Raw genomic sequence first — 113,156 nt, 5'->3', positions numbered from 1 at the left:
AGCAAGAAAGACCACCGCTCATCAGGGCAGAAACAAAATTTCGCGGAGACAATATTATCCGAAACGTCGTCAGCTGTCTCGGACGATGGATTCGAGCTCGCCGACGATTTCCGGGTTCTGAAGCGCGGACGTGTCGCCGAACTCCTCGCCGTTGGTGATATTCTCGAGAAACCGGCGCATGATCTTCCCGGACCGCGTCTTCGGGAGGTCGGGCGTGAAGACGACGGCGTCCGGAGTGGCAATCGGACCGATGCGCTCGCGGACGTGGGAGCCGATTCGCTCGCGGAGGTCGTCGCCCCCGGAGACGCCCGTCTCCAGCGTGACGTACGCGTGGATACCGCCCGTGTCGGCGTCGTCGACGCTGACGACCGCGGCCTCGACGACGCCCTCGACGTCGACGATGGCCGACTCGATTTCCATCGTCCCGAGGCGGTGACCCGAGACGTTGATAACGTCGTCCACGCGCCCGAGCACGGTGACGTAGCCGTCGTCGTCCACTTTCGCGCCGTCCCCGGTGAAGTAGTGCCACCCGTCCACGTCGAACATCGCCGCCTCCTCACCCCACCGCTGGCCGTGTCGCAGCGCGAGCGGCATGCCGGGCCACGGGCGTGTGAGAACGAGATACCCGGCCTCGTTCGCAGGGACTTCCTCGCCGCGGCCGTCGACGACCCGAGCGCCGACGCCCGGGAGCGGCGGCCCGGCGGTGCCGGGCTTCATGTTCTTGACGCCCGGGAGGGTCGTTATCATCATGCCGCCGGTCTCGGTCTGCCACCACGTGTCGACGATGGGGCAGTTCTCGTTGCCGATGTGTTCGTAGTACCACTTCCACGCCCGCGGGTTGATGGGTTCGCCGACGGTTCCGAGCAGGCGCAAACTCGACAGGTCCCGCGACTGGGGGAGCGACGTATCCCACTTCATGAACGACCGAATCGCCGTCGGAGCCGTGTAGAACACGTCGACGGCGTTCTCTTCGATGAGGTCCCAGATGCGGTCCTTCTCCGGGTAGTTCGGCGTTCCCTCGTACATGACCGTCGTCGTCCCGAGCGCCAGCGGCCCGTAGACGACGTACGAGTGGCCGCTAATCCAGCCGATGTTCGCCGTACAGAGATACGTGTCCTCCGGCTTGAGGTCCAACACCGCCTGCGACGTCCACGCGACGTGGGCGAGGTAGCCGCCGGTGACGTGTTCGACTCGTTTCGGTTCGCCTGTGGTCCCCGACGTGTGGATGAGAAACAGCACGTCGTCGGCCGCCCGCTGGACCGGGTCGACCTCCGCGCCGGCGTGGGCGTCGACCAGTTCGTCGTAGGTGTGCTGTCCCGCTCCGAGGTGTGCGGTCTCGCCGAGGTGCTCGACGACGACCATCTCCTCGAGGTCGTGGGCGGCCTTGAGACGGGCGTCGTCGGCCTTGCTCTTCAGGAAGATGGCGCTCCCTCTCCGGTAGTAGCCGTCGCAGGTGACGAGGAACGCCGAGTCCGCGCTCTCCAGTCGCGTCGCCAACGCGTCCGCCGACAGTCCCGCGAAGACGACGTTGTGGGGTGCGCCGATGCGGGCACAGGCTAGCATGGCGATGGGCAGTTCGGGAATCATCGGCATGTACAGCGTGACCACGTCGTCCTCCTCGACGCCTTGCGCGCGGAGCGCCGCCGCGAACTCGTTGACTTCGCGGTAGAGGTCCTGATACGTGTACGTTCGCGTCTCGCCGAGGTGGCTCTCCCACTTGATGGCGACGCGGTTCTTGGCCCCGGCTTCGACGTGCCGGTCGAGACAGTTGTAGCAGGCGTTCAACGTCCCCCCGGCGAACCACTCGAACGGGGGTTCGTCGGCCGGAAGGACCGACTCGTAGGGGTCGAACCAGTCGATCGTCGCCGCCGCTCGCTCCCAGCAGTCGGGCCAGTTCTCCTCGAACTCGTCGTAGACGGAGTCGTCGGTAACGGTGGCCTGTTCGGCGAACGACGCCGGAGGCGGTATCTCCTCGTCTTCGGCCATCCTCGTTTCGAAGTCCGGCCCACGACGGTTCGACATACAGGAGGTACGTCGGCCTCATCGCATTAAAACGTTCGTCGGGGTGTGCGACTCGGGCGACCGATGGCGTCCGCCAAGCTTCTTGTGTCAGCCAGTCCCAGCCCACGTATGCCACATCCGACCGCGTTCTCCCGGCCCATCGGGAGCGAGCGCGTCGCGGGAACCCGCGAGTCCGTCATCCGGGAGATGACCCGCGAGGCGCACGAACACGACGCCATCAACCTCTCACAGGGCATTCCCGACGAGGACGAGACGCCGGCGAGGGTGAAGGAGGCCGCCAAAGACGCGATCGACACGTCGAGCCAGTACACCATCACGTGGGGGCTCCCGGAACTCCGCGAGGCGGTCTCGGAGCGCTACGCCGACTGGAAGGGCGTCCGCTACGACCCGGAGACGGAGGTCACAATCACCACCGGGACGAGCGAGGCGGTGGTCTCGACGCTTCTCGCGCTCTGCGACCCCGGCGACGGCGTCATCTACTTCGAGCCGACCTACGAGAGCTACATCCCGGCCGTCCAGTTCGCCGAGGGAGAGCCGATGCCGCTCGACATCACCGACGGCCTCGAACTCGACGCCGACGCGCTGTGGGACGCCGCCGAGAACGCGTCTATGCTGATTCTCAACCACCCGCACAATCCGACGGGGAACGTCTTTTCGCCCGCCGAGCTCGAACTCGTCGCGGAGGTCGCCGAGGCGGAGGACCTCGTCGTCGTCACCGACGAGATATACGAGCACATCGTCTACGCCGACGACTACGTCAGCCCCGTCGAAATCGACGGGCTCGCGGGCCGGACCGTCGTCTGCACGGGCCTGTCGAAGACGTACTCCGTGACGGGCTGGCGCGTCGGGTTCGCGCTCGCGCCCGAGCCGCTGTCGGCCGAACTCCGGAAGGTCCACGACTACACGAGCATCTGCGCGCCGACGCCGTTCCAGCGGGCGGGGGTGGAGGCGCTGTCGCTCCCGGCGGACTACTACGACGACCTCTCGGACTCGTACGAACGCCGCGGCGAACTGCTGTACGACGGCCTCCGGGAGGTCGGCCTCGACCCCGTGAAACCGGACGGCGCGTACTACATGCTGACGCGCTACCCGGGCGACGCCGACGACACCGAGTTCGCGCACCGACTCGTCCGCGAGGCCGGCGTCGCGGTCGTCCCCGGGAGCAGTTTCTACACCGAGGGGTCCGCTGACTGGGTCCGGTTTACCTTCTCCCGCAACGAGGCGACCATCGAGGAGGCGCTGCGACGGCTCGACGAGAACCGCTTCTGGTAATCCGGTCGTCCCGGCTCGCGGTCCGCAGGGCAGCGGTTAGACGTCGTCAGACGACGCCGAACTCGACTCCAGAACCGAGTCCTCCGCGCGTTCGACGCCCCGAATCACGAACCGCGCGCCGGCGTCCGCGGCGTCCTCGTATCCGACCGACCAGTCGTGGGCGTCGGCGATGGTTCGGACGATTGCGAGGCCGAAGCCGGTGCCGTCGACTGCGGTCGTGAACCCCGACTCGAAGAGCTTCGGGCGGTCCTCCGGCGGGACGCCGGGGCCGTCGTCTTCGACGTAGAAGCCGTCCCGAGTCGCGCCGACGGTGACGGTCACGCCGTCGCCGGCGTGCTCGACGGAATTTCGAAACAGGTTCTCGAAAAGCTGGAGGAGCCGAGTCCGGTCCGCCGCGAACGATGCGCTTTCGGCCACCTCGAGCGCGGCCGATTTAGTGTCGACGTTCGCCCACGCCTCGGTCGCGACGGCGTCGAGCGAGACCGTCTCGCGCTCGTCGACCGTGCCGCCGCGGGCGAGCGCGAGCACGTCGGTGATAATCTCGCCCATGCGCTCGTGGGCCGCCTCGATTCGCTCGACGTGGTCCGGGTCGGGACGCTCCGCCTCCTTCACCAGTTCGAGGTAGCCCTCCGCCACATTCAGCGGATTTCGCAGGTCGTGCGAGACGACGTTCGCGAACGTTTCGAGCTGCTGTTCGTGCTTGCGCCGGTCAGTTACGTCGTGGGCGTTGACGACGACGCCGCTGACAACGGGATCGTCGAGGAGGTTCCGACACCGGACGCTGAAGACGCGCCACCCGCGGGTCGAACTACGGAACCGGAGTTCGGCGGTGGCGTCCTCGTCGGGGCGCGCCAGCGCCTCCCGGAACGTCTCGATGGCGGCATCCTCGTCGTCGGGGTGGAGGAACCGGGCCAGCGACCGAACCTCACTCGGGTCCTCGTCGGTGCCGAGCGTCTGGGCGGCCGAGTCGCTCAGATAGCTGACCGTGCCGTCGGCGTCGAGGACGAAGATGAGGTCGGAGGCGTTCTCCGTGAGCGCGCGGAACCACCGCTCGCGGACGCGGCGCTCGGTGATGTCGTGGAGGATGTGCAGATGGCCGCGAACCGCGTCCCGGCCGTCGGTCACGGCCGACCTGTCGACCTCGAAGTAGCGCGCCTCGTCGTTGTCGTCGACGACCCGGAGCTCCCCGCCGGTTTCGAGAGCCTCGGCGGCCACCGCGTCGAACACGTCGGCCACGGGGGCCCCCAGCGACGAGGGCTCCACGTCGAAAAGCGCCCTCGCCGACGGGTTGGTGTCGGCCAGCCGGCCCTTTCGGTCGACGACGATGACGGGGTCGGCCATCCGCTCGATGACGAGGTCCCGCGCGATGGGGCTGATGTCGAGGATTCGGTACCGCGAGAGCCCGATGGCGAGCAGCGACGACGTGGCGGCGAACGAGATGGCGATGGGGTTCGCGGGCGAAAACGGCGTCCAGAGATACACCGCCCCGACGATGGGGGGAACGAGAACCGCGACGAACAAGAGGAGCGCTTGTTTTCGGTATATCTGTCGGCTCCGCAGGCAGTGGATGCCGAGGGCGACGAGCGCGGCCCCGACCGCGACGTAGCTGTAGACAATATCCACCCAGAACAGCGGTCCGTAGACGACATCGGCCGTCGTGATTCCACCGGTGGTCGAAAACGACAGCGACTCCCACAGGAGCGTGTGGACCCCGAGGGCGTTCGTCGCCGCCCCCGCGATGACGAGCGTGGGCCACACGGCGAACAGCGCGGCGGTACGGCGGGAGACCCACTGCTCGTAGCCCGCGATTTCGAGGGCGAAAAGCAGGGTGAAAAACACCGTCGCCTCCGCGGGGACCAAGACGAGGACGTACCACAGGAGGCGGACGGACGCCGCGTCGGCGAGGAGGTAGAACGCCTCGAACAGCGACCAGCCGCCGGCGCTCAGAGAGAGGGCGATGAACCACCGTCCGGTCGGTTCGTCGCGGTACTGCCAGCCGTAGCTCGCGACCCCGACGGACATCACGGTCGCGAGGAGAAGCGCACCCACGTACGGTGACAGCGAGAGAGGCACTACACTCGAGTACCCGGGTCGGCCACTTAGAAACTCTGGCAGACGGCCGGCCGTGAGTCGCCCTAACGAAGGATTTGGCGGTCCAAAGTCTCTTAACTGACCGGTCAGTAAGCCGGGACAGAAGATGGACGCAGAGACCAGGGCCGAGATACTCGAAGCGACCAACCGGGCGCTCTGCGAACACGGGTACGCCGGCCTGACGGTGCAGCGAATCGCGGAGGAGTCGTCGGTGACGAGCGCCGCGATTCACTACCACTTCGACACGAAAGAGGAGCTCCTCAACGCCTTCCTCGACGACCGAATCGAGCGATTCGAGTCGAAGTTGTCGTGCGGCGCGTCCGACCCGCGGAAGCGGCTCGACGCGGTTCTCGACGCGGTGTTCAACCCCGAGGACCCCGACGTCGACGGCTTCCCCGTGGCGCTCATGGAACTGAAGGCGCAAGCGCCCTACCACGAGCTGTTCCGCGAGCGCTTCCTCGACCTCGACGACGTGATGCGCGGAACCGTCGCCGACATCGTCCGCGACGGCGTCGAAACAGGAGCGTTCGACGAGGCCGACCCGGCGGAAATCGCGCGGCTCGTCACGACCATGAGCAACGGCGCGCACGCCCGCGCCGTCGCGCTCGACGAACACCCCGCTGAGACCCGGCGGGTCGTCGAAGACGCCCTCGAACTCCACCTCGGCTGGACGCCGGGTGCGGAGGTGGAGCGATGAGTCTGTTCAAGGGACAAGAGGAACTCAACCTCACCGAGGGCGGCATCGTCAAGCCGCTTCTCTACCTGTCGCTCCCCATCGTCGTCACGAACCTGCTCCAGACGGCGTACAACCTCGCGGACACGTTCTGGCTCGGCCAGTACTCGACGGAGGCGCTCGCGGCCATCTCGTTCGCCTTCCCGATGGTGTTCCTCCTCATCTCGCTCGGGATGGGGCTGTCCGTCGCCGGGAGCGTCCTCGTCGCCCAGCACACCGGGGCCGAGGAGACGGACAAAGCCGAGTACGCGGCCTCCCAGACCGTCACGTTCGCGTTCCTCGGGTCCGCGATGCTCGGCGCGCTCGGCTACCCGCTCGTCCGCCCGTTCCTCGATTTCCTCGGGGCCTCGCCGGACGTGCTGCCGGGCGCGACGGCCTACATGCAGGTCATCGCGCTCGGTCTGCCGTTCATGTTCGGCTTCTTCGTATTCATCTCGCTGATGCGCGGGGCGGGCGACACCATCACGCCGATGCTCGTGATGTTCGGGACTGTCGTCCTCAACGTCGTCCTCGACCCGTTTTTCATCAACGGGTGGGCGCTGGGGCCGGTTCAGTTCCCCGAACTCGGGATTCAGGGCGCGGCCATCGCCACCGTCATCTCGCGGGTCCTCGCGATGGTCGTCGGCATCGCCATCATGGTGTCGGGCACCAGAGGCATCCAGATTCACCTCACGGACATGCGACCGGACTTCCGGTACCTGCGGAAGATTCTCCGCATCGGCATCCCCGCCAGCATCGAGGGGACGGGTCGCGCGCTCTCCATCAACGCGCTTCTCATCGTCGTCGGCCTGTTTTCGACCTCCGTCGTCGCGGCGTTCGGTATCGGCACCCGCGTGTTCTCGGTCATCTTCCTCCCGGCTATCGCCGTCGCCCGCGGCGTCGAGACGATGTCCGGTCAGAACATCGGCGCGGGGAAGTACGACCGAGCGGAGCAGGCGAACTACGTCGCGGCCAAGGGATTGTTCTTCGTCCTCGGCCTGCTCGGACTGGCCATCTTCCTCGTTCCTGAGCCCATCGTCTCGGTGTTCACCACCGACGCGGCGGTCCTCGACGTGGGCGCGCAGTTCCTGCGGTACGTCTCGCTGTCGTTCGGCTTCATCGGTATCATGCGGGCGTTCACCGGCGGCTTCCGTGGTGCGGGCAAGACGCTCATCGCCGCGGTGATATCGGTCGTCACGCTCGCCGGCATCCGCCTTCCGGTCGCCTTCGTCGCGTCGCAGGGACTCCTGCCGACGGACTTCTGGTTCCTCGGAAGCACCGACGTTCGGGGCATCTGGATCGCGTTCTTCGTCTCGAACGTCGCGGGCGCGTTCATCGCGTGGCTCTGGTTCCGCCGGGGGACGTGGCGCGAGGGCGACGTGCGCGGGACACCGGCCGGCGGCGAGTTGGAGACCGACGACGTGGAGCTATCGAGCGGGATGGACTGATTCGGAAAAAGAGGCGGTCCGAACCCGCTACTTCGCCGAGATGCTGAACCCGGAAAGCGAGTCCTTCGCGTCTTTGACGAACGTGTGTTTCCCCGTGATTCGGGCCGACCCGGTGATGAGCGGCGTCGTCAGCGTCACGCCGCCGCGTTCGTCGGCCGCGACGAGTCTACCTTCGAAGCGCGTGCCGACGATGCTCTCGTGGAGGTACGACTCGCCGATGTCGAGCGCGCCGGCCTCGTGGAGGAGTGCCATCTTCGCGCACGTCCCGGTCCCGCACGGCGAGCGGTCGACCTGCCCCTCGCCGAAGACGACGATACTTCGATCCACCTCGTCGGGCGTGCCGTATATCTCGGTGATCGAGACCGAGCCCGCCTCGCCGGTGAGCGGGTGGACGATATCGAGGCGTTCGTTGACGGCGTCGCGGATTTCGAGGCCCCAATCGACGAAGGTCGATGCGTGCCGCGGTTCGACGGGTAGGTCGAGTTGGTCGCTGTCGACCAGCGCGAAGAAGTTGCCCGCGTAGACGACGTCGACGCGGAGCGGCGAGTCGAGAAACGAGACCGGGACGGTCGCCTCGTCGTAGACGAACGACCGGACGTTCTCTATCGTGACGCGCTCGACGCCGCCGTCGGACGCGTATTCGGGCGTCGCCTCGACGAGTCCGGCCGGCGTCTCGACGCGGACGGTCTCGCATCGGTCGAGTCGCCCCAGTTCGAGGAGCGCGGAGACGACGCCGATGGTCCCGTGGCCGCACATGTCGAGATAGCCCCGACTGTCCATGAAGAAGACGCCCACGTCCGCGTCGGGACGGGTGGAGGCGACGACGACCGCTCCGAACATGTCGTCGTGGCCGCGGGGCTCCCGCATCAGCAGGTCGCGCACCCAGTCGTGGGTTTCGGCGAACGAGTCGCGGCGCTCCCGGACGGAGTCGCCCGCGAGCGCGGCGCGGTCGATACCGTCGACGACGATGCGGGTCGGCTCGCCCTCGGTGTGCGTGTCGATGGTCGTGAACGACGCGTCCGTGGCGAGGTCGTCGAACTCGAACTCGAACTCACTCTCGTCCGCGAGTTCGTCGGCGTCGTTTCCGTTCATTCGTCCACCAGTTCGAGCCGGGCGATTTGCTCGTCGGACCAGTCGTAATGCGGCTCGTCAATCGCTCGGAGCGACCGCACGCACTCGTTGTAGCGGCGGCGGGCAATCGGCGCGTAGGGGTCGTCGGGGTTCGCGCGAATCCACCCGCGGAGGTCGGAAAGCGCCCGGGGCGAGTAGCTATCGATGTCGTCCTGTTCCCGTAAGAGCGCGAGTTTGCGCTCCTCGGTGCGGAGCGACCGGACGAGGACCGCGGCCGCGACGCCGGGCAACAGGAGGAGCGAGACGAGCATCGAGACCCACGTGAGCGTCGACAGCGCCATCTCAGTCGTCACCTCCCGGGACGGCCGCGGAACCGGACGGCGGCTCGTCGCCGACGACGCTCATCACGAGCGTGCTCACGACGACGAGTCCGGCCATGAACGCGACGCCGAGCAACATCAACCGCTGGTTCGCGGTTCCGATGCTGGAGTAGACGCCGTAGCCGAGGATGAACACCATCACGACGGGGATGACGTACTTCACGACCGAATTCCACCACGCGCCGACGTAGATGCCAGCGTTACGGTTGAGGTCGAGGACGCGGGCGCGTTCGGGGCCGAACTTCCACGCGACGAGCGCGATGATGGAAAGCGTCGCGAGCGGGAGGCCGAAGCTCCCGAACATGAAGTCCATCTGCCCGAGGAACGCCGACGAGTAGGCGCTCGGGAGGCCGAACACCCAAATGGCGCCGCAGGACGCGAGCACGGCACCCGTCCGAGAGAGCCGCGTCTCCTCCGAGACGGTGGTGACGGCGACCTCGGTGATACCGAGGCCGGAGGTGAACGTCGCGAAGAAGAAGGAGACGAAGAACACGATAGCCCACAGACTCCCGCCGGGGAGTTCGGGGAACACCTGCGCCATCGAGATGAAAAGCAGGTTCGACCCGGCGCTCGGTTCGAGTCCGAACGCGAAGACGACGGGGAACGTGGCGAACACCGCGAGCAGACCGATGCTCGTGTTCCCGATGGCGGTGAACAGGCCGCCGCCGAGCGGCACGTCGTCGTACCGGCTGAGGTAGCTCCCGTAGGTCAGCGCGATGCCCCACCCGAGGCCCGTCGAGAACAGCGCCTGACTGAGCGCCGCGACCCACGTACTGCCGCGGGTGAGGTACCCCCAATCGGGCGTGAAGACGAATGCGACGCCCTCCATGCCGCCGGGGAGGGTGATGCCGCGAATCGAGACCGCCACGAGGGCGACGACGAGCAGCGGAATCATCCACTTCACGACGCGCTCGATGCCGCGGCGGATACCGAACACGAGGACGCCGGCCAAGCCGGCCATCGTCACCGTGTGCATCCCGACGACGAGCGTCGGATTGTTGATGAAGCCCTCCCAGAATGCTTGCGGCTGGAACCCCGGCTGGGTGAACGTCATGAGCACCGAGTGGCCGGCGTAGTAGAGCGCCCAGCCGATGATGGGCGCGTAGTACGACATCAGCGCCACGTTGACGATGAGGACCACGAGGCCGAGACCCTGCGCCCGCTTGCTCCCGAGGACCGTTCTGAACGCTCCGATGACTCCGTGGTTCGTGTACCGGCCGATCATCGTCTCGGCCATCAGCCCGGGGACCGCGATGAGATACAACAAGAGAATGTAGGCCACGAGGAAGGCACCGCCGCCGTTTTCGCCCGTCGTAAACGGCATGCGCCAGATGTTGCCCGCGCCCACCATCGCGCCGAGCATCGCCATGAGGAAACCGAACCGGCTTCCCCACTCTTCTCGCGCCGTTCTCGCCTCTGAGTCTGACATGATACTGCTACCCAAACCCTTGAACAGAAGGTAGTTATACGGATGTGCTACTATGGTCGGGGTTGTCAACGAAAGATGTATAGAAACGCTGTTGAGACGATTCGGTAGTTATCGGTATATACCTCGGATTCGAGTGCTACAGACGTTATAAACCGCGATTAATAGCTCTTCCACAAGTATCAACAAGTGGGAAGGTTTCGGCCGGGACAGCCGGTCGGACCGTATCATAGTCGGGGATGGGTATATAATCGCGAAGCGAACACCACCGGTATGGTCACGACCAGCGACGAGCGAGCCGAAGACGACCGGACGCCGCGAGACGAACGCCGGACGAAACGCGACTCGGAAGCGCGTCGGTGTGCGTGAGAGACGAGCGGGCGGACGAGGTCGAGCGGGCGGTGCTCGCGCTTCTCGACCGCCGTGGACCGACGCCGATAGACGAGATACTCGCCGGAGTGGACGGACATCCTATCGAGATAGAACACGCCTGTAGCCGACTTCAGCGCGCGGGCGAACTCCGAAGCCGGAGTTGCGGCGTGTACGCTCGCCCGACCGACGACGGCGGGAGCCGGCGCGTCGCGCCGCGCGACGAGTAGGCAGTCCTCGACCGCGTTTTTTCGCCTGTCTAGCCCAGAACCGACAGCGACTCGGCCACCCCGACGGCGACGGAGTCGGTGGTCGACCGGCCTCTCACGAGGGCCACCCTCCCATGGACAGACACTAGTATAACTCGCCCTCCGCCGAGGACTCAGCCATGACGAACTCAGTCACGGGGCGACTGTCGGCCCAACGGTGCCCGGAGTGCGGTTCGGAGACGCAGACGCGACACGGAATCGAACGCTGTACGGACTGTACGTGGCGCGCGCCACAGGGGGCCGACTGAACGGAAAGACGCTGTCGGTACCGCGGGCGCGACCCGTCGAACTGACACCACCGTGTCCGGAGTAAACCGGAGAGAAAGTTATCGAATCGAATAACGAGCGGCGTCGACGGCGTTACGGAGTTGACTCCGCGTACTGGTTGAGGAGTTTCGCCTCGGCCTTCCGGAGATGTTCGAGCAGCGTGGTCTTCGAGATGTCGAGTTCGTCGGCCAGTTCCCGCGTCGTCGTCTCCCGCGGCCACGTGTAGTAGTCGCGCCGGCAGGCCAGTTCGAACACCTCTCGCTGGCGGTTCGAGAGCTTGTCCAGTTGGTGTGAGACGTGGTTTTTCGCGCCGGCGACGGAAGTGACCTTGGTGACGATGATTTCGGCCTGATTCGCCGCCTCCAGCGAGTCGAGGCGTTCGCGGAGGTCGGCCCGGTCGTCGGTGTCGATGACCGGCCAGTACTCCCATCCGTCGTCGACGCGGACGGGCGCGTCGTGGACGAAGCCGTGCGACAGAAGCGAGTCGGTCATGCTGTTTTCGGGGTCGTACTCGACCATCATCTCCCGCGTCGTGTTGCCGACGTTCGACGCGCCGTTGTCGAACTCGTGGCGGGGGCTCAACTCGGAGACGGAGTCGGTAAGCCGCGACCGCTCGGTCGCGCGGACGAAGTCGTCGATGTCCTCGACCCGGTCGGCGTAGACCGTGAAGTGTCCCTTGACCGTGTCCTCGGGCGTGTTGTACACGGTGTGAGCGGTGACCCCGGCGTCGACGTTCTCCGTCACTTCCAGCGTCCAGCAGTCCGGGTGCCAGACCTTGAGCGTGAGTCTGGTCGGGCCCGTGAGTTCGGAATTCGGTGCGCTAGCGTTCGACATACGAGACGGTTACACTCCCGTGTGGTATATATCCAACCGACCATGGGAGGGCGGGGCGGAGTCGGACGTCTCGGATCGACGTCGGCGCTTGCAGCCGACGTGAAGCCGCCGTCGGCGTACCCGATTGCTACTTCGCCTCCATGGCGAAAATCGGGACCGCCCGGCCGAGAACTACTCCAGCGTGAGCGAGAAGCCCCACGTCGCCTCCCGTCTGTCGTCGTCAGAGGACCCCGAGAGCCCGCCGACGGCGAAGTCCGCCTCGAAGCGGAACTCGCCGACCGGGAGACAGCTCGCTTCTTCCTTCTCGGACTGGGCGACGCCGTAGAGGTTCAGCAGCTCCGACCGCGACTCGCCGGGTTCGAGCGAGAGAATCCGGTACTCCTCGGTCACGGCGATGTGGTCTTCGAGCCGCCAACAGCCCGCCTCGGCGGGATACTCGCCGTCCGCGGGGAGGAAGATGAGGTCGTTCGTCGTGTCCGAGACGTACTGGAAGAAGACGGTTCTCCCCTCGCCGACCTCGACGACCTCGTCGCCGGTGTTCGTCAGCGTGATGCGGACCTGCGGCGGGTGGTCGTCGTTCGCGAGGTCCTCCGTTATCTCGACTTCGTGTTCGACGGGCACGTCGGGAGCGTCGTCGACGCCGACGAGCGAGATGCCGGGACCGCCGGACGGGCGGGTGCCGCCGGTTCCGTCGTCAGTGCCGTTTCCATCCGGGAGGTCGTCCGTCGTGTCCGTCGGCCCGTCGGTCGTCTCGTCGTCAGTCGTCGCGCCGTCGTCCGACCCGCCGTCGCCGACGCAACCGGCGAGGAGACCGAACGAGAGGAGGGCGGTCGAACCGAGGAAGGTGCGTCGTGTCAGGGACATACCCGTTAATCGTCGCGGACGGGAATAACCCTACGCGAGAGTCAAATCACGATTTGAGTCACGGGGCGGCGTCGCGGTGGCTGCGGTAGTACTCCCACTCCGCGTCGGTGCCGTAGTGGACGACCAAGTCGGTCGCGGTCTGCTCGGCGACCCCCGACGCGCGCCTGAGTGCGGCGGTGTTCCGTTCGAGCACCGCGGCCGCGACGGCGTCCGCGCTCCCGAAGTGCTCGAAGAGCGCCCGCGAGGCGCGGTCGCCGGCGTTGGGAACCGGCGCGCAAGCCGCCCGAATGCGCGCCCGTTCGGCCCGGTCGTCCACGCGGTCGACCCACGTCCGAACCCACGCGGCGACCGCCTCGCGGTCCTCGTCCGACGCCGGCGGCTCGAACTCGCGGACCGAGTCGTCGACGACGCCGCCGAACCGCGCCGAGACGGAGAGGCCACCCGGATGCGGGAGGACGTGGACGCCCAGCGAGTCGCCGGGGTCGATACCGACGAGCACCGCGGGGACGGCCTTCTCGAAGCGGAGCGCGAAGTTCGCCGGCCGCGGCTCGCCGGGCGGGTAGATGACCCACTCGTCGCTCGGCAGTTCGACGCGCTCCGGAAGCCAGCCGAGCTCGTCGCTCTCGGCGGGGGCGGCGTCCTCGGTCGCCGGGTCTGTGTCGCGTGTCACGTCGGTCCCTCGCTCAGGGGCGTCGGAAATCGACGCCGTTCGTCGCGTGGACGGACTGACCGGGCGCTGATAAGACACGCGGTTACGACTGTCGGGCGACGCGGACTGTCACGCGGAGCGACCGAGTACCACGCTCGGCACGAACTACTCACACCCGGCCGCTCAAGTACATCGAGCACGAACGCGTCTCTATGCCCGTCGTAGAAGTCAATCTCCCGGACGAACTGCTCGTCGAGTTCGAACAGCTTGTCGACGAAGAGTTCATCAGCGAAGAACAGGCCGTCGAGGAGCTCCTCTCGATGGGAATGGACGCCTACGGTGCCCCCGTCGACGACGAGGACGGCGTCCAGTCCGACTTCGTCCAGAGCGCCCAGAACAACCTCTTCGACACCGCGGGCGACCCCGGCGGCCTCGACGACGACGTGCTCTGAGGCGGCGACGCTCCGCCAGAACCGTCGACATCTTGGCACCGCGCCGAACTATTTCTCGTCGAGAGCGCTCGTTTCGCCGACTCGGCAGACCCGCTGACCGTGGAGACCGTCTCTCTCGCCCCGGTATGCTGTGGATAACCGAGCCGAAACCGTCGGTTTTCTCGACTCTCACGAATCGAATCCGGTCCGACGCGTTCGAATCCGCAGTTCGGTCGCCGACGCGACGCTCGCGCGACGGCGCGCACCGGCCCTGTCGCGGACGGCAGACCGCACACCGACCGCCGAGTCAGGTCGGGAGGAACCGACTCCCGGCACCGACCTCGAACCCGTTAGCGGACCCATACTAATTCCGTCACCGCGCGACGGTTCAGGCATGTCCAAACGCGCGCACGCCCGGAACTCGGTGCTCGTTCCATCGGGCAACTACACTTGCATCCGGTCGCTCGGCGAGCGGGGAATCCACACGGTGATGGCCTCCGAACACGACGACACGCCGGCGGCCTCGTCCCGATTCTGCGACGAACTCGTCCGCATTCCCGCCCCGAAAGACGACCTCGTTGCCTACAAGGACGCCCTCGTCGGCATCGCCGCCCGACCAGACGTGAAGACAATCATCCCGACGCGGCCCGAAGACGGCTACATCTTCTCGAAGTACCTCGACGAGTTCGAGCAGTACGTCGACCTCGTCGTCCCCGACTTCGAGACGCTCCGCCGGGTCCACGACCGAAAGCTCCTCTACGAGGCCGCCGTCGAGGCCGGCGTCCCCATGCCGCGGACCCGCCTGTTCAGCGAGGTCGAAGCGTTCCACGAGCCCTCGATTATCAAGCCGCGGTACAACGTCGTCGCCGGCGAGTACGTCGACAGCTACGACCCCCACGAGTACGACATCGTCAAGAGCGTCCGCCACGTCCGCCCCGGCGACCGTCCGGACCCCGACGAGATATACGCCGAGATGAAACACGACCCCATCGTGCAGGACTACGTTCCGACCGAGGACAAGTACATGTTCGCGGCGCTGTACGACCACGGCGAGCCCCTCGCGACGTTCCAGCACCTCCAGATTCGCGGAAACTCCTACACCGGCGGCGGCGGCGTCTACCGGACTTCGGTGTACGACCCCGAACTCGAATCCGTCGCGCGGAAGCTCCTCGGTCACATCAACTGGCACGGCCTCGCGTGCATCGAGTACCTCAAGGACGCCGAGACGGGCGAGTTCAAACTCATCGAAATCAACCCCCGGATGTGGCAGTCACTCCCCTCGACTGTCCGCGCGGGCGCCGACTTCCCGTACTACTACTGGCTGCAGGCGACCGGGCAGAAACACCGCATCGAACCGGGGTACGAACTCGGCGTCGGCACTCACTACCTCTGGGGCGAACTCGGCTACGTGATGAGCGTCCGCCGCGACGACTCGCCGCTCGTCGAGCGCCCGTCGTTCGTCAAGACCGTCTGGGAGGTCGCCTCTTCTATCTACCACGAGCCGAGATTCGACCTCGCGCGCCTCGACGACCCGGTTCCCTTCGCCCGCTACGTGCACCACGCGCTGTTCAACCGTGGAGACGACGAGGACGACGAGGAATCGACCGCCGGCCGCGACGGTGACGGAGACGACGTGAAAGAGCGAGGAACCGGCATCACGCTGACGCCGGGACTCAACTTCAGAGGTCGCTGAGCAGACTGGGTGTCCGTGCACCGCCGCTCACCGTGGCGTTGTGGAACGCCGCGGAGCGCGGTTAGCAGTCGGTCCTCGTCAGGAGCGCGCCTTCGCGCGCTCGTGATACCATCCGCCGAACGCGCCGAGCGGAACGACCAACCAACCGGCAGCGATAACGGCGAAAACCACGCTCACTGGCAGCAGTAGCGCGGTGAAGACGACCGCCTCCAGTAGAACCATCTCACCGCGGGTGAAGTTCGAGACGCCGACGAGGAAAGCGGGCCCGAATCCGCCCGTGACAAGACTTCCGAGTGCAGTCAGCCCGCCGAAAAGCGTACCGTATCGTTGGCGGTCGTCGTCGGGTCGCAGCCGTCGCCAGAGCAGCGTGCCCACGATAAACGAGGTCGGTATCGCTATCGGAACGGCCACCAGTCCGAGACCGAAGACGAACCCGAGTGTCCCGTTCATCGCGCCGACGAGAGTCAGCAGCCCCGCAGCACCGAACCAGAGGGTGATTGCCAACAACCCGGTTGCAGCCATCGCTATCCCGCCGCCGACGTCGTTTCGCTCGGCGTACGGGAGCCGTCCGGGACCGTACCGACGACAGAGCCGAACCATAGGTCGAACTGCGGCGCACGTCCCGATAAATGTTATTACGAATACATTTGTCGGTTTGCAGCGGGACCGAGGGACTGGTATCACGCTGACGCCGGGACTCAACTTCAGGGGTCACTGAGCGGACCGCTCGTTTCTCTGTCGGCGCTCCCGTGGCGCTGTTAAACCTACCGGAGCCCCGGTTCGATGCGGTCGACGAGTCCATCGAAATCCGTGTCGAAACTCAACACGGCGTCGATGCCACGCGACTCGCACAGCGAGACGATGGTCGCATCGGTGAAGCTGAGGTCGTGGTCCTCGTATCGGCGGAGCGTCTCCAGCGACGCCCGGACGTCGTCCGGTTCGACGTGAATCGTCTCGAACACGTTCGGAAACGGTTCCTCGCCGAGAATGCGACTGGCAACGGTATCCGCAGCCTCGAACGAACCCGTTCGAGCGCGCGTGAGCGTTACCGTCTCGTCGAGAACGTAGTCGTTCGTGTACGGCTGTCCGAACTCCCCGTCGAACAGTTCGTCGAACGCGCTGACGGCTTGGTCGTGCCTGTCGGCATCCGTATCGTGGTGCGCGAAGAACACGCCGGTATCGACGAGGACGCTCATCCGTACAGCACGTCGTCGATGTCTTCTTCGGTCGTCGTGACGCCGGACGAAACCATCCCGTCGTGGAACTGCTCGCGCTCGGACTCCGAAAGCGGGACACGTTTCTCGCGGAACGAGTCGATGAGGTCCGCCTTGGACTCGACGGCGTTCTCGACGAGCCGCGCCAAGACTTCCTGCTGCGTCACTCGCGTCCCGGTCTTCAGCCGAATCTCGGCCTGTAACCGTTCGAGGCGTGATTTCGTGTCGTCGTCCATCTTCACCGACGTGGCCATGTTCGGCGGTAGAACATACTACTGGGTAAGGTTTGCTACTATCTTGACTGGCGTAACGCTGACCGGACTGGGTGCGATATTCAGCGCGGTCACGGCGATTGCCGACGACTGGGGGTTCCGATAGCGCCTTGGCCGACGCCCGTTCACTCGTCGCGGAACGCGCAGGTCGCGGTGTAGGACACGTTATCGAGCAGGAGTTCGACGCCGCGGGTCCGGGTCGGCGGACCGCTGACGTTGATGCTGGAGTTCTCGATAGCGCAGTCCGACGCGCGGTTGACGAGCACGCCGCCGACCCGGCCGTTCGGCAGGTGGATACAGCTATCGACGATGCGGGAGCCGTTTCGATTCTCGTCGACGACGACCGCCGAACCGTAGGGCTGACTCTCGCACGCCCCCGAGATGGTGACGTTCTCCAGGACCATCCCCCATGGCTCCCGCGCGATGGCGGTGTCCACGGGACCCGCGTAGATGGTCTGGACGCCGGTGTCGTTGACGATGCGGCAGTTGCGCATCGTGAAGCCGCCGTGGCTCCCGTAGGTCGGAACGGTGATGATGCCCGGCGAGGACGGACTCGACCGGAAGATGAAGTCGCAGTCCTCGATGAGAACCCCCGTGTAGCCGTGGCCCGTCGAGTCGATGCGGAGGCCCTCGGGACTGTCGAGTCTGTCGCCCTCCCGCGCGTGTTCGTTGAGGTTGTCCGCGTCGACGACGACGGTCGCGCCCTTGATCCACGAGGTCTTGGTCGGATGGTCGCCCGCGGAGATGCGCATGTTGGTGTTGTCGTTGTTCTTGAACAACCCGCCCTCGACGCGGAGGACGCCGCGGGTGTGGGTCGCGCGGAACGACGACGACCCGCGCTGTTCGATGTGGCAGTCTATCATCCTCACTTCGCCGACCGACCGCTCGGTGATGCGAATCCCGGCGACGCCGTTCGGGTAGCCGGGGAGCGCCGCGCCCTCGCGCATGTAGACGCGACGGGCGACGTTGACGCCCTCCACCGAAGTGCAGTCGAAGAGGAGCAGTTGGTCGCGCGCGTGGCTGTCCGTGGGGGTGCGGCCGAGCCACTCGACGTCCTCGACGAGCGCGCCGTCGTCGTTGGCGAGCCAGATATCGGCGCTCGTGGTGTCGTCGTCGGTCTGCTGGACGGAGAAGTTCTTCAGGACGTGGTGGTCCCCGCTCGTGATTCGGAGCATCCGGAACCGCTCGCCGGGGTCTGCCGGCGGGAAGACGAACTGCACGTCCTTGTGGGAGTCGCCGAGGCCGACGAGTTGGAAGTTCGAGACGCCGCGGTCCCAGTCGTGCTCGCGGGTGATGAGGTAGTCACCCGGCGGGAACTCGACGGCCGTGTCGTCGCCGTACACCCCGTCGAGGATGTCGTCGACCGGCTCTTGGCCCGTCGGGTCCATCCCGAGGTCGTCGACCGCGTGGAAGACGGTGAGGTCCGGTTCGGGCGTCGGCGTCTCCTCGGTCGTCGGCGTCTCGGTCGGCGTCTCCTCGTCCGGCGTGTTACAGCCGGCGAGCGCGGCACCGATACCGACCGCGCCGAGCGTCTTCAGGTAGGTTCTGCGATTCACTGGCAACCACCCGCGTGCTCGGAGCGTTCCCGGTGACTGTCGGGCGTCCGTCGAGCGTCGGGGGCGGGTCGCCTCGAAGGGCGAGACGAGAGTTGGAGAGAGAGGGACCGACGTCGGTTACACATGTTTCCCGTCAGTTGGACCGGGGAGGTGATTGGTAAACGGTGTGTAACCGGGGGTGGCGGGGCGAAAGCCCCTGAATCCGGACGGGTCTGCGGCGACGAAACGGGCGAGAGACTGTGCGAAAAACAGGTCAAAATCGGCGACATTCGCGGTTTCCGACGCCGTCAGTCCGTGGCTACGGAAATTACGAGTGGCATTACTATCGACTCGTGACGACAGTTGTCCGTATGAAACTATCACGGCGTTCGTATCTCGGACTGAGCGCCGCCGTGCTCAGCGGCTGCGTCGCGAGGGGCGGTGAATCAGCCGGTACTCCCGAAGCGACCGCGACGAGCGAGCCGCCGGTACCGACGCCGCGGTTCAGCTACGACGACCCGAGCGTCGACGCGGCGGGCGACCCGTTGGCGGTCGCGTTCAACAGCCGAGAGCGGTTCAGAGACGTTGGATGGCTCGTCGACGACTTCGAGGACGAACGGCTCTGGGGGACGTTCGCGGGGCGGTACGCCGTCGAAGAGGACGTCGTCTACTGCGGGGCGCAGTCGCTCCGGCTCGAAGCGACGCCGGACGACGAGCGGGTGTGGATTTACCGGACGTTCGAGGACGGTATCGACCTCTCGGAGGCCGACCTCTCGCTGGCCGTCAACCTCGAAACGCCCGACACCGAGGGCATCACGGTTCGCCTCGCCGCGCCCGACTACGACAACACGCTGCTTCTCGGTCGGCACATCTGGAAGGCAGGCTGGCAGCGCCTCGACCTCGGGCCACAGCGCGTCACCGGGTCGCCGGACCTGACGAACGTCACCGAGATAAGCATCCAGATGTACACCGGCGGCGGTACCGCGGCGCGGTTCTACGTCGACTCGCTCCGGGCCAAACCGCGGGCCGGCGCGGGCGCGGTGATGATAACGTTCGACGACAACACCCGGAGCCAGTACGACACGGCGTATCCGATACTGGAGTCCCACGGCTTCCCCGGCGTCGTCGGCGTCATCCCGTGGACCGTCGGGTCGAGCCACCGCATCCCGCGGTCGGGGATGGACGAGATGGTCGAATCGGGGTGGGACATGGTGAGCCACCCCCAGCAGTCGGACTCGTTCCGCGTCCTCTCGCCGGCCGACCAGCGCGCGAGCATCAGGGAGTCGAAGGCGTGGCTCGTCGAAAACGGGTTCGAACGCGGGGCCGACTTCATCATCTGGCCGTACGGCCGGTACAACGAGTCAGCGCTCGACGTCGCGAGCGACTACCACTACCTCGGGTTCGTGACCGTCGGGGGACCGACCGGCGCGATATCCGACCCGCAAATCGTCGGCCGGACCGACGGCGACGACGTACAGAAGGCGAAGGAGGCGCTCGACTTCGCCGCCCAGTACAACCAGCTCGCGGTGCTCATGTACCACGACGTGACCGGAGAGGGACGCTCCGTCAGCCCGGCGGCGTTCGCCGAGACGATAGACTACATCGACGAACTCGGGCTAGACGTGGTCACCGCGTCGAGCTACTGGGACTCGATCCGAAACACCATCTGACGCGGCGGTTCGCCCGGCACGCCGGCCCGAGTACGGCGACATGCTGCTTTTCAAGACAGTCTCGACGGACGTGATACGGATTCGATTAGTCGCGGTTTCGTGAACGTTAGACAACCGTTCTAACCGTCCTAAACGCCTGAAATTCGGCTTTGCATACGTGTTGCTGACGACTAACAAAGACCCGAACGGCCCAATCACCGGGTCGAAGTATCGATGTTCCTACGCACTCTCCAACTCGATTCGCGGCCGCGGGACGACACGCCCGACGGCGGCGGACCGGTCGACACGCCGCGTTCAACACAGGGGTCGCACGCGAGGGGCGATGTACCGCGGTAACGCCGTCGGCGTCGTCGTGCCCGCGTACAACGAGGCGCGGTTCGTCGGCGGCGTCGTCGACACGCTCCCCGCGTTCGTCGACCGCGCGTACGTCGTCGACGACCGCTCGACCGACGGGACGTGGGAGGAGATTCGGCGGCACGCGGCGCGCGCGAACGAGCGAGCGGCCGAACCGGTCGTCGCCGCGGCCGACGGCGGTGCGTCGCTCGACGGGCGCGTCGTCCCGATTCGACACCCGGTCAACCGCGGGCGCGGCGCGGCCGTCAAGACCGGCTACGAACGCGCCCTCGCCGACGGGATGGACATCGTCGTCGTGATGGACGGCGACGGACAGATGGACCCGGATATCATGCCCGCCATCATCGACCCCGTCGTCGACGGAGACGCCGACTACGCCGTCGGCGACCGACTCGCCGCGCGGGACACCCGCCGGGGGATGCCGCCGTGGCGGCTGTTCGGCAACCTCCTGTTGTCCGGGCTGACGCGCATCGCCAGCGGCTACTGGCACATCCGCGACCCGCAGAACGGCTACACGGCTATCTCGGCGGAGGCGCTCTCGGAGCTGGATTTCGACCGGCTGTACGACCAGTACGGCTTCCTGAACGACCTGCTCGTGAACCTGAACGTCGCCGAAAAGCGCGTCGCCACCGTGCCGATGCGCGCGCGCTACGGCGACGAAGAAAGCGGTATCAGGTACTCGACGTTCGTCCCCGGGCTGTCGTTCCTCCTGCTCAGGGACTTCGTCTGGCGACTCCGCGTTCGATACCTCGACGGCGGCGTTCACCCGGTGGCCGTCCTCTACGCGCTCGGCGTCGTGAGCGTCCTCGCCGGCGCGCTCCGACTGGTCGGCGGGGTCGCGTCGAAGGACCGACCGGGTCGGCAGTCCCTCACCGGACTCCTCGTCGGCCTCGGGTCACTCGGCGGCGCGATGGTCCTCGACAGCCGCGAGAACGAACGGTTGCGAGTCGCGGCGGAGCCGTCCGCGTCGTTCGAGCGGGGCGCGTCGAACGGGGCACAGCCGTCGTCCCGCGTCGGCGGTGCCGACGAGAGCGACGAGAGAGCTGAGAAGGAACCAGACGGTCGCGAGATAGTCGGGAGTTAGTCACCTCGTACCGCCGAAATCAGGGGTGTGAGGTGCTCAATAACAACAGCCTAGTCGCGTCATATAACCGGTAATGGGGTCTACATCACACAGAAAAGGACGGTTGAACCAGGCACTCGACGAACTCTCGTTGGACGTGCCCACTGCGCTCCTCGTCGTCGTCTCGAGTAGCCTCGTTGCGGTTCTCGACGTCGTGCCGACCGTCCAAGCCCTCGTCGGACTCCCCGTGCTGCTATTTCTTCCCGGTTACGCGCTGTTGCTCGCGCTGTTTCCCGCCGGGTCGTCGGGCAATCCGGGCGAGGGACCGTCGTTCGGCCGGTTCGAGTGGCAGCCGGACCTCGGCCTCACGGAGCGATTTGCGCTCGCTTTCGGGATGAGCGTCGCACTCTTGCCGGTGGTCGGCCTGGCGCTCCTCTGGGCTGGCGTCGGACTGAACGCCGCGCCCGTCCTGCTCGCGCTGTCGGCAATCATCGTCGGCGGCCTCGCCATCGGCGAGGTACGGCGGCGGCGACTCCCCGAGGGAGAGCGCTTTCACGTCCCGATTCGGCGCTGGTACGCCGACGTGGTCCGGTCGTTCGACCAGTCCTCTCGGGTCGACTCGCTCCTGAACGTCGCGCTCGCGTTCGCCGTCCTCCTTGCCGTCGCGAGCCTGAGTTACGCGCTCGTCGCACCGGGGACGGGCGAGTCGTATTCGAGCCTGTCGCTTCTCACGCGGGACGCCGGCGGCGAGTTCGTCGCCGCCGACTACCCCGAGGAACTAACGGTGGGCGAGCAGACCGAACTGTTCGTCTCCGTCGAGAACGCCGAGGGGGAGGCGACGAGCTACACGCTCGTGGCCGAACTCCAGCGCGTCGAGCGGGTGAACGGCGAGACGACGGTCGTCGAGCGGCAGGTCCTCGGGTCGCGGACGGAGACCGTCGGAGACGGCGAGACGTGGCAGGCCCGCCATATCTTCGCCCCGGAGCTGACCGGCGAGGATCTCCGGCTCACCTACTTCCTGTACGAGGGCGACGCGCCGGCGGAGCCGAGTACCGACACGGCGTACCGCTCGGCGTACGTCTGGCTGACCGTGACCGAGGAACCGACTGAAGACACGGCCGCCAGCGACGACGCGGCGTAACCGCGTCGTACTGACGTCCGAACTCAGTTCTCGGCGTACTGCGTCGCCGGACGCGGCGGTCGCTCGGACGCGCGGGGAAAACGGAGAAAACCGCGTCGAAACGCGAAAACTGGGTGCCTCTGCTGCCTGCGGCGTCACCGTGCGAGCGACGCGCCGTCTACTGGTCCGCTATTCTGCCGTGCTGTCGTCTCAGCCGTCGTTGTCTTCGAAGGTCAGCGCCGCGTCGCCGGTCAGGTTCATCTTCTTGATGTCACCCGAGAACCGGAAGGCGTCGACGTTGTCCGTGACGGAGCCCGTCACCTTGCCGTTGGTGACGCTGTCGTCGCTCTCGGTCGGCCCGACGAGCGGGTCGTTCAGGATGTCGCCGGAGACCATGAAGTCGTACGTCGTCTCCGTGCCGTCGCCCTCGACCACGAGGGTGTTCGGCAGCGAGAACACGCTGGGGTCGACCCGCGTGCCGTTGACGTAGACCTCGGCCTCGCCCTGGAGGAACGACAGCGACGTAATCGTGCCCGTGAAGGTGAACGTGTCGTCGACGCCCTCGGTGGTCACCCACCCCGTCGCGGAGCTTTCGGACACGTCGTCCCACTCTTCGACGGTGTCGCCCGAGGCCTCGAGCGTGCCGCTGACACTGACTTCGTACTGCGTCTCGACGCCAGTGCCGACGAGGCGCAGTTCGTTCTGGCTGTCGGTGGAGTCGTCCGTCGAATCCGTCGAGCCGTCCGTGCTCGAACCGGTCGAGGAATCGGTCGTGGCGTCGGTGACCGTGCTCTCGGTCACCTGCTCACCGTCGACGTAAATCTCGGCCTCGCCTTCGACGAAGCCGAAGGAGGTGACGCTCCCCGCGAAGTTGAACGTGTCCTCGACGCCCTCGGTCGTAATCCAGCCGCTGGCGGAGGTGCCGTCGATGGTGTCCCACGTCTCGACGGTGTCGCCCGAGGCTTCGAGCGCGTCGCTGACGGTGAACTCGTACTGGGTCTGGGTACCCGTGCCGACGAGGCGCAGTTCGTGCGAGAGGTCGGTCGTCGAGTCCGTCGTGGAACCGTCCGTCGAGTCGTCCGTGCTCGAATCGGTCGTCGAGTCCGTCGTGGCGTCCGTGACGGTACTCTCGGTCACCTGCTCGCCGTTGACGTAAATCTCACACTCGCCTTCGAGGAACGAGAACGAGTCGACGTCGCCGGAGAACGTGTAGGTGTCCTCGACGCCCTCGGTCGTAATCCAGCCGGTCGCGGTGCCGCTGGAGATGTCGTCCCACTCCTCGATGGTGTCGCCCGACGCCTGCAGCGAGTCCGTCACGGTGAACTCGTACTGGGTCGTCGTGCCCGTGCCGACGAGGCGAATCTCGTTCGGGAGGGGTTCGGTCGTCGAGTCGTCCGTCGAGTCAGTCGTCGAATCGTCGGTCGTCGAATCGGTCGAGTCGTCCGTGGTCGACGAGTCGCCGCCGGTGCTCCCGTCGGCGCTCGGGAGCGGACAGGAGTCGCTGCTCGTGATGTTGCTCGTGTCCACGTCGGCCCCGCTGAACACCGTCGCCTGCCCGGAGACGTTGATGTTCGAGTCCAGAATCTCGCAGCTCGTGGCGTCGTTGACGAGGACGCCGTCCACGTCGCCGTTCGGGAAGTGGATACAGCTGTTCTGGACGGTCGAGCCGTTGCGGTCGTTGTCGATGCAGACCGCCGCGCCGGCGGGCTGGGACCGCGTACTCCCCGTGATGGAGACGTTCTCGAGGTTCACGCCCCACGGCTTGTCCGCGGTGTCGGTGTCGACGGAGTCGGCGTGAATCGTCTGGACCGACGTGTCGTTCTGGATGCGGCAGTTACGCAGGGTGAAGCCGCCGTGGCCGGCCCACGTCGGCGACGAGACGATGCCGCGCGAGGTGGGACAGGACTTGAAGATGAAGTCACAGTCCTCGATGAGGACGCCGGCGTAGCCGTTGCCGGTGGAGTCGATGCGGAGGCCCTCGGGACTGTCGAGGCTGTCGCCGTCGCGGGCGTGCTCGTTGAGGTTGTCCGCGTCCATGATGACGGTCGCACCCTTGATCCACGAGGTCTTGTCGGGGTGGTCGCCCGCGGAGATGCGCATGTTGGTGTTGTCGTTGTTCTTGAACAACCCGCCCTCGACGCGGAGGACCCCGCGGGTGTGGGTCGCGCGGAACGACGACGACCCGCGCTGTTCGATGTGACAGTCGACGAGGCGAATCTCGCCGACGGAACCGCCCTGCACGCGGATACCCGCGACGCCGTCGGGGTAGCCGGGAAGTTCGGCACCCTCGCGCATGTAGACGCGGCGGGCGACGTTGACGCCGTCGACGGAGGAACAGTCGTACGCGAGGAGCTGGCGGCGGGCGTTGTTGTCGGTGGGGGTGCGGCCGAGCCACTCGACGTCCTCGATGAGGCCGCCGTCGTCGTTTATCATCCAGATGTCCGCCGTGGTGGTGTCGTCGTCGGTCTGCTGGATGGAGAAGTTCTTCAGGACGTGGTGGTCCCCGCTCGTGATTTCGAGGAACCGGTACTTCTCGCCGTTGTTGCCCGACGGGAAGACGAACTGCACGTCCTTGTGGGAACTGCCGGTGCCGACCATCCCGAAGCGGGAGACGTCGTCGTTCCAGTACTGCGTCTCGGTGGCGAGATACTCACCCGGAGGGAATTCGATGAGCGTCCCGCTCCCGTACGCGGCGTCGAGTTGGTCGTCTATCGGTTCGTTTCCGTTGGGGTCCATTCCAAGGTCGTCCACCGCGTTGACGACGCGGTCCCATTGGATACCGAAGCGCTCCTCTGGTCCAGACGCAGCCGACGCGACGCCGGCAGAGAGGGCAGTCGATGCGGCCGCCGCACCGAGTTTGAGGTAGTTCCGCCTGTTGAGTTGCGATTCGAGGATGGAGTCTGAATCCGCCGCAGATTCGTCGTCATCTCCATCGGTTAGTCGTACCATACCCGAGGAAAGCCCTCGTTAAGGTGATAATCATTATTGCGAGGTATAATCGGGTTAGCTACGATTACTTGCGGAATTGATTCGGATGGAGGCCAGTTAGTTACCAGTTGCATTCCAGAGACACACCTTATATTCTCTCAAAAAGATATCAATTATAGAGGTATATACGACCAAATTGGCAGTCAAAAACGACCACTTAATCGGTACTATACGGGTCAAATCGACATCCGGTGTCGAATTAGAATCGGTCCGTGAAACGTCTCTCCTCGTCAGATAATCAATCTATGAACTGGTAATTACGCTCCCACCGAATCTTGCGAGGGCGTTCGTTTCACCGTACCCACATATTCTGACGGAGTTCTGATAGGTTTGATTCACGGCCGAGGTTCAGCTAGCAATGAGAGTCAGTCGAATCGACCACTCGCCGGGTTCCGGTGGGGCGGCCGAACGCCCACCTCACTTCGACATCACCGAGACGAGTTCGCGGAGGTTCTGTTTGACCCGCCAGTCGAAGAGCGTCATGAGCGACGCCGCGCTGACGGCGTAGGCGACGACGCCGATGGCGACGAGGAGCGCGAACTCGACGAGGGGCGACCCGACGCGGTTCTGCGCCGCGAGGACCGCCAGCGCCATCGCGCCGCTGGCAGCGACGGGGTACGAGAGCTCCCGGAGGAACCGGCGGTAAGTCGTGCCGAGCGTTCGTTTCATCTCGCGCGCGTAGAGCGGGACCATCGGGAACGCGAGGATGCCCGTGACCGCGAGGGCGGTCCCTTCGATGCCGTAGGCGCTCGTCGCGGGGACGATGGCTATCGCGAGCAGGGCAACCCTGAGGAAGCCGAGTTTGGTCTGGACGTCGGGACGGCCGACGGCGCGCCAGACGGGGTTGAACGTCGCGAAGAGCGTCCGAAAGAGCCCGTAGGCGACGAGAATCTGCATGGCGAGCACCATCGGAAGCCAGTCCTCGCCGAGGAACGCCCCGACGAAGGCGGGCGCGACGAGGTAGATGCCGACCGACATCGGCAGCGCGACGAAGGCGGTGAGCCGGAAGGTGCTGAAGAACGCCTCGCGGAGGGCGCGTTGGTCCTCCTGAAGCTTCGAGTAGGTCGAGAACATCACGCTGGAGACGACGACGGCGATTTCGGTCGCCGGCGCGTTGGAGATGCGGTAGGCGAGCTGGTAGTAGCCGAGCGAGGTCGCCGTCAGGAGCCAGCCGACGACCGCGTCGTCGCCCTGTCCGTAGAGGAACTCGACGATGGACGACCCCGTGACCCACTTCCCGTAGCCGATGAGTTCGGCGGCGTACGCGCGGTTTAGCGCGGGGCGGGGGCGATACGGGTGCAGGAAGTAGGTCACGACCGACCGGACGCTGGCGTCGGCGAGGTAGCCGAAGATGAGCGCCCAGACCGTCGGGCTGACCGCGGCGTAGCCGAGCGCGACAACGACGTAGGCCGTCGTGCCGCTGACCCGGTAGGCGAACTCCTTGTGGAACGCGAGGTCCTTCTTGAAGTAGACCATCGCGGGGTTCCGCAGCGCGAGGAAAATCGGGACCAACGCGATGGTACGGATGAGGTCCCGCGCGGCGGGTTCGCCGAACAGCGAGGCGAGCGACGGGGCGGCGAGGTAGAGAATCGAACTCATCAGCAGGCCGCGGAGGAGTTCGAGCGTGAACGTCGTGTTCAGGTACTCGTCCACGTCGTCGTCGACGCGCTGGATGAGCGCGGCGTCGATGCCGAGGTTCGTCAGGCTCAGAAGCGCCGAGATGGTGAGGAGCGCGATCCCCATCAGCCCGATTGCCTCGGGGCCGAGCAACCGCGCGAGGACGATGAACATGACGACCTTCAGCACCCGGTCGAGGACGTTCATCGCCGAGACCCACATCCCGCTTTTCACCGTCCGCTCCGTGAGGTCGCTGTCGTCGTCGCCGGGAACGAACCGGCGGCGAATCGTCCGGACGACCGAGCGAATCTTATCTCTCATCGAACGCACCTCGCGGGTCGCCGCTTCGGCGAGGACCCGGCGTATTCACGAACGGTAACACTCGGCTACACATCGGCTCAGGAGCCGATTAATTATTGACTCGCTACTGGATTCCGGCGGGGTCGCGGGTCCCGCGGCCGCGAGAATTAGGCGCTGTTTGACCGGGGATGAAACGAGAACGGTCGGGCGGTGGGAGGCGACGAGCGGCGAGACCGAGTCGGCGGCCCGAAGCCGTGCGGTGACATTCAGCACGCACCGATGAGCGCGAGGAATATCCGTGCCGGCTCGGAAGTTGAAAATCGCGGTGTTTTAGGGTGATCGAAAAGTGATAATAAACCGAGTTCAGAAAGTTCGTATGACCTAAAATAGCCACACGAGCCCTGAATCGCTCGTATTTAGGCACCCCTAATAACCCAGATTTATTATAAATGAGGCCGTATCGACGAACGCCTATGAGCGCGCAATCACTCGAACGGCAGACCCGGAACTACCTGAGCAACAACGTCCCGCAGATTCAGGAACACGGCGGGCACTTCGAAATCGAGGACGTGAACGACGAGACCGGCGAGGTCACCATCGCCATCGGCGGCGCGTGCTCCGGATGCGGCATCGCGCCGATGACGATGAAGGCCATCAAGAGACGCATCGCCGACGAAGTCGACGACGTGTCCTCGGTGACCGTGCGGCGGGCGGGCGGCCCGCGGGCCGCCGTAATGCCGTCGAAGACGGACGAGATGGAACAGATGGAAGAGTACGAGGACTACAGCCCGCCGTTCTGAGCCGGTGGGCCGTCGACTTCCCTCACCGTTTTTCTGACCCGCGGCTCGGAAGTGGCCGCGACGCGGCCGCGACGCACTCGAATCCGAGAGATGCGTCTCCGGTTCGAAGTGGACGAGGAAGCAAGGGAGAGAAACAGCGGCAGCACCGGCAAACCGACGGTCCCGCCACCGGTGTCGTCGTGAAACGAAAAATCAGACTCCGTGTCGCTACCCGGACACGTAGTAGAGGTCGGCCGCGCCGTTCGACATGACGCGGTTCACGTTCGGTTGGTTCTGGACGGCCGTGAGGTTCGCCCCGGAGTAGCGGAGTTCGCGGTACGCGACCACCTCGCGGTCGTAGTCGGTCTTCGAGACCATCAGATACCGCGGGCCGTCGTAGTAGCTCGGCAGGTCGGAAAGCGCCTCGTCGGGCGTCGTGAAACCGAGCGCCGGCGTGGTTCGCTCGGGCAGCGCCTCGGCGAAGCGGTCGGGATTCCCGCGGATGCCCACGTAGCGGATGTCTTCGTCGGACATCTCGAAGGCGGTGTCGTACGCGCTCATCTGCTGGGCGGGGACGTGGTTCGAGGGGAGGTAGATGTACGGCGACGGGAACATCACCATGAGCGTGAGCCCGATGACGAGCGCCGTCACGACGGGCGTACCCGCCTTGACCGCCGACCCGTACTTCGACCAGTAGCTCGTCCGTGCGAGCCACTCGAACGCGTAGAACAGCCCGACGCTCCCGACGATGGTCGCGAGAATCATCGCGAAGCCGACGTGGCGGAAGAAGAAATTCGTCTCCGAAATGACGCCGAGGAGGTGCGCGAAGAAGTACGGCACCAACACGACGAGACTGAACGTCAGCGTCCGCAGGACCGACCGGCCCTGACCCGACAGCTTCGGGAGCCGCCCGAACAGGACGCCGAGGAAGACGCCGAATGTAATCAGGGCGTACACCGCGTTCACGAGGAACAGCTTCACGAACACGTCGAAGATGCCGCCGCCGACGGCGGTCACGGAACCGGTGCGCTGGGAGATTGCCGTTCCGGCCTCGGAGCTTCCCGAGAGAATCCCGAGCACGCCCTCGACGAACAGGCCGCCCGTCGAGAAGCCGACGGTGTACTGCGTCAGCCAGTAGACGAACGCCGCGGCGAAGACGAGCGTCAGGCCGTAGACCGGTCGCTGCTCGGCCACGGCGTCCGGGGTCCGCCAGCGCTGGACGAGTTGGATGGCCGCGGCGACGGCGAACAACACGAGGTAGTTGACGGCGACCTGCAGGTGGTACGACACCAGCGCGACCGTCCCGATGGCGAACAGGACGGAGACGGGCGTGACGTGGCCGCGCCACCGGCTCTCGGCGGCGTCGGTGCCGGAGAACTGGTGTTTGAAGAAGAGGTACAGAAGCACCAGTCCGAGGAACGACGCCAGCGAGTAGGGGAAGAACATGAGCTTGAACCCGTTGAGGTTCACCGGCAGGAACAACAGCGCCGAGAACATCGCGATGAGGACCGCCCGGCGGTCGGGGACGACGAGCGAGACGATGAGCGGGACGAACACGAGGTAGACGACCGAGACGAAAAACACCACGAGCATCATCGCGGTAGTGATTTCGACGCCGAGGGCGGCGCTGAACATCCCAGCGGAGACGTGGCCGCTCGGGTAGACGATTTCGAGCGGCGTCAGCGTCTCCGAGACGAGCGACTTCGCCCAGCCGAGGTGCGTCAACGAGTCGTTGAACCCGTAGAAGTAGTACTCCCGGACGAGCGGAAGCGCTGAGACCGCGGCTATCGCGAGGGCCGCCAGCCCCACCCCACCGGCCGCGAACCGACTGTTCGGGGCGCGAACGACCACGACCAACGCGGTCAGCACCGCCACCGCCACGCCGACCCAGAAGACCACCGGGGTCGACTGGTAAATCGAGACCTCGTACGCGCGCGCTGGCGACGCGCGAGCGACGAGGATACCGACGGCTATCGCGAGAAATCCGACGAGGAGGAGTGTTCTCGTGAGCCGCGAATCACGTTGCTTCATCCCGTGAGAGAAGGCGAGTAGCGTAGTTTGTTATTGAGAATGTAATCGGTATCTCCGGGCGGTACGGTCGTTCTTCTCCCCGTTTCGGACTGCCAGCCGTCGAAGAGCCGAGCGCCGAGGGGTCTCCCCGGCACAGAGACCCGTTCGAGCCTCGGTTCCGGTCGGTTCGACGGCGCTCGACGCCGCCGCGCGGTCGTATAGGCGCGTGATAACAAAACCCGACGCACGCGGATATCGGGCAACGATGTCACTCACAGTAGTCACGCCACAGACCGCCGAGCGAACCGGACGCGAGGGTCTTCGATGACCGGCTTCGTCGGCGGCGCGCTCGACTCGGCGACGCTCGACGCCTGCGCGGCCGAACTCCACCACGAAGACTGGTACGAGTCGGCGACGCGGTCGACCGGCCGCTTCGGCGTCTCGGTCCTCCACCACGGCGCGAGAGACCCCAAGGGTTGCACCGTCTGGGAGGACGGCTCGCGCGTGGGAGCCATATACGGCGCGGTGACGAACCTCGACGAACTCGCCCTCGACGCCGACGGGCTGTTCGACCGACTGTTCGAGGACCCGCACGCGCTCCTCCCCGAACTCGACGGCTCGTTCCTCGTCGTCGGCGTCGACGGCGACGCAGAGCGCGTCGTACTCGCCAGCGACAAACTCGGGACGCGACAGTGCTTCTACGTCGCGGGCGAGCCGTTCGCCTTCGGGACGGAAGTCGGCGCGCTGACGACCCTCTTGGACGACCCGCAGGTCGACGAGCGCGCCATCAGCGACCTCCTCATGATCGGGCACGTCTGGGGCGACAAGACGCTCGTGCAGGGCGTGAAGTTCCTCCCCTCGGGGTCCGTCCTCGACTACCGGGCCGATACGGGCCCCGAAATCGAGTCGTACTGGCACCACACGTTCGAACAGAGCCCCGACGACTCCTACCTCGACGACCTCACCGCGGCCTATCAGGAGGTCATCGCCGACATGGCCGACACGATAGACGGCGACATCGGCCTGTGGCTCTCCGGCGGCCTCGACAGTCGCTCGATGGCCGGAGAACTCAGCCGCTACCACGACCTCACGACCTACACCTACGACTCGAACCCCGCGAACGGGAGCAACCTCGAACTCGCCGCGAAGGTCTCCGAGGTGCTCGGCCTCGAAAACAGGCGTGTGCCCGTCGAGTCGAACGCGCTCGTCGACTCGCTCGACAAATCGGTCCAACTGACGAGCGGGATGGTCGGCCTCTCGACGTTCGTCAACCTCGCGAACGTGTTCAACATCCAAGACATGCCCGACGTGCTCATCGAGGGCTGCGGACAGGGCGGGATGATGGGCGACGGCATCGGCCGGGCCGCCGTAGAGGGAAGCAAATCCCCCGAGGCGGCGCTCTACCGCGCGAAACACCGAATCGACGTGGACGACGCCCGCCGGCTCCTGCGGACCGAGTTCGACCCGATGACGACCTACCGCGAGGAGGTGCGCAAGAGCGACCAGCCGGACCTCTACAGCACCGCGATGGACTGCTACTACCGCAACTACTTCCCGCGGTGCGACTTCGCCAGCAACCCCATCGCCGAGAGCCAAGCCGGAACCCGGGTCCCCTTCAGCGACACCGAGTTCCTCGAAGCCGTGACGCGGATGCCGCTGTCGCACCGCGTCGGCTCGATTCCCCTCACCAACGGGAAGATACCCGCCGGGACGGCCTACCCGAAGGTCGAACTGGTCCGCCGCCTCGACAGCCGACTCGCGGACATCCCCTACGAGCGGACGAAAGTCCCGCCGGCGCGCCCGATGTGGCAACACGCCGCCGGCTTCGTCGTCGGCACCTCGGTGGACCGCATCCGCGAGCGCCTCATCGGCGACGTGCACACCTACGGCGGTCGCTCGACCATCGGCGACTGGTACCGGACGAACCGCGCGCTCCGCGAGCGCATCGACGACCTGCTCAACTCCGCCTGCGAGCGCCCGTACTTCGACGCCGACGAGATTCGACGCCTCCAGCGCGAGGAACTCACGGGCGAGGCCGAACACATGAGCGCCATCTCCGGCATCATCACCGGCGAACTCTGGGTTCGCAAGTACATCGACCGCGAGGACCGTGCGACCGAGCAGGGTGCCGCCGGTACGACGAAAGCCGAAGACACGCCGCAACCGGCCGACTGAGGCCGGAAGAGACACTCAGCACGCTTTTTTCGGTCGGACCGTCGGTCGCGTGGAGCGCGTCAGAACTACAGGAGGCGGACGGCGCGGCGGCAGCGGCTACCGAAGCAACGAGTAGCTACCGAAGCAGAGAGTACAGCCACAGGAGCCACAGCCGGCGGTGACAACGGCGCGTGCTGGAGACCACCGACTGCGCTCCTCACGCGGGGTTCTGGGCGGGGTTCTGGTCGAACAGCCGGCTAGCTGTTCGCTTGACGAACAGGTTGGAGACGAGTGAACTCACGAAGTACCACACCATCCAAACTTGCATCGGTCCGACTAACCGCGCGCTCCAGATGATGCGGTCGGCTATCGGAATCACCGGCGCGGCCGTGACGATGGCGCCTGCGGGGTTCATCACGAACCACGACAGCCAGAGGAAGACGGGCACCGTGATGAGCATCGACCACGCGATCGGCCGGAGGTTGTTTTTCATCGTCCCGAGTTGGTCTCGCATCAGCTCCTGCTGACGCTCGGTGAGACGTTCCACGGCGGCATCGTCCCCGCGCTGCTTCGCGGTGCTGAGTTTCTCTCGAACCCGTTGCATCTGCTCTCTCTGTGCGTCCATTCCGTCCTCGTCGAGGAACCGGCGACGGAAGCCCGTCGAGACGAGCGCAACCGCCGTCGCGAGAACGACGACGAGCAGCGGGAACGGGAGCACCCCGGCGAGCGGCCCGAGGACGAGGTCCATCGGACCGACAATCGCCGCTTTGATGGCTGGCACCTGATAGCCGGCCACGAGGGTGATTGCGCCCGCTCCGGCGAGTTTGTCGACCGGTCTCCACGCCGATTCGTCAGTCGTCGGAGCGGGCTGAGCGGTCGCAGCACCGACCTCGATACCCGCGTCGGCGAGTGCGTCCCGAACGGCCGGTGGGTCGTCGACGACGAACACGCCGTCAGCGGCCACGAGCACGCCGGTCCTGAGCAGCCGACCCCACGTCTCAGCGTCGACAGCATCGCTCACAGCGTCGTACGTGAGAGTTCCATCGCCGCGCTCCGCGTGCGCGAGGACGCTCGCGAGCGCCCGACCACCGATGTCGTCCCGCACCAGCGATTCGAGTGCAGTATCGTCCATCCAGTAATTGTAGATGAGTTAACATTAAAAAGCTGACCCGTTGACGACCTCCGAAGCGCATATCGAGAAGAGCGCCGTCTCCGCAGGGATTTCGGAGGAAAGAGAGACTGGCCCCGACGCTACGCCGCTTCGGCGTACATCGCAACCAGCTCGTCCGCGTTCGACTGCCACGAGTAGCGTTCTTCGATGGCCACCCGGTTCGTCTGCCCCATGCGGACGGCTTCCTCGGGGTTGGAGACGAGTCGCGCGAGCGCCCGGGCCAACTCCTCGGCGTCGCCCGGCGCGACGAGAATCCCGCGGTCGTCGGTGATGACTTCGGGGATGCTCCCGACGGGCGTGGTCACGATGGCGTTGCCGCCGGCCATCCCTTCGAGCATGGCGATGGGAAGCCCCTCCGCGTAGGTCGGGAGGACGAACACCGTCCCGCGGCTGATGAGGTTGCGCTTGTCTTCCTCGGAGAGGAAACCGAGGTACGAGACGTTGTCGTGGGCGGCGGCGACCGCCTCGGCGCGGTCCGCGTGGGGGCCGCGGCCGCCGATGCTCACCTCGAAATCGAGGCCGGGCGTCGATTCGAGTATCTCGATGGCGTCGAGGAACTCGCGGATACCCTTGCGCTCGATGAGGTTCGAGACGAAGACGAGGTGGACCGGATCGGTCGGGTACGTCGGGTCGTACTCCGCGGGTTCGACGGCGTTTGCCATGACGTGGACTTTCTCCTCGCCGGCGAGCCGGGAGACGAGGCCGCGCCAGTACTCCGAGAGGACGACCACGTCGTCGACGGCGTCGAAGACGAGCGATTGGAGTCGGCGGACGACCCGCGAGTCCGTTGCGAGGAAGTCGTCGAACGACGAGCCGTGGATGTGGAGGACGACGGGAACCCGCCAGACGTACTTCGAAAACAGCGTGAAGAACGCCGCGCGGTAGAACGAGTAGGTGTGCGACGAGTGGACGTGGACGATGTCCGGGCGTCGCTGGAAGGGAAAGAGAACGACGGCAATGAGCGACGAGAGGAGCATCCGTGCCGCGAGTTCGAGCCCCTCGCCCTTCGGCGCGGTGTAGCGCGTGTAGACGCGAACGTCCATCCGGTCTTCGAGGTAGCGACGCTGTTCGGTGATGTATCGGTCGATGCCACCGGTTCCTTTCGGGCCGACGATGAGGAGTGTTTGCTTGGGCTTCATGGGTTAGTTCTGGTTGGTTCTTCGGGTCGTGGTCGGGGAATCCCGAATCCGAGTCACGAGACGCGTCGAGGCGGGCGCGGGCGCGCGCCGGTCGATGCGCGAAAATTGGGCGGTTCGGCGGTTAGTTATGGGTCGATTGACCGCCTCCGAGGGCGAACAGCGGCCCCGCGGTTAGTTTCGACGACGGCGGAGCACCGGCTACGCCGGGACGGTGTGTCGCGTCAGCGAGTCGACCGTCTCGACGGAGCCGTAGTTCAGCGCCACTTGGACGATGACGTCGGTGAGGTTGACCTTGTCCGCGAGGAACGCGTCGCGCTTTTCGGCCCAGCGGGCCTTCGCGCCGTCGTCGTCGAGGAGTTCTTCGGCGCGGGCCATCACGTCGTCGAACGACTTGAGGTTGGAGATGAGCCCCTGTCGTTCGAGTTCGACGAAGTTGCCCATGTCGTCGTCGCCGACGAAGGAGTTCGACCGGATTGCTGGCGTCCCGAGCAGCGCCGCCTCGGTGACCATGGTCTGGGTGTCGGCGACGAGCAGGTTCGCCTCGGCGAGCACGTCGTGGACGAGCGCGGGGTGGAAGTCGAACGGCCGGGTGTCGAGGTCGCCGTCGCGGCGCTCCTCGCTCTCGTCGAGGACGAAGACGGTCGCGCGCTCGCCCAGCATCTCGATGAGTTCGCGGCGGCGCTCGGGGGTGAACCCGCCGTGGCCCACGTCGTGGTGCGAGCCGAACGCGTTGAACCGGACGACGACGAACTTCTCGTCGGGGTCGAGGCCGAGTTCGGCCCGGATGTCGACCGAGGGCTCGTACACGTCGGGGTGGAGGTAGGCCGTCTCTTTGAACCCGCGGAACTGGTAGTGGTTGTCCGCGAGGTCCTTCCCGAAGGTGTGGGGCGTCAGAATCGCCTTGGCGAACGGCCGGGAGACGACGTGGTCCAACGAGGTCGGTTCGGAGTCGAGAAGGAGGATCACGGGCGTCCGCGAGACGGCCCCGGCGTGGGCCGCGTAGCCGCCCATCCCGAAGATGAGGTCCGGCTTGAACCGCCGCACGGCGCGGAAGATGTTGACGTAGTGGAACGGGAGCGATTTGAAAAGCGAGTACTTCGTCGTCCCGCAGGAGCCGTAAATCTCGTGCGGGAGGTCGTAGTACTCGAGCAAGTCCTTGGTACAGCCGTAGTCGCGGCCGAGGACGAGCACGTCGTGACCCATCGCCTGAAGCTCTCTGACGGCGTATTTGTAGAGGTGGACGTGCGCGGGCGTGTTGGTGAAGAACAGGTATCGCATACTCTCTGGAGATGCCACGCGCCCCGCGGGAGTAGTTATACGGCGTCTACCCGCCGCCGCCGCTCGAATCGACGCCGGCTTCCGGCCGCGAAAATCGCCCCGAGGCAGTTACAGTCGCCATAACAAAACCCGGACGAGCACACGAGTTCCCTGACCGGGCGCTCGCGCGCCGTTTCGCCCAACTCCGCGTCCGACGCGGGCGGAAACCACGTCCTCCACAGCCGACCCGACGCGCCCGACACACACCAGATGTTTCAGACACGTATCCCCACTACCACCCCGCGACGACGAACCGCCGACAGAGAACCGACGATGCGGACGCAACCGACCGAGACCACGGGCCAACCGACCGGGAGCGACCGCTGATGTTCCCGTGGGAGCACGCCGCTGTCGGCTACATCCTCGTCTCGCTGTGGGCTCGAGCGACCGGCCGAAAGCTCGACGGCTGGGCCGCGCTGGCGGTGCTCGTCGGGACGCAGTTCCCCGACCTCGTCGACAAACCGCTGGCGTGGTCGTTCGGCATCCTCCCGAGCGGTATCTCGGTGGCGCACTCGATTCTCGTCTCGGTGCCGGTCTCGATACTCGTCGTGGCCGTCGCGCGGCGCTACGGGGCGGCCACGGTCGGCGTCGCCTTCGCCCTCGGCTACCTCTCGCACATCCCCGCGGACCTGCTGTACAACGGCTTTTTCTTCGGGAACTACGACGTGATTCGGGCGTTCCTCTGGCCGCTGTCCCACGGCAGCGAGTCGTCGATTGGCGGCTTCTTCGCCCAGACGTGGTTCTACCTGCGCCGCTTCGTCGTCTTCCTCGGCCGACCCGAAGCGTGGGTGCTGGTCGCGTTCGAACTCGCGTTGCTCGGCAGCGCCGTCTGGCTCTGGCTCGACGACGGAGCGCCCGGCGTAGAACTTCTCAAGCGCTCTGTGACCGGAATCCGACGCGGCGTTACGAAGTGACTGCGAGCGGATTTCGGGCGGCAATCACTCCATAACAAAGCCCTCACCGAGACTGAATTTCGCTAAGGCAGGCAGACTCCCCGCCGACATGATATGAAATTCCAGATTTTCCAGTCGATTCGGCCGTTCGCCGAGTCGACACAGACAGTCGATGGAGCGCGACCGACGCGAGGTGGACGACGATGAGCGCCGAGATGGGCGTCGAATCCCACGTCGACGACGGCGTCACCATCGGCTACGGCGACGGCGACGACCCGGTCATCGGCGACCGGGCGCGAATCCGCGCCGGCACCATCGTCTACCACGACGTGACTATCGGCGACGATTTCGTCACCGGCCACAACGTCCTCGTCCGCGAGCACACGACCATCGGCGACCAGGTGCTCCTCGGGACCGAGACGGTCGTCGACGGCACCACGACCATCGGGTCGCGCGTGAGCATCCAGACGAACGTCTACATCCCCACCAACACCCGCATCGGCGACGACGTGTTCGTCGGCCCGGGCGTGGTGATGACGAACGACCCCTATCCGGTCCGCACCGACGCGGAACTGGTCGGCCCGACAATCGAGAACCACGCCTCTATCGGCGCGAACGCGACGCTCCTCCCCGGCGTGACCGTCGGCGAGGGCGCGTTCGTCGCCGCCGGCGCGCTCGTCGTGAACGACGTGCCGCCGCGAACCCTCGCCGTGGGCGTCCCCGCCGTCCACCGCGAACTGCCGGAGCAACTGCGGGGAGCAAACAGGATACGACGATGAGTTCAGACCACATTGCCATCGCCGCGCCCCAGCTCGGGGCGGCGGAACGAGACCGAATCGCGGCCGTCCTCGACAGCGGCATGATAGCCGACGGCCCCGAGGTTCGGGGCTTCGAGCGGGAGTTCGCCGACTACTGCGGCGCCGACCACGGCGTCGCCACCTCGAACGGAACGACGGCGCTCCACGCCGCGCTCCACGCGCTCGGCGTCGGCCCCGGCGACCGCGTCCTGACGACGCCCTTCACGTTCATCGCGACGGCCAACGCCGTCGCGTTCACGGGGGCCGAGGTGGGCTTCGTCGACATCGACCCGCGGACGTACAACATCGACCCCGACGCGCTCGAAGCGCGGCTCAGGGCCGGCGAACAGGTGGACGCGGTCATCGCGGTCCACCTCTACGGTCTCCCGGCGGACATGACGCGGCTCACGGAACTCGCCGAGGAGTACGACTTCCTGCTCGTCGAGGACGCCGCGCAGGCCCACGGCGCGGAAGTCGAGGGACGGCGCGTCGGCTCCTTCGGCGACGCCGCGTGCTTCTCGTTCTACCCGACGAAGAACATGACCACGAGCGAGGGTGGGATGATTACGACCAACCACGCGGACGTCGCCGAGCGCGCCGCCCGGTTCGTGGACCACGGCCGCGTCTCCGGCTACGAGCACGCCGAGGTCGGCCACAACTTCCGCATGACGAGCATCGCCGCGGCCATCGGCCGGGTCCAGCTCGAACGGCTCCCCGAGTTCACCCGCGCGCGACAGGCCAACGCCGCCGCGCTCACGGAGTACCTCGAAGACTCGCCGGTCACGACGCCCCACACGCCGTCGGACCGGACCCACGTCTTCCACCAGTACACCGTCGCCTGCGACGGCGTCGAGCGCGACGCCCTCAAGTCGTACCTCGACGCGAAGGGAATCGCCACGGGCGTCTACTACCCAAAGCCCGTCCACAAGCAGCCCGCGTACGAACACCTCGCGGTGTCGGCCCCCGTCGCGGAGGAGGCCGCGGCACGGGTGCTCTCGCTGCCGGTCCACCCCGGACTCAGCGAGGCCGACGTAGAGCGCGTCGGGACTGCGGTCGCCAACTACGTGGAGGTGGCGAGGTGAGCCGAGAAACCACCGGATTGCGAACAGACGGCGGCCGAGAGCGCCCGGTCCGCGCGGGCGTCGTCGGCGTCGGGTCGATGGGAACCAACCACGCGCGGGTCTACGCGGAGCTTCGCGGCGTCGAACTGGTCGGCGTCGCCGACGCGGACACAGAGCGCGCCGCCGAGGTCGCCGCCGACTTCGGCACCGACGCGTACGGAATCGAGGAACTCCTCGACCGCGTCGACGTGGTGACGGTCGCGGTGCCGACGCCCTACCACGAATCGGTCGCCCGGCAGTGCATCGGCGCCGGCGTCCACGCGCTCGTCGAGAAGCCCTTCGTCGACGACCTCGACGCGGGCGCGGAGTTAGCCGCGCTCGCCGAGGAACGCGGCGTCGTGCTGCAGGTCGGCCACATCGAGCGGTTCAACCCGGCCGTCCGCGCCCTTCCCGACCTCCTCGACGGCGTCGAACCCATCGCCATCACCGCGAACCGGCTCGGCCCGCCGCTGAACCGCGAGATGGGCGACGGCGTCGTCATGGATCTCATGATTCACGACATCGACGTGGTGCTCTCGCTTGTCGATGCCGGGGTCGACCGCGTGGCCGCGACCGCCACGCCCGACGAGCAGTACGCGACGGCACAGGTGACCTTCGAGAACGGCGTCATCGCCTCGCTCACCGCGAGTCGGCTCACCCAGCAGAAGACGCGGACCCTCGACATCACCGCGCGCGACCGGCTCATCCGGGTCGATTACCTGAACCAGTCGGTCCAGATTTTCCGCCAGTCGCGGCCGGACTATCTCCGGGACAACGGGGGCGTCCGCTACCGCCACGAGGTGGTCATGGAACAGCCGATGATTAACACTGGCGAGCCGCTGAAACGCGAGCTACAGGCGTTCGTGGACGCCGCGACCGACGGCGGTCCGGTCCTCGTCTCGCCGGCTGACGGCCTGCGCGCCATCGAACTCGCCCGGCGCATCGAGGCCGACGCCGAAGCGACGATTCGGAGCGTCGAAACCACGGAGACCACGGAAACTCCGGAGGGTCGGCAATGAGCCGCGAACGGCCCGGACTGTACGGCTCCGACCGCTCGCCCGAAGAACAGAAGCGGGCTCTGCGCGCCGGCGAGGTCCCCGTCGCGGTGTACGGCCTCGGGAAGATGGGCCTCCCGCTGGCGGCGGTCTACGCCCGCGCGACGGGCAACGTCACCGGCGTCGACATCAGCGAGGACGTGGTCCGCGGCGTCAACGACGGCGAATGCCACGTGGCGAAAGAGCCTGGACTGCCCGAATTAGTCGCCGAGCAGGCCGAACGCGGCGCGCTCCGGGCGACCGCCGACGGCGTCGCCGCGGCCGAGGGAGCCGCGATTCACGTCATCATCGTCCCGACCCCGCTGACCGACGACCGCGAACCCGACCTCGCGGCGTTCGAGGCCGTCCTCGACAGCATCGCACGGGGCCTCGCGCCCGGCGACCTCGTCGTCGTCGAGTGCACCGTCCCGCCGGGGACGAGCAAAGACCTCGTCGTCCCGTACCTCGCGGAGCGAAGCGGCCTCTCGGCCGGCGAGTTCGGCGTGGCGTTCTGCCCCGAGCGGACCTCGTCGGGCCGGGCGCTCCGCGACATCACCGAGTCGCACCCGAAAATCGTCGGCGGCGTCGACGCCGAGAGCACCCGCGTCGCGGCACTCGTCTACGGCGAACTGACCTCGAACGAGGTGATTCCCGTGCGCGACGCGACGACCGCGGAGGCCGTGAAGCTGTTCGAGGGCGTCTACCGCGACGTGAACATCGCGCTCGCGAACGAACTCGCGCGGCTCCGCGACGACCTCGGCATCGACGTGACCGAGGCCATCGACGCGGCCAACACCCAGCCGTACTGCGACATCCACGCGCCCGGCCCGGGCGTCGGCGGCCACTGCATCCCGTGGTACCCGTACTTCATCACGAGCCGAGTGGAGGCCGAGACGCCGCTGCTCCTGACCGCCCGCGAGGTCAACGACAGCATGCCGGCGTTCACCGCCGACAAACTCCGCGACGAGTTGGCCGCGACTGGACGCGGCGTCGAAGGCGCGACCGTCGCCGTCCTCGGCGTCACCTACCGCCCCGGCGTCGCCGAAACCCGCGCGACGCCCGCCGCGGGCGTCATCGACCGCCTGAACGAACTCGGCGCGACCGTCCTCGCGGTCGACCCGATGCTCTCTGACGAGGTCGTCGCGTCCTTCGGCGCGACCCCCGTCTCGCTCGCCGACCTGCCGGCCCGCGCTATCGACGCGGCCGTGGTCGTCACGCCGCACGAGGAGTTCGACGAAATCGACTGGGCCGCCTTCGACGACCTCGTCGTCGTCGATGGCCGAGGCACCCTCGGCGACATCGGCCACCGCGTGTACGAAATCGGCGGTGGGCCGCGGGGCGAGTCGTCCAAGGCCGACGCCGACACCGACCCCGAGATTGCGGCCGACGCACCGCACGGAGGTTCGGGCCGATGAGCCGTCTCAAGGTGCTCTCGGTCGTCGGCGCGCGCCCGCAGTTCATCAAGGCGTTCCCCGTCTCCGACGCGCTCAGACGCGACCACGACGAGGTGCTCGTCCACACCGGCCAGCACTACGACGAGTCGATGTCGGGCGTGTTCTTCGACGAACTCGACATCCCGGAACCCGACTACAACCTCGGGGTCGGCTCGGGCGGCCACGCCGCCCAGACCGCCGAGATGATGACCCGTCTGGACGCCGTCGTCGCCGACGAGGAGCCCGACGTGGTGCTCGTCTACGGCGACACCAACTCGACGCTCGCGGCGGCGCTCGTGGCTTCGAAGCGCGAGCCCGCGCTGGCGCACGTCGAAGCCGGCCTGCGGAGCCACAACTGGGAGATGCCCGAGGAGGTCAACCGCGTGCTCACCGACCACTGCTCTGACCTGCTGTTCGCGCCCTCCGAGTCGGCCGCCGAGACGCTGGCGGCCGAGGGCATCCGCGACGGCGTCTCCGTGACCGGCGACGTGCAGTACGACGCGGTCCTCCGGGTCCGCGAGGCCGCCCGCGAGCGGTCGTCGATACTCGCCGACCTCGACCTCCGAGACGGCGAGTACGTCCTCGCGACGGTCCACCGCGCCGCCAACACCGACGACTACGACCGCCTCGAAGGCATCGTGGAGGGACTCGCGTCGTCGGAACTCCCGGTCGTCTTCCCGGTCCACCCGCGGACCGAGGGGGCGCTCGAAGCCAGCGGCCTCTGGTCGCGGCTCGCCGACGCCGAGAACGTCGTCCTCGTGGAACCGGTCGGCTACCTCGACTTCGTCCGCCTGCTCGACGGCGCGGAGCGCGTCGCCACCGACTCCGGCGGCGTCCAGAAGGAGGCGTTCTACCTCGACACCCGGTGTCTCACGCTCCGCGACGAGACCGAGTGGACGGAAACCGTCGACGCCGGCTGGAACACCCTCGTCGGCGCGGACGCCACGGCGATTCGGGCGGCGCTGGCCGACGACGACCCGCTTCCCGAAAAGCCCTCGCTGTACGGCGACGGGAGCGCCGCCGAGCGAATCGTCGCCGCGCTCTCGGAGTACGAGTATGCGTGAGAGGAAGGGAGATGCGGATGCGCGAGATGACCACCGCGTGACCGCCACGGAACCGAGCGAACCGGGGTTCGCCGTCTGTCTGACCCACGACGTGGACCGCCCGTACAAGACGTATCAGGGGCTGTACTACGCGGCGAAGTCGAACCCCGGCTACCACCTCCGGACGCTCCTCCGGCGGGAGAACCCCTACTGGCAGTTCGAGGAGGTCATGGCGCTCGAACGCGACCTCGGCGTCCGCTCGTCGTTCTACTTCCTCAACGAGCCAAGCCTCCTCGAGACGGGGTCGCTTTCGGACTGGCTCGAACCGAAGAACTGGGTCGAACACCTCGGCCGGTACGACCTCGACTCGGAGTCGGTCGCCGCCGCCGTCCGCGCCCTCGACGACGGCGGCTGGGAGGTCGGCATCCACGGCTCGTTCCGGTCGTGCGACGACTTCGACCGCCTCCGGACCGAAAAGCGCGAACTCGAAGCGGTCCTCGGCCACGAAATCGTCGGCGGCCGCCAGCACCACCTCAAACTCGGGCCGAACACGTGGCGCTACCACCGCGAACTCGGCTTAAAGTACGACGCCAGTCCCGGTTCGAGTTCGGAAAACGGCTTCCAGCACGGCTACCAGCCGTTCCACCCCTTCGACGACGGCTTCGTCGTCTTCCCGCTGACGCTGATGGAGGTGTCGCTTCCCGACCCCGGGTCGGCGTTCGACGAGGCGTGGGCCGAGTGCGAGCGCCTCCTCGACGAGGCCGAGGCGAACGACGCCGTGATGACGGTACTGTGGCACCCGCGGTACTTCAACGAGGACGAGTTCCCCGGCTACCGCCGGCTCTACCGCCGCATTATCGAACGGGCGCTCGACCGCGGCGCGTGGGTCGGCCCCCTCGGCGACTACTATCGCGAGTTCCTCGCCGAGCGCGATTCCGGCGACGACTCGGACGGGAGGACGACCGACAGCGCGACCACCGACGGCGCGACCGCCGCCGGGGCGAATCACTCGCTCTCCCGGTAGAATACGGCGGCGTCAGCCGGTATCGGCCCCATAACAAAGCCGCCAGCGGGCTACCTCTCGGACAGCCAATACCCCTCAGAGAGGCTATTCTATATCATGAATCCACCATCGAAGACACAGTATCGCCGCGACGGCGACACCGACGCCGACACGGAGCGACTCCAGCGGTACGTCGACGTGCTCGACGACGTGCTCGACTACGCTCGCGAACGCGACTACAAGGGCTGGGACTACGGCGACGGCATGAGCAGCAGGCTCCTGCTGTCGGTCCCCATCGACAACCGCTGGTTCAACCTCGCGGTCCAGGAGTTCATCAAGCGCTCGCCCGTCAACGTCCGCCCGCTGTTCCTCGTCGAACAGCGCCGGAACTTCAAGGGCATCACGCTGTTTGCCATGGCGAACCGGACCCGCGCCCAGTTGGCCGAGTGGTTCGACGGCGACCGCCCGGCGGAGACGTACCGCGACGACGCGGAATCGTTGACCGAGTGGCTCGTCGAAAACCAGGCCAAGGGCTACAGCGGTTTCGCCGGCAGCCACCGTCACGTCATCCAGCACATCTCCGGTCGCAACGGCCCGCGGTCGGGGATTCCCCACTCGCCGAACATCGTCTCCACGTCCTACGGCGTCAAGGCGCTCCTCGCGGGCCGGGAGTTCGACCCGGACTACCCGGACATCGCCAAGACCGCCGTCGACGTGATGCTCAACGACCTCAACTATCGGCCGAAGGACGACGGCGCGGTCATGGACTACTACCTCTCGCACCCGAAGGACAGCTACACCCTCAACGCGCTTGCCATCGGGGCGCGACTGTTCGTCGAGCTGTACGACCACTTCGGCGACGAGGAACTGCTCGAACGCGCCGAGAAGGTGTACGACTTCGTCGCGTCGAAGCAGACCGACCGCGGTGGATGGTACTACCGCGAGCCCGCGAGCGCCTCGCACCTCTCGATGGACAACCACCACAACGGCTTCATCATCGAGTGCTTCCAGCGCTACGAGCAGCTCGTCGGCAGCGGGCGGTACGACGAGACGCTCGAACGCGGCCTCGACTTCTACGCCCGCGAGCTGTTCGACGAGGACGGCGCGCCCAACTTCGACGAGGAGCACCCCTACCCGCGCGACATCCACGCGACGGCGCAGGGCATCCTCGTGTTCACCTACGCCGGGCAGTACGACCGCGCCGAACGCGCCATCGACTGGGCGCTCGCGAACATGTACGTCCCGACGGAAGGTCGGTTCTACTTCCGCAAACACCGCTTTTACACCAAGCGCATGACGCTCATGCGGTGGTGTCAGGCGTGGATGGCCTACGCCATCGCCGAGTACGTCGCCACCAGAATCTCCGGCGAACCGACGCACGGCTACGGCATCGACGCCGACGGTATCGAGCGCCTACGAGCGGCGGCAGAGCGCCCCTGACGGGAGGCAGGCCGGCGCGAACGCCGGCTAGTCGCTTCATAACAAATCCCCATCCTCCCGTCACAGTAGTTCGAGAATGTCTTTTCGAATGATACACGCTGACGCGGCCCGACCGAATCGCGGGTCGATTTACGGGGCCGCAGAGTCGGCGGGTGAGTCGGCTGATTTCGGTCGGTACGGTCGGGCCGGCCGGACCGGACGCGTCGACCACAGCCGGCGTTGTCGGTGGCAACGGATGCAGTACGAACTCCCTTCACCCCTCAACCCATGACCATCGAGATTACCGAGTTCGACCACCGCGACCGCGACGAATGGGACACGTACGTCGAGCGGTCGAGTCAGGCGAGCCTCTTTCACCAGTACGAGGCGCTGCGGCTCCAGGCGAAGTACTCGAACTCGAAGCTCCACCTGCTCGTCGGCTTCAAGACCGAAGAGCCGGTCGGCCTGTTCCCCGTCTTCGAGATTCGGAAGGGACTGGTCAAGACGGCGTTCTCGCCGCCGCCGCACATCGGCGTCCCCTATCTCGGGCCCGTGATGCTCGACGCCGGCAACATCAAGAGCCGGAAGTTCGAGCGCCGCCGCAACCAGTTCATCGACGGCTGTACCGAGTGGCTGGACGAACACATCGGCCCGAACTACACGCACGTCCGCGTCGGCGACTACTACACCGACATGCGGACGTTCCTGTGGAGCGGCTGCGACGTGTCGCCGAAGTACACCTACAACGTCGACCTGACCCGGGGCGAAGAGGACCTCCTCATGTCGTTCAGCCGGAGCGCCCGACGGAACATCCGCGACGGTCGAAAGCTCGTCTCGGGTATCGAGGAGGGCGACCGCGACGACATCTGTTCGATTATCACGCTGGTCAAAGACCGCTACGAGGAACAGGACCTGTCGTTCGACGTGCCGCCGCAGTTCGTCATGGACCTGTACGACTCGCTCCCGGCAGGGCAGGTCCGGCCCTACGTCTTCCGGTACGACGGGACGTTCGTGAGCGGGATTCTCGTCCTCCAGTACGGGGACACGCTCTACCGCTGGCTCGGCGGCGTCCGGCCCCAGCGGGACTTCGGCATCGACGTGAACGACCTGCTGGACTGGCGCATCATGCGCGACGGCATGGCCGCCGGGATGCGCCGCTACGACCTCGTCGGCGCGAACAACCGCCGGCTCAACCGCTACAAGAGCAAGTACAACCCCGAACTCGTCACGTTCTACCAAATCGAGCACGGCGCGCTCCCGGTCAGAACCATCGCGCACCTGTACAAGAGCCGTCTCGGACCCGGCATCGAGATGTTGTCCCGGGGAAACGGGACGAGCCTCCCGTCGCGACTCGTCTCGGGGTTCCTCCACCGGTGACGACCCGCCCGACGTACCGCCCGACGACCATCCAATCACACGACTACGACACATGTCACAACTCCGTATCGAACCCCTGAGCCTCGACGAGTGGGGAGCCGCGCTCCCCTCGTCTGGCACCGAAGTCTTCCACACCCCCGCGGTGCTCGCCGCTATCGACGAGCACTTCGACGGCGAAATGCACCTGTTCGGCGTCTTCAAGGGCCAAGAACCGGTCGCGCTGTTCCCGACGTTCGTCCGCCGAAACCCGCTCGGACGGGTCGTCGTCTCACCGCCGCCGGCGATGGCGATTCCGTACATCGGCCCGGTGATGATGCCGAACAGCCCGAAACAGAGCGCCTACGAGTCGGTGAACCGCGAGTTCGCCGACCTCGTGGTCGAGGAACTCGGCATCCGCTCGAACCGGACGTTCGTCCGCCTGCTGTGTTCGCCGGCGTACCTCGACCCTCGCCCGTTCGAATGGACCGGCTTCGCGGTCAAGCCCGCTTTCACCTACCGGCTCGACCTCGGCGGGCGCTCGCTCGACGAGATACAGGCCCAGTTCAGCAGCAGCCTCCGCCGCGAGATTCGACAGGCGCGCGAACTCGACATCACCATCGCGGACGAAGGGCTCGACGGCGCTCGCGTCGTCTACGACGACGTGGTCTCACGGTACGACGAACAGGACGAACCGTTCGGGATGCCGTGGGAGTTCGTCGAGTCGCTGGTCGAGAACCTCGGCGACCGGTGTCGCGTGTACGTCGCCCGCGACCCAGACGGCAAGTACCTCAGCGGGATGATCGTCCCCTTCTCGGACGAGGTGGGCTACTTCTGGCTCGGCGGCGCGCGCGGCGAGTACGACGGGGTCAGCATCAACAGCCTGCTCCACTGGACCATCATCGAGGACATCGTCGAGGACGAGGCGCTCGCGTCGGTCACGAAGTACGACCTCGTCGGCGCGAACACGGAGCGGCTCTGCAACTACAAGTCGAAGTTCGGCGGCGAACTCGTCCCGTACTACGTCGTCGAGTCGACCGGCGTCGGGATGAACCTCGCCAAGCGGACCTACCAGCTCCTGAACAAGGGGACGGAGCGAATCGCGACGAAGTGAATCACCGGGTCGCACGACGCGCCGCACCGTCCGTGAGAAAACTGCGAGACGGCCGCAGTCACGTCATCTGCTGTGTCTGGATGACGTCCCAGATGTTCTCGGCGTCGTCGGTGATGCCGTACACCCGCCCTTTTCGACGCTGTTCCGGAACGAGGAGTTCCACGAGCGAGCGGTCTCTGAGTTCCTGCAGCGCCCGCGAGACGTGAGCGACCGCGCTCTCGGAGTCGGTGGCGATTTGCGTCGGCGTCGCCGGCCCCTCGGAGAGCCTATCGAGGACCGAGACCCGGTAGCGAGAGCTGATGACGAAGCCCACGTCGTCCCACGGCACGTCGTCGGTCTCACCGACGTGGCTCACGCAACGCCCACCTCGCTTGGGGAGACAGGTCGGTCGGCGTGACAGTCGGGGCGCGCTCTCGAGGAAGTACGACGGCGAGTAGAGAAGGCGGACCGGGGGAGGCGACGACCCGCATCGCTCGCGGCCGTCGTGGCGGTCGAAGACCGAGAAGCCGTCGACCACGACGGAGTCGAATCTGCCGAAAACAGACGAATTAACGGGAGATTAACCGCGATGGCGGCGGGTGCCCGGCATGCCGGCCGCATCGGTTCGGTGCGCATTCGTTCGTTAGTACGAACTTAATTACATAAAGTCATCGTTTGAATTATATTCACGCGTTCGTGAGTATCTCGATTTTGTGGACGAACCGTTGACAGAAATCCGGGGAGGCGTCGTTAGCGACGGTTCGCCCGCGGCCCGAAGGCGGCCAGTGTCAGTCCGCGAGAGTCACGACGAGACTCATATTCGTCTCTCGCGTATCGTCCGGTATGTCACGGACGCGAACCCCCGGACGACTCGGCATCGCGATTGTCGTCGGTGTTCTTGCTGTCGGCGCTCTCCTCGCCGCGGTTCGGGCGCGAACCGACGGTACGGCCGCGCGACTGCTCGACGTACTCCAGCGAGAACACGCCGAAACGACCACGGACGACACTGAGAACGGAGAGACGCTCGACGAGGCCGACCTCAGCGGCCTGCCCGCCCCAGTTCGCCGGTATCTCGAACGCGTGCTTCCGGGCGAGCCCCGCCGGGTTCAGTCGGTCCGGCTCCGCCAGACGGGGGCGTTCAGACTCGGCGACGCGGACTCGCCGTGGAAGCCGATGACCGCGACCCAACACTACACGGTCGACCCGCCGGGGTTCGTCTGGGACGCCCGAATCGACCTCGCGCCGTTCCTTCCGATTCGAGTCGTGGACGCCTTCGTCGGCGGTGCGGGGTCGCTGGAGGCGAAGCTACTTTCGGTGGTCACCGTCGCGGACGCCCCGCCGTCGCCGGAGTTGGACGAGGGTGAACTCGCCCGCTACCTCGCCGAGATGGTCTGGTTCCCGACCGCGTTCCTCCCCGGCCACGGCGTCAGGTGGGAACCGAGAGACGACCGCTCGGCCCGCGCGACGCTCGAGTATCGCGGGTCGACCGCGACCGTCGTGTTCCACTTCGACGAGAACGACGAGGTAGTGCGCGTCACCGCGGACCGGTGGCGCGACACGGGGGACGGCGAGTACGAGCGGTGCCCGTGGACGGGATACTTCAGCGACTACCGCGAAGTGGACGGGATGCGCGTGCCCACGGCGGCCGAGGTGGCGTGGAACCTCCCACCGGGCGACCTGCCGTACTGGCGGGCGACCATCGACGACGCGGAGTACGGCCCGCTGCCGACGGCGACGCGGCGGTCGAATACCTCTCTGAGTCCGAATCCGGAATAGCTACGACGACCGACAGAAATCCACGACTAGATGACCGACTCCTCGTCTCCGCTTCGAATCCTCCTCACCAACGACGACGGCATCGACGCGCCCGGCATCGCCGCCATGCGCGAGGAACTCACCGCCGTCGGCGACGTGACCGTCGTCGCGCCCGCCGAGAATCAAAGCGGCGTCGGCCGCGCCCGCAACGAACACGCGGTCCGCCGCGACCACCCGTGGGGGTACGCCCTCGAAGGGACCCCCGCCGACTGCGTCGCCTACGGGCTCCGCGGCCTCGACGCCGACTTCGATATCGTCGTCTCCGGTATCAACGACGGTCCGAATGCGGGCAACTACGTCGTCGGCCGGTCGGGGACCGTCGGCGCGGGCGTCGAGGCCGCGTTCCTCGGGACGCCCGCCATCGCCGTCTCCAGCTACCACGCGCGGGATTTCTTCTGCCACCCGCCCGAGGAGTACGACTTCTCCCGCCCCGCCCGGGTCGCCCGTGCGCTGACCGAGCGCGTCTTCGGGACCGACGTGTTCGACGAGGTCGACCTCCTGAACGTCAACGCCCCCGCCGACGTGCCGAGTCCCCGGATGCGCGTGACCCGCCCCTTCGCGGACTACGACCAGCAGGTCGACCACCACGCCGACGCCGGCGCGCTCCCGGACGGCGACCGCGAAGGCGGCCTCGACGACGACGAGGTCTACGTCCGGCTCCAAGACGTTTCGTGGCCCGACGCCGTCGGCTTCGAGAACCCATTCCCGCTCGGCGACGAACACCGCGACCGCTATCCGGTCGGGAGCGACCGCCGCGCGATGGTCGACGGCGAGGTGAGCGTCTCGCCCCTGGCGGTCCACCACGGCCACGCGACGGACCCGCGGCTGGCGAGTGTCGTCGAGAGCCTCTCCGAACAGGTAGAGTAACGCGGAGTTACCGGCAGGGGGAAGACCGCGTTACGACCGCGCCAGCTGTCCGGTCTGCGAGAGGTAGGCCGCGAGGTCCGAGGTGGTAATCATCCCGATGACGCCCTCCTCGTCGTCGACGACGGGCATGTGGTGAAAGCCGTGTTCGGTCATCGACTCCGCGACGGTGACGATGGAGTCCTGCGCTCCCGCGGTAATCACGTCGGTGGTCATGTAGCGCTCGACGGTCGTCTGCGCTTTCGGCTGGCTCTTCGCGACGATGTCGACGAAGTCGGTCGTCGTCAGGATACCTTCGAGCCGGTTGTCCTCGTCGACGACGATGACCGAGCTGATGTTGTTGTCCAGTATCAACTGCGCCGCGTCTTCGACGAGCGTGTCTGGGGTGACCGTGTGGAGGGTCGTGGACATGAGCCTCGCGACGAATACATCTTCCATAGTAATTGCTGACAGACAGGCCGGTTAAATGTTGGCTTCGGGTACACTCCGGTCGGGAAAACCCACGGACGCGTCCGGGGCTCGCTCGTCGGAGCGCCGGCGTGGGTCGGCGGTCGTCGGCGAGCACCAGACCTCGGCCGCGACTGCCCCCGCCGCGGGGCTTAATTCCTCGGCGACGTAACCGGGCCTATGGGAAGCACACAGACTGCGACGTTCGGCGGCGGCTGTTTCTGGTGCGTCGAAGCCGCGTTCAAGGAACTCGACGGAATCAGCGAAGTCACGTCGGGTTACGCCGGCGGGAAGACGGAGAATCCGAGCTACGAGCAGGTCTGTTCGGGGAACACCGGCCACGCCGAGGTCGTGCAGGTGGAGTACGACCCCGTGGCCGTCGGCTACGACGAACTGCTCGAGGTGTTCTTTGCGGTCCACGACCCGACACAGCTCAACCGACAGGGCCCCGACGTGGGAACGCAATACCGCTCTATCGTCCTCTATCACGACGACGAACAGGAGCGACAGGCGTCGGCCTACGTCGAAGCCCTCGACGAGGAGTACGACGACAAGGTCGTCACGGAGTTGGCCCCGTTAGAGACGTTCTACGAGGCCGAGGAGTACCATCAGGACTACTTCGAAAAGAACCCCGACGACGCGTACTGCCAGTTCCACGCGAGCCCGAAAATCGAGAAGGTCCGCGAGAAGTTCGCCGACAAACTCGCCAACTGAGCCGAGACGGCGGACAACACCACTGTGTCCGCAGTATCTGCGGGCGAGAGACGCTGAATATCGCTTTCTTCGGTTCAGTTTGAATCGCGCGACGGTCGGAACGAAGTTCGCACAGTCGACACCGGGCGGACTGCGAGGAAGGTGTAAACCGCGGTGACAGTGCAGACTGCGAGGAGAGCGTGAACTTCGAGCGCAGTGGAGACAGCGAAGAGAGTGCGAACTGGCGAAGCAGTCCAAACGGTTCGAACGGCGGGCGAATCTGAAGCCGTCTGGGAAGTTTGCACCGCTTGCGGGTCTCGAGCTGTGTACAATTTGTACAAATTGTGAAATTTGTATGAATTGTAGAGGTTGTAGAGTGTTGAGGTAGTCTACACCGCGAACGATTCGCACAGTGTGAAAGCTTCGCAGAACGCGAACGGCGTTCGGAAACCGAACGCCTCGGACGAAGCTGAAACGGTCCACAAACCGAGAGCGCGGGCGAATCACCGGATACCGGCAGGCGACAGTTTACAATTTTTAAAATTTGTAGACATTGTAGAAATTATAGAATGTAGAAACAGTCCCAACGGTTCAAAAGTCGTGGATAAAATTATGTGGTACGCCGCGGAAGGTCCGTTCAAGTCCCTCAAATGTCCGCACAGTCCACAGTTCAGACGGAGTTTGCACCGCTCAAACAGCAGACACAGCGTAGACTGTGTACAATTTGTGAACATCGCGCCCCGCAGGAGGCTCGATAGATGTCGCGAGCCGTGAGCGTCTCTCTCCAGAAAGGCGGCGTCGGAAAGACGACGATTGCCATCAACCTCGCCGACGCGCTCGCCGCGCGGGGGAGCGACGTGCTCTTAGTCGACCTCGACCAGCAGGGGAACGCAACCGAGGGCGTCGGGATGAAAGACGCCTACGAGTCGTCGGAGCCGAACGTCGGCGACGTGCTGACCGACGACGAGCCCGTGGACGTGCGCGAAGTGATACGCGACCGCGAGGCCTTCGACGTGCTTCCCGCCCACGTCGACCTCGACGACATCGAAGACCGAGTCCGGAACTCGACGTTCGGCGTGCTCTGGGTCCGCCGCCGAATCGTCGACCCGCTGTTGGACGACGACTACGACTACATCGTCATCGACTCGCCGCCGAGCCTCGGCCCGCTGTCCGACGCGGCGCTCATCGGAACCGGGAACGTCGTCGTTCCGCTCCTCATGAGCGAGCCGAGCGTGAGCGGCTTCGAGCGGATGTTCGAACAGCAAATCGGGCCGATTCGCCGCGAGGTCGACCTCGACATCCTCGCTATCGTCCCCAACGACCTCACCGGAAACAACGAAGAAAAGCGCATCATCCGCGACCTCGAAGACTCCCCCTTCGAGCAGTTCATCCCGCCGTTCGCCCGCTCGGACCTGTTCGACGACCCCGACTCCAAGGGGCCGGGAATCAGACACCGAATCGCGTTCAGTCGCGCCTGGCGCGACGGGAAAACCCTCCGGGAGTACGACCCGTCGAACGACATGCTCGACCGACTCGACCAACTCGCGGAAATCGTCGAGCGCGGAGGGACCGACGATGCCTAAGGAAAACCGGTTCGCCGGCCTCGGCGAGGCGATGGAATCGGAATCGGAATCGGAACCAGACACAGAACTCGACGACGAGCAGACCCCGGACGAAGACGCCCCCGACGGGTCCGAGAAGTCAGCCCCCGAACCAGCGGTCGAAGCCGAGTCCGAGGGCGACTCTGCGCCCGACTCGAACCCCGAAACCGACTCGGAGTCAGATGAAGCGAGCGAGAGCGACGACGCGAGCGAAAGCAGCGAGGACCCCGAGAGCAGCGAACGCGACGAACCCGGAGAGCCGGTCGAGTCGACCGCGGAAAAAGACGGCGTGGAAAGCGCCGGCGAGACGGAGCAGGCGACGGAGACAGCGGGTGGTCCGGCGTTCGAGTTCGAGGCGACGACCGCGAAGAGCATCTACGTCCGGACTGCGACGCTCGATCGACTGGACGACGCCGAGTTCGAAGTCGAATCGTACCTCCGCCGAGAATACGACGTGCGCGACCTGACCGGCCGCGAGTTCCACGACGCTCTCGTCCGCGTCGCCGCCGAGTACCCCGAGAAAATCGCCGACGCCGTCCTCGAAACTCGCGAGGAGTGAGAAGCCGAAGAGTCGAACAAAACCGGCTCGAACGTCCGGAGAACAGCGGACAGTGTGGTGTTCGAGACCGACAGCCTGCCGCCCGGTTATCGAAACGCCCGATGACAATCGACAGCGGAGCGGAGAAAACGACGGCTGCGCACCGCGGCGTCCGCTGTTGTCGTAGACGCGGAGTGAACGTCGCGTTCGAACGTGGAAAGGCGCGACACCGAACACCGGTATGTCCGCTGTTGTACCGCCGGCGAGCCGCGGAGATGGCCGCTACCTGGTGAACAGCCGGTCGCGTAAGTTGGGAACACCACACTGTCCGCTGTTCGAATAAGCGGCGAAAATAGCCGATTTACTGCGGACATCGTGGTGTTCCGAGCAGTCGGAAACCGGTAACGAAAACGGCCGGCGAATCCGAACGAACGCATGCTTTTGAGGAACGAGTCGAAGTAGCAACCGCCTCCAAAACACGGCAGAGAGCCGTTCCGGCGGAGGTGGGTTCGAGACAAACACCATCATGTCCGCAGTAACTTCAGTCGGGTCACCTACTGCTGGATGAAATCGTCGAGCGTGCTCGTCTTCTCGCCGTCGAGGAAGGGTTCGACCGTCTCGTGGACGCCCACGAGTTCGATAGTGTCGCGCATGGCCGAGACGATGAGCCCGACGTCCATATCGAGGGCGTATTCGCGGTACGTCCCGCCGCGTCGACCCTCGTTTCGCTCGGTGACGGAGACGATTCCGAGCATCGCGAGCTCGCTGAGGTGGTCGCGCATCCGTCGCGGGACGAGCGGGTCGCGGTTGGCGAGTTCGGTAAAGCGGGTGTAGCGGGGGCGGACGTCGCGGGAGCGAATCGGCGTTTCGTCTTCCAGTTCGAGCGTCAGAAGCGAGTAGAGGACGAGGTGACCGTGTTCGGTCAGCCCGTTGATTCCCTCTTTGATGCGGCCGCGCTCGAGGGCGCGCCGACCGCGTTTCACGTGTTCTTCCTCGATGCGGTCGGTGTCGTCGTCGCGGGCCAAATCGCCGGCTTTCATCAACAGGTCGATCGACTGGCGGGCGTCGCCGGCGTCTTTCGCGCCGTAGGCGGCACAGAGCGGAATCACCTCGTCGGCGAGGACGCCCTCGCGGAACGCAACCTTGGCGCGCTGCTCGAGGATGGCGCGGAGGTTCTTCGCGTTGTACGCGGGGAAGTGAATCTCCTGTTCGCACAGGGAGCTTTTGACCTTCGGCGAGAGGTCGTCGCGGAACGAGAAGTCGTTGGAGATGCCGATGAGACCGACTTTGGCCGCGTCGAGGTTCCCGTTGGCCCGCGCTCGCGGGAGTTGATAGAGGATGCTGTCGTCGTTGACGTGGTCGATCTCGTCGAGAACGATGATTATCGTCCCGCCGCAGTCGTCGAGCTCCTGCCAGAGCATCTCGTAGACGGATCCGAGCGGGTAACCCGTCGTGCTAATCTGGTTCGACTCCGACCGGAACTCGTTGACGAGTCGGGTCGCGATCTGATACGAACTCGTGAGTCCGTCGCAGTTCAGGAAGACGACCCTGAGGTCGATGTCGTCGTAGTGACTCGCGTCCTCGCGGAGGTGCCCGAGTAAGTACCGCGACGCGGCGGTCTTGCCGACGCCGGTCTTCCCGTAGAGGAAGATATTGTTGGGCTGCTCGCCGTTGATAACCGGTTGCAGCGCAGCCTGGAAGGTACGGAGTTCCTCGTCGCGCCCCACGAGTTCCTCGGGTTGGTAATCCTCGCGGAGGGCGTCCCGGTCCCGATAGATCTCGGTGTCCCGCTCGAATAGGGGCATACTATCACGGTTCGACCACTTCGTTGATAAAACCACCGCGTCCGGAGTGTCCGCTGTTCTCGTGTTTTATATACTCGGGCGGGGACACACCCCCTCCACTTTGTCCGCTGTTCTGGGAAACGAAGGTAACAGGTGGAACAACTGGACGGAGCCGCGTGTTCTGATATAGAGAAAGATTTAATATACAATAGATTAAACTAACTCCGTAATACAGACAATAATTATAGTTGTATGGGAGCTGTGTGAGGACGGCCACTTTCATTCGTATTCTAACGTTCCTGAACTAACTTGGTTGATAGGGACCCGACAGTAGGGGACCGGCTCACGGCGACGGGGGGTACCGTCTCACACCGAGAACAGCGGACAAAGTGGTGTGAGTGTTCCCCGTTTTCGCACCGCCTCGTCCCTACGTTCACACGCACCGAGAACAGCGGACAAAGTGGTGTCCGTGTCAACCACTAACCGACGAACGGCAATCCAATTCCAATCAACCACTCTCAGGTAATACCCACGGAACGCGTACTGAAGCGATTACCACACAAACGCGTCGTTAGTTCTCACACGACGGGGTCGACCCGACTGCTTCGCTCGCCTGCTCACCCGAACACCCGTTCTCTCGACTCTCGTTCCTCGCTCCGCTTGACTCCTATGAACGCTCTGAGAGAGAACACGTGACCGAGAAGGACGTGGACAACCGCGGCGGTGATAGCGGTGATACTGTGGCGGTGACTCAGTCTACCGATACCTCGTCTACCGACGATATCTGTCCTCCGTGGCTCGGTGGAACCTCGCGACTCGGAGAAAGCGTCTTTGCAGGGGCCGAGACGACGAACAACTGCGGACATAGTGGTGTTACTGGGGAATCCTCGAACCCCCGCGACGCGTCCGAACGCTTCAGCGACGACTCGGCGATGACCGACCGCGACCGGTATCCCAAAATGAGGCCTCGAGCGAAACCACATGGTGTGTGACCGCGAACCAACCTCTACCGGCGGCCAATCTGTCGGAAAACAGCGGACAACGTGGTGTTCGAAACCGCCGCCACCGCGATTTCAACGTCATGACATTTGGTATCACGAGTATCCGATAAGTTATCCGTCTCCGGGTCCGAGCAAAAACGTGAGTGAAAATCAAGGGCGTCGAAACCTTCGAATGCCCAACGACAACGAGCTGTTCGCAGTCGTCACAGAGCACAACGGTGGCAATCACGTCCGAGTCCGCTGTGAAGACGGAAAGAACCGCATGGGCCGCATCCCCGGCCGCATGAAGTACCGCACGTGGATCAACGAGGGCGACGTCGTGCTCGTTGAACCGTGGGACTGGCAGGACGAGAAAGCCAACATCGAATGGCGATACACCGGCGAGGACGCGGACCAGCTCCGGCGCGAAGGTCACATCCAGTAATCATTTTCTCCGAAAGGAGAGTTTATCTCGCCTGACGAACCAGCCGTGGCTCTCCGATAGCCCCACGTTTTCTCTCCAGCGATTCTCCGTTAGTACCGATGGAACAGAACAGCGGACATAGTGGTGTTGCTCTCGTCGCGCCCGGCAAAATAGAACGAAGGCGCGAGCGCGAACCGCCTGCCGGAGGTCCGCTCGTTTCGCCCCCGCCTCACTCGAACACGTCGACGAATCGCGGCGCCGAAAGTGTCTGAAGGTCCTCCGGCGTGAGTCGGAACACCGCCTCGGGCGTTCCCGCGGCGGCCCAAATCCGGTCGAACGACTCGAACGTCGGGTCCGCGAGGACGGGACAGTCGGTTGCGTGGCAGGTCGGCGGCACGCCGCCGATGCTCCAGCCGGTCGCCTCCTTCACCTCGCCGGGGTTGGCGCTTCGAACCGAGCCTTGTTCGACGCCGAACTCGGAGGCGAGCGTGGCTTCGTCGACGCGGTTCGCGCCGCTCGTGAGGACGACAACCGTCTCGTCGCCGACGCGCATCACGATGCTCTTGACGATTTGGGCGACGTCGCAGCCGACGGCCGCGGCCGCGTCGTCGGCCGTCTTGGTTCCCTCCGGAAACTCCTCGATAGTCACTTCGAACCCGTGAGAATCGTGTACTTGGTCGGCGAAATTGCGTGCCGTGGGATGCATACTCAGGGGTACCCCCTCGCCGGATATGAACGTTCGCTGACGAGGCAGATTCTGCGAGGGAGTCAACGACCGCACGCGAATCGCGTTCTCGACACCCCCGCGAGCTACGGAGCTACCACTCCCCGTCGAGTCCGTCGCGAAGCGCCGCCACGTCCGACTCGTCGTTGAAGTTGTGGAACGACGCGCGGACCGCGTTCGGCTCGGGGAGCGTCCGGACGACCACGCCCGCCGACTTGAGACGCTCGACCGTCCCCTCCGGGTCGGAGACTTCGAACGAGACGAGTCCCGATTCCGGGTCGTGAGGGCTCAACAGCCGTCCTTCTGGGACGTCCTCGATGAATCGGCTCGCGAGATTGCGAATGTGCGCTTCGGTCCGGTCGAGACCGATGCGCTCGGCGATGCCGATAGCCTCTCGGAGCGCGACGTGCGGGGCGGGGTTGGTGGTTCCGACCTCGAAGCGCTTGGCTCCCGCCGCGAAGTCGAGCCCGTCGGCGTTCGGCTCCGTGACGCCGCGGTAGCCGACGGCGTGTGGCTCGATTTCCTCCGCGATTTCGCGCCGGACGTAGAGGAACCCCGCGCCCCACGGCCCGAGCAGCCACTTGTGGCCCGCGCCGGCGACGATATCTGCTCCCCAGTCTTCCACGTCGACGGGATACTGGCCGAACGACTGGACCGCGTCGACGACCGACAGCGCGTCGGCGTCACGGGCGATGTCGGCGAGTTCGCGCACGCGGAGCCGCGTCCCGTAGTTCCACGTCAGGGCGCTGAAACAGACGAGTTTGGCGTCGCGGACGGCGTCGACGTACTGATCCATATCGAGCCGCCCCGCGTCGCTCTCGACGACGCGGACCTCCACGCCCTCGCGTTCGAGCCGCCGCCACGGGAGGATGCCCGCCGGGTGTTCGAGGTCGGTACGGACGACGACGTCGCCCGGTTCCCAGTCGAGTGCGGTGGCGATTCGGTTGATACCGTCGGTAGTGCTCTGGGTCAGCGCCACCTCCTCGGTCTCGGCACCGATAAACGCGGCCACGTCCTCGCGGACGGCCTCGTAGGCGTCGAACGCGGTCGGGTAGGGGCCGTCGTCGCCCGGCGAGTCGTACTCGTGGTATTCGAGGAACTCGGTTGCCCGCTCCACGATGGGGCGCGGGCTCGGGCCGTGCGCGCCGGTGTTGAGATACGTGACGTCGTCGAGGGCCGGAATCGTCGTTCGGAGTTCGTCGGGTGTCATAGTGCGTTATCGGGTGTCATCGCGAGGTATTCTCTCGTCGTCCGCGTCGCGAAGGAGTCGTGCCTGCTGGTGACACGCCCGTCGAATCAAACGTTCTGGTACCACTATCGAATTGCCGCAACAGCTCGTCGGGGAGTCGGGCGTACACCTCGGCGTTGCCGGCGAGCGCCCCGACCGTGGTGAACTCGTCGGCCGCGTGAGCCGTCTCGGTTCCCAGACCGAACTCGATGGTCGGGATGCCCGCGTTCCGCATCCGTTTCGCGTCGCCGCCGCCGGTCGCGCTCCGGCGGTACACGCGCCCGCCGGTGACGCCCTCGGCGACCGAGCCCACGGCGTTCGCCAGCGGGCCGTCGGGGTCCTCGAACGTCCCGACCGACCAGTCCGCGTCGACAATCTCGACACCGTCGTGACTGGCGACGATCTCCCGAACGCCGTCGAGTACCGTTTCCGTGTCGACGCCCGCAGTCACGCGAATGTCGAGTTTCGCCCGCGCCGCGGCGGGGACGACGTTCACTCGGTCGCCGCCCGACAGGACGCCCAGATTGACCGACGGTCGTTCGAACAGTTCCCGCGCCGCGTCCGCGCCGAACCGCGACGCGTAGTACTCCGCGGACTCCTCGACGAGCGCCCGGACCGCGGGGTCGAACTCGAACCGCCTGTCCCCGAGTACGGATTCGATGTCGCTTACTGCGCGGTAGAGGCGGTGAATCGCGTTCTCACCGAGCATCGGTCGGGAGCCGTGGGCGGCGGTCCCCGTCGCTTCGAGCTCCAGCCAGATGCTCCCGCGGTCGGCGACGGTCACCGAGTGTCGGTCTCCTTCGCAGGTCGTCTCGCCGATGACGCAGGCGTCGGCCGAAAGCCCGCGCCGGTCCAGCAGCGTCGGCAACCCCGCCTCGCCGGCGACTTCCTCGTCGCTGACGAACGCGAACACGAGGTTCGTCGCCGGCACCACCTCGGTTTCGACGTACGCTCTCGCCACCGCGAGCATCGCGGCGACTGCGCCTTTCATGTCGGTCGCGCCGCGCCCGTAGAGCCGGTTTCCCTCCCGCTCGCCGAGCGGGTCGCGCGTCCACTCGTCAGCCTCGAACGGGACCGTATCGAGGTGCCCCAACAGGACGAGCGTCCGGTCTGTCGCTCCCGGGAGCGTCGCCACGACGTTCGGCTTCGTCGGGTCCGAGGCGACGCGCTCGGTCTCGATACCGAGTTCGGAAAAGAACGATTCGACCCACGACGCGAGTTCCCGCGTGTCTCCCGGCGGATTTTGCGTGTCGTGGCCGACGAGCGTCGCCGCGAGGTCGACGATGTCCTCGCGGTGCTCGCGGAGGTAGACGACGGCGGGCGGGTCGTTGGGCATGGGGTCTCTGCCCGAGCGTACGCTCCGCGGACGGGTAAATTTGTGCTATAAATACAATACTATCGGTGCGAGGTGGATGTCTCTCCGTGGGATGGTTCCGAAAGAAATCGTTGTTCCGAATCAGAGGCGGTGGGGCTCGTCGCCGATTCTACCATCAGGCGTTGTAGGTCCACTTCTGCAGGGTCGCAGAGTTAGAGCCGGATTCAGAGGTCCAGACGACGCGGTAGGTCTCACCACCGGAGAGGGGAGAGGACGAAAGGTCAATGACTAAGTCATCACCCGCTTGGATCTTGTCGTCAGTTTCGTCCCAGCTCGTATCCGTCGTTCCGTCAGTTACGACGATACGCGCTTCGTCAATTGCAGTTCCGCTTTCATGAGTGATTGTCAACTCTTCGGACCCACTAGTTGAATCGTAGTTGAAACTGAAACTCGCCTGCGGGGCGGTGTCGCCGACTTGGTCGCCCAGGCCGAGGACGAAGGTCCCGATGACGGCCGCGAGGATGACGGTAATCGCGACCATGAGGATGACGCCGATGACCGGCGAGACTGCACGGGACTCAGTAAACATTGTCTTGATTTGCATAGTTGTTTCTCCTAGGTGTGCCGGACGAGAGGCGACCGTTGAGAAAAATGTGAGTCAGTCCTCGAACGCTTGCCTGCTAACCTAACAGATTCCCTGACGTTCTCTGAGGATATAAACTAGTATTGAGAAGACGTTTCACGTATCATGCGTGATCCGTACCAGAATCGGAGATAGATGTCGCTCTCGGGGTAACATCCGAAAAAAATTGAGGTTCGTTGGCTGTGACGCTGCGGACCGTTCAGGCGTTGTAGGTGTACTTCTGCAGGGTCGCAGAGTTGGAGCCCGATTCGGAGGTCCAGACGAGGCGCACTTCGTCGCCGTTGTCAACGTCCGTGAGAGTGACGGTAGCGCTGCTTCCTGCCTTCACATCCGTACCCGCGAACGCATCGGGGTCGTCCACAGTAAGGCCAGACCCAGCGATGGTCAGCAGATCTCCATCGATGGCATCACCACTTTCGTGGGTGACGATGAGATCGCCGCTCGTTTCGTTGTAGTCGAAGCTGAAGCTCGCCTGCGGGGCGGTGTCGCCGACCTGGTCGCCGAGACCGAGGACGAACGTCCCGATGACGGCCGCGAGGATGACTGTAATCGCGACCATGAGGATGACGCCGATGACCGGCGAGACTGCGCGTGATTCGCTAAGGAATTTCTTGATATCCATTGTTCTACCCAGGACCGGCCTCAGACCCACCTCGTGCCCACCACACGGGACTTCGAGCGGCCACATGTTCCGGCTCCTGTTGGCCTTTCGTATGTTCCGGATATATTTAATTTCGCAGCGACTTACCGGTCTATTCGAGCGGTTAGGACGCTCCTAACGGCTGAATTCTGGATTTAAGCCGTTCAATCCCACCTGCATACCATCGGCGGGTACCTCCGGTGGTGAACCGCTGCTCTGACGCTCTCCCCCTCGGATTCGCTCCGCGACCCGCACGGCGCGTCCGTCCGAACCGTGTCACACCCGAGTTTCTGCGGACACGGTGGTGTGGGTTCGGCCGGTCGTCGCCGCGGCGCGCGCGTTCGCACGCACCGGTGACGGTCGTGAGAACGCTGAAACGCAGAAAAAACTCGCTGAACGACCTACTGCGTGGCGTTCCAGAATCGCGGCGTCGACTCGAAGTCTATCTCAGCGTCGGAAGGCGCGCGCTCGTAGAGCGCGTCGTGGACGGCCTCGTAGGCCGCGCGCGGGCCCTCCTGTGCGAGTTTCGGGTGGTCGCGGGTGTCGAAGACGACGCGCCACGTCCCGTTCGTGAGATGAAGCCCGAGGATGTACTTCCCGCGGACGTTCACGACCAGTTGGTAGGCGTGCTGAACCGTCTCGCCGTCGCGTTCGAGGTTGTAACCGCGGACGGCGACGGCCTGCTGAATCGCCTCTTTCGTCTCGAGTTCGGCGACGAACGACTTGGGGACGGCCCGTCCGGGGAGCGATTCGACGAACGGTTCGCTCACGGCCGCACCACCTCGCATCGCGTGCCTGTCGGTTCCATCGTACCCTATCTGGGCGGCCCAGCGGGTATATGCGATACGGTCTCTGCTGGGCGACGGGGCCCCGACCCGCGTCGCGCCTCGCGAGCGCGCACGAGAAGCACTACCCAGTGGACCGAGACGGCGGCGCGGCAAACCCGGGTCGGTGTCGGCCGGTCGCCGTCTGCCGACCGTGGTTCGAACGAAGCGCCTTTGACGCTCTGCGCGCGCAGACGAACCGTGAACACCAACGCGCACCACGTCGGTATCACCGTTCGTGACCTCGATTCGACGCTCGAATTCTATCGCGATGCGCTCGACCTCCCGGTCGTCTCCCGCTTCGAAGTCGGCGGCGAGGAGTTCGCCACCGCCGTCTCCGTCGACGGCGCATCGGCGCGGTTCGCCCACCTCGACGGCGGCGACGTACGCATCGAACTCGTCGAGTACGACCCGGTCGGAGCCGACACCGACGAACCGACGCTCAACCGCCCCGGGGCGACCCACCTCGGCCTCTCGGTGGACGACGTCGACGCCGCGGTGGCGGAACTCCCGTCCGACGCCGAGACGCTCAGTGAACCGCAGACGACCGAAAGCGGCACGCGAATCGCGTTCGTCCGCGACCCCGAGGGAAACCTCGTCGAACTTCTCGAAACCTGAATCGGACGCTCGACCCGACGGGCGTCACCTCTCGGCTAGTCGGGCTTGTGGTATCTGATCAATCGCGGGGTGCGCGGTCACTCCTCGCTCGGGAACCACGTTCGCGGTCGCTCCGCTCCGACCGGCAGTTTCAGCGTCACGGCCGTCCCCCCGAGGGGAGACGGTTCTAACTCCATGCTTCCGCCCGCCTTCTTGACGACCCAGTGGACCAGCCACAGCCCCATCCCGGTCCCGTGTTCGAGCGGCGTCTCCTCGCCGCGCTTGATGACTCGCCACTCCTCGTCGGGGATGCCGGGCCCGTCGTCGGCGACCCGGACGACGAGCTTCGAGTCGTCGTCTTCCGTTTGGTACACGTCGATGTGGACCGTCTCGCCGCCGTGTTTGAGCGCGTTCGCGATCAACTCGTCGAGCGCCGCGCCGACGCGGCTGTCGACCCGTGCGAAGAGCCCCGTTTCGATGTCCGTTCGTATCGTCGCCTCGGGATACGTCGATTCGGCTCGCGACACGGCGGACTCGACGAGCGCCGAGACGCGCCGCGGCGTCGCCTCGGATTCGAGGGCGTCCGAGACGGTCTGGGCCTTCTCCGAGAGCGCCACGAGTTCGCTCGCCGCTTCGACGATGGTCTCGGCGGCGTCGGTGAGGTCCTCGTCGGTGACGCCGGCCGCGTTCCGGCGAATCAGCTCCGCGTAGCCCTCGATGACGTTCATCCGGTTTCGGAGGTTGTGCCGGAACATCCGGTTGAGGACGCCGAGCCGTTGTCTGGTCAGCTCCGACTCGGTGATGTCCGACTGGATGGCGACGTAGCCGTGGATGTCGTCGTCGCTCGCGATGGGTGCGATAGTCTGTATCGCGGTGTAGAGCTCACCGCTCTTCCGACGGTCGATAATCCGCTCCCGCCACGTCTCGCCGGACTGGATGGTCCGCCACAGCCGGTCGTAGTACGCGTCCGGCATCTCGCCCGAACTGAGAATCGACGCGGGCTCGCCGACCGCCTCCGCGGCGTCGTAGCCGGTCGTCTCCTCGAACGCCGGGTTGACGTACGTAATCTCCCCGTCGGGCGTAGTGAGGTAAATCGCGTGCCCCGCCCGTTCGACGGCCTGCTCGAACTCGCGGAGGCGACGCTCCCGTCGCCGTTGGTCGGTCACGTCGACGAAGACGCCGACGATTTCGACGGGCTCGTCGTCGGCGTCGCGGACGACCGCCGTCGAGAGCCGAAACCCCCGGAGGTCGCCGTTCGAGCGCCGTCGCTCGACCGAAACGTCCGACAGGCCGTCTTCGTCGATGGTCCGCCGGATAATCTCCTCGCTGTTTTCGCTGTTCTCGCCCGCGCTGTAGGGGAGCGGCTCGCCGAGCACCTCGTCGCGCTCCCAGCCGAACGCCTCCGTGGCGGCGTCGTTCCACCTCGTTACGCGCCCCTCGGGCGTGACCGCGATAATCGGAACCGGGGACGCGGCGACCACGGTTCGAAGCTGGTCCAGCGACGAACGAATCGACGCCTGTTGGCGCTCGATTCGCCGGTCTTTCCGGGAGGCGAGCGCCCAGACGAACGCGGTTGAGACGGCGACGAAAACCAACCCCTTGACGAGTTCGGCTTCGGGGGCCGGGGGCGCACCCAGCGTGGCCGACAGGAGTAACTCGCCGCCGAGGATGCCTGCGGTCCCGAAGCCGAGGTACGCCAGCGCCATCGTGCGGGCGTCGAGACCGTCGAACGGCGAGTCGTTCATCGTCCGAACGGAGCGCGAGCGGAGATATAAACGTGGTGCGGGAAACCGGCAGTTGATAACGACGGCACCACCCCTCGAAACCCGACGCGGAAGCGCAACCGACATTGGCACCGGGCCGCTAGCTGCGGTAACTCGACCGCTTCGCGGAGACGCGCGGCGGTCTCTCACCATGAGCCGACGAGACGCTATCGAGACACCATGAAACGACGCGACGCCATCAAGACGCTCGGAATCGGTGCTATCGCCGCCACCGCGGGGTGTCTCGGCGGGTTCGAACGGCAGTCGGCGTGGCGCGACCCGCCGCTCGTCGAGGACCGTCCGGCCGCGGTCTACCTGCCCGCCATCACCGAGGGGATGAAGATGTACGGGAAGACGACGGCCGGTCCCTACGGCGTCGCGCTCACCTACTCGTACCCCCACCGCTTCTGGACCGCCGCCGGTTCGGAACTCGGGAAGACCGTCGTCGAGGCCGACGACTCGATTCACCTCATGGCGTCGCTGTGGGACGCTGAGACGGGGACCGTCCTCCCGCTGGACGCCGGCGTCTCCATCGAAATTCTCCGCGACGGCGACCTCGTGAGCGAGGAGGTCGCCTACCCGATGCTCTCCCAGCAGATGGGGATGCACTACGGCTCGAACTACGTTCTCGACGGCGAGGGCGACTACGAGGCCCGCGTGCACATCGGCGGCACCTCGCTTTCCCGAACCGGCTCGTTCGTCGGGCGGTTCGACGCGGCCGAGACGGCGACGTTCGAGTTCGCCTTCGAGACGGACGACCTCTACGACGTGGAACTGCGTCGGCTCGGCGACGATGCCGGGTCGCGCGGCGCGGTCTCCGCGATGGAGATGATGGGTGTCCCGACCGGGAAAGCGCCCGCCGTCGACGACCTCCCCGGTCGCCACCTCGGCCGACGGACGAGCGCCGACGCCCTGTTCGACGCCCTCGTCGTCGACGACGGTTCCCGGTTCGGCGTCGACGGCTCGTACCTCTACGTCTCGGCGCGGACCCCGTACAACGAGTTCGTCCTGCCGATGATGGGCGTCAGAGCCACGCTCGAACGCGGCGGAACCGCGGTGCTCGATGGGGCGCGACTCGACCGGACGCTCGACCCCGACCTCAGTTATCACTACGGCGTGGGGGTCGACGGCGTCGAATCCGGCGACTCGCTGACGCTCTCGGTGGACGTGCCACCACAGGTTGCGCGCCACGACGGCTACGAGACGGCGTTCATGGAGTTCGAATCGATGCGGTTCGACGTCTGAGGCGTCGCCCCGCCGCTGTCGCGCGTCTCGCTGCTCGCACTCGCGGCCCGCCGCCGGCCCCGGCCCGTTCGATGTCAACGGCGCGAACACCCGCGATAGAAACGTTCAGAAGCCACCCTCCCCGAACTTCGAGTGACTATCGGATGACCACGGACACCGACGCGACGCGCGACCGCCACACCTGCACAGCGTGCGGCGAGGCGTATCCGACCGAGCGACTGCTGGTCCTCCACCGGGGCGCGAGACACCCCGACGACCTCGACGCCGGGGAGGTCGAGGCGTACCGCGAGGCGTACTACGAGGAGGAAGACGAACTCAAGTCGTTCCGCATCCGCGCGCTCGGCGTCCTCGTCCTGCTGTACTTCGGCTTCCTCATGCTGTTTATCGTCTTCGCATCATGACCCGACTCCGACCCCTCTCCCTCAGACGATTCGGTCTCGGTCTCCTACTGGCGAGCCTCCTGTCGCTTCTCGCCGACCCGGCGGCCGCGAGCAACGCCGCGGTCGGCCTCGCGGGCGCGTCGGAGGACAACCTCGCGGTCCCGCAGTGGCTCTATCTCGCCACCGGCGGCGCGACCGTCGGGGCCTCCGCACTCCTCGCCAGTTTCGTCACCGACCGCCGGTTCATCGAGCGCGTCCACCTGTGGCAGACCGGGTCCGAAGCGGGTATCTCAGACAGCGTCCTGCGCGCCCTGCGGGTCACGGGTGGCGTCCTCGGCCTCGCGCTCCTCGCACTCGTGGTCTATCTCGGCTATACCGGCCCGCAGGTCCCGACCGTCAGCTTCGCCGTTATCGTCGTCTTCGCGGGACTCCGCGCCGGATACACGATGTTCTCGTACCTCGTCGCCGACACGTGGCGCGCGCTGAACCCGTGGCGAACCGTCGTCTCGGCGGTTCCGAACGGTTTCGTCTCGTATCCCGAGCGACTCGGTCGCTGGCCGGCGGTGGCTGGGATTCTCGCGCTCGTCTGGGTCGAGACCGCGACCGACGTCACGACCCGGCCGTCGGTTCTCGCGACCGCGCTCGTCGCCTACTCGGTCGTCACGCTCGCCGGTGCGGTCGCCGTCGGCGCGGACACGTGGTTCGACAAGGTCGACCCCGTCTCCGCCTTCCTGCACTTCTACGGCCGCGTCGCACCGGTTCGGCTCGACGACGACGGCCTCTCGTTCCGCCTCCCGGGGATGCGACTCGTCACCGACGACGACCTGACGGACCTCGGCGACGTGGCCGTCGCGGTCGTCCTCGTCTGGGAACTCACCTTCAGCGGCTTCGTCACGACCGAGCAGGGCGCGGCGGCCATCCGGTCGCTCGCGGGCGTCGGGCTTCCGCCGCTTCTCGTCTACGGACTGCTCTACCTCGGCGGCTTCGCGGTCTTCCTCGGCCTGTACGTCCTCGCGGCGCGGGTGACCGCCCGCCGCATCGACACCTTCGAGACGCCGCTCGACCTCGCGGTCAAATTCGCGCCCTCGCTGCTCGCGATCGCCGCCGGCTATCACCTCGCGCACTACGTCGGCTTCTTCGTCTCGCTGTCGCCGATGCTGGTGGGGGCGTTGTCGTCGCCGCTGTCGTCGCCGGCGAACCCGGTCGTCCTCACGCTCCCCGCGTGGTTCGGCGGGTTGAACGTCGCGTTCGTCCTCGTCGGCCACCTGCTCGCGGTGTGGGTGGCGCACTCGCAGGCCTACCGGACGTTTCCCAGCCGACTGCAGGCCGTCCGGAGCCAGTTCCCCTTCGTCGCCGTGATGATTCTCTACACGGTTCTCAGCCTGTGGCTCATCTCGCTGCCGACGGCGAGCCCGCCGTTCCTCTAATTATTAACCCAGTTCGATTGAGTTGTGAAATTGCAACAGTAACACCCCGGTTACTAACAGGTGAATTATTAACCTGTCCCTGACTACTGCCGAGTATGAGCGAACACGACGGACGCAAGCCCGCCCCCGACGACGAGGCGGACGCGTCCACTAACCCGCCAGATGGCGACGGATGCGGGTGCGACGACGCCTGCGGGGTCGAGGGTGCGTCGGAGTCGAGGGCGGCCGGCGAGACCGGGGGCGACGACTCCGCCGGTGGGCCCGCCGATTCGACCCGCGCGGAGTTCTCCGTGCCGGATATGGACTGCGCCTCCTGTGCGAACAAGGTCGAGTCCAGCGTCCGGAAACTCGACGGCGTCGGCGACATCGACCCGCGGGCGACGACCGGCCGACTCGTCGTCGAGTACGACGCCGACCGGACCACGCCCGACGACATCCGGGGCAACATCGAGGGCGCGGGCTACGCCGTCGAAGACGGCCCCTCGACCCGCGAGGTCTCGTTCACCGTTCCGGACATGGACTGCGCCTCCTGCGCCGGAAAGGTCGAAAACGCGCTCAACGGTGCGCCGGGCGTGCTGTCGTACGAGACGCGCCCGACGACCGGAACCGCTGTCGTCACGCTCGCGGCCGACGCGGACCTCGATTCGGTCGTCTCGGCCATCGAAGCCGCCGGCTACGAGGTCACCGGAACCGACGCCGACGAGGCGGACACCGACGCCGACGCTGACGCCGGCGGGGACCGCGAGAGCGTCTGGCGCAGCACGCGCGCGGTGAAAACGTGGATAAGCGGCGGCTTCCTCGCGGCGGGCATCGCCGCGGAGTACCTACTCGGGCTAGAACTCGTCGTCGCGAGCGTCCTCGGCGTCTCGTTCACGGTCGTCGAACTGCTCTACATTCTCGGGGCGGCGCTCGGTGGACAGGCCATTCTCCGCAACGGCTACTACTCGGCGAAGAACCGCAGTCTCGACATCGACTTCCTGATGTCGGCGGCGATTCTCAGCGCCGTGACCGCGAGTCTCATCTCCGGGCCGACGAGCCTCTACTTCGAGGCCGCGACGCTCGCGTTCCTCTTCAGCGTCTCCGAACTGCTCGAACGCTACTCGATGGACCGCACGCGCGACTCCCTCCGAGAGCTGATGGACCTCTCGCCCGACGAGGCGACGGTCCTCCGCGACGGCGTGGAGACGGTCGTTCCCGTCGAAGAACTCGACATCGGCGACGTGGTCGCCGTCAAGCCCGGCGAAAAGATTCCCGTCGACGGGACGGTCGTCGCGGGCGACAGCGCGGTCAACCAGGCCCCCATCACCGGCGAGTCCGTCCCGGTCGACAAGGCCGAGGGCGACGAGGTGTTCGCGGGCACCGTCAACGAGGCGGGCTACCTCGAAGTCCGCGTCGAGTCCGCCGCGGGCGACGACACCCTCTCGCGCATCGTCTCGATGGTCGAGGACGCACAGGCCAACAAGACCGAACGCGAGCAGTTCGTGGAGCGCTTCTCGTCGTACTACACTCCCGTCATGGTCGTCGTCGCGGTCGCGGTCGCGGCGATACCGCCCCTCGCGTTCGGCCTCGACTGGGTGACGTGGTTCGTCTACGGCATCACGATGCTCGTGCTCGCCTGCCCCTGCGCGTTCGTCATCTCGACGCCCGTCTCGGTCGTCTCGGGCATCACGTCGGCCGCGAAAAACGGCGTGCTCATCAAGGGCGGCACGCACCTCGAAGCGATGGGTTCGATCGAGGCCATCGCCGTGGACAAGACGGGCACGCTCACGAAGGGCGAACTCACCGTCACCGACGTGGTCCCGCTCAACGGGAACTCCGAAGAGGACGTGCTTCGGTGCGCGCGCGGCCTCGAATCCCGGAGCGAACACCCTATCGGCGAGGCCATCGTCTCCCACGCCGAGGGCACGGGCGTCGCCGCCCGCGAGGTCGACGACTTCGAGAGCGTCACCGGCAAGGGCGTCCGCGCCGACCTCGACGGCGTCCCGCACTTCGCCGGTAAGCCCGGCTTCTTCGAGGAGCTCGGCTTCGACCTCGAACACGTCCACGTCACCGGCCCCGGCGAGGAGCTTTCGGCGGAGGTCCGACAGCTCTGTGACCGCCACGGCTGTCTCAACCTCGTCGAGGACACGATTCCGCGACTCCAGTCCGAGGGCAAGACGGTCGTCCTCGTCGGGACCGAAGACGACCTCGAAGGCGTCGTCGCCGTCGCCGACGAGGTCCGCCCGGACGCCCGCGAGACGGTCGCGAAACTCCGCGAGGCCGGCCTCTCGGTCGTCATGCTCACCGGCGACAACGAGGGGACCGCCCGCGCCATCGCCGAGCAGGTCGGCGTCGACGACTTCCGCGCGGGTCTCCTCCCGGAGGACAAGGTCGCCGCCGTCGAGGGCCTCCTCGACGAGTACGGCTCGGTCGCCATGGTCGGCGACGGCATCAACGACGCCCCGGCGCTCGCCACGGCCACCGTCGGCGTCGCCATGGGCGCGGCCGGCACCGACACCGCCCTCGAAACGGCCGACATCGCCCTCATGGCCGACGACCTCTCCAAGCTCCCGTACCTCTACGAACTCTCCCACCGCGCGAACGGCGTCATCCGGCAGAACATCTGGGCGTCGCTCGCCATCAAGGCCGTCCTCGCGGTCGGCGTGCCCTTCGGCTACGTCTCGGTCGCGCTCGCGGTCCTCGCGGGCGACGCCGGGATGACCATGGGCGTGACGGGCAACGCGATGCGACTCGCCCGGATTCGACCGGACGACTGAGGTTCACGGGACTCGTCGCCCCTCACTTCCCGATCTTCGCTCTCTCGCGGCCCGATTCGCGTATCCGTGTTACTTAGCAGCGTGACATCATCAACGCGTCCGCAATTCTTGCCGCATGAGAACCGGCTGGCTCGGTTTTACCGACGCCGCGCGTCAGAGACTGGCATGGAAGACGACGAGCGGACGCCACGCCGAGACGCGACCGACCGACCGACGCGGAGTCGGGATACCCGCGACACCGGCCGCACACGGAGACGGTTCATCTGGCTCACCGGGACCGCCGCGATGGCCGGATTGGCCGGCTGTTCCGGCGGCGGTGGCGGCGCGACCGAGACGACGACGGCGACAGCGACCACGACGCAGTCGTCGGGGTCGACCGGGGGCGTTCCCGAGGCGTACGCGACCGCCACGTCCCTCGACGGCACCCAGCGCAACCCCGACAGCCTCTCGTCGCAGGAGGCCGTCTCGTACCAAGACGAGCCGAAAGACGGCAAGCAGTGTTCGACCTGCCGGTACTACATCGAGGACAAAAACGGGGACGGCGTGGGCGCGTGCGCCATCGTCGCGGGCGAAGTCGCTCCCGAGGGGTACTGCGTCTCCTACGTCGAATACGAGGGGTAACGCTCCGAACCGCAGTCGCGGTCAGGAGTCGTCACCCGTCGGCCCGACGGCGCTCTGAATCCGACAGCGGATGGACTCTTCGACCCCGTCGCGCTCGACCGGGATCACCCACTTCTCGCCGCAGCCGAGGACGGTCACCATCTCGCCGTCCTGTCGGTGTTTCACCGAGACGAACACCTCGCCGCGCTCGGGGTCGTAGTCGACGAGTTCGACGAGCACGTCCTCGCCGGCGATGAGGAGGTTCTTCGCGCCGTCCAACTCGGTGACGTAGGACTCGGTGTTCCCGGTCGGGTCGGTGACGAACAGTTCGACGACCGGCACGTCCTCCCCGTCGGGGTAGCTCGCGTCGACTTCGAGCGCCCCGTCTTCGAGCCGGATGCCGTGTATCTCGACGAGCGACGCCGCGACGCCGAAGGTGTCAGCGACCTGCTGACGGAGGTCCCCCAACGGGATTCGAACCGACTCTCGAATCGTTCCCATGCCCGCCCCTACGAACGGGGGGTGTATGAGCGTGTCCGCTAGTCGTCGCCCCAGAGGGCGTCCGCGAGGCGGGACCCCGACGGGACGGCCTCGCGGAAGGGGACCGAGTCGAACGCGAGCGGCCCGTTGAGCGAGAGAAAGCCGAGTTCGCCCTCGGGCGCGCGGTCGAGGTTGGTCAGGAAGGCCACCTTTCGGACCGCCTCGACGCCCTCGACGGTCGCGTCGGGGTCGACCGACTCGTACAGGGCGGCGTGTTCCCGGACGTGCTCGACGCAGCGTTTCGTCGGCGCGAACAGCAACAGCGCGTGGACGCCCGGCCCCTCGCGGCCGAGTTTCGTCCGGATGGCGTGCTCGTCGTCCTTGTAGAAGTAGCGCTCCATGCGGCGGTACTGGCGGAGCACCTCGTTCGCGCCGGTGGCGTGGCGGACGGCGGCGTCGGCCTTGAGTTCGATGAGGTAATCGACCGGTTCGGGCGTCCGCACCCTGACGTACACGTCGGCGACGCCGCGGTTCCCGTAGTGGTCGTACGGCTCTTCGAGGTGAATCTCCACGTCGTCGAAGGCCGCCCGGAAGTGCTCGACCACCCGCGTCGCCAACTCGTCCTCGCGCATCTATCGGTCGAGACGAGGCGGCCGTCGGGGAAATGTCCCGCGGTTCGGCCGGCGGCGACCCGGCGCATCAGAAGGCACATACCGCTGGCGTTCGGTTGGGAAACCGACACATGTCCCTGCCGACCCGCAGACAGGTCCTCCAGGCTGGCGGCGCGTCCCTTGTCGCCGCGCTCGCCGGGTGTTCCGGCGAGGGGTCCAGTTCCAGTTTAGACGAGCCACACGGCCCCTCCCCGGACGCGCTCGTCACCGACTACGACGCCCTGACAGTTCGCAACGACGCCGAGACCGCCATCTTCCGGGACGCCGCCCGGGAAGACGAGGACACGGGGTCGTCGTATCTCGACGATTTCCTCGTCACCACCGACGAGGAGCGCGAGAACGTCGCGGTCGCAGCCGAACCCGACGGCATCGACGAGGCCCGCGCGTTCATCGACGAGACGGACCTCGACGAGCAGACGCTCGTCATCACCCAGCACCGGACGGACGCCTGCCACCGGGTGAAACTGCTGTACGTCACGAACCCGCCGGACAGCGTCGTCCACCTCGACTTCTGTCACCCGCTCCGCGCCGCCTCGGTCGAGTGCTCCGTGGACGACCGCCACATCGTCGCCTCGCTGATTCGACTTCCGTACTCGACGGACGAGTCGAGTTGGGGACACGGCGGCGGAAGCAGTTGTCGCCTCCCGCCGTCGCTCCGAACCGAGACGGAGGACGCCTGAGATGCCCCGGACGCGACGCGACGTGCTCGCCTCGCTCGCCGGGGTCGGCGTCGCCGGGCTCGCGGGGTGTACCGCGCTCGACGCGGGCGAATCCGAATCGGACGACCCGGCCCTCGACGCTGCGGGGCTCCGGCAGGTCAGGCAACTCGGGTCGCCGGCGTTCCCGGCCCGCGTTCCGGCCCCGATTGCCGATTCGTTCCTCGAACAGGGCCGCGCTCGCGCCCGCGAACTCCTCGATTCCTGTCCCGAGACGATGTCCCCGGAAGAGGTCCCGAACGAGGCGGTCCGGGACATCTACGCCGAGGCGTACGCGGACGCCGCCGAGGACCTCGCCCCCGCAGACGCCGACGAATCGCCCTTCGAGGCGCTTCGGGGACTGCGCTACGCTCGCGGGGCAGCGGCGATGGCGAAGGGGACCTACGACGCCGCCGTCGGCGACCTCACCGAATCGGACGTGCGTGACGAGGCTGAGGCGGTCCGCGCCGACATCGAGTCGTTCAGGCTCGGTACGCGGTATCTCGGCGACGAACCGGACCGGGCGCTCGTGGTGTACGAGGCCGTCGAGAACCTCGTCGCGGCCGCGGTCCGGTATCTCGACAACGCCGACGAGTACGGCCGCTACACCGACAGCGCCCCGCAGGTCGGCGAACTGCTCGACGCGGTCGAGTCCGCGCGGGCGTCGCTCGGCGGCGCGCGCCACGTCCGCGACCGCTATCTCGCGACGATTGCCGACCCGCTGGACTTCACCGACGCGTTCGAGTCGACCGCGTCCTCGCTCGTCGAGGTCGTCGCGGACCGCTTGGCCGAGTATCCCGAGGAGGGAGAGCTCGAGGCCGTCGTCGAGGCCGAAGGGTTCGACCCCGAGGAACTCGAATCCACGCCGGCCAAAGACCTGCTGATGGAGACCTTCATCGATTTCGGTTCGAACGTCCACACCGTCCCCGAAGCCCTCCGAAGCGGGCGATTCGCCACCGCGCTCGTGGGTGCACACACCGCCGAGACGCACCGCCGGGCGTTCGAGGACGCCGTCACGGCGGTCAAGCGAGGCCGGTACGAGTCGGTCGAGTCCGCGGCCGCGGTCAGAGACGCGAAACTCGGTGCGCTCGAAGCCCTCGAAGCCGCTCGGTCGGACGGGTCGAACCCGCACCTGACGCGGCGCGCGTTGGTCGATGTCGCCCACATGGTCGGCCGCGGCGACGACTACTTCCGCGACGACTACTATTCGGACGACGACCCCCGAGCGGCGCGAAACGCGCTCGCGCAGTACGCGACCACCGAGTTCGCCGCGCGCGAGACGCCTGATGTGAGCGCGTGGGTGCTCGGAACGCTCGCGGCCGAGCGCGGCGGCGTCCACCGCTGACGGGCCGTCTTCTTCGTTTTGGGCGCGTCCCCGCGAACTGTTGGACGGTATGCTACGGTCCGACTGCCGCGTCTCTGCATCGACTCTCGGAAACTCTCGAGACGACCGCTTCGATAACTCGTGGATGGCGAGTCATGGGGGCGCTCACAACTGGTTCATGCAACCCGCGCACTACTATCGCACTCGACCGAATCGAGCGCTCGATGGACGAACTCCGGGTGAGGTGCTACTTAGATAGCACCTCCTCCCCTCGGTGAAACGCGGGAGATTGGCAACGGTTGGGTGTCCTCCGTCGCAATGCTACCCAATCCGATAATAAGGCTTAATATTTGATGGCGGTTTGATTGTTATATGGCCGTCGTTAGCGTCTCGATGCCGGAGGAACTACTCGAGCGAATCGACCAGTTTTCCGAGGACCACGGATATACTGGTCGGAGCGAAATACTCCGAGAGGCGAGTCGGAACCTCCTCGGTGAGTTCGAGGACAAGAAACTCGAAGACCGCGAACTGATGGGCGTCGTAACCGTCGTCTTCGATTACGAGACGACGAGCGTCGAAGAGAAGATGATGCGACTCCGCCACGAGTACGAGGACATCGTTGCGTCGAACTTCCACAGCCACGTCGGGGGGCACCACTGTATGGAACTGTTCGTTCTCGAGGGGTCGCTCGAAGACATCTCGACGTTCGTCGGAAAAATCAGAGCGACGAAAGACACGCTTACGATCGATTATTCGGTGCTTCCGGTCGACGACTTCGGTCCGCTCGCGGATATGAGCTAATTTCGATTTTCACGGTTCGGATATTCTCCGGCTGGCATCTTCGCCCGCCTGCAGGCGGGGGAATTGCCACCGCAGTTGCTGGTCTCGTCGGCATCGCTCGTGCCCTCGCTGTCGACCCGGAGATTCTACTTATGGATGAACCGTTCGGGAGCGTCGACGCGCGGACGCGAGACCGCCTCCACGCTGAACTGCTCGAGATTTGGGCGCAGACCGAACAGACCGTCGTGTTCGTCACCCACGACATCGACGAGGCGGTGACGCTGGCCGACCGCGTCGTCGTGGTGGACGCCGACCCGGGGACCGTCCGTTCGAGCATCTCTATCGATTTAGAACGCCCGCGTCAACGAACAGCCCACGAGTTTGTCGAGTACGTCGCGAGAATCAGAGACGAACTCGGCAGTCCGGTAGACAGCAGCCACGAATAGCTCGGTGGTTGCTGCTGCGTCGTTACAACGCCGGTGAGCGTCCCGTCGCATGCTGTCGATGCGTGCGTTCCTCCCGTCGCTATTCGACGAGCTCGAACGGCGCGGCGAGTGCGATGCCCGCGCCGTGTTCGGAGAACCCCCAGTAGACGAATCGGTACGTGGCTGGAGTGTGTGTCGTACACCGTTCGAACGGGCCTGAAAATTCGTTCGCGCGGAGTCGCATTTCCCACCGGAGTTCTTCGCCGGGGTCCAGTACCCGCTGAGACGGCGACCACTCGTGTCCTTCAGGCACGCCGATGGAGTTCCGCCACGTGCCGTCAGACCCTAATCGCTGAATCATGTATCGCGGTTTGCCCAGCGTGGTGAGCGGGTCGCCGGACTCGTTTGTGAGTTTCGCCACCAGTTTCCCGCCAGTCGGGATCGACTGCGGCACGGTCAACGACGCATACCGAAGATAGTTCACTATCGACCGCTTCGCGAACGCGTCTCCGACGTCACGATACCCCGACGTACAGACCTGCTGTTCGCTTCCCGTAACGGCATCAAGGCACCCGGCGAGGACGGCTGTTCCGGTTGAACCGCCGAGTGTGAGAACCCGTCGACGCGAGAGGGGAGGGCTCATGACAGAACCATCCACACCTCGTGATGTATGTTTTTTGCCATTACTCTCGCAGTGGGTCAGCCGTTAGACCCGCAGGTACAGTGCGTGAGGAACTCCCAAGCCGACCAAAGCGTCGAGTCCTTGACGCTCCCGGATTCCGCGAGGGAGCGGTGTCGTCCGCAGGTCCTCTATGACAACACCTGAAACGAACGCGATATTAATACATTGTTCTATTATCCACTATCTCTATTATTCTAGAATAGAAATTTAACACATGACGATTGTAAGCACCTCGATGGCCGAGTGGCTCCGTGACGACCTCGATGCGTTCGCGGAAGAACACGGCTACAGCGGCCGAAGCGCGGTTATTCGTGAAGCGTGCCAGTCGCTCCTTGCGGAGTACGAACAGACTGACTACGAGGGTCAACAGGTCTTAGCGACGGTAACCGTCGTCTTTGGGTACGATAAACCGAAGATAGAGGGCCGAATGATGGAACTCCGCCACAAGTTCGAAGCGTCGATTCGGTCGAACTCGCACAACTGCCTCGGCGACAACGCGGGCTGCGTTGAGACGTTCGTCGTCGAAGCCGCTTACGACGATGTCTTGCGGTTCATTGCGACTGTCCGGGGGGCGGGCGAGTCAGTCTCCGTCGAATACACCCTCGTCCCGGTCGACGTGATGAGTGCCGAAGTCAGTGACTCGGACTCGTTTTGACTCGAAAGGGTTGGCGTCCTCTTCGAACTCGCGTAAGCACTCGTCGTTGGCCAAGGAAGTTAGGTGTCGGCGGGCGTACCACTCTCTCACAATGTCTGACGAACCATTCGTCGTCGTCGGCGGCGACGCCGCCGGACTCTCCGCCGCGAGCAAGCTCGCCCGCGCCAACGCCGACCGCGAGGTCGTCGTCTTCGAGAAGGGCCGCTGGGTCTCCTACGCCCACTGCGGCACGCCCTACTTCGTCAAAGGCGAGGTCGACAAGCTCACCGACATGCTCTCGCTGTCGCCCGAGGCGGCCGCCGACCGCGGTATCGACCTCCGGCGCGAACACGAGGTCGTCGCCGTCGACACCGACGAGCGGGTCGTCACGGTCGACGGCCCCGACGGGACGTTCGAACAGCCCTACGGCGACCTCCTCGTCGCCACCGGCGCGCGGGCGCTCCGCGAACCGATAGACGGCATCGACCTCGACGGCGCGTTCACGCTCCACGGGCTGGACGACGCGGCGGCGATTCGGTCGTTCCTCACCGACCCGAACGAGGCCTCGGTCGCCGACCTCGGCGGCGGCGGGTTCGTCGACGAGGCGCGAGCGGCCCGTTTCGGCGCGATGGAACCGCCCGAGTCGGTCGCCATCGTCGGCGGCGGGTTCGTCGGGGTCGAGATGGCTGAGGCCTTCACCGCCCACGATCTCGACGTCCATCTGTTCCAGCGCTCCGGACACGTCCTCAGCTCCTTCGGCGACGCCGTCGGCGAGCGGGTCGAAGACCACCTCGAAGACAATGGCGTCACGCTTCACCTCGGCGCGTCGGTGGAGCGACTCCGCGGCGACGACGCGGACCGGGTCGAGGCCGTCGTCTGCGAGGGCGACGAACTCGCGGTCGACGCGGCGATGGTCGGTATCGGTCTCCGCCCCAACTCGGACCTCGTCGCCGACGCGGTCGACCTCGGCGAAACGGGCGCTATCGCGGTCGACGACTACGGGCGGACGAGCGCGGAGCGCGTCTACGCCGCGGGCGACTGCGCCGAAATCGACCACGTCGTCACCGGCGAGCCGACGTGGAACACGCTCGGCCTGCCCGCGAACCGCGCCGGGCGCGCCATCGGCCAGACCGTCGCCGGCGACCCCGAACCCATCGGGACCGTCGCGAACACCTCGGTCGTGAAGGCGTTCGACCTCGAGTGCGGTCGCGCCGGCGTGACGGACCTCGACGAGGCGCGCGACGCGGGCTTCGACCCCGTCTCGGAGACCATCACCGCTGGCTCGCGGTCTGGCTACTACCCCGGGTCAGTCGAGACGACCGTCACGCTCGTCGCCGACCGCGACACAGGGCGACTGCTCGGCGGCACCATCGTCGGAGCCGACCGCGCCGCCGTCAGAATCGACACCGTGGCGACCGCGCTCGCCTCCGAGTTGACCGTCGCCGAAGTGGAGCGTCTCGACCTCGGCTACGCGCCGCCGTTCAGCCCCGTCTGGGACCCGATTTTGACCGCGGCGAAGGTCCTCCGCGGCTCGCTGTAAGCCGCGAGCGGTTCGAGATTCGAACCGAACAAAACGACTATTATCGATTGTGTGGTAACGATACGCTCACATGCTGGATATACCTCCAACAGAGCGCGGGAGTGTCGAAACGAAACCGACGCGGCCGACGAGTCCGGCGGAGTCGCATCGCCGACCGCCGAGCGGGGCGTGGTGTCGGTGAACGGCCGGGTCGCCACCGGACTGTTCGTCCTTCTGGGACTCCTCTGGGGGAGTTCGTTCGTCGCTATCGAAGTCGGTCTCGCGTACTTCCCGCCGCTGCACTTCGCGGCGCTTCGGTTCTTCCTCGCGGGGGTCATCGTCCTCGGCTACGCCGCCGTCTCGACCGACTACTGGCGGCCGCACAGCCGGACCGACTGGACGCTCGTCGGCGTCTCCGGCGGCCTCCTCATCGGCGCGCACCACGCGTTTCTCTACCTCGGACAGGAGCACGTCCCCGGCGCGGTGGCGGCCATCGTCATCAGCCTCGGACCGGTCCTGACCGCGCTGTTCGCGACGGGCATCCTCGGCGACCGCATCTCGCCGCTCGGCGTCCTCGGATTCGGCTTCGGCTTTCTGGGCGTCGGCCTCGTCGCCCAACCGGACCCGAACGCGCTCCTCTCCAGCGACGTGGTCGGCGTCGCCATCGTCTTCGTCGCCTCGGCGTGCTTCGCCCTCGGTGCCGTCCTGACGCGCCCCTTCTCGTCGGACATCCCGGCGCGAACGCTCCAGGCGTGGGCGATGCTGTTCGGGGCCGCGCTCCTGTCCGTCGCGGGCGTCGCCACCGGCGAGTCGCTCGCGGCTATCGAGTGGTCCGGCGTCGCCGTCGGATCGCTGCTTTATCTCGCCGTCGTCAGCGGCGCGGGCGCGTTCCTCATCTACTTCGAACTGCTCGGCCGGTTCGGCCCGACGCAGATAAACCTCATCGGCTACGTCGAACCCGTCTCCGCGACGCTCCTCAGTTGGGCCTTTCTCGGTCAACTCATCGACTCCGTGACCGCGCTCGGGTTCCTCTCCATCTTCGTCGGCTTCGCGCTCATCAAGCGCCGGGCGCTCGGCGAGTTGGTCGGGGGAGCGCGCGGTCGGTCTGCGGAGTGACGGTCGTCGCGTCCCGCGCTTCGCCCGCGGAACAACGGACACAAGTAGGCGAGCGAGCGAACACTCACTCACCATGCCCGCCGACTCCGTGCCGCCCGAGCAGAAAGCACAGATTGCGAACGCGGTCCGCGCGGCGCTCGCCACGCACGGCTACGCTCGACTGACGACGAAGAAGGTGGCCGCGGAGAGCGAAAAGAGCGAGGCGGGGCTGTACTACTACTACGACTCGAAAGACGAGATGATCGTCGCGTTCCTCGAAACGTCGGAGGACTACCTCGCGCGGACCCTCGACGAAATCGACGCGGAGGGGCCCGAAGAGCGCCTTCGAGCGGTCTGCGACATCCTCCTCGTCGACGAGGACGACCCGGCCGCCGCCGGCGTCAACATCGCCGTCATGGAACTCCTCTCGCACGCGCCGCACAACGAGACGCTCCGCGAACCGCTGCTCCGGATGGAGCGCCACACCCTCGACGTCATCGCCGACATCGTCCGCGACGGCGTCGAACAGGGCGTCTTCCGCGAGGTCGACCCCGAGGGAACGGCCGCGTTCGTCCTCTCGGCGACCGACGGCTACACCGGCTTTGCCCTCGCGCTCGGGATGGAGGGCGTCGGCGACGATCTCCGGGACTCGCTGTCGGCGTACATCGACTCGTTGTTGGTCGAGTGAGACCCGCCCGTCTGTTTCTGTCGTCCCCGCTCAGTCTGGCACTTATCTACCGAAACGGCCGTGAGTGGGTGGACGAATGTCTTTCGAAGGGTCGTGGTACCTTGACCCTCGGAAGGGTTATCCGTCGCCCGACCTTCGATTTGTTCGTAATGGCACACGGCAAAGTTGATTTCTTCAACGACACTGGCGGCTACGGTTTCATCTCTACTGACGACGGCGACCTCGACGACGACGAAGACGTGTTCTTCCACATGGAAGACGTCGGCGGCGAAGACCTCACGGAAGGTACCGAAGTCGAGTTCGACATCGAGTCCTCGCCCAAGGGCCCCCGCGCGGCGAACGTCGTTCGGCAGTAACACCGAGACGCGACTGCTGTTTGTAGCGGCAGACGACACCTCGACTTTTCAGACGATTACACGGCGAGCCGAGGCTCTCGACGGAGCCGACTGTCTCGGCCGTGGTTCGCTCCCCGCCTCTGAGTAAGTACTCACTCAGTAGATTTATATCGCTCCTCGAACGACTCGGTTCTATGCCGAGCCTACACAGCCTCCACGCCCCGCCAAATCGCACCGAGCGTCCGCACCCGTCAACCGCCTCCATCGAGGTTTCGCGATGACACTCGTCGAGGACGCGACGCTCGGCGTCCACATCCTCGCCGGATTCGCGGCACTGTTCGCCGGCTTCGGCGCGATAGTCACGAAGAAAGGCGGCCGTCGCCACCGTCGGGCGGGCCGGGTCTACGTCGCGGGGATGACCGTCGTCGCGGTCACGTCGCTCGTGCTGTTCGCCCTCGCGCCGACCCGCGGGCGGACGTTCCTCGCGCTCGTCGCGGTGTTCAGCTACTACTTCGTCTTCTCGGGCGACCGCGTCCTCTCGCGGAAGCGCCCGACCGACAGGCCGGAACTCGTCGACTGGGTCGCGGTCGGTCTGCTCACCACCGCCGGGGTCGGTCTCCTCGCCATGGGCGCGCTCCGATTCCTCGCCGGCGACAGTTTCGCCACCGTGATGCTCGTCTTCGGCGCGGCCGGTGCCGGCTTCGGCGTCCGCGACATCGCCGCCTTCCGCCGGGAGCGCGCGGAGTCACGCGAGTGGTTCTTCGAACACATCGGCCGCATGGGCGGCGGCTACATCGCCACCGTGACCGCCTTCTCGTCTGTCAACTTCGACTTCCTCCCGACCGTCGCCGCGTGGCTCTGGCCCACCGTCGTCGGCACGCCGCTCATCTTTGTGGCCATCCGGAAGTACAAACGCGGGTCGCCCGGCGCGGCCGCCTCGACCGCCGACTGACTGCGAACCGCGGGCGACCGCTCTTCTCTCCACCTTCCGACCGCTATCCCGACGGCCTCTCGCCGCGAAGTGTGACGGCGCTCGACGAATTCTGGGCTGACATTGAATAACAACAATGGACGATAGAATAACAGCACTTATTATCTCAAAGCAGCTTTCTAATAACATGCGAACGAAGACCCGACGCAGGTTCCTCGCGACAGTCGCCGGAAGCGCCGCCGTCGGCCTCGCGGGCTGTCTCGGCGGTGACGGCTCGTCCGATTCGACCGACTCGTCAGCCGAATCGGAGACGACGGCCACGGCCTCGTTCTTCGTCTTCGGCGACGTGGCCCGACACGTCGCTGGCGACGCCGCGTCCGTCGACACGCTCGTCCCCATCGGTCAGCACGGCCACGGCTGGGAGCCCGGCCCGGACGTGCAGGGCCGGGTACTCGAATCCGACCTGTTTGTCCACGGAATGCCCGGATTTCAGCCGTGGGCAGACGACATTCGGTCGTCGCTCGAAGCCGACGGGTCGGACGTCGCCGCGGTGGACGCCTCCGCGGACGCGGAACTCCACGAAATCGGACCCGACGGCCACGTCCACGACGACGAGTCCCACGACGAGGCGGAACAGCACGACGAAGAGGCGCACGCGAACGAGACACACAGCGAAGAGACCGAACACCACGACGAGACCGAACACCACGACGAGACCGAACACCACGACGACGAGCACGCCGAGGAGTCGGAGAGCTACGACCACGGCGAGCTCGACCCGCACTTCTGGCTGGACCCGACGCGGGTCGCCACCGCGACCGAGACGCTCCGCGACGCCTTCCAGTCGGTCGATTCCGAGAACGCCGACGCCTACGCCGCGAACGCCGAGTCCTACCGCGAGACGCTCTCGGAACTCGACGCGGCGTTCGAGGACGGCCTCGCCGCCCGCGACCGCGACGTGATTCTCGTCGCCGGCCACGACGCCTACGGCTACCTCTCCGACCGCTACGACCTCGAAATCGTCGCGCTCACCGGTATCTCGCCGGACGAGGAGCCGTCGCCGCGGGACATCGAGCGGGCGCAGGCGACCATCGAGAAACACGGCATCCGACACGTCCTCGCGGACCCGCTGGAGTCCGACCGCGCCGCACAGCAACTCGTCTCCGAGACGGACGCCGAGGACATGCTCCCGCTCACGCCGCTTCCCGGCGTAATGACTGAGTGGGAGGAAAACGACTGGGGGTACGTGGACATCATGCGCGAGGTGAACCTCCCGTCGCTCCGGACGGCGCTCGGCGCGCAATGACAGCCGTCTCGCTCAGCGACGTGGCCTTCTCGTACGGCGATGTACCCGTCGTCGACGGGGTTTCGCTCGACGTGCCCGAAGGTGAGTTCCTCGGACTCGTCGGCCCGAACGGGTCGGGAAAGAGCACGCTCCTGACGCTGATGCTCGGCCTCCAGCGACCGACCCGCGGTGAGGTGCGACTGTTCGACCGGCCCGCCCACGACTTCTCGGACGGCGAGCGCGTCGCCTACGTTGCACAGGACGTGACGGACGCGGCCCGCGATATGCCCGTCACCGTCCGCGAGGTCGTCCGGATGGGTCGCTACCCGCGGAACCTGTTCGGTCGCTTCTCTGCTGACGACCGCGAGGCGGTCGCCTCGGCGCTCGACCGCGTGGACATCGCGGACCTCGCCGACCGCCGGGTCGGGTCGCTCTCGGGCGGCCAGCGCCAGCGGGTCTTCGTCGCCCGCGCGCTCGCCGCGGAGGCCGACCTGCTCGCGCTCGACGAACCGACCGTCGCGCTCGACGCCGAGTCCCGCGAGGCGTTCTACGACCTCCTCGGCGAACTGAACGAACAGGGGATGACGGTCGTCCTCGTCGAACACGACATCGGCGTCGTCACGGCCCGCGCGTCCCGAATCGCCTGTCTCAACAAGCGGCTGTACTTCCACGGCGACCCCGACGACTTCGCCGACAGCGACGCGCTCGCCGCGGCCTACGGCGCGAACCAGCGCGTGCTCGACCACGACCACAGCCATCACCACGGCAACTCTCACGACTACCCGCACGACCACTCTCACGGTGACGCCCGCGACGAACCGGAGGACGAGTCGTGACCGGCCCCGTCGCGCTCGCGGCGACCGACCTCCTCGCGGTTGAGTTCTCCGCGGCCGGTTCACTCGCGCCGCTCCTCGTGGCCGACGCGTTCGCGGGACTCTTCGACTGGTTCTTGACGGCGGTCGTCGGCGGGGTGTTCTCGTGGCTCGCCGGCGTCACCGGTCTCGACTTCCTCGGCTATCCCTACATGCAGCGGGCGTACCTCTCGGTGCTGTGTATCGGTGTCGTCGGCCCGCTCGTCGGGTCGTTCCTCGTCTACCGCGACCTCTCGATGGTCGGGGACACGCTCGCCCACACCGCCTTCGCCGGGGTCGCGCTCGCGCTCTTCCTCGAGGCGACGCTCGGACTCGCGGTCCCGCCGCTCCTCGGCGCGCTCGTCGTCGCGGTCGTCGCGGCGCTCGTCGTGCAGGCGCTCATCGAGTACACCGACGCCCGGAGCGACGCCGCGCTGGCGATGGTCCTGACCGGCGGCTTCGCCCTCGGGAGCGTGCTCATCTCGCTCACCGGCGGCGGCATCTCGGTCGGTATCAACCAGTACCTGTTCGGCTCGCTGGCGACCGTCTCGCGGGCCGACGTGGGACTTCTCGTCTCGATGGGACTCGTCGTCGTCGGCTCGGTCGCGGTCGCCTACCGGCCGCTCGTGTACGTCACGTTTGACGAGACCGCCGCCCGCGCGTCGCGGCTCCACGTCCGCGCCGTCAACACGCTTCTGTCGATTCTCACCGCGTTCGTCGTCGTCAGCGCGATGCGAATCATGGGCGTCATCCTCGTCGCGGCGCTGCTCGTCATCCCCGTCGTCACCGCCTCGCGGCTCGGGCGGAGCTTCAAGCAGTCGCTCCTGTACGGCGTTCTCGCGGGCGAACTCGCGGGCGTCGCCGGCGTCACGGTCGCGTACCTCTACGGGCTCGCCGCCGGCGGCTCCATCGTCCTCGTCGCGCTCGCGGGCTTCGTCGCCGTCGCCGCCGGGCACCGACTGGCCTGAACACCCCCCGTTTCGGCCCTCCCACCGAATCGCGGTCACGGGCGACTCCGGAGCGACTCTGGAGAGCCCCCGCCGAGTCCGGCCTTGACCGGACAAGTGATTTTAAACCGACAGACGATTCCTGGTTCTGTCAGCGTCGGTAGTGTGGTATCCATCCTGCAATATCAACTCCGAATCCGTTATTTTTGGCCGTTTTGAGGCGATTAGCGGCAATCCTCGATTATCTCTATTGATACTGTTCGCGAATACTTATCAGTTTACTCCCACACTCGTTCGTATGGCAATCGAGCGAAACGAACGGGAACCGGCCGCCGGAGACGGGGCTCCCTCCCGACAGCACGACGCGTATTCCGGTCCCGGTGCCGCCGGCGCGGCGACCGACGAGGTTCTCGACGACGTGGACGACGTGGACGACGCGACCGACGAAATCGGCACGGCCGTCGCCGAACTCTCCCGCGCCTCCGAGAGCGTGGCCGTCAGCGCACAGGAGATAAGCGACCTCGCGGGCGACCAGTCGACCAACATGCGTGAGGTCGCCGGCGAGGTGTCGAACCTGAGCGCTAGCGTCGAGCAGATAGCCTCCAGTGCCGACCAGACGAAGGCGATGAGTGACCAGGCGCGCGACCTCGCCGCCGAGGGCCGAAGCTCTGCGGACAACGCCGCGGACGCGATGGAAACCGTCGACGACGTGACCACCGACGTGTACGACGAAATCACCGACCTCCGCGCGAAAGTCGACCAGATAGACAGCGTCGTCGAAGTCATCAACGACATCGCCGACCAGACGAACCTGCTCGCGCTCAACGCCTCCATCGAGGCCGCGCGGGCCGGCGAGGCGGGGGCCGGCTTCGCCGTCGTCGCCGACGAGGTCAAGAGCCTCGCGGAGCAGTCCCGCGACAGCGTCTCCGAAATCGAGGCGGTTGTCGGCGACATCCAGGAGACGACCGAGACGACCGTCGGCAACATCGAGGAGGCGAACGAGGAGGTCAACGACGGCATCTCGGAGGTCGACGCGGCCGTCTCCGCGCTCCGGAACATCGACGCCGCGGTCGGCGAGGCCGCCGCCGGCGCGGAGGAGGTCGCCCGCGCGACCGACCAGCAGGCCGCGAGCACCGAGGAGGTGGCGAGCCTCGTCGACCAGACCGCTCGGGGCGCAGAAGAGGTCGCCGGCGAGATAGACCAGGTCGCCGCGGCCACCGAAGAGCAGACGGCGAATATTTCCGAGGTCGCGCTCCTCGCCGGCCACATCGACGACGAGGTGGACGACCTCGAAGACGAACTCGACGCGGCCGAAGACGGGCTCTCCGCCCGGAGCGCGTAGATGTCGCTCACGGACGCGCCCGACGCGGCGCTCGACGAGCCGACGCAGGTTCTCGAATTCGAAATCGGCGCGGAGCGCTACTGCGTGGCCCTCGACGTCGTCACCGAGATTATCGACCGCAAGCCGGCCCGCTCGCTTCCGGACTCGCCGCCGCACGTCGTCGGCGCGATGGACTACCGGGGCGCGACGACGATGCTCGTCGACACGGCCTCCCTCCTCGGCGTGGGTTCGAACCCCGACGCCTCCCGCGTCGTCGTCTTCGACGCCGCCGACGAGGACGCGACCGTGTTCGGCTGGCTGGTCGACGAGGTCGACCGCGTGACGACGGTCGACCCCGAGACCGTCGACGACGCGCCGTTCGGCGACGACCTGACCCGCGGCGTCGTCAGGGGCGACGACGGCCTCGTCGTCTGGGTCGACCCGCCGGTCGACGAATAGGCCGACCGCACCGTACTTTCTTGAGCGCTCCCGCGAACCACTCGGACGATGAAAACACGTCGGGACGCCGTCGATAGCTTCGATTCCTTCCGGCAGTTCATCGGGCTCGAACGCGACGTGTTCGTCCTCTCGGTGGCGATGTTCGCGTTCAGTCTCTCGTTTCAGATGACCGGCCGGTACGTCCCGGAGTACCTCCGGGTGCTCGGGGCCGGCGCGACCGTCGTCGGCCTCTACGGGAGCGTCGGCAACCTCATCGGGGCACTGTACCCGTATCCGGGCGGCGCGCTCTCCGACCGCCTCGGGTCGCGCCTCTCGCTCACGCTGTTCGGGACCGTCTCGTCGGCGGGCTTTCTCTTCTGGTTCGTCGCCCCGCAGGTCCCCGAGGTGACGCTCGCGGGCGTCTCGCTCGAACCGTGGCTCTGGATTTTCGTCGGGCTCTTTCTCACGCAGGCGTGGAAGTCGTTCGGCCTCGGCGCGACGTTCGCCATCGTCAAACAGAGCGTCCCACCGGAGCGACTGGCGATGGGCTTCGCCAGCACCGAGATTTTCCGCCGCGTCGGCTTCCTCCTCGGACCGCTCATCGCGGCCGCGCTGTTGGCGGCGACGGCGACGTTCGTCGAGGGCTTCCGGTACGTCCTCGTCGTCGCCGCGGCCTTCGGCGTCGTCGCCACCGTCGCCCAGCACGTCCTCTACGACGCGGGCGAAGACTCGCTGGGCAAGTCGTTCGAGGGGCTCGCACAGCTCCGCGACGACCTCCGGTCGCTCCCGGAGACGCTCCGCCCGCTCCTCGTCGCGGACACGCTCATCCGGTTCGCCAACGGGATGGTGTACGTCTTTTTCGTCATCGTCGTCACGGAGTTCCTCGAAGTCGGCTTCACCGGGTTCGGCGTCTCGCTTCGACCGGCCGCCTTCTTTGGCGTCCTCCTCGGCGTCGAGATGGTCGTCGCGCTCCTGACGAAGCTCCCCGTCTCGAAACTCGCCGAGCGGACCGGGCTCAAGCCGGTCGTCGGACTCGGGTTCGCGGTGTACGCCGTCTTTCCGGTCCTCCTCATCTTCGCGCCGGCGGACCAGTGGGTCGTCGTCGCCCTGTTCGCCTTCTCGGGGCTTCGGTTCGCCGGCCTCCCTGCGCACAAGGCGCTCATCGTCGGCCCGGCGGAGCGAAACGCCGGCGGACGGGTGACGGGCGCGTACTACCTCGTGCGGAACACCATCGTCATCCCGAGTGCGGCGCTCGGCGGCTGGCTCTACGCGAGCGACCCCACGCTCGCCTTCTCGGTCGCGTCGCTCGTCGGCGTGGTCGGCGTGGTTTACTTCGCACTGCGCGGAAAAGAGTTCGAGGCGTACGCCGGCGGGGCCTGACGCTCAGTTCGGGACGACGAGGTCGACCTCGAAGTAGTACATCGCCTCGAGGTCGCCCTCGAAGACGAGGTGGATGAGCGCGTTCTTGTCCGCCGGGACGTTGTTGCTCACGTCGGTGTCCTCGGCCACGAGGTCACCCTCGGCGTCGTACACTCGACCGACGACGCTCAGTCGCCCGATGCGCGAGGAGGTGTTCACGGAGAGACCGACGCGGTAGGTTCCCGCCTCCTCGTCGGTCTCGGCGTAGTTCTGCCACGCCTTCGCGTACGGGAGGTCCGAGGAGACGACGACGCCCGGCACGGGTCCCTTCGTCAGGAGCGTGCCCACGACGTCCGGGTCGTCGTCCTCGCGCTCGAAGTCGATGCGGTCTTCGGGTGCGTCGGTCGTCGGCTCCGGCGTGGGTTCGGGTGTCGGTTCGGCGGGCTGTTCGGTCGTCGGTTCGGGAGTCGACTCGGGCGAGTCGGTCGCCGGTTTCGCGGGCTGTTCGTCGCCCGCGGGGTCGTCGTTCTGGTCGGCCGCCGGGTCGAGCGCGTTACCCTCCGCACCGAGGCAGCCGGAGAGGAGCACCACGCCCGCTCCGACGCCGCCGAGGAATGTTCGTCTGTTCATGTCGCTTCCAACGACACATATATACTAAATTATGATTGTACTGAATAGCTGAAGATTCCGGGATAGAGAAGGTCTGATGCGGTTATGTGGTACATTACGATGTAGATAATCCGAGTTAGCGGGGCCGCTCGCGGTCCCGCTGACCACACAAAGATTCAACTTTGTTAACATACATCTTTGTTCATGGATATTGGGATACTCGGCGCTGGCCGACTCGGCGGGACGTTGGCCCAACTCCTCGTGGAGTCGGACCACGAGGTTGCGATAGCCAACGAAAGCGGGGTCGAGTCGCTCGCGGACCTCTCCGAGACGCTCGGCCCGCAACTTCGCGCGGTGGAACCGACGCGGGCGATTCGGTTCGGCGACGTGGTCTTCCTCGCCGTTCCGTTCCGAGAGCGCGAGTCGCTGCCCGACGCGGACCACTTCGCGGAGAAGATAGTCGTCGACGCGATGAACCCCTACACCGAGAACTTCCACGTCATCGACCTCGGCGACGACACCTCCTCGGAACTCGTCGCGGCTCAGCTCCCGGACGCGAAACTAGTCAAGTCGTTCAACACCATCCACTGGGAGACGCTCCGCGACCTCGGGCATCCCGACCTCCCCGAATCGGAACGCCTCGCGGTCTTCCTCGCCGGCGACGACTCGGACGCCAAGGCGCACGTCGCCGACCTCGTCCGCGACATCGGCTTCGGCCCGGTCGACGTCGGCGAGCTCGTCCCGGGCGGCGAACTACTGGAACCCGGTTCAGCGCTCTACAAGCGAGAAATCACGGTCGAAGAGGCGCGTGAAACCGTCCGAACGCTTCGTGCTCGGCAGGGCTGACCGTCGCACCCGCGAAACTATCACTATTTTTGATTGTGTATGGTGGGCACCAGATTGCGCTCGCGGAGTACCACGGCCGTACCCGTCCGTTTCCGTGACGTTCACGAATTACAACTGTTCACAAATAGCATGGATTTAAGGGCCACCATCGCACACAGACGCCTGTTAAGGCACCCATGATGGCACAGACGAACGACTGGAAGGACTCGCGCGTGACGTACGACGAGGCGACCGGGTCGTACCGCGTCGACCGCGATTCTTCCGAGCTGCTAAGTACGAACGTTGTATTGAGTATTGCGGCAATCGAGGGCGTCCGACCGACGCAGCTCCCGCCGCTCGCACAGACTATCGACCCCGACGCCCTCGAAACGGTCTTCGGCCGTTCTGAGGACGCGCTCCTCTCGTTTTCCTACGCGGGCTACCGCGTGACGCTCGACGCGCTCGGTTCTATCGAAGTGGTCCCCATCGGCGACGCCCAGCCCCTCCAGTGAGGCGACTCACCGCCTAATCGCCGACCACTTACCGCTCATCTCCTCCGGCGAGTGGCGACACGGTCCCGCGATTCGTTACGCCGGCCTCGCGGTTCGCCGCCTTCCAGTAGGTACCGCCTGACCGCCCGTTCGTGACAGTAGGCGAAACATACCAAAACGTCCTGTCATCGTCTCCCACGGTATGTTCGGAACGAGTGGAATCAGAGGTCCGGTTGGCCGAACCGTGACCGCCGAACTCGCCCTTCGAATCGGCCGCGCGGTCGGCTGCGACGCCTGTACCGTCGTCGTCGGACAGGACGCCCGCCTCAGCGGGGACGTCCTTGCCGACGCCGTGAGCGCAGGCGTCCGCGAGTGCGGCGCGAACGTGGTCCGACTCGGCGTCGCCTCGACCCCCACGGTCGCCCGCGCAGTCGGCTGGGCCGGCGCGGACGCCGGTATCGGTATCACGGCGTCTCACAACCCCGCGTCGGACAACGGGCTGAAGCTCTGGACGCCGAGCGGCCGCGCCTTCGACAAGGCCCAGACGCGCGATATCGTCCACCGACTCAACCGCGACGAGGTGTCGCTCGCTCCGTGGGACGAACTCGGCGAGGAGCGCGAGTGGCCCGACGCCGCGGCCCGCCACGTGAACCACCTCGTCTCGTCGTTCGACGACCTCGACGACGTGTCCGTCGCGTTCGACCTCGGCAACGGCACGGGTCGCGTCTCCGTCGACGCGCTCTACGAACTCGGCGCGACGGTCAACACCATCGACGGCCAGCAGGACGGCCGGTTCCCCGCCCGAAAGAGCGAGCCGAATGCGGAGACGCTCACGGCGCTTCGGCGGACCGTCCCCGCGCTCGACGTGGACGTGGGACTCGCCCACGACGGCGACGCGGACCGACTCGTCGCGGTCGACGAGACCGGCGCGTACGTCGCCGGCGACGCGCTCCTCGCGCTGTTCGCGCGGGACGCCGTCTCCCCGGGCGACGCCGTCGCCGTCCCCGTCGACACGAGCCTCCTCGTACAGGACGTGGTCGAATCCGCCGGCGGGCGCGTCACCTACACGCCGGTCGGCGACGTCCACGTCGCCGAGACGGTCGCCGAACCCGGCTACGTCTTCGGTGGCGAGCCCTCCGGCGCGTGGATTTGGCCCGACGAGACGCTCGCGCCCGACGGCCACTACGCGGCGCTCAAACTCACCGACCTCGTGGCCCGCGATGGCCCGCTGTCCGAACAGGTCGCCGGCCTCGGCGGGGCGGCGTACGCCACCCGCCGCGCGAGCCTCTCGTTCGACGACAAACACCAGGCGATGGACCGAATCGCCCGGAACATCCACGCGACGTACGACGAGGTCGACACCATCGACGGCATCCGCGTCGACACCGACGACGGCTGGTTCCTCGTCCGCGCCAGCGGGACCGAACCGCTGGTCCGCATCACCGCCGAGGCCCGCGACGAGGCCGACGCCGACCGCCTGTTCGAGGACGTTCGTTCGCTCGTCGAGGGCGCGCGCGTCGTCGCCTGAAGCACTCGCTTTTGTGACCCGTCCGCCTCCTCCGCGGGGGTAGTTCAGTTCGCGCACGCGAGCGACCGTTCTCACGGTTTATGTACCATGGCGCCCGACCTCCGCACAGAGCGACGATGCACGACGACTCTCCGCCGCGCGACCGCTCGAACGGTCCGATCACGCGCCGAGCTGCGACGAAAGCCGTTTCACTCGGCGCGCTCGCGGCCCTCGCGGGCTGTCTCGGCGGCGGTTCGACCCCGGAACAGCGGCCCGACCCCGTCGACCTCTCGGGCGGGAAGGAAGACGACCAAGGCGGGATGGTCATCGGCCTCCACGCCGGCCCGAACGGACAGATCTTCTACCGCGAGAACGCGCCCGAGGGCCACGACAACCCGGCGTGGTTCCACACCCTCAGCATGGGGCTGTTCCCGTACTACTTCGAACACCGAGAGCAGGGTTGGGAGGCGACGGCGGTGTACGTCACGGACTACTCGACGGTCGACTACGAGCTCTCGACAGAGGGCGGCGACACGTTCATCTCGACCCACACCGGCGCTGAGACCTTCGGCGACGCCACCGAGATGACGTACGTCGTCGAAAGCGACGTGCTCGGAGGCATGGGTAAAGACCTGATTCCCTTTTCGTCGGATTCCGACGCCGACGGGTTCGTCGCCGAACACGGCGGGGAAACCGTATCGTTCGACGACGTGACGCCCGAGTGGCTCAGCGGCTACATGCGCTCGTAGCGCCGCCGCTGTCGGTCGCTTCGAAAACAACGGAGTTTCCGACGGCCTCAGAACGAGTCGTTGGGGATGCGGACGCCGTCGACGTAGACCGACACCGCGTCGGTCGACTGGAAGTTGGTGATGTCGCCCGCGAACTGGTAGCGTCGCGAGTCGTCGTCGACGGTTCCCTCGGCGGCGGGACCGACCGTCCCGGTCGTGCTGAGCGCGCCGTTCGATTGGAGCGGTGAGATAGAGCCGCTGACCGTCACTTCGAACGAAGAGACGGGACCGGTGCCCGCGACGACGAGCGTGTGCCCGTCGTCGCCGACCGGTTCGTCGGCCTGTTCCGTCGCCGAGCCGAGCCCAGAGAATCCCGCGAGTGCACCGGCGGCCGATACCGACCCGCACAGCGCGAGATACTTGCGTCTACCGACGTCGTCGTCAGTCGTCGTCGTTTCTGGGTCCTGCCCGGTGGACCGTTCACTTACCATGTCTCAGGGGTTGCGGATTACACCCATAAATGTTGCGATAATTACATTAGTAGGAATACATGAATATCTACAGACGATACTATTGAGACCGTTACTGTTCGAATCGCCGACGAATTTCGACGATTCGTTTCGCCCGAAAAAACGACCGACAGTGGCCACTTATTCTCGAATTAATCCGTTTCTTATGGCTGCATTAATGGTTGATTTGCGGTGTCGATTTGAATGTCCTTTTTGTGATATTTTTGACGGCGACCGAATATACTAACTTCTGATAAATATCTCTGTGGCGTGCGCTGCGGCCGCTCCCTCGCCGTCCGAGCCTCTATGAACCTCGAAACCGCGTCGGCGAGTCGGGAGTCGGGGCGACGGCGGGCGTCGAGCCTCGTCGAACGCGGTCGGCTCAGCGCCGCTGCGGTCGCTCGACTCGAATCGGCGTCGAAAAGGGGAGAGGACCGGACGAGACCGCGGGGACCGATGCGGCCACCAGCGACGAGCTGTTCTCGTCTTCGTTTCTTCCGGGGCGGGCGTCCCACTCGCGCCCTCGGGTGTTCGAACGGACGGTTCGTCGCTCCGCTGTGGGGACGGCGGCGTGCTATCCGAGGAACCCGACGTGGCGGTCTTCCCAGTCTCGGCGCTCGACGATGGACTCGTGGCCTTTCTCGGACATCTCGTAGAAGTTCGTTCGGCGGTCGTGCTGTCCCTTGTTCACGTACCCCTGTTCGACGAGGGCGTCGAGGTTCGGGTAGAGCCGACCGTGGTTCACCTCCCCGACGTCCTTGCTGATCATCTCTTTAATCTCCTGCCCGGACGGGCGCTCTGCGCCGGCAATCACGTACAGCAGGTCGCGCTGGAAGCCAGTCAATTCGAACATTGTAGTCTCGAATCTAAGTATCGCCGCCATCGGGTATTGTTAGCCACCTCTATACTGGACAATTGGGTTCCTTACCGCCGCTGTCGCGAGTTTGCTCCCATTCCGGCGCGAGGACTTTTCTCGAAACCGACGAGATACGTAATCATCTCTGAGACCGAGATAACTCCCTCCCGCTGACGGTCCGTCTCCGAGTAAATATCGCGTGAAGATGAGCTTAATCTCCGTTAGAAACCGGTCCGGTGCCTCCCGGAAACGTCACGATAACAAAGGTCGGTTGTGGTGTACTACGACTCAACCGGGTCGGCTCCCTCTTTCGCATCGCGTGCGAGGACCGCCCCCGAACACGACGATGACAACCCTATCAAAAGACGAGCTCTTTCGCATCCTCAGTAACTCGCGCCGGAGGCAGATTCTCTACTTCCTCCACCGCGCGGGCGAAGCAATCTCGTTGAAGCAACTCGCGGCGATGGTCGCGGCTCGAGAGAACGGCACGGCGGTCGAGGACGTGACCGACGAAGAGCGACAGCGCGTGTATATCTCGCTGTACCAGACGCACCTCCCGAAACTCGAGAGCGCCGGACTGGTCGATTACGACGACGAGGAGCGCTCCGTCGAACTCGTCCCGAACGTCGCCAAGCGGGGGTTCTTCTGGATGCAACCCGACGCGCGCGAATCGTGGAGTCGGTACTACGCGCTTCTCGGCGCGCTCAGTTGGGTGCTCATCCTCGGGGTGTGGGGAGGGCTCCCGGGATTCGCGCTCGTCTCGTGGAGCGCAATCGCGGTGTTCGTCTCCGCGGCGCTCCTCGCGCTGGTGTTCGCGCAGTACCTCTCCGAGCGACGCGAGGGCACCTCGGCCGACGCCTTCGAAGCGCTCGTGGAATAACCGCCGGATAAACCGTCATCTCGCGACCGCCGTGGGCACCCGCTCCGGAGCGCTCGCGTATTCTCAGTCGATGCTACTGCCGAATCGGTGTATCCGTGAGTTTAACTACCAGTCGAATTTGATGTCCCTCTCGATAACGGTTTCCTTAGACGGAAAACCGTGGTACTCTGCTACTTCGCGGTAGGACTATGTTACTATCGGATACATTGAAAGTCTGAGTTAGTATAGATTGTTACAACCAGTTTACTCGCAGATTTTGCACCCCTAACAGTCGGACAAATCAGAGTGTGGGATTCTCAGACAAGTATATATCCTCGTTTAACCTATTAGTTGATTGACCCTCTGAATCTGGGGCGCGCTTGGTGGGGCGCATCCAAAGGTTGTGGTCTGTGCTAAACGTCACGTGGTCTCCCCTCTCGACTGACCACGTCACTCGGTAGCACCCGACTACACAGTGGGGGAGGAAGGAACAATGGTTACCGATTCATTACAAGCTGACACCGACGTTGTTGATCAGACGACGAACGAACAACTCGCGGAGACGACTGGTGGGTCTCACGCGGTTTCCGAACAGCAACAACAACCCGAAATCGAAGCGCTCTCGAAGGACGTCGTCTTCGAGATTCTGAAGAACCAGCGCCGGCGCGACGCGCTCCGGTTCCTCAAGGAGAACGACGGAGAAGCGAAGCTCGGCGACATGGCCGAGTTCATCGCCGCGAAGGAAAACGGCATCGAGATAAAGGCGCTGTCGTCGAGTCAGCGAAAGCGGGTGTACATCGGTCTGTACCAGTGTCACCTCCCGAAGATGGACTCGGCGGGAATCGTCGACTTCGAGAAGAACCGCGGTGACATCACGCTTCTCGACACCGCGAAGCAGCTCGACCAGTACCTCGACGGCGACGTCGTCAGCACCGAGACCGACGACGAGCAGTCGGCGCCGCTCGCCGCGTCGCCGAAACGGAACCTCGCCATCGCTGCCGGCGTGGCGGCGACCGTCTCCGGCGGCCTGCTCGGCGTCCCCGGTCTCGAACAGATTCCGGCCGCCGGCTGGGCCGTGCTGAGCACCGCGACGCTCATGGCTATCACCGCGATGGAGTCGTACAAGGGCCGCCTCAACCTCTGAGCCGGTCTCGCGCGCCCGCGTCGCGAACGATACAACGAACAACTTGGATTTTACTTCGGTCTGCTTCGGACAGCGGCGGCCTTGCTCGCCGCTCGCACGTCGATGTCTGTTTTGTCAGACTCTCTCGCTCCCAGTCCGCTTCTGACTCTCTCGCTCCCGTTCTCGACTCGCGGGTGTGATTCGCAGACCGTGCAACCGACGTGGCGACTTCGACCGCGCGGCGACACCATCGGATGAAGCTCCACCGATTAGGAGCGACCGAACCCGCCTGCCTCCCGATTTAGGCCGGCTTTCGCCGTTTGCAACAGTCTCACACGCGACCCTAACGCGCGACCGGTTCGGGGAACCCTCTGTATAACAATCCCCGTCGCCGTCCCTGTTCCCTCTATGACTCACTCACCGTCACGGTCACGTTCCGAACGTCCGTCGCTCGCGGGAGGGCGCGAATGAACGACCGCATCACCGAGGCGGTCGTCCTCGCGGCCGGCGAGGGGCGACGGCTCCGCCCGCTCACCACCTTCCAACCGAAGCCGATGCTCCCGGTCGCCAACCGGCCGGTCGTCGAGTACGTCCTCGACGCGCTGTTCGAATCGGGTATCGAGCGCGTCGTCGTCGTCGTCGGCCACCGCGCCGACCGCATCCAGTCGCACCTCTCTGCGACCTACTCCGACGCGGACATCGAGTTCGTCCACCAGGACTCGCGTCTCGGCAGCGGCCACGCGCTCCTCCTCGCCGAGGGACTCGTCTCGGGTCCCTTCGTCGTCTGCAACGGCGACAACGTCATCGACGCCGACATCATCTCGTCGGTGCTCGAACGCTTCTCGACGACCGACTCGGTGGCGACGGTCGCGGTCGCCGAGTCCGACACGCCCGAGGAGTACGGCGTCGTCGTCGAGGACAACGGCCGTATCGCCGACATCGACGAACACGCCGTCGACAGCGAGGGCTACCTCGTCAACGCGGGCGTTTACGTCTTCGACGACACCGTCTTCGAGGCGCTCCGGCGCATCCCGCCGCACGACGGCGAGACGCGACTCCCCGACGTGATTCACTACCTCGACGGGCACGTCACGTCCGTCCTCGTCAACGGCGGCTGGCTCGACCCCTCGCACCCGTGGGGGCTCCTCTCCGTGACGGAGACGCTCCTCGCGCGCAGACACGACTCCGCCGTCGCCGGGTCGGCGCGGGTCCACGAGCGCGCGCTCCTCGGCGACCACGTCGTCATCGGCGAGGACTGCGACGTGGGGCCGGGCGCGGTCATCAGCGCCGGCTCGTGCCTCCAAGACAACGTGTCGGTCGGCGCGAACAGCGTCATCGAGCGCTCCATCCTCTCGACCGACGCGCGGGTCGGCGCGGGCGTCGTCCTCCGCGACTCCGTCGTCGGCACCGGGGCGACCGTCGGCGACGGCGTCGTCTCGCCCGGCGGCCGGGCGGACGTCATCCTCGAAGGCCGGCTCTACACCGACCGCCGTCTCGGCAGCATCATCGGCGACCGCGCCGAGGTCGGCGCGAACGTGACGCTCACGGCGGGCAGTCGCGTCGGCGCGGAGGCCGTCGTCGGCCCCGGAACGGTCTTACACGGCGACGTTCGCGAGCGCGTGGAGGTGACTCACTGATGTGCGGAATCACCGCCTGCATCGGCGCGGACAACTCCGTGGACTCGCTCGTCGACGGGCTCCAGCGGCTGGAGTACCGCGGCTACGACTCGGCCGGCATCGCCGTGAAAAACGGCTCGGGCATCTCGCTGACGAAACGCGTCGGCGAGGTCTCCGAGCTCGTCGCGGCCGTCGAGCAGAACCCAATCGCCGGCGACTACGGCATCGGCCACACCCGCTGGGCGACCCACGGTGGCGTCACCGACGGCAACGCTCACCCGCACACGGACGAGTCGGGCCGCATCGCCGTCGTCCACAACGGTATCATCTCGAACTTCCAGTCGCTCCGTAGCGACCTCGAGTCCCGCGGCCACGTCTTCAGCAGCGAGACCGACACCGAGGTCATCCCGCACCTCATCGAGGAGAACCTCCGCGACGGCGCGACTCCCGAGGAGGCGTTCCGCGCCGCGGTCGGCAGCCTCTCGGGTAGCTACGCCATCGCGGCCATCATCGGCGACGAGGAGGCCATCTTCGCGACCCGCTCCGGGTCGCCGCTGGTCCTCGGCGTCGGCGACGGCGAGTACTACCTCGCCAGCGACGTGCCCGCGTTCATCCAGCACACGGCGCGCGTCGTCTACCTCCACGACGGCGACTTCGTCGTCACCCGCGCGGACGGCTACGAAATCACGGACTCGGCCGGCCGCGCGGTCGACCGCCCCGTCGAACACGTCGAGTGGGACCCCGAGACGGCGACGAAGGGCGGTTACGAGCACTACATGTACAAGGAGATTCACGAGCAGCCCGGCGCGCTCCGGCGGACCACACAGGGCCGCCTGAACACCCACGCCGGCGGCGTCGAACTCGAGGAGTTCCCGCCGGAGTCGTTCGCCGACGTGAAGCAGGTCCACCTCCTCGCGATGGGCACCTCGCACCACGCCGGAATGTACGCGGCGTCGCTCCTCAACTCCCGCGGCATCCCCGCGTACGCGTTCATGGCGGGCGAGTACTCGGTCATCAAGCCGCCGGTGACGCCCGACACGCTCGTCGTCGCGGTCAGCCAGTCCGGTGAGACCGCCGATACCCTCGACGCCGTGCGCCGCGCCCGCGCCGCCGGCGCGCGGACCCTCGCGGTCACGAACGTCGTCGGCTCGTCGATAACCCGCGAGTGCGACGACGAACTGCTCATCCGCGCGGGTCCCGAAATCGGCGTCGCGGCCACCAAGACGTTCTCGTCGCAGGTGACGGCGCTGACGCTCCTCACGGAGCGCATCGTCGAGGACGTGACCGGTGCGAAGTCGCCGGCCGCGCGCGACCTGATGGAGGCGCTGTCGCGGCTCCCGGGAGACGTTCAGGAGGTGCTCGACACCTCGATGGCCCGCGAGATTGCCATCGAGTACGAGGGCAGCGACGCGTACTTCTTCATCGGCCGCGGGGTCGCCCACCCCGTCGCCCTCGAAGGCGCGCTGAAGTTCAAGGAGATATCCTACGAACACGCCGAGGGATTCGCCGCCTCGGAACTCAAACACGGGCCGCTGGCGCTCGTCACGCCGCTGTCGCCGGTGTTCGCCATCTTCACCGGCCACGACGACGAGGCGACGCTGAGCAACGTCAAGGAGGTCCAGGCCCGCGGCGCGCCCGTCATCGCCATCACGAGCGACCGGTCGGGCGAGGTGACCGAGTTCGCCGACCACGTGCTCCGGATTCCGGACACGCACCCCGACATCGCCGGCGTCCTCGCCAACGTCCAACTCCAACTCGTCGCGTACCACGCGGCTGACCTGCTCGAACGGCCCATCGACAAGCCGCGTAACCTCGCCAAGTGCGTCACCGTCGAGTGAGCAAGTCGTGCGGCCGCGGCGGGTAGCGCCGCCAACTTTCCGAGTTTCGATCTCATTAATCCGCCGTCGACGCTCGATTTCGGCGTCCGATCCGCTATTTTCAGGTGTTCGCGAACGTTCGGCGATAAGTGAATATTATCTCGACTGTAGGCACCGATTACATATTACCTGCCCACGTCAGGTAGTACGCGATGACCCGACACGACCTCGTGGACGACGTTCTTTCGGCCGCAGACGAGCCACCGGGCCCGCTGACCGACGAGAGCGACGCCTCCGCGGCGGCGGACGAGACCGACACTCCCCCCGAGTCGTCCGACGACGACCTCCTCGACGCGCTCGGGGACGACGTCTCGCGGGACGTGCTGTTAGCGTGCAACCACGCGCCGATGACCGCGGAAGAACTCGCGGAGAACTGCGAGGTCTCCGAATCGACCATCTACCGTCGGCTCGAGACGCTTTCGAGTCTCGGTCTGGTCGAACGCACCCAGCGAGTCAACGCGCCGAGCAAGACGTGCTACGAGACGGTCGTCGACGGCCTCTCGATTCACCTCGGCGACAGCCTCCGCGTCGAGGCGGGGTCGAGCAACTACGTCGTCGACGCGATGCGCACGCTTCTGGCCGCGATAGACGTCCAACAGCTCGCGTACGACCGCGAGCAAAACAGCGTGGACGTTCGGTTCCGACTGGCGCCGCACCTGCTCGATTCGCTGGTGGAACTGTACGTCAGAGACACGAATTCGCGTGAGGAGTAGTCCGCCGACCGCCGATTCCGGTTCGCTCGCTGCGTCGCCTTCTCGCGGGCTCTCGCCGTCTTACCGCCGCCACGACCCGTCGACTTCGCCGAGGACGAGCGCGAGCGCGTCTCTCGCGCGTCCGACCGCGATGAGTTCGTGGGCGGCCGCGGCGGTGAGTGGTCCGATGGACTGCGAGGATTCGAGCCCGGCGACGATATCGGGCACCTCGGCGGTGAACCACGAACTGGCGTCCGTCCCGGTTTCGTCGTCGACTTCCGCGGACGGGCGGGTGTGAGGGGCGTCGGAAATCATACCGAATATACACCCCGAAACTGGTTAGTTAGGAATCCGCGGGCCCCCGGTAGCGACTCCTTACTCACCGGGGGACCGGTGGCGTTCGGGTCCTGGCACCGCTCCGATTCACATACCACATTATTGCAAAGAATAATACCCTGGTGTAGCGTTTCCCCGGTAATGTCTCTCAGCGAACTCATCTCCGGCGTCGCCGCCTCGGAGCGAACACTGACGGTGTTCAATCCGACCCCCGGCGTCGTCGAGCGACTCGCCGAGCACTTTGCGGATCGAAACGTCTCGGTGGAGTCTGCGAGTTCCGACGAGGGCCCTTCGAACTACGCGGTGCTGGGTACCGGCGACAAGTTCCACACGGCGGTCTCGGTCGACGACCTGCTCGCGCGCCCCGAGGACGTCGAACCGGGGTTCGAACGCGACTCGTACGCGCCGGTTCTCGACCACCTCGACGAGACGCTGTTTACCTCCTACGACCGCCGGAAGATGCTCAACGCCACCCGCGAAATCGAGGACCGCGCGTGGCGCGTCGGCGCGGGCGAACTCCACTCCGGCTTCCAGTCCGGCGGGAACCTCCGGCCGCAACTCGAAACGTACCGCCGTCTCGGCGACCGCGACGACCTCTCGGTCCACGCGTACATCTACCCGAACGGCGAGGTCCCGCAGGCCGACCAGTTCCAACTCCACCTCGCGCGCTCCGACGAGATTCGGCGCTCCTGGTTCGTCGCCTACGACGGCAACGGCGTCGGCGACTACAAGTGCGCGCTCGTCGCCGAGGAGACCGAACCGGGGTTCGGCTTCACCGGCTTCTGGACCTACGACTCCTCGACGGTGGATTACATCATCAACCACCTCGTCTCGTCGTACTCGATTATCGAATCCGATGGCTCCGGCGACGGCGCGTCCGTCGTCAGATAACCGTTCGACCGAAGTCAAGCTGTTGACTCGGGTTCGATTCTTTGCGCCCGTCCACAGAATCAATTCGGAGAACTGGGCGCGAATACTTACGAACGCCCGCCCGGAACCGGACGGTATGGTTGACGGAATCCTCCTCGACGCCTCGAACCTGAAAGGCAAGGTCAAAGGCGGCCGCGCCGGGGCCGAAATCGCCGGGATGAGCTATATCGGCTACGAACTCGCGGTCACGGAGCGGAGCATCCACGTCTACGGCGACCACTGTAACGCCGACATCCAAGACGAAGAGTACCGCTATCTCGTTATCCCCCTCGACACGGTCCGGGGAATCGAACTGAAAGACCTGTCCGACCGGGGGCGGTGCCTGCAGATTCACGGACTGGACGACGACGTGATGCTCTACTCGGAGAACCAGTCGAGTCTCTCGAAGAACCTCAAGCGCGTGTTTCTCCTCCTCTCGCGGCTGCTCGCCTGAGCGGGCCGGTCGGCCGGTCAACTGGTCAACCGTCCTGGAGGCGAATCAGGTAACGTTTCGAAAGCAGGTAAACTAACCGAACCGCTAAAGAGGGTCGGAACCGAGGTGAGTGTATGGCCACGGATATGAACCTCGACGACGCCCCCTGCCCCATCATCGACTCGCTGAAGCAAATCGGGTCGCAGTGGCGTCTCATCGTCCTCCACGACCTCCAAGACGGTGAAAAGCGGTTCAACGAACTGAAGCGCTCGACCGGCGCGAGTTCGCGGACGCTCTCTCGCGTCCTCGACGACCTGCAGGAACACGGCTTCGTCGACCGCCGGATGGAAGAGGACGCGCCGGTCGCGACGTACTACTCGCTGACCGACAAGGGCGTCTCGCTGTGTCCGGTGTTCGACGAGATACAGGAGTGGGCCACCGAGTGGCTCGACGCCGAGCACGAAGAGTCGGCCGAAGCCGAGACGGTCCAGTCGACGGTCTGAGCGGCGCTACACTACACTTCGAGCGGGTCGCCGTCCGCCGTCTCGAAAATCGCCTCGTGGACCTCCGCGATGGTGACCGAGTCGAGTTCGTCGAGCATCGCCTGAATCGCCGGCTCGAGCAGTTCGCCGAGGACCGGCTGGATGTGTTCGCCGACGGTGCACTCGTCGTTCGGTTCGTTCGTGTGGAAACAGAACGGCTCGGCGTCCTCCACCGCCTCGTAGATGTCGCGAAGCGTGATGGTGTCCGGCTCGCGGGCCAGCGTGAAACCGCCGGTCGGGCCGCGCTTGGAATCGACGAGGTCCGCCTCCCGGAGCGAACACAGAAGCTGACGGATGACCACCGGGTTCGTGTTGACGCTCCACGCGAGACGGTCGGAAGACAGCCGCTCGTCGCTCCGCACCGCCAAGTTAGTCAGCACGTGCGTCGCGACGACGAATCGGCTGCTGTTCGACATACACGTTCTTTGGAGCTACGGGCATTTTAGATTTCACGGTGATGCGCCGATTTCGCCGGATTCTCAGCGGAATCGACGTTTTTCAACCCCCGGCCCGAATCGGGGGTTCGATATTCGAATTCGGTCACGAGAACTGACCGGATGGGATTCCGAACGGACGAAAAGTAGACCCGGAGTCGGCCGACTCGGGCGGGTCGACCCGTGCGGCGGTCGGTTCACTCCCCGTGTTCGTCAGCGCTCTCGTCTGCGTTCGCCTCTCCCGTCCCGTCCCCCTCGTCGTTCGCCGGGAGCGCGTCGACGTCGGTCGCCCGCATGAGCGCGATGACCACGTTGTCGGCGACCTCCGCGGCGAATCGCAGCTCGTCGGTCCGCCACTGCCGCGGCTCGCCGACGTGTTCGTGACAGACGACGCCGACGACTTCGCCGCCCGACCTGACCGTCGCGTCGAGCATCGACGTGATGCCCTTCGGTTCGAGGTAGCCGTTCCGTAGCTCGGCGGTCGCGGGGTCGGTCTGAACGTCGTCGACGCCGAGCGACCGATTCGCCTCCAGCGCCTCGAAGTACGACGGGTAGTTTGACGCAGTTAGCGTCGCCCCGGCCGTGTGCCCGCCCGACACCTGGTCGTACTGGTCGACACAGCGGAGCGTCTCGGCGTCGTCGAACAGCCAGACGCTCGCCCGCTCGACGCTCAGCACCGTCGCCATCGTCTCGGTGATGCGCGGGAGGGCGTCTTCGAACGACCCCGCGATGACCGTCTCGTCGGTCGCGAGGTCGATGAGCGCCCGTCGTTGGCGCTCTCGCCGTTCCCGCTCGCGGTACGCCTCGGTCACGTCGCGGAACACGACGACGACCCCTTCGACTTCCCCGTCGTCGGTCCTGATGGGCGACATGCTGTCTTCGATGTACCGTTCGTCGCCGTCGCTCGTGACGAGTTTCGTTCCCGCGCCGAGTTCGACCGGCCCGCCCGCCTCGGCGACGCGCTGTAGCGGGTCGATGCGTTCGCCGGTCTCCGCGTTGACGAGGTGGAACACGTCAGAAAGCGGCTTGCCGACTGCGGCGTCGGCGTCGTAGCCGGTTATGTCCTCGGCCGTTCGGTTCAGCTGGGTGACCGTCCCGCTGGCGTCGGTGGCGACGACGCCCTCGGCGATGGAGTCGAGGGTGACGCGGAGATGCGCCTCGCGCTCCCGGAGGCGCTGCTCCGCGCGCCTGTGTTCCGTGATTCTGACGAGCGTCTGCCGGAGGACACCGTACTGCGCCGTCGGGTCGCCACCCTTCTGGAGGTAGCTGTCCGCGCCGAGATTCAGCGCCTCGATGGCGACCTCCTCGCGGCTCCGCCCGGTGAAGATGACGAAGGGAATGTCGGAGGCGCGCTCGTCACGGAGCACCGACAGGAGTTCGAGACCCGACATCTCGGGCATCTGGTAGTCGGAGACGACCGCGTCGAACGACTCCCTTTCGAGGAGCGCCAGCGCCCGCTGCGGCGAGTCGGTCGTCTCGACCTCGATACCGTCGTCGGTCGATTCGAGAAACCGCTTCGTCAGCGCCAACAGCCCCTCGTCGTCGTCGACGTAGAGCACGCGTATCGTCGGTGACTCCCCCTCGGTCCCGTCCATGTACTGTCGTGAGTCTTCGCTGTTGTGTCTGATAACTGTTTGGCAGATTAAGTGTCTTTCAGATATCAGGAACCGGCCGGCCGGGGCGGTTTTCGTCGCGTCTCGGTCAGTCTTCGCCGGCCGCTGAGTCTCAGTCCATCGCGTCCTCGTCCGCCTCGTCCGTCTTGTCCGCCGTGCCGCGCTCGTCGATGCGGTCGTAGAGCACGGACTCACCGGGCTTGACCGTGCCGCCGGTCGGGATTCTGACGCCTGCGTTCAGCGAGGCGTTGATGCCGGTTTTCACCTCGTCGCCGAGGACGACGCCGTACTTCCGGCGACCCGAGGAGACGAGTTCCCCCTTGAGCATCTGTCGGACTGGTTCGCCGTCGTGGCGGAGGTTCGCGACCTTGGTCCCCGCGCCGAAGTTCACGTCGCGGCCGAGGAGGCTGTCGCCGACGTACGAGAGGTGGCCGACCGTCGCGCCCTCCATCAGGACGCTGTTTTTCACCTCGACCGCGTGGCCGACCTTGGCGTTCTCGCCGACGAGCGTGTGCCCGCGGACGTAGGCGTTCGGTCCGACGGTGGCCCCGCTGCGGACGAGCACCGGGCCCTCGATGACCACGCCGGAGCGAACCGTCGCGCCCTCCTCGACGACGACCGGCCCGTCGAGTTCGGCGCGCTCGGACACGTCGCCGTCGGTTCGCGGCTCGAGTTCGCCGAGTTTCCACTCGTTGGCTTCGAGAAGCTCCCACGGTCGCCCCACGTCGAGCCAGCGGTCGAAGGCGACGCCGCGCACGTCGTAAGCCTCGCAGGTCGCCGCGAGCACGTCGGTCAGTTCCAGTTCCCCGCGGTCGCTCTCGTCCACGTCGAGCCAGCCGTGGGCCTCGGCCGGGAAGACGTACGCGCCGGCGTTGACGAGGTCAGACGGCGGGTGTTCGGGTTTTTCGACGACCCCGGTGACGAAGCCCTCGTCGTCGGTGTCGAGGACGCCGTAGGAACTCGGGTCGTCGACGCGGAACGACCCGACCGCGGGCGTCCCCTCGTAGAGCGTCGAGAGCGACGGCACGTCGTACAGTGCGTCGCCGTTGAGGACGACGAACGGTTCGTCGGGGTCGAGATGGGGGGCCGCGGCGCGGACCGCGTCGGCCGTCCCGCGCTGTTCCGACTGCACGGCGAACTCGACCGGGACGCCGGCGCGCTCGTCGCCGAAGTAGTCGCGCACGTCATCGGCCTCGTAACCGACGACGAGCGTGATGTCCGTCGCGCCCGCCTCGACGGCGGCGTCGGCGGTGTGCGCGACGAGCGGCCGGTCGGCCACGGGGAGCATCGGCTTGGGTCGGCGGTCCGTGAGCGGACGCATCCGGGTGCCGCGGCCGGCGGCGAGAATGACAGTCTGCATACCTGCGTAAGGAACTCCCCGGAAGAAATTCCTTCGGTCCGCGAAGTACGAGACAGGGACCAATCGCGACGCTGTGGGTTGCCTCTGGTCCACCTACCGTGACCGACTCGAGGTGGTGCGGTCGGTACGGCAGCTATCTGTCAATATCAGTCTGACAAAACGCTTTCGAACCCTGTCCCGGATTCGAGTTCGATACTTCGCTCCCGCGCGACGCTGTCGCTCGCGGACGGTTCGAACCACACGGCCCGCGAACGGCGAACGTCTTGGGGTTACGATGGGTTGGAGATTCGCACGAGACGCGGCGCCGTGTGTTAGTGAACAGACGAGCGCCAGCGCGTAATAGTTTCGTTCCGCGGCGACGTGAACCGCGTTCGTGGGCGTTATTACCGTCCCACCCTTCGGCTGTGGAGGGTTACGATGGAGATTCGCACAGGACTCTCTTACGGAGACGTATTGCTGGTTCCACAGCGCTCCCCGGTCGACAGCCGGAGCGACGTGGACCTCTCGACCAACGTGACGCCGGGCTTGCGCCTCGACACGCCGCTCGTCAGCGCGGCTATGGACACCGTCACCGAAACAGACCTCGCGGCGGCGCTCTCCGGCCTCGGCGGCCTCGGCGTCGTCCACCGCTTCCTCGACGTGGACGAGCAGGCCGAACAGGTCCGCCGCGTCGCCGAGGCGGGCGGGACCGTCTCGGGCGCGGTCGGCATCAACGAGGACTACCTCGACCGGACCGAGGCGCTCCTCGACGCCGGCGCCGACGCCATTGTCATGGATATCGCTCACGGTCACATGGAGCGGTGTCTGGACGCTGTCGAACGGATTCGCGACGAGTTCGACCCCGAAATCGTCGCGGGTAACGTCGTCACGCCGGCGGCCGTCGAAGACCTCTGGGAGGCCGGCGCGGGCTGTGTGAAAGTCGGCGTCGGACCGGGTTCGCACTGCACGACCCGCGAGGTCGCGGGCGCGGGCTATCCGCAGCTCACGGCCGTCTCGGAGTGCGCCGAGCGGGCGCACGACCTCGGCATCCACGTCATGGCCGACGGGGGGATTCGGACCTCCGGCGACGCCGCGAAGGCCCTCATGGCCGGTGCGGACACCGTCATGATGGGCAGCTTCTTCGCCGGCACCGACGAGGCACCGGGCCACGTGGTCGAGGTCGACGGCGAGACGTACAAGCGCTCCCGCGGGATGGCCTCGACGGAGGCGGCCGACGACCGCGACGACAAACAGAGCGACGTGGACGCGGGCGAGGGCGTCGAGGCGCTCACGCCCCACAAGGGGCCGGTCGAACCGCTCGTCGAGGAGTTCCTCGGCGGGGTTCGCTCGGGTGTGAGCTACTGCGGCGGTCACACTATCCCGGACGCCCGCGAGAAGGCGTCGTTCGTCCGCGTCGCGGCGAGTGCGAAGGAGCGAGAGGGTGCCCACGGCGTCGTCTTCGCCGAGGGCCCCGTCGAGGTCGACGACGAGGTCGAACGCGAGTTGCAGGCCCCGATGGCCGACTGACTCGCTCCGCGGCCGGCGACCGGGACACGCGCGGTCCCCGCCCAGCCGACCGCTTCGAGCGGCGGCGCTCTCGACCCCGCGGCGTCCCCTCTCGGCAGTCGCCGGAGCCGAACCGGACACAACGACTTTGCCCGACATATCTACATATATGTTGATTTATTTATTCACCCGTCTACCCATGACTGGCCGCGCGACGAAGCGAATCGAACGGACGTTCAGCGTCTAATATACGGGGATGAACCAGTGATGCTGTCGTGGACTCAATGCCACAATAACGCCGTTTGAAGGTCGTCTGAGGCGATTATCTCAGGTTGACGAACATGATTCTTCCGTCGGTCTCAGTCGTGTTGCTACGGTTGACTGGCCCGCTCTTCTCGCGTTTTTGATGCCCGCGGTGAGAAGAATTATCAAAGTTTCTGCTGTACTCGTTTTTCTTATATGTCTGCCGGAAGTGACTCGCCTCGAAGCCACCGCCTCGCGAGATAGTCGCCCCGTGTTACGAATGTCGGAGCCGACTCTCTCGGAGAGGCGTTACAAGCGTATGTGTGTAATTTGATTCCGCGCTCGGTCGACTCGGTCTCCGGACACCGGATGTCGAGCACGTCAACCGTCAAATATCGCACGAAATACAGCACAGCCGAACGGACGTTCGCCACTGCGAGACGATTACGAGTACGTCGCGCGGATGCCGATGACGCGGGCGGCCTGCGTCACCATCTCCGGCACTTCCGTGTGGTACCACTCGCCTTTCATCCGCGTGGTGGGACCGGAGACGCTGATAGAGCCGAGAATGGTCCCGTCGTCGGAGAGAATCGGCGCACCGACCGCCCGCATGCCGGTGATGCGCTCTTCGTCGTTGAAGGCGTAGCCGCGCTCGCGAATCGTCGCCAACTCGGCTTCGAGGGCGTCGCGGTCGTCTATCGTCTTCGTCGTCAGCCGCGTCAGTTCGCCGTCGAGAATCTCGTTTCGACGCTCCTCGTCGCAGAAGGCCAGGTAGGACTTGCCGACCGACGTGGTGTGGAGGTCGACGGTCGTGCCGATGTGCGAGTCGGTCTGGAGGCCCTGCTCGGATTTTACCTGATAGATGTAGACGCCGCGGCCGTTCTCCTCGACCATCACCTGTCCGCGCTCGCCGACGGCCTCGACGAGGTCGTCCATCTCGCCGATGGAAGCGTGGTACAGCGCGTGTCGCGTCCGTGCGTGGTCGCCGAGGTCGAGGAACTTCAGGCCCAGCGCGTACTCGTCGCCCTGCCTGACGACGTAGCCGAGCTCCGCGAGCGTCTTGAGGTGGTTGTGGGCCGTACTCTTCGAGATGCCGAGGTCGTTCGCTATCTCCGACACCCCGCTCGCGTCGTGGTCTCTGATGTGTTCGACGACACCGAACGACGTTTTCGTAGCGCCGATTGTCCCGGCCGTCTCGCGCCCGTCCGTGTTCATAGTTATCAATGACTGAGTGCGGTAATAATTGTTGGCGTTTCGTTCGGAGAACCCGAACGAGCGTTCGGGCTAGCCCCGTGTCAGCGCGGCGACGGTCTCGCGGACCGGACTCGAATCCACCGCCGAGAGCGCGCCGAGCGCCTCGTCTGCGGCGTCGTCGCCGAGACCGAACGCGAGCAGGTCGCGGTTGCGTGAGGCGAGGTCGGACCCCGAGAGCGGGTCGCGGTAGTCGCCGCGGGGGTACTCGCGCTCGCCGACATAGCGACTTCCGTCGCGGGCGGTCACTTCGACGCGCGCGCCCCAGTCGTCGGGGAACGCCCGCTCGAACGCCTCGTCCGCGTGCAGGTGGACGCGCTCCGAGAGCGCCTGTACGGTCTCGTCGCCGAGCGCGTCGTCGAGGAAGTGGTCGAGTTCGACCCGTCCGTCCGCGACCCAGCGGGCGAGGACGTACGGCGTCGAGAACTTCGCTGCGGTGAGCGTCTCGGGGCGCGCGTGGCTCATATCGACGCCGTTGCGGTAGGTGTACACGTCGATTCGGTCCACGTCGGCGGGCGTGAGGTCGTCCGCGCCGGCGTCCCGCAGGGCGTCGAGCGGGGCGTGAGTGTAGCGACACGACGGGTACGGCTTCTGGTAGGCCTCGGTAATCCACCAGTCGTCGCCGAGCGAGTCGAAGAGGGCGGCGAACTCGCCGTCACCGAGGAGCGTCTCGAACGGGTCGTAGACGGCCTCCATCGCGGCGGGCGACCCCCGGAGTCCGGCGGCGGCCAGCGCCGCGGCGCTCACGCCGGCCTGCGCGGAGAAGCCGGCGGTGACGTTCCGCGACGGCGCGCCCTCGGCGAAGGGGTCGTGCATGGAGACGACCGCGAGGTTCAGCGCGGTCCGGACCGTCTCGCGCACTTCGTCGGGCGACTGCCCCGCGCAGACGGCGGCGGTCAGCGCCGGTCCGAGCGTCGTCCACGTCGAGTGCGGGTCGCGGACGAGCCACGGAATCGCCTCGTTCATCCGGGCCTTCATCGCGAAGATGGCGTACTCGAAGCGCGCGCACAGCTCGTAGGAGCGGACGCAGGCGTCCACGAACGTCTCGCCGCCAACGTCGTGGGCCTCGGCGACGCCCACCGCGCCCGCGACGATGCTCGCGCCCACGTGGCCGCCCCGGTTGTGGCCCTCCTCTATCTCCTGTGTTATCGCCGCCGTCGCGTTCAACAGCGCCGCCTGCGACGGGTCGACGCGTCGGTCGGTCCCGAGGACGGACGCCGGGCCGTCGGCCAGCGCCGCGTCGCGGAAGACGCCCGCGTGCTGTGGCGCGGCCGCCCCCGCGACGGTCGCCGCGAGCACGTCCGCGACGATTCGCGCCCCGTCGGCGCGCACGTCCTCGGGTATCTCGTCGGTCAGAAAGCGGTGCACCTGTCGTTCCCAGTCTCGGACTGGTTCCTGTGAAATCATGGTCTGAATGCGTGGTCGAACGGGTGCTCAGGCCCGAGTGAGGGCGCAGAGCACGCGGGGGGCGGCGGGTTCGGTCGCCGCGGTCCAGAGGCCGTCGACGCCGCCGTCGCCGATGACGGGCGCGACGAGTCGGTCGAACTTTGCTTGGAGTTCCGATTCGGTGAAGGGGTCGCGTTCGCCGCCGCGGGCGGCGCGCACCTCGCGGGCGTACTGCTCGCCGTCGCCCGTCCCGACGGTGACGCGCGCGCCGCGCTCGTCGGGGGCGCGGGCCGCGAACTCCTCGGTGGCGACCACGTCGACGCGTCGGGCGAACCCGAGCGTGGCCTTCGTCAGCGCCTCGTCGGTGAACGCCTCCTTGCCGGTCTCGCCGGCCGTCAGCGCTGAGGCGACGGCGAAGGGGAGGGAGAACTTCGCCTGCAGGGCGTTCTCGGGTGCAGGGTCCGACAGCGCCGCCGCGGCGGGGTACGTCTCGACGGTGACCGATTCGATGTCGGCCGCGTCGACGCCCGCCTCGTCGACGAGAAGCGCCACGGCGTCGAGGGCGGCGTGGGTGTAGCGGCAGGCCGCGTGGACCTTGAAGTAGCCGCGCTCGATTTCCCAGCGCTCGCCGAGTTCGTCGGCGAGGGCGCTCCGGTCGGGGCCGTCCGCGGCCACGGGTTCGAGGTGTCGGACCACGCCGTCGTCGAGGCCGGTGAACCCCGATTCGGCTTGGTCGACCGCGAGGAGCCCCGAGAGGTTGCTCATCCCGACGTAGCCGTTCCTGACGGTCGCGCCCTCGGTGGCCGCCTCGAACCGGGTGTGCTGGGCGTAGTTCGCCGCCATGCGCATCGCGTCGAGCGTCGTCTCGGCGTCGAGGCCGCGGAGCCGGGAGACGGCCGCGGCGGTCCCGACGCCGCCCCAGACGCCGTGGGGGTGGAGGCCGTCGGCGAGCGGGACAACCGCCTCGGCGGCGCGGACCGCCGCCTCGTAGCCGGCGACGAACGCCGTCAGGAACTCGTCGCCGCTGCGGTAGGCCGACTCGCCGTCCGCGAGGAGCGCGGGGAGGACGTGAATGGCGGGGTGGCCGGCCGCGAAGCGGTGGCCCTCGTCGAGTTCGAGGACGCTCCCGGCGGCCGCGTTGACGAACGCGGCGCGGTACGCCGAGGTCCGCTCGCCCGCGGTCCCCATGATGGTCGATTCGCCGCCGTTCTCGTCGGCCCACCGGCGCGCCAGCGCGGCGACCGCGGGGTCCGACGCGCCGCCCAGCACCGCGCCGATGGTGTCGGCGACGACGAGGGACGCGCGGTCGGCGACCGACGCGGGGAGGTCGCCCCGGTCGAGGTCAGACACGAACGACGCGAGCGCTTCGTCGGTCATCTCACACCCCGAGGTACGCCTCGACGACGCCCTCGTCTTCGAGGAGTTCGTCGCCGTCGGCGGTCATGCTGATGCGGCCGTTTTCCATGACGTAGCCCCGGTCGGCCAGCTTGAGCGTCTGCTGGACGTTCTGTTCGACCATGAGGACCGTCATGCCCTGCGCGTGGATGTCCTCGATGACGTCGAACACCTCCTGAACGAGGTGCGGCGCGAGGCCGATGGAGGGCTCGTCGAGGATGAGCAGGTCGGGCTCGCCCATGAGCGCGCGGGCGAGGGTCAGCATCTGCTGTTCCCCGCCGGACATGGTGCCGGCGCGCTGGTTCTTGCGCTCCGCGAGCCGGGGGAACAGCTCCAGCATCTCGTCGAGGTTCTCCTTGCGGTCCGCCTTCGCCTCCTCGGTCTGCGCGCCGAGTAGCAGGTTGTCGATGACGGTCATGTTGGTGAACAGGTCGCGGTTCTCGGGGACCTGCACGATGCCGCGCTCGACGATTTCGTGGGACGCCTTCGAGTGAATCTCCTCGCCGCGGTAGGTTATCTCGCCGCGGCTCGGCGAGAGGATGCCGCAGATGGTGCGCATCGTCGTCGTCTTGCCCGCGCCGTTCGAGCCGATGAGCGCGACGATTTCGCCCTCGTCGACGTGCATGTCGACGCCGTGGAGCACCTCGATGTCGTCGTAGCCCGCGCGGACGCCGCTCAGTTCAAGCATCGACGTCGAACCCCCCGATGTAGGCCTCGATGACGCGGTCGTCTTCGACCACCGTCTCGGGCGCGCCGAAGGCGATGCCCTTCCCTTGGTCCAGCACTTTCACGTAGTCCGAGATGTTCATGATGGCTTTCATGTCGTGTTCGATGATGAGGAGGCTCGTCCCGCGCTCGCGGAGTTGGCGGAACAGGTCGAGCATCTGGTTCGACTCCGACGGGGTGAGCCCCGCCATAATCTCGTCGAGGAGCAGGATTTCCGGCCGCGTCGAGACGGCGCGGGCGAGTTCGAGGCGCTTCTGTGCGCCCACGGTGAGTTCGCCCGCCTCCTCTTCGGCCTTGTCCGCGAGCCCGACGAATTCGAGGGTCTCCATGGCGATTTCGCGCGCCTCGCCCCGGCGGCGGGTGTGGATGTGCGCGCCGACCATCGCGTTCTCGACGACGGTCAGTTCCTCCAGCGGGCGCGTGATTTGGAACGTCCGCGCCAGCCCCGCCCGCGCGATTTTGTGCGCCGGGAGGCCGGAGATGACCTCGCCGTCGAGTCTGACGGTCCCGCTCGTCGGCGGGAACGCCCCGCTGATGCAGTTGAACAGCGTGGTCTTGCCCGCGCCGTTCGGCCCGATGAGGCCGATAATCTCGCCGCGGTTGACGGTCATGTCCACGTCGTCGAGCGCCTGCAGGCCGGAGAAGCGCTTGCCGACGCCCTCGACCGACAGAATCTGCTCGCCGTCGCGGTCGATGTCGGCGTCCGCGTCGTCGACGCTCTGCGCGTTCGTCTCGTCTGCCGACATCACTCGCTCACCTCCTCGTCACCGCGGACGCGCTCCCAGAGCGCGCGCGCCTGGCTCGGCCAACTGACGACGCCGCGCGGCGAGTAGATGACGATGGCCACGAGGAACGCGCCGTAGATGATGCGGTCGAGGCCGTTGATGTCGGAGAACGTCGTCCGCGCGATTTCGCTGACCGGCGTGACGATGAACGAGCCGACGATGGGGCCCAGAAGCGTCCCCGGCCCGCCGACGACGGCGGGGAGGAGCAGTTCGACGTTCTTGAACAGCGCGAACACGGTGTCGGGGCGGATGGTGTTGAAGTACATCGACCAGTAGGCACCGCCGAGGGCGGTGAAGAAGGCGCTGACAGCGACGCCGATGAGCTTGTATCGGAAGCTCGGTACGCCGACGCTGGCGGCGGCCCGCTCGTCCTCGCGGATGGCGAAGAAGTACAGCCCGACCCACGAGTTCTTGATGAGCCACGAGACGAGCGTCACGACGAGCAGGAAGCCGACGATGAGGTAGTAGTACGGCAGGTCGTTCTGGAACTGGAAGGCGACGAGGCCGTACTCCGCGCCGTAGTCCCGCGGGAACGCCTTGAAGTAGCCGTTGGCCCCGCGGAGCTCCGACATGTTGGTGACGACGAAGCGGAGCAGTTCCGCGAACGCGAGCGTCGCCAGCGCGAAGTAGTGGCCCTGCAGTTTGAAGCGGAACGAGAGCGCGCCGATGATGAGCCCGTAGGCCCCGGCCAGCACGCCGCCGACGAGCATTCCGATCCACGGGTTCACCGCGGCGTCGACGACGAGCGCCTGCGTGGCGTACGCGCCGATGCCGAAAAACGCCGCGTGCCCGAAGGAGAACTGCCCGGTGTAGCCGGACATGATGTTCCACGCCTGGGCCGTGTAGGCGTAGATGACCGTGAGGATGAGCACTTTCAGGCTCAACAGCGCCGCGAGTTCCATCCCGGCGACGTCGATTTCGATAATCGTCGGGAGCGCCGCGAGCAGGCCGAACAGCCCGACGCCCTTCACCAGCGGGGCGTACCGCTGGTCGTCGAACGTCCGGTAGCGGTCGCGGACAGTCTCGATGGCGCTCACGCCTCAGCACCTCCGAAGAGGCCCTCGGGCTTGACGAGGAGCGTCCCGATGAAAAGCAGGAAGATGAGCACCTGCGCGGTGGTCCCGGGGAGGTAGTAGCCCCCGAACACCT

107 protein-coding genes and 1 pseudogene (1 of these 108 only partly in view) are annotated in these 113,156 nt (G+C 66.2%); 63 read left to right on the top strand and 45 right to left on the bottom strand.

Translation table 11 applies throughout. The features are described from left to right. Positions 1 to 69: 69 nt before the first annotated feature. Positions 70 to 1,986, bottom strand: a complete 1,917-nt coding sequence (gene acs / locus C5B91_RS15790) for an acetate--CoA ligase (protein ID WP_115820013.1) — start codon at positions 1,984 to 1,986, stop codon at positions 70 to 72. 144 nt (positions 1,987 to 2,130) lie between these two features. On the opposite strand from acs, the gene C5B91_RS15785 reads away from it, so the two are divergent. Beyond that, positions 2,131 to 3,294 carry a pyridoxal phosphate-dependent aminotransferase gene (locus C5B91_RS15785; RefSeq protein WP_049968900.1) on the top strand — a complete coding sequence of 388 codons (1,164 nt, stop codon included), beginning with the start codon at positions 2,131 to 2,133 and terminating at the stop codon, positions 3,292 to 3,294. Between the two features lie 36 nt (positions 3,295 to 3,330). Here C5B91_RS15785 and C5B91_RS15780 read toward each other — a convergent pair whose 3' ends face one another. Next, entirely contained in the window at positions 3,331 to 5,343 is a 2,013-nt protein-coding gene (locus C5B91_RS15780; RefSeq protein ID WP_115820012.1) for a histidine kinase N-terminal 7TM domain-containing protein, read from the bottom strand. Between the two features lie 148 nt (positions 5,344 to 5,491). On the opposite strand from C5B91_RS15780, the gene C5B91_RS15775 reads away from it, so the two are divergent. Both C5B91_RS15775 and C5B91_RS15770 read left to right on the top strand, forming a co-directional pair. Beyond that, complete coding sequence (locus C5B91_RS15775) at positions 5,492 to 6,082, top strand: TetR/AcrR family transcriptional regulator (protein ID WP_008094178.1); 591 nt, start codon at positions 5,492 to 5,494, stop codon at positions 6,080 to 6,082. Further along, complete coding sequence (locus C5B91_RS15770; RefSeq protein ID WP_049968899.1) at positions 6,079 to 7,545, top strand: MATE family efflux transporter; 1,467 nt, start codon at positions 6,079 to 6,081, stop codon at positions 7,543 to 7,545. Before C5B91_RS15775 ends, C5B91_RS15770 begins: the two co-directional genes overlap by 4 nt. A 27-nt stretch (positions 7,546 to 7,572) precedes the next feature. Here C5B91_RS15770 and C5B91_RS15765 read toward each other — a convergent pair whose 3' ends face one another. The 3 genes from C5B91_RS15765 to C5B91_RS15755 are packed head-to-tail and all read right to left on the bottom strand — an operon-like array spanning position 7,573 to position 10,425. Next, positions 7,573 to 8,637, bottom strand: coding sequence for a proline racemase family protein (locus C5B91_RS15765; protein ID WP_049968898.1), 1,065 nt, complete (start codon positions 8,635 to 8,637; stop codon positions 7,573 to 7,575). Then, positions 8,634 to 8,957, bottom strand: coding sequence for a hypothetical protein (locus C5B91_RS15760; protein ID WP_049968897.1), 324 nt, complete (start codon positions 8,955 to 8,957; stop codon positions 8,634 to 8,636). Before C5B91_RS15760 ends, C5B91_RS15765 begins: the two co-directional genes overlap by 4 nt. Position 8,958: 1 nt before the next feature. Then, on the bottom strand, positions 8,959 to 10,425 hold the full coding sequence (locus tag C5B91_RS15755; protein WP_081909262.1) for a sodium-dependent transporter: 1,467 nt from the start codon (positions 10,423 to 10,425) through the stop codon (positions 8,959 to 8,961). Between the two features lie 362 nt (positions 10,426 to 10,787). Here C5B91_RS15755 and C5B91_RS15750 point away from each other — a divergent pair, with 362 nt between their 5' ends. Further along, on the top strand, positions 10,788 to 11,021 hold the full coding sequence (locus tag C5B91_RS15750) for a hypothetical protein (protein WP_233514273.1): 234 nt from the start codon (positions 10,788 to 10,790) through the stop codon (positions 11,019 to 11,021). Between the two features lie 399 nt (positions 11,022 to 11,420). On the opposite strand, the gene C5B91_RS15745 is transcribed toward C5B91_RS15750, so the two are convergent. The 3 genes from C5B91_RS15745 to C5B91_RS15735 form a co-directional block, all read right to left on the bottom strand. After that, entirely contained in the window at positions 11,421 to 12,161 is a 741-nt protein-coding gene (locus C5B91_RS15745; RefSeq protein WP_008094167.1) for a helix-turn-helix domain-containing protein, read from the bottom strand. Between the two features lie 171 nt (positions 12,162 to 12,332). After that, positions 12,333 to 13,025 (bottom strand): hypothetical protein, encoded by a 693-nt coding sequence (locus C5B91_RS15740; protein ID WP_049968895.1) that lies wholly within the window; start codon positions 13,023 to 13,025, stop codon positions 12,333 to 12,335. A gap of 58 nt (positions 13,026 to 13,083) precedes the next feature. Then, a complete protein-coding gene (locus C5B91_RS15735) occupies positions 13,084 to 13,695 on the bottom strand; it encodes a hypothetical protein (protein WP_049968894.1) in 612 nt (203 codons plus the stop codon). A gap of 191 nt (positions 13,696 to 13,886) precedes the next feature. On the opposite strand from C5B91_RS15735, the gene C5B91_RS15730 reads away from it, so the two are divergent. Together C5B91_RS15730 and C5B91_RS15725 are read left to right on the top strand one after the other, a co-directional pair. Continuing rightward, positions 13,887 to 14,126: a hypothetical protein gene (locus C5B91_RS15730; protein ID WP_004978002.1), complete on the top strand. Its 240-nt coding sequence runs from the start codon at positions 13,887 to 13,889 to the stop codon at positions 14,124 to 14,126. 373 nt (positions 14,127 to 14,499) lie between these two features. After that, positions 14,500 to 15,798: an ATP-grasp domain-containing protein gene (locus C5B91_RS15725; protein WP_049968988.1), complete on the top strand. Its 1,299-nt coding sequence runs from the start codon at positions 14,500 to 14,502 to the stop codon at positions 15,796 to 15,798. Between the two features lie 78 nt (positions 15,799 to 15,876). Here the strand turns inward: C5B91_RS15725 and C5B91_RS15720 are convergent, their stop codons facing one another. From C5B91_RS15720 to C5B91_RS15705, 4 genes are all read right to left on the bottom strand, one after another. Continuing rightward, positions 15,877 to 16,320 (bottom strand): hypothetical protein, encoded by a 444-nt coding sequence (locus tag C5B91_RS15720; RefSeq protein ID WP_008094157.1) that lies wholly within the window; start codon positions 16,318 to 16,320, stop codon positions 15,877 to 15,879. Positions 16,321 to 16,562: 242 nt separating this feature from the next. After that, positions 16,563 to 16,994: a type II toxin-antitoxin system VapC family toxin gene (locus C5B91_RS15715; RefSeq protein ID WP_008094155.1), complete on the bottom strand. Its 432-nt coding sequence runs from the start codon at positions 16,992 to 16,994 to the stop codon at positions 16,563 to 16,565. Continuing rightward, positions 16,991 to 17,266 (bottom strand): hypothetical protein, encoded by a 276-nt coding sequence (locus C5B91_RS15710; protein ID WP_049968893.1) that lies wholly within the window; start codon positions 17,264 to 17,266, stop codon positions 16,991 to 16,993. Before C5B91_RS15710 ends, C5B91_RS15715 begins: the two co-directional genes overlap by 4 nt. A gap of 143 nt (positions 17,267 to 17,409) precedes the next feature. Then, complete coding sequence (locus C5B91_RS15705; protein WP_049968892.1) at positions 17,410 to 18,840, bottom strand: twin-arginine translocation signal domain-containing protein; 1,431 nt, start codon at positions 18,838 to 18,840, stop codon at positions 17,410 to 17,412. Positions 18,841 to 19,232: 392 nt separating this feature from the next. Here C5B91_RS15705 and C5B91_RS15700 point away from each other — a divergent pair, with 392 nt between their 5' ends. The 3 genes from C5B91_RS15700 to C5B91_RS15685 all read left to right on the top strand — a co-directional run bounded on the left by C5B91_RS15700 (position 19,233) and on the right by C5B91_RS15685 (position 23,047). After that, the gene (locus C5B91_RS15700) at positions 19,233 to 20,489 is read left to right on the top strand and encodes a polysaccharide deacetylase family protein (protein WP_049968987.1); all 1,257 of its coding nucleotides are present in this window, start codon (positions 19,233 to 19,235) and stop codon (positions 20,487 to 20,489) included. 322 nt (positions 20,490 to 20,811) lie between these two features. Beyond that, positions 20,812 to 21,927, top strand: a complete 1,116-nt coding sequence (locus tag C5B91_RS15690) for a glycosyltransferase family 2 protein (RefSeq protein WP_008094147.1) — start codon at positions 20,812 to 20,814, stop codon at positions 21,925 to 21,927. A gap of 136 nt (positions 21,928 to 22,063) precedes the next feature. After that, a complete protein-coding gene (locus tag C5B91_RS15685) occupies positions 22,064 to 23,047 on the top strand; it encodes a DUF1616 domain-containing protein (protein ID WP_181950726.1) in 984 nt (327 codons plus the stop codon). 189 nt (positions 23,048 to 23,236) lie between these two features. On the opposite strand, the gene C5B91_RS15680 is transcribed toward C5B91_RS15685, so the two are convergent. Both C5B91_RS15680 and C5B91_RS15675 read right to left on the bottom strand, forming a co-directional pair. Then, positions 23,237 to 25,975, bottom strand: a complete 2,739-nt coding sequence (locus C5B91_RS15680; protein ID WP_115819979.1) for a hypothetical protein — start codon at positions 25,973 to 25,975, stop codon at positions 23,237 to 23,239. 456 nt (positions 25,976 to 26,431) lie between these two features. Next, positions 26,432 to 27,952 (bottom strand): lipopolysaccharide biosynthesis protein, encoded by a 1,521-nt coding sequence (locus C5B91_RS15675; protein ID WP_008094141.1) that lies wholly within the window; start codon positions 27,950 to 27,952, stop codon positions 26,432 to 26,434. A 452-nt stretch (positions 27,953 to 28,404) separates the two neighbouring features. Between C5B91_RS15675 and C5B91_RS15670 the strand changes: the two genes are divergently transcribed. Then, positions 28,405 to 28,731, top strand: coding sequence for a NifU family protein (locus tag C5B91_RS15670; protein WP_008094140.1), 327 nt, complete (start codon positions 28,405 to 28,407; stop codon positions 28,729 to 28,731). 207 nt (positions 28,732 to 28,938) lie between these two features. Here C5B91_RS15670 and C5B91_RS15665 read toward each other — a convergent pair whose 3' ends face one another. After that, positions 28,939 to 30,741, bottom strand: a complete 1,803-nt coding sequence (locus C5B91_RS15665) for a hypothetical protein (RefSeq protein WP_008094138.1) — start codon at positions 30,739 to 30,741, stop codon at positions 28,939 to 28,941. Positions 30,742 to 31,044: 303 nt separating this feature from the next. Between C5B91_RS15665 and C5B91_RS15655 the strand changes: the two genes are divergently transcribed. Continuing rightward, positions 31,045 to 32,895, top strand: coding sequence for an asparagine synthase-related protein (locus tag C5B91_RS15655; protein WP_115819977.1), 1,851 nt, complete (start codon positions 31,045 to 31,047; stop codon positions 32,893 to 32,895). Positions 32,896 to 33,091: 196 nt separating this feature from the next. Here the strand turns inward: C5B91_RS15655 and C5B91_RS15650 are convergent, their stop codons facing one another. From C5B91_RS15650 to C5B91_RS15640, 3 genes are all read right to left on the bottom strand, one after another. After that, complete coding sequence (locus tag C5B91_RS15650) at positions 33,092 to 34,006, bottom strand: DUF106 domain-containing protein (protein WP_049968888.1); 915 nt, start codon at positions 34,004 to 34,006, stop codon at positions 33,092 to 33,094. 119 nt (positions 34,007 to 34,125) lie between these two features. Beyond that, entirely contained in the window at positions 34,126 to 35,184 is a 1,059-nt protein-coding gene (locus tag C5B91_RS15645) for a glycosyltransferase family 4 protein (RefSeq protein WP_008094131.1), read from the bottom strand. A gap of 198 nt (positions 35,185 to 35,382) precedes the next feature. Beyond that, positions 35,383 to 36,462, bottom strand: coding sequence for a DUF354 domain-containing protein (locus tag C5B91_RS15640; protein WP_008094129.1), 1,080 nt, complete (start codon positions 36,460 to 36,462; stop codon positions 35,383 to 35,385). Positions 36,463 to 36,827: 365 nt separating this feature from the next. Here C5B91_RS15640 and C5B91_RS15635 point away from each other — a divergent pair, with 365 nt between their 5' ends. From C5B91_RS15635 to C5B91_RS15585, 10 genes are all read left to right on the top strand, one after another. After that, positions 36,828 to 37,415 carry a metal-dependent hydrolase gene (locus C5B91_RS15635; RefSeq protein WP_115819976.1) on the top strand — a complete coding sequence of 196 codons (588 nt, stop codon included), beginning with the start codon at positions 36,828 to 36,830 and terminating at the stop codon, positions 37,413 to 37,415. Positions 37,416 to 37,597: 182 nt separating this feature from the next. Further along, a complete protein-coding gene (locus tag C5B91_RS15630; protein ID WP_008094127.1) occupies positions 37,598 to 38,173 on the top strand; it encodes an N-acetyltransferase in 576 nt (191 codons plus the stop codon). Beyond that, positions 38,170 to 39,273: a DegT/DnrJ/EryC1/StrS aminotransferase family protein gene (locus C5B91_RS15625; protein ID WP_008094126.1), complete on the top strand. Its 1,104-nt coding sequence runs from the start codon at positions 38,170 to 38,172 to the stop codon at positions 39,271 to 39,273. Before C5B91_RS15630 ends, C5B91_RS15625 begins: the two co-directional genes overlap by 4 nt. Beyond that, positions 39,270 to 40,310, top strand: a complete 1,041-nt coding sequence (locus C5B91_RS15620) for a Gfo/Idh/MocA family protein (protein WP_233514271.1) — start codon at positions 39,270 to 39,272, stop codon at positions 40,308 to 40,310. The genes C5B91_RS15625 and C5B91_RS15620 overlap by 4 nt, the downstream gene beginning before the upstream one ends. After that, on the top strand, positions 40,307 to 41,740 hold the full coding sequence (locus C5B91_RS15615) for a nucleotide sugar dehydrogenase (RefSeq protein ID WP_115819974.1): 1,434 nt from the start codon (positions 40,307 to 40,309) through the stop codon (positions 41,738 to 41,740). The genes C5B91_RS15620 and C5B91_RS15615 overlap by 4 nt, the downstream gene beginning before the upstream one ends. Then, positions 41,737 to 42,822, top strand: coding sequence for a non-hydrolyzing UDP-N-acetylglucosamine 2-epimerase (gene wecB, locus C5B91_RS15610; RefSeq protein WP_008094123.1), 1,086 nt, complete (start codon positions 41,737 to 41,739; stop codon positions 42,820 to 42,822). Before C5B91_RS15615 ends, wecB begins: the two co-directional genes overlap by 4 nt. Next, on the top strand, positions 42,815 to 43,825 hold the full coding sequence (locus tag C5B91_RS15605) for a polysaccharide deacetylase family protein (protein ID WP_049968884.1): 1,011 nt from the start codon (positions 42,815 to 42,817) through the stop codon (positions 43,823 to 43,825). Before wecB ends, C5B91_RS15605 begins: the two co-directional genes overlap by 8 nt. A 96-nt stretch (positions 43,826 to 43,921) precedes the next feature. After that, on the top strand, positions 43,922 to 45,244 hold the full coding sequence (locus tag C5B91_RS15600; RefSeq protein WP_008094121.1) for a hypothetical protein: 1,323 nt from the start codon (positions 43,922 to 43,924) through the stop codon (positions 45,242 to 45,244). 267 nt (positions 45,245 to 45,511) lie between these two features. Further along, on the top strand, positions 45,512 to 46,600 hold the full coding sequence (locus tag C5B91_RS15590; protein WP_008094120.1) for a GNAT family N-acetyltransferase: 1,089 nt from the start codon (positions 45,512 to 45,514) through the stop codon (positions 46,598 to 46,600). A 52-nt stretch (positions 46,601 to 46,652) separates the two neighbouring features. After that, a complete protein-coding gene (locus C5B91_RS15585; protein ID WP_008094119.1) occupies positions 46,653 to 47,690 on the top strand; it encodes a GNAT family N-acetyltransferase in 1,038 nt (345 codons plus the stop codon). Between the two features lie 58 nt (positions 47,691 to 47,748). Here the strand turns inward: C5B91_RS15585 and C5B91_RS15580 are convergent, their stop codons facing one another. Beyond that, positions 47,749 to 48,045: a winged helix-turn-helix domain-containing protein gene (locus C5B91_RS15580; RefSeq protein ID WP_049905314.1), complete on the bottom strand. Its 297-nt coding sequence runs from the start codon at positions 48,043 to 48,045 to the stop codon at positions 47,749 to 47,751. A gap of 467 nt (positions 48,046 to 48,512) precedes the next feature. On the opposite strand from C5B91_RS15580, the gene C5B91_RS15575 reads away from it, so the two are divergent. Together C5B91_RS15575 and surE are read left to right on the top strand one after the other, a co-directional pair. After that, entirely contained in the window at positions 48,513 to 49,445 is a 933-nt protein-coding gene (locus C5B91_RS15575) for a DUF6544 family protein (protein WP_115819972.1), read from the top strand. A 30-nt stretch (positions 49,446 to 49,475) separates the two neighbouring features. Beyond that, positions 49,476 to 50,351: a 5'/3'-nucleotidase SurE gene (gene surE / locus C5B91_RS15570; RefSeq protein WP_008094112.1), complete on the top strand. Its 876-nt coding sequence runs from the start codon at positions 49,476 to 49,478 to the stop codon at positions 50,349 to 50,351. 30 nt (positions 50,352 to 50,381) lie between these two features. Here surE and C5B91_RS15565 read toward each other — a convergent pair whose 3' ends face one another. Then, entirely contained in the window at positions 50,382 to 50,786 is a 405-nt protein-coding gene (locus tag C5B91_RS15565; RefSeq protein WP_042665409.1) for a CBS domain-containing protein, read from the bottom strand. Positions 50,787 to 50,975: 189 nt separating this feature from the next. Between C5B91_RS15565 and msrA the strand changes: the two genes are divergently transcribed. The 3 genes from msrA to C5B91_RS15550 all read left to right on the top strand — a co-directional run bounded on the left by msrA (position 50,976) and on the right by C5B91_RS15550 (position 53,648). Next, positions 50,976 to 51,509 (top strand): peptide-methionine (S)-S-oxide reductase MsrA, encoded by a 534-nt coding sequence (gene msrA, locus C5B91_RS15560; RefSeq protein WP_008094107.1) that lies wholly within the window; start codon positions 50,976 to 50,978, stop codon positions 51,507 to 51,509. A 737-nt stretch (positions 51,510 to 52,246) separates the two neighbouring features. Then, positions 52,247 to 53,071 (top strand): ParA family protein, encoded by an 825-nt coding sequence (locus C5B91_RS15555; RefSeq protein ID WP_008094106.1) that lies wholly within the window; start codon positions 52,247 to 52,249, stop codon positions 53,069 to 53,071. Further along, positions 53,064 to 53,648, top strand: coding sequence for a hypothetical protein (locus C5B91_RS15550; protein ID WP_049968882.1), 585 nt, complete (start codon positions 53,064 to 53,066; stop codon positions 53,646 to 53,648). The genes C5B91_RS15555 and C5B91_RS15550 overlap by 8 nt, the downstream gene beginning before the upstream one ends. A gap of 533 nt (positions 53,649 to 54,181) precedes the next feature. On the opposite strand, the gene C5B91_RS15545 is transcribed toward C5B91_RS15550, so the two are convergent. After that, positions 54,182 to 55,432, bottom strand: coding sequence for an orc1/cdc6 family replication initiation protein (locus C5B91_RS15545; RefSeq protein WP_004978076.1), 1,251 nt, complete (start codon positions 55,430 to 55,432; stop codon positions 54,182 to 54,184). A 671-nt stretch (positions 55,433 to 56,103) separates the two neighbouring features. Here C5B91_RS15545 and C5B91_RS21945 point away from each other — a divergent pair. Both C5B91_RS21945 and eif1A read left to right on the top strand, forming a co-directional pair. Next, a complete protein-coding gene (locus C5B91_RS21945) occupies positions 56,104 to 56,403 on the top strand; it encodes a hypothetical protein (RefSeq protein ID WP_147298791.1) in 300 nt (99 codons plus the stop codon). Between the two features lie 148 nt (positions 56,404 to 56,551). Continuing rightward, on the top strand, positions 56,552 to 56,836 hold the full coding sequence (gene eif1A / locus C5B91_RS15540; RefSeq protein ID WP_081909257.1) for a translation initiation factor eIF-1A: 285 nt from the start codon (positions 56,552 to 56,554) through the stop codon (positions 56,834 to 56,836). Between the two features lie 208 nt (positions 56,837 to 57,044). Here eif1A and C5B91_RS15535 read toward each other — a convergent pair whose 3' ends face one another. The 6 genes from C5B91_RS15535 to C5B91_RS15510 form a co-directional block, all read right to left on the bottom strand. Then, positions 57,045 to 57,521 carry a YbaK/EbsC family protein gene (locus tag C5B91_RS15535; protein WP_049913476.1) on the bottom strand — a complete coding sequence of 159 codons (477 nt, stop codon included), beginning with the start codon at positions 57,519 to 57,521 and terminating at the stop codon, positions 57,045 to 57,047. Between the two features lie 112 nt (positions 57,522 to 57,633). Beyond that, entirely contained in the window at positions 57,634 to 58,749 is a 1,116-nt protein-coding gene (locus tag C5B91_RS15530) for an aminotransferase class V-fold PLP-dependent enzyme (RefSeq protein WP_115819971.1), read from the bottom strand. A 16-nt stretch (positions 58,750 to 58,765) separates the two neighbouring features. Then, a complete protein-coding gene (locus C5B91_RS15525) occupies positions 58,766 to 60,103 on the bottom strand; it encodes a M20 family metallopeptidase (RefSeq protein ID WP_115819970.1) in 1,338 nt (445 codons plus the stop codon). Between the two features lie 154 nt (positions 60,104 to 60,257). After that, complete coding sequence (locus C5B91_RS15520; RefSeq protein ID WP_049968878.1) at positions 60,258 to 60,686, bottom strand: type IV pilin; 429 nt, start codon at positions 60,684 to 60,686, stop codon at positions 60,258 to 60,260. A gap of 238 nt (positions 60,687 to 60,924) precedes the next feature. After that, positions 60,925 to 61,347 (bottom strand): type IV pilin, encoded by a 423-nt coding sequence (locus C5B91_RS15515; RefSeq protein ID WP_115820011.1) that lies wholly within the window; start codon positions 61,345 to 61,347, stop codon positions 60,925 to 60,927. A 419-nt stretch (positions 61,348 to 61,766) separates the two neighbouring features. Continuing rightward, positions 61,767 to 62,135 carry a hypothetical protein gene (locus C5B91_RS15510; RefSeq protein WP_049913490.1) on the bottom strand — a complete coding sequence of 123 codons (369 nt, stop codon included), beginning with the start codon at positions 62,133 to 62,135 and terminating at the stop codon, positions 61,767 to 61,769. A gap of 255 nt (positions 62,136 to 62,390) precedes the next feature. Here C5B91_RS15510 and C5B91_RS15505 point away from each other — a divergent pair, with 255 nt between their 5' ends. Continuing rightward, positions 62,391 to 62,807, top strand: a complete 417-nt coding sequence (locus C5B91_RS15505) for a VOC family protein (RefSeq protein WP_008094091.1) — start codon at positions 62,391 to 62,393, stop codon at positions 62,805 to 62,807. A gap of 77 nt (positions 62,808 to 62,884) precedes the next feature. Here the strand turns inward: C5B91_RS15505 and C5B91_RS15500 are convergent, their stop codons facing one another. Next, a complete protein-coding gene (locus C5B91_RS15500) occupies positions 62,885 to 64,531 on the bottom strand; it encodes a PAS domain-containing sensor histidine kinase (protein WP_049968876.1) in 1,647 nt (548 codons plus the stop codon). A gap of 198 nt (positions 64,532 to 64,729) precedes the next feature. Between C5B91_RS15500 and C5B91_RS15495 the strand changes: the two genes are divergently transcribed. The 5 genes from C5B91_RS15495 (at position 64,730) to C5B91_RS15475 (ending at position 70,978) form a co-directional block, all read left to right on the top strand. After that, entirely contained in the window at positions 64,730 to 65,794 is a 1,065-nt protein-coding gene (locus tag C5B91_RS15495; RefSeq protein WP_008094088.1) for a hypothetical protein, read from the top strand. A gap of 143 nt (positions 65,795 to 65,937) precedes the next feature. Then, the gene (locus C5B91_RS15490) at positions 65,938 to 66,195 is read left to right on the top strand and encodes a hypothetical protein (protein ID WP_008094085.1); all 258 of its coding nucleotides are present in this window, start codon (positions 65,938 to 65,940) and stop codon (positions 66,193 to 66,195) included. Next, positions 66,192 to 67,601, top strand: coding sequence for a hypothetical protein (locus C5B91_RS15485; protein ID WP_008094084.1), 1,410 nt, complete (start codon positions 66,192 to 66,194; stop codon positions 67,599 to 67,601). The genes C5B91_RS15490 and C5B91_RS15485 overlap by 4 nt, the downstream gene beginning before the upstream one ends. A 95-nt stretch (positions 67,602 to 67,696) precedes the next feature. After that, complete coding sequence (locus C5B91_RS15480; protein WP_115819969.1) at positions 67,697 to 70,357, top strand: heavy metal translocating P-type ATPase; 2,661 nt, start codon at positions 67,697 to 67,699, stop codon at positions 70,355 to 70,357. A gap of 165 nt (positions 70,358 to 70,522) precedes the next feature. Then, complete coding sequence (locus C5B91_RS15475; protein ID WP_115819968.1) at positions 70,523 to 70,978, top strand: high-potential iron-sulfur protein; 456 nt, start codon at positions 70,523 to 70,525, stop codon at positions 70,976 to 70,978. A gap of 21 nt (positions 70,979 to 70,999) precedes the next feature. On the opposite strand, the gene C5B91_RS15470 is transcribed toward C5B91_RS15475, so the two are convergent. Both C5B91_RS15470 and C5B91_RS15465 read right to left on the bottom strand, forming a co-directional pair. Continuing rightward, positions 71,000 to 71,458 carry a hypothetical protein gene (locus C5B91_RS15470; RefSeq protein WP_008094080.1) on the bottom strand — a complete coding sequence of 153 codons (459 nt, stop codon included), beginning with the start codon at positions 71,456 to 71,458 and terminating at the stop codon, positions 71,000 to 71,002. A gap of 38 nt (positions 71,459 to 71,496) precedes the next feature. After that, complete coding sequence (locus C5B91_RS15465) at positions 71,497 to 72,069, bottom strand: hypothetical protein (RefSeq protein ID WP_115819967.1); 573 nt, start codon at positions 72,067 to 72,069, stop codon at positions 71,497 to 71,499. 110 nt (positions 72,070 to 72,179) lie between these two features. Here C5B91_RS15465 and C5B91_RS15460 point away from each other — a divergent pair, with 110 nt between their 5' ends. The 4 genes and pseudogenes from C5B91_RS15460 to C5B91_RS15445 form a co-directional block, all read left to right on the top strand. Further along, positions 72,180 to 72,788, top strand: coding sequence for a hypothetical protein (locus C5B91_RS15460; RefSeq protein WP_115819966.1), 609 nt, complete (start codon positions 72,180 to 72,182; stop codon positions 72,786 to 72,788). 1 nt (position 72,789) lies between these two features. Then, positions 72,790 to 74,148 carry a hypothetical protein gene (locus C5B91_RS15455; protein WP_008094077.1) on the top strand — a complete coding sequence of 453 codons (1,359 nt, stop codon included), beginning with the start codon at positions 72,790 to 72,792 and terminating at the stop codon, positions 74,146 to 74,148. 351 nt (positions 74,149 to 74,499) lie between these two features. Then, positions 74,500 to 74,928 (top strand): CopG family ribbon-helix-helix protein, encoded by a 429-nt coding sequence (locus C5B91_RS15450; protein WP_115819965.1) that lies wholly within the window; start codon positions 74,500 to 74,502, stop codon positions 74,926 to 74,928. Positions 74,929 to 75,011: 83 nt separating this feature from the next. Then, positions 75,012 to 75,353: pseudogene (locus C5B91_RS15445) on the top strand (nitrate ABC transporter ATP-binding protein); the annotation flags it as partial. Between the two features lie 79 nt (positions 75,354 to 75,432). Here C5B91_RS15445 and C5B91_RS15440 read toward each other — a convergent pair. Next, a complete protein-coding gene (locus C5B91_RS15440) occupies positions 75,433 to 75,753 on the bottom strand; it encodes a hypothetical protein (protein ID WP_008094075.1) in 321 nt (106 codons plus the stop codon). A gap of 496 nt (positions 75,754 to 76,249) precedes the next feature. On the opposite strand from C5B91_RS15440, the gene C5B91_RS15435 reads away from it, so the two are divergent. The 12 genes from C5B91_RS15435 to C5B91_RS15380 all read left to right on the top strand — a co-directional run bounded on the left by C5B91_RS15435 (position 76,250) and on the right by C5B91_RS15380 (position 87,438). Beyond that, the gene (locus C5B91_RS15435) at positions 76,250 to 76,669 is read left to right on the top strand and encodes a CopG family ribbon-helix-helix protein (protein ID WP_008094073.1); all 420 of its coding nucleotides are present in this window, start codon (positions 76,250 to 76,252) and stop codon (positions 76,667 to 76,669) included. 91 nt (positions 76,670 to 76,760) lie between these two features. Further along, positions 76,761 to 78,188 carry an FAD-dependent oxidoreductase gene (locus C5B91_RS15430; protein ID WP_008094071.1) on the top strand — a complete coding sequence of 476 codons (1,428 nt, stop codon included), beginning with the start codon at positions 76,761 to 76,763 and terminating at the stop codon, positions 78,186 to 78,188. A 177-nt stretch (positions 78,189 to 78,365) separates the two neighbouring features. Beyond that, positions 78,366 to 79,283, top strand: coding sequence for a DMT family transporter (locus C5B91_RS15425; protein WP_049968986.1), 918 nt, complete (start codon positions 78,366 to 78,368; stop codon positions 79,281 to 79,283). 73 nt (positions 79,284 to 79,356) lie between these two features. Then, the gene (locus C5B91_RS15420) at positions 79,357 to 79,950 is read left to right on the top strand and encodes a TetR/AcrR family transcriptional regulator (RefSeq protein WP_115819964.1); all 594 of its coding nucleotides are present in this window, start codon (positions 79,357 to 79,359) and stop codon (positions 79,948 to 79,950) included. A gap of 149 nt (positions 79,951 to 80,099) precedes the next feature. Beyond that, positions 80,100 to 80,306, top strand: a complete 207-nt coding sequence (locus C5B91_RS15415) for a cold-shock protein (RefSeq protein WP_004978121.1) — start codon at positions 80,100 to 80,102, stop codon at positions 80,304 to 80,306. Between the two features lie 256 nt (positions 80,307 to 80,562). Next, positions 80,563 to 81,237: a DUF2306 domain-containing protein gene (locus C5B91_RS15410; RefSeq protein WP_115819963.1), complete on the top strand. Its 675-nt coding sequence runs from the start codon at positions 80,563 to 80,565 to the stop codon at positions 81,235 to 81,237. Between the two features lie 166 nt (positions 81,238 to 81,403). After that, positions 81,404 to 82,522, top strand: a complete 1,119-nt coding sequence (locus C5B91_RS15405; RefSeq protein WP_115819962.1) for a metal ABC transporter substrate-binding protein — start codon at positions 81,404 to 81,406, stop codon at positions 82,520 to 82,522. After that, entirely contained in the window at positions 82,519 to 83,337 is an 819-nt protein-coding gene (locus C5B91_RS15400; protein ID WP_049968870.1) for a metal ABC transporter ATP-binding protein, read from the top strand. Before C5B91_RS15405 ends, C5B91_RS15400 begins: the two co-directional genes overlap by 4 nt. Next, positions 83,334 to 84,320, top strand: coding sequence for a metal ABC transporter permease (locus C5B91_RS15395; RefSeq protein WP_008094059.1), 987 nt, complete (start codon positions 83,334 to 83,336; stop codon positions 84,318 to 84,320). Before C5B91_RS15400 ends, C5B91_RS15395 begins: the two co-directional genes overlap by 4 nt. 277 nt (positions 84,321 to 84,597) lie before the next feature. Next, entirely contained in the window at positions 84,598 to 85,641 is a 1,044-nt protein-coding gene (locus tag C5B91_RS15390; RefSeq protein WP_049968869.1) for a methyl-accepting chemotaxis protein, read from the top strand. After that, a complete protein-coding gene (locus C5B91_RS15385; RefSeq protein WP_049968868.1) occupies positions 85,642 to 86,079 on the top strand; it encodes a chemotaxis protein CheW in 438 nt (145 codons plus the stop codon). A 48-nt stretch (positions 86,080 to 86,127) separates the two neighbouring features. Further along, a complete protein-coding gene (locus C5B91_RS15380) occupies positions 86,128 to 87,438 on the top strand; it encodes an MFS transporter (RefSeq protein WP_008094056.1) in 1,311 nt (436 codons plus the stop codon). Between the two features lie 3 nt (positions 87,439 to 87,441). On the opposite strand, the gene C5B91_RS15375 is transcribed toward C5B91_RS15380, so the two are convergent. Next, positions 87,442 to 88,047, bottom strand: a complete 606-nt coding sequence (locus tag C5B91_RS15375) for a hypothetical protein (RefSeq protein WP_008094055.1) — start codon at positions 88,045 to 88,047, stop codon at positions 87,442 to 87,444. Between the two features lie 183 nt (positions 88,048 to 88,230). Between C5B91_RS15375 and C5B91_RS15370 the strand changes: the two genes are divergently transcribed. From C5B91_RS15370 to C5B91_RS15355, 4 genes are all read left to right on the top strand, one after another. Further along, positions 88,231 to 88,872, top strand: coding sequence for an NADPH-dependent F420 reductase (locus C5B91_RS15370; protein ID WP_008094054.1), 642 nt, complete (start codon positions 88,231 to 88,233; stop codon positions 88,870 to 88,872). Positions 88,873 to 89,048: 176 nt separating this feature from the next. After that, complete coding sequence (locus tag C5B91_RS15365) at positions 89,049 to 89,363, top strand: HalOD1 output domain-containing protein (protein ID WP_004978141.1); 315 nt, start codon at positions 89,049 to 89,051, stop codon at positions 89,361 to 89,363. Positions 89,364 to 89,544: 181 nt separating this feature from the next. Further along, positions 89,545 to 90,870 (top strand): phosphoglucosamine mutase, encoded by a 1,326-nt coding sequence (gene glmM / locus C5B91_RS15360; RefSeq protein WP_049913475.1) that lies wholly within the window; start codon positions 89,545 to 89,547, stop codon positions 90,868 to 90,870. Between the two features lie 116 nt (positions 90,871 to 90,986). Then, complete coding sequence (locus C5B91_RS15355; protein ID WP_008094048.1) at positions 90,987 to 91,598, top strand: nitrous oxide reductase accessory protein NosL; 612 nt, start codon at positions 90,987 to 90,989, stop codon at positions 91,596 to 91,598. Positions 91,599 to 91,645: 47 nt separating this feature from the next. Here C5B91_RS15355 and C5B91_RS15350 read toward each other — a convergent pair whose 3' ends face one another. Further along, positions 91,646 to 92,068, bottom strand: a complete 423-nt coding sequence (locus tag C5B91_RS15350; protein ID WP_008094046.1) for a hypothetical protein — start codon at positions 92,066 to 92,068, stop codon at positions 91,646 to 91,648. Positions 92,069 to 92,660: 592 nt separating this feature from the next. After that, on the bottom strand, positions 92,661 to 92,939 hold the full coding sequence (locus C5B91_RS15345) for a PadR family transcriptional regulator (RefSeq protein ID WP_008094044.1): 279 nt from the start codon (positions 92,937 to 92,939) through the stop codon (positions 92,661 to 92,663). Between the two features lie 349 nt (positions 92,940 to 93,288). Here C5B91_RS15345 and C5B91_RS15340 point away from each other — a divergent pair, with 349 nt between their 5' ends. The 5 genes from C5B91_RS15340 (at position 93,289) to C5B91_RS15320 (ending at position 99,130) form a co-directional block, all read left to right on the top strand. Next, positions 93,289 to 93,822 (top strand): hypothetical protein, encoded by a 534-nt coding sequence (locus C5B91_RS15340; RefSeq protein WP_008094042.1) that lies wholly within the window; start codon positions 93,289 to 93,291, stop codon positions 93,820 to 93,822. Between the two features lie 472 nt (positions 93,823 to 94,294). Continuing rightward, entirely contained in the window at positions 94,295 to 94,945 is a 651-nt protein-coding gene (locus tag C5B91_RS15335) for a hypothetical protein (protein ID WP_008094040.1), read from the top strand. Positions 94,946 to 95,391: 446 nt separating this feature from the next. Then, positions 95,392 to 96,561 carry a sugar phosphate nucleotidyltransferase gene (locus tag C5B91_RS15330; protein WP_049968866.1) on the top strand — a complete coding sequence of 390 codons (1,170 nt, stop codon included), beginning with the start codon at positions 95,392 to 95,394 and terminating at the stop codon, positions 96,559 to 96,561. After that, positions 96,561 to 98,378, top strand: a complete 1,818-nt coding sequence (gene glmS / locus C5B91_RS15325; protein WP_008094025.1) for a glutamine--fructose-6-phosphate transaminase (isomerizing) — start codon at positions 96,561 to 96,563, stop codon at positions 98,376 to 98,378. The genes C5B91_RS15330 and glmS overlap by 1 nt, the downstream gene beginning before the upstream one ends. Before the next feature lie 191 nt (positions 98,379 to 98,569). Beyond that, complete coding sequence (locus C5B91_RS15320; protein ID WP_049968864.1) at positions 98,570 to 99,130, top strand: helix-turn-helix domain-containing protein; 561 nt, start codon at positions 98,570 to 98,572, stop codon at positions 99,128 to 99,130. A 60-nt stretch (positions 99,131 to 99,190) separates the two neighbouring features. Here C5B91_RS15320 and C5B91_RS15315 read toward each other — a convergent pair whose 3' ends face one another. Continuing rightward, positions 99,191 to 99,424, bottom strand: coding sequence for a harpin-binding protein (locus C5B91_RS15315; RefSeq protein WP_115819961.1), 234 nt, complete (start codon positions 99,422 to 99,424; stop codon positions 99,191 to 99,193). 162 nt (positions 99,425 to 99,586) lie between these two features. On the opposite strand from C5B91_RS15315, the gene C5B91_RS15310 reads away from it, so the two are divergent. From C5B91_RS15310 to C5B91_RS15300, 3 genes are all read left to right on the top strand, one after another. Continuing rightward, the gene (locus tag C5B91_RS15310) at positions 99,587 to 100,336 is read left to right on the top strand and encodes a DICT sensory domain-containing protein (RefSeq protein ID WP_115819960.1); all 750 of its coding nucleotides are present in this window, start codon (positions 99,587 to 99,589) and stop codon (positions 100,334 to 100,336) included. A 115-nt stretch (positions 100,337 to 100,451) separates the two neighbouring features. Further along, a complete protein-coding gene (locus tag C5B91_RS15305) occupies positions 100,452 to 100,808 on the top strand; it encodes a hypothetical protein (protein WP_008094020.1) in 357 nt (118 codons plus the stop codon). 113 nt (positions 100,809 to 100,921) lie between these two features. Further along, complete coding sequence (locus C5B91_RS15300) at positions 100,922 to 101,290, top strand: helix-turn-helix domain-containing protein (RefSeq protein ID WP_008094018.1); 369 nt, start codon at positions 100,922 to 100,924, stop codon at positions 101,288 to 101,290. Positions 101,291 to 101,301: 11 nt separating this feature from the next. Here C5B91_RS15300 and C5B91_RS15295 read toward each other — a convergent pair whose 3' ends face one another. The 3 genes from C5B91_RS15295 to glmU all read right to left on the bottom strand — a co-directional run bounded on the left by C5B91_RS15295 (position 101,302) and on the right by glmU (position 104,736). After that, a complete protein-coding gene (locus C5B91_RS15295) occupies positions 101,302 to 101,745 on the bottom strand; it encodes an Rrf2 family transcriptional regulator (RefSeq protein ID WP_008094016.1) in 444 nt (147 codons plus the stop codon). Between the two features lie 215 nt (positions 101,746 to 101,960). Further along, positions 101,961 to 103,358: a response regulator gene (locus tag C5B91_RS15290; protein WP_115819959.1), complete on the bottom strand. Its 1,398-nt coding sequence runs from the start codon at positions 103,356 to 103,358 to the stop codon at positions 101,961 to 101,963. 130 nt (positions 103,359 to 103,488) lie between these two features. Beyond that, positions 103,489 to 104,736 (bottom strand): bifunctional sugar-1-phosphate nucleotidylyltransferase/acetyltransferase, encoded by a 1,248-nt coding sequence (gene glmU, locus C5B91_RS15285; RefSeq protein WP_115819958.1) that lies wholly within the window; start codon positions 104,734 to 104,736, stop codon positions 103,489 to 103,491. A 417-nt stretch (positions 104,737 to 105,153) separates the two neighbouring features. On the opposite strand from glmU, the gene C5B91_RS15280 reads away from it, so the two are divergent. Then, the gene (locus C5B91_RS15280; protein ID WP_081909256.1) at positions 105,154 to 106,242 is read left to right on the top strand and encodes a guanosine monophosphate reductase; all 1,089 of its coding nucleotides are present in this window, start codon (positions 105,154 to 105,156) and stop codon (positions 106,240 to 106,242) included. A gap of 666 nt (positions 106,243 to 106,908) precedes the next feature. Here the strand turns inward: C5B91_RS15280 and C5B91_RS15275 are convergent. The 7 genes from C5B91_RS15275 to C5B91_RS15245 form a co-directional block, all read right to left on the bottom strand. Beyond that, positions 106,909 to 107,679 carry an IclR family transcriptional regulator gene (locus C5B91_RS15275; protein ID WP_115819957.1) on the bottom strand — a complete coding sequence of 257 codons (771 nt, stop codon included), beginning with the start codon at positions 107,677 to 107,679 and terminating at the stop codon, positions 106,909 to 106,911. A 69-nt stretch (positions 107,680 to 107,748) separates the two neighbouring features. Then, positions 107,749 to 109,122, bottom strand: coding sequence for an MmgE/PrpD family protein (locus tag C5B91_RS15270; RefSeq protein ID WP_115819956.1), 1,374 nt, complete (start codon positions 109,120 to 109,122; stop codon positions 107,749 to 107,751). 27 nt (positions 109,123 to 109,149) lie between these two features. After that, positions 109,150 to 110,478, bottom strand: coding sequence for an MmgE/PrpD family protein (locus C5B91_RS15265; RefSeq protein WP_115819955.1), 1,329 nt, complete (start codon positions 110,476 to 110,478; stop codon positions 109,150 to 109,152). A gap of 1 nt (position 110,479) precedes the next feature. Then, positions 110,480 to 111,184: an ABC transporter ATP-binding protein gene (locus C5B91_RS15260; protein WP_008094004.1), complete on the bottom strand. Its 705-nt coding sequence runs from the start codon at positions 111,182 to 111,184 to the stop codon at positions 110,480 to 110,482. Next, positions 111,177 to 111,968, bottom strand: a complete 792-nt coding sequence (locus C5B91_RS15255) for an ABC transporter ATP-binding protein (protein WP_004978182.1) — start codon at positions 111,966 to 111,968, stop codon at positions 111,177 to 111,179. Before C5B91_RS15255 ends, C5B91_RS15260 begins: the two co-directional genes overlap by 8 nt. Continuing rightward, positions 111,968 to 113,044, bottom strand: coding sequence for a branched-chain amino acid ABC transporter permease (locus tag C5B91_RS15250; protein ID WP_008094002.1), 1,077 nt, complete (start codon positions 113,042 to 113,044; stop codon positions 111,968 to 111,970). Before C5B91_RS15250 ends, C5B91_RS15255 begins: the two co-directional genes overlap by 1 nt. Continuing rightward, positions 113,041 to 113,156 carry the 3' end of a branched-chain amino acid ABC transporter permease gene (locus C5B91_RS15245; RefSeq protein ID WP_004978186.1) on the bottom strand. 850 nt of this gene lie beyond the right edge of the window, so the window shows 116 of its 966 coding nt (coding positions 851–966); its start codon lies off the right edge, out of view — the gene reads right to left on this strand; its stop codon occupies positions 113,041 to 113,043. The genes C5B91_RS15250 and C5B91_RS15245 overlap by 4 nt, the downstream gene beginning before the upstream one ends.

It is taken from the genome of Haloferax sp. Atlit-10N (genome assembly GCF_003586325.1).
Classification (GTDB): Archaea; Halobacteriota; Halobacteria; order Halobacteriales; family Haloferacaceae; genus Haloferax; species Haloferax prahovense.
This window is presented reverse-complemented; position numbering and strand designations above follow the sequence as displayed.

What these genes read in the sequence shown, in the direction of transcription:
- acs (WP_115820013.1), bottom strand. Translation starts at nt 1,986, where the DNA reads ATGGCCGAAGACGAGGAGATACCGCCTCCGGCGTCGTTCGCCGAACAG.
- C5B91_RS15785 (WP_049968900.1), top strand. Translation starts at nt 2,131, where the DNA reads ATGCCACATCCGACCGCGTTCTCCCGGCCCATCGGGAGCGAGCGCGTC.
- C5B91_RS15775 (WP_008094178.1), top strand. Translation starts at nt 5,492, where the DNA reads ATGGACGCAGAGACCAGGGCCGAGATACTCGAAGCGACCAACCGGGCG.
- C5B91_RS15770 (WP_049968899.1), top strand. Translation starts at nt 6,079, where the DNA reads ATGAGTCTGTTCAAGGGACAAGAGGAACTCAACCTCACCGAGGGCGGC.
- C5B91_RS15765 (WP_049968898.1), bottom strand. Translation starts at nt 8,637, where the DNA reads ATGAACGGAAACGACGCCGACGAACTCGCGGACGAGAGTGAGTTCGAG.
- C5B91_RS15760 (WP_049968897.1), bottom strand. Translation starts at nt 8,957, where the DNA reads ATGGCGCTGTCGACGCTCACGTGGGTCTCGATGCTCGTCTCGCTCCTC.
- C5B91_RS15755 (WP_081909262.1), bottom strand. Translation starts at nt 10,425, where the DNA reads ATGTCAGACTCAGAGGCGAGAACGGCGCGAGAAGAGTGGGGAAGCCGG.
- C5B91_RS15745 (WP_008094167.1), bottom strand. Translation starts at nt 12,161, where the DNA reads ATGTCGAACGCTAGCGCACCGAATTCCGAACTCACGGGCCCGACCAGA.
- C5B91_RS15740 (WP_049968895.1), bottom strand. Translation starts at nt 13,025, where the DNA reads ATGTCCCTGACACGACGCACCTTCCTCGGTTCGACCGCCCTCCTCTCG.
- C5B91_RS15730 (WP_004978002.1), top strand. Translation starts at nt 13,887, where the DNA reads ATGCCCGTCGTAGAAGTCAATCTCCCGGACGAACTGCTCGTCGAGTTC.
- C5B91_RS15725 (WP_049968988.1), top strand. Translation starts at nt 14,500, where the DNA reads ATGTCCAAACGCGCGCACGCCCGGAACTCGGTGCTCGTTCCATCGGGC.
- C5B91_RS15720 (WP_008094157.1), bottom strand. Translation starts at nt 16,320, where the DNA reads ATGGCTGCAACCGGGTTGTTGGCAATCACCCTCTGGTTCGGTGCTGCG.
- C5B91_RS15715 (WP_008094155.1), bottom strand. Translation starts at nt 16,994, where the DNA reads ATGAGCGTCCTCGTCGATACCGGCGTGTTCTTCGCGCACCACGATACG.
- C5B91_RS15710 (WP_049968893.1), bottom strand. Translation starts at nt 17,266, where the DNA reads ATGGCCACGTCGGTGAAGATGGACGACGACACGAAATCACGCCTCGAA.
- C5B91_RS15690 (WP_008094147.1), top strand. Translation starts at nt 20,812, where the DNA reads ATGTACCGCGGTAACGCCGTCGGCGTCGTCGTGCCCGCGTACAACGAG.
- C5B91_RS15680 (WP_115819979.1), bottom strand. Translation starts at nt 25,975, where the DNA reads ATGGTACGACTAACCGATGGAGATGACGACGAATCTGCGGCGGATTCA.
- C5B91_RS15675 (WP_008094141.1), bottom strand. Translation starts at nt 27,952, where the DNA reads ATGAGAGATAAGATTCGCTCGGTCGTCCGGACGATTCGCCGCCGGTTC.
- C5B91_RS15670 (WP_008094140.1), top strand. Translation starts at nt 28,405, where the DNA reads ATGAGCGCGCAATCACTCGAACGGCAGACCCGGAACTACCTGAGCAAC.
- C5B91_RS15665 (WP_008094138.1), bottom strand. Translation starts at nt 30,741, where the DNA reads ATGAAGCAACGTGATTCGCGGCTCACGAGAACACTCCTCCTCGTCGGA.
- C5B91_RS15655 (WP_115819977.1), top strand. Translation starts at nt 31,045, where the DNA reads ATGACCGGCTTCGTCGGCGGCGCGCTCGACTCGGCGACGCTCGACGCC.
- C5B91_RS15650 (WP_049968888.1), bottom strand. Translation starts at nt 34,006, where the DNA reads ATGGACGATACTGCACTCGAATCGCTGGTGCGGGACGACATCGGTGGT.
- C5B91_RS15645 (WP_008094131.1), bottom strand. Translation starts at nt 35,184, where the DNA reads ATGAAGCCCAAGCAAACACTCCTCATCGTCGGCCCGAAAGGAACCGGT.
- C5B91_RS15640 (WP_008094129.1), bottom strand. Translation starts at nt 36,462, where the DNA reads ATGCGATACCTGTTCTTCACCAACACGCCCGCGCACGTCCACCTCTAC.
- C5B91_RS15635 (WP_115819976.1), top strand. Translation starts at nt 36,828, where the DNA reads ATGTTCCCGTGGGAGCACGCCGCTGTCGGCTACATCCTCGTCTCGCTG.
- C5B91_RS15630 (WP_008094127.1), top strand. Translation starts at nt 37,598, where the DNA reads ATGAGCGCCGAGATGGGCGTCGAATCCCACGTCGACGACGGCGTCACC.
- C5B91_RS15625 (WP_008094126.1), top strand. Translation starts at nt 38,170, where the DNA reads ATGAGTTCAGACCACATTGCCATCGCCGCGCCCCAGCTCGGGGCGGCG.
- C5B91_RS15615 (WP_115819974.1), top strand. Translation starts at nt 40,307, where the DNA reads ATGAGCCGCGAACGGCCCGGACTGTACGGCTCCGACCGCTCGCCCGAA.
- wecB (WP_008094123.1), top strand. Translation starts at nt 41,737, where the DNA reads ATGAGCCGTCTCAAGGTGCTCTCGGTCGTCGGCGCGCGCCCGCAGTTC.
- C5B91_RS15605 (WP_049968884.1), top strand. Translation starts at nt 42,815, where the DNA reads ATGCGTGAGAGGAAGGGAGATGCGGATGCGCGAGATGACCACCGCGTG.
- C5B91_RS15600 (WP_008094121.1), top strand. Translation starts at nt 43,922, where the DNA reads ATGAATCCACCATCGAAGACACAGTATCGCCGCGACGGCGACACCGAC.
- C5B91_RS15590 (WP_008094120.1), top strand. Translation starts at nt 45,512, where the DNA reads ATGACCATCGAGATTACCGAGTTCGACCACCGCGACCGCGACGAATGG.
- C5B91_RS15585 (WP_008094119.1), top strand. Translation starts at nt 46,653, where the DNA reads ATGTCACAACTCCGTATCGAACCCCTGAGCCTCGACGAGTGGGGAGCC.
- C5B91_RS15575 (WP_115819972.1), top strand. Translation starts at nt 48,513, where the DNA reads ATGTCACGGACGCGAACCCCCGGACGACTCGGCATCGCGATTGTCGTC.
- surE (WP_008094112.1), top strand. Translation starts at nt 49,476, where the DNA reads ATGACCGACTCCTCGTCTCCGCTTCGAATCCTCCTCACCAACGACGAC.
- C5B91_RS15565 (WP_042665409.1), bottom strand. Translation starts at nt 50,786, where the DNA reads ATGGAAGATGTATTCGTCGCGAGGCTCATGTCCACGACCCTCCACACG.
- msrA (WP_008094107.1), top strand. Translation starts at nt 50,976, where the DNA reads ATGGGAAGCACACAGACTGCGACGTTCGGCGGCGGCTGTTTCTGGTGC.
- C5B91_RS15555 (WP_008094106.1), top strand. Translation starts at nt 52,247, where the DNA reads ATGTCGCGAGCCGTGAGCGTCTCTCTCCAGAAAGGCGGCGTCGGAAAG.
- C5B91_RS15550 (WP_049968882.1), top strand. Translation starts at nt 53,064, where the DNA reads ATGCCTAAGGAAAACCGGTTCGCCGGCCTCGGCGAGGCGATGGAATCG.
- C5B91_RS15545 (WP_004978076.1), bottom strand. Translation starts at nt 55,432, where the DNA reads ATGCCCCTATTCGAGCGGGACACCGAGATCTATCGGGACCGGGACGCC.
- C5B91_RS15535 (WP_049913476.1), bottom strand. Translation starts at nt 57,521, where the DNA reads ATGCATCCCACGGCACGCAATTTCGCCGACCAAGTACACGATTCTCAC.
- C5B91_RS15530 (WP_115819971.1), bottom strand. Translation starts at nt 58,749, where the DNA reads ATGACACCCGACGAACTCCGAACGACGATTCCGGCCCTCGACGACGTC.
- C5B91_RS15525 (WP_115819970.1), bottom strand. Translation starts at nt 60,103, where the DNA reads ATGCCCAACGACCCGCCCGCCGTCGTCTACCTCCGCGAGCACCGCGAG.
- C5B91_RS15520 (WP_049968878.1), bottom strand. Translation starts at nt 60,686, where the DNA reads ATGCAAATCAAGACAATGTTTACTGAGTCCCGTGCAGTCTCGCCGGTC.
- C5B91_RS15515 (WP_115820011.1), bottom strand. Translation starts at nt 61,347, where the DNA reads ATGGATATCAAGAAATTCCTTAGCGAATCACGCGCAGTCTCGCCGGTC.
- C5B91_RS15500 (WP_049968876.1), bottom strand. Translation starts at nt 64,531, where the DNA reads ATGAACGACTCGCCGTTCGACGGTCTCGACGCCCGCACGATGGCGCTG.
- C5B91_RS15495 (WP_008094088.1), top strand. Translation starts at nt 64,730, where the DNA reads ATGAAACGACGCGACGCCATCAAGACGCTCGGAATCGGTGCTATCGCC.
- C5B91_RS15490 (WP_008094085.1), top strand. Translation starts at nt 65,938, where the DNA reads ATGACCACGGACACCGACGCGACGCGCGACCGCCACACCTGCACAGCG.
- C5B91_RS15485 (WP_008094084.1), top strand. Translation starts at nt 66,192, where the DNA reads ATGACCCGACTCCGACCCCTCTCCCTCAGACGATTCGGTCTCGGTCTC.
- C5B91_RS15480 (WP_115819969.1), top strand. Translation starts at nt 67,697, where the DNA reads ATGAGCGAACACGACGGACGCAAGCCCGCCCCCGACGACGAGGCGGAC.
- C5B91_RS15475 (WP_115819968.1), top strand. Translation starts at nt 70,523, where the DNA reads ATGGAAGACGACGAGCGGACGCCACGCCGAGACGCGACCGACCGACCG.
- C5B91_RS15470 (WP_008094080.1), bottom strand. Translation starts at nt 71,458, where the DNA reads ATGGGAACGATTCGAGAGTCGGTTCGAATCCCGTTGGGGGACCTCCGT.
- C5B91_RS15465 (WP_115819967.1), bottom strand. Translation starts at nt 72,069, where the DNA reads ATGCGCGAGGACGAGTTGGCGACGCGGGTGGTCGAGCACTTCCGGGCG.
- C5B91_RS15460 (WP_115819966.1), top strand. Translation starts at nt 72,180, where the DNA reads ATGTCCCTGCCGACCCGCAGACAGGTCCTCCAGGCTGGCGGCGCGTCC.
- C5B91_RS15455 (WP_008094077.1), top strand. Translation starts at nt 72,790, where the DNA reads ATGCCCCGGACGCGACGCGACGTGCTCGCCTCGCTCGCCGGGGTCGGC.
- C5B91_RS15450 (WP_115819965.1), top strand. Translation starts at nt 74,500, where the DNA reads ATGGCCGTCGTTAGCGTCTCGATGCCGGAGGAACTACTCGAGCGAATC.
- C5B91_RS15435 (WP_008094073.1), top strand. Translation starts at nt 76,250, where the DNA reads ATGGCCGAGTGGCTCCGTGACGACCTCGATGCGTTCGCGGAAGAACAC.
- C5B91_RS15430 (WP_008094071.1), top strand. Translation starts at nt 76,761, where the DNA reads ATGTCTGACGAACCATTCGTCGTCGTCGGCGGCGACGCCGCCGGACTC.
- C5B91_RS15420 (WP_115819964.1), top strand. Translation starts at nt 79,357, where the DNA reads ATGCCCGCCGACTCCGTGCCGCCCGAGCAGAAAGCACAGATTGCGAAC.
- C5B91_RS15415 (WP_004978121.1), top strand. Translation starts at nt 80,100, where the DNA reads ATGGCACACGGCAAAGTTGATTTCTTCAACGACACTGGCGGCTACGGT.
- C5B91_RS15410 (WP_115819963.1), top strand. Translation starts at nt 80,563, where the DNA reads ATGACACTCGTCGAGGACGCGACGCTCGGCGTCCACATCCTCGCCGGA.
- C5B91_RS15405 (WP_115819962.1), top strand. Translation starts at nt 81,404, where the DNA reads ATGCGAACGAAGACCCGACGCAGGTTCCTCGCGACAGTCGCCGGAAGC.
- C5B91_RS15400 (WP_049968870.1), top strand. Translation starts at nt 82,519, where the DNA reads ATGACAGCCGTCTCGCTCAGCGACGTGGCCTTCTCGTACGGCGATGTA.
- C5B91_RS15390 (WP_049968869.1), top strand. Translation starts at nt 84,598, where the DNA reads ATGGCAATCGAGCGAAACGAACGGGAACCGGCCGCCGGAGACGGGGCT.
- C5B91_RS15385 (WP_049968868.1), top strand. Translation starts at nt 85,642, where the DNA reads ATGTCGCTCACGGACGCGCCCGACGCGGCGCTCGACGAGCCGACGCAG.
- C5B91_RS15380 (WP_008094056.1), top strand. Translation starts at nt 86,128, where the DNA reads ATGAAAACACGTCGGGACGCCGTCGATAGCTTCGATTCCTTCCGGCAG.
- C5B91_RS15375 (WP_008094055.1), bottom strand. Translation starts at nt 88,047, where the DNA reads ATGAACAGACGAACATTCCTCGGCGGCGTCGGAGCGGGCGTGGTGCTC.
- C5B91_RS15370 (WP_008094054.1), top strand. Translation starts at nt 88,231, where the DNA reads ATGGATATTGGGATACTCGGCGCTGGCCGACTCGGCGGGACGTTGGCC.
- C5B91_RS15365 (WP_004978141.1), top strand. Translation starts at nt 89,049, where the DNA reads ATGATGGCACAGACGAACGACTGGAAGGACTCGCGCGTGACGTACGAC.
- glmM (WP_049913475.1), top strand. Translation starts at nt 89,545, where the DNA reads ATGTTCGGAACGAGTGGAATCAGAGGTCCGGTTGGCCGAACCGTGACC.
- C5B91_RS15355 (WP_008094048.1), top strand. Translation starts at nt 90,987, where the DNA reads ATGCACGACGACTCTCCGCCGCGCGACCGCTCGAACGGTCCGATCACG.
- C5B91_RS15350 (WP_008094046.1), bottom strand. Translation starts at nt 92,068, where the DNA reads ATGGTAAGTGAACGGTCCACCGGGCAGGACCCAGAAACGACGACGACT.
- C5B91_RS15345 (WP_008094044.1), bottom strand. Translation starts at nt 92,939, where the DNA reads ATGTTCGAATTGACTGGCTTCCAGCGCGACCTGCTGTACGTGATTGCC.
- C5B91_RS15340 (WP_008094042.1), top strand. Translation starts at nt 93,289, where the DNA reads ATGACAACCCTATCAAAAGACGAGCTCTTTCGCATCCTCAGTAACTCG.
- C5B91_RS15335 (WP_008094040.1), top strand. Translation starts at nt 94,295, where the DNA reads ATGGTTACCGATTCATTACAAGCTGACACCGACGTTGTTGATCAGACG.
- C5B91_RS15330 (WP_049968866.1), top strand. Translation starts at nt 95,392, where the DNA reads ATGAACGACCGCATCACCGAGGCGGTCGTCCTCGCGGCCGGCGAGGGG.
- glmS (WP_008094025.1), top strand. Translation starts at nt 96,561, where the DNA reads ATGTGCGGAATCACCGCCTGCATCGGCGCGGACAACTCCGTGGACTCG.
- C5B91_RS15320 (WP_049968864.1), top strand. Translation starts at nt 98,570, where the DNA reads ATGACCCGACACGACCTCGTGGACGACGTTCTTTCGGCCGCAGACGAG.
- C5B91_RS15315 (WP_115819961.1), bottom strand. Translation starts at nt 99,424, where the DNA reads ATGATTTCCGACGCCCCTCACACCCGCCCGTCCGCGGAAGTCGACGAC.
- C5B91_RS15310 (WP_115819960.1), top strand. Translation starts at nt 99,587, where the DNA reads ATGTCTCTCAGCGAACTCATCTCCGGCGTCGCCGCCTCGGAGCGAACA.
- C5B91_RS15305 (WP_008094020.1), top strand. Translation starts at nt 100,452, where the DNA reads ATGGTTGACGGAATCCTCCTCGACGCCTCGAACCTGAAAGGCAAGGTC.
- C5B91_RS15300 (WP_008094018.1), top strand. Translation starts at nt 100,922, where the DNA reads ATGGCCACGGATATGAACCTCGACGACGCCCCCTGCCCCATCATCGAC.
- C5B91_RS15295 (WP_008094016.1), bottom strand. Translation starts at nt 101,745, where the DNA reads ATGTCGAACAGCAGCCGATTCGTCGTCGCGACGCACGTGCTGACTAAC.
- C5B91_RS15290 (WP_115819959.1), bottom strand. Translation starts at nt 103,358, where the DNA reads ATGGACGGGACCGAGGGGGAGTCACCGACGATACGCGTGCTCTACGTC.
- glmU (WP_115819958.1), bottom strand. Translation starts at nt 104,736, where the DNA reads ATGCAGACTGTCATTCTCGCCGCCGGCCGCGGCACCCGGATGCGTCCG.
- C5B91_RS15280 (WP_081909256.1), top strand. Translation starts at nt 105,154, where the DNA reads ATGGAGATTCGCACAGGACTCTCTTACGGAGACGTATTGCTGGTTCCA.
- C5B91_RS15275 (WP_115819957.1), bottom strand. Translation starts at nt 107,679, where the DNA reads ATGAACACGGACGGGCGCGAGACGGCCGGGACAATCGGCGCTACGAAA.
- C5B91_RS15270 (WP_115819956.1), bottom strand. Translation starts at nt 109,122, where the DNA reads ATGATTTCACAGGAACCAGTCCGAGACTGGGAACGACAGGTGCACCGC.
- C5B91_RS15265 (WP_115819955.1), bottom strand. Translation starts at nt 110,478, where the DNA reads ATGACCGACGAAGCGCTCGCGTCGTTCGTGTCTGACCTCGACCGGGGC.
- C5B91_RS15260 (WP_008094004.1), bottom strand. Translation starts at nt 111,184, where the DNA reads ATGCTTGAACTGAGCGGCGTCCGCGCGGGCTACGACGACATCGAGGTG.
- C5B91_RS15255 (WP_004978182.1), bottom strand. Translation starts at nt 111,968, where the DNA reads ATGTCGGCAGACGAGACGAACGCGCAGAGCGTCGACGACGCGGACGCC.